We start from the raw sequence: 114,266 nt of genomic DNA, 5'->3' as shown, positions 1-114,266 counted from the left end.
GATGCCTTCGTGGGTGAGGGCGGGCTTGGCGGGCCGCTCGCGGCGGCTGCGGGAGGCGGGGGTCCGGGGCGTCACCCCCACACCGTAACGAACATGTTCGTTACGAACAAGTTCGTCACGGTGCGGTCGGTGCACCGCCACCCAGACGGCCAGACACTCAGACGGCCTCCAGGAAGCCTTCGAGGATCTCGTTGAACTCGTCCGGGCGCTCCAGGTTGGGGTAATGGGCGGTCCCGTCCACGGAGGCCGCGCGGCCGTTACCGACCGTACGGACGAGGCGCTCGGCCATGCCGATGTGGTCGGGAGAGTCGATGCCGCCGTTGATGGCGAGCACGGGGACCTCGATGGCCGCGACCCGCTCCCACGGGTCGCGGACCGGAAGGATCGGGCTGGGCTCGCCGCTGCTGTGCTTGGACAGGGTGCCCCGGGTCATGTCGCGGAGGTGGTCCGCGACCTCCGGATCGACCTCGTCGAGGCTGCGGTGCGGGCCCGCGGCGAACTGGGTGAACGCCTCCACGCACGCGTCCAGGTCACCGGCCGCCATCGCCGCGTACCAGGCGGCCGTGGTCCGGGTGGTCCAGGGGTCGGAGAAGTACGGCTCACTGGTGCCCGCGCCGCTGACGACCACGCCGCTGACCAGTTCCGGGTATTCCAGCGCGGTGTCGACGGCGGTGCCCGCCCCCATGGAGACGCCCACCAGGACCGCCGGACCGATGTCCAGCCGGCGCAGCAGCCCGGCGACGTCGTCGACGGGCCGGAACGGGCCGGTGGCGTTGGCGGATCGGCCGTGGCCGCGGGCGTCGGGGGCGATGACGCGGTATTTCGCGGTGAGGGAAGGGAACTGACGGTCCCACATGCGGTGATCGAGGAAGCCACCGTGCAACAGGACGAGAGGGCGGCCGATGCCGCTGTCGAACCAGAACAGGTCATCCATGACAACCAGGTTGTCACGGATGATCGACATTGACAACCAGGTTGTCATTTTTACGCGAGAGGAGAGACACCGCCGGGCGGAGGCAACCGATGGCTCCGCGCGGTCAGTTCACGTCCACATCGTCGAGGGAGTGCAGCAGGCGGCCCAGGACCCGGATACAGGCGGTGATCTCGGCCTCGGTGAGCCCGGCACCGGCCTGGCGCAGCGCCTCCCGCTCACGGTCGATCACGGCGGTGATGGCGGTCCGGCCCGCCCCGGTGAGCCCGATGAGCGAAGACTTCTTGTGCGCCGGGTTGGGGAGGAACTCGACCAGGCCGAGTCCGGCCGCGTCGTTGGTCATCCGCTGCACGAACTGACGGCTCAACGCCTGGGCGCGGCCCATCTGAGGAACGGTCATGGGCCCGTGCTCGCGGAGCATGTTGAGGACGGCCCGCACCCCCACCGACAGCCCTTCGAGGGGCGCGTCCTGCTCCACCTTGCGCTGAGCACGCCGGTACAGCGGCCCCACCAGGTTGAAGACCTCCACGAACCGGTCACCCGGGTCCGCGGGCACGTTCCTGCCGCTTTCCTCGCTCACTCCCCCATCATGACACCACGGTTGCCATGTGCCGAGACCAGGCGCTCTCAGGTGCCGGGCGGCCCGCCCGCGCGCCGCAGTGCCAGCTCCGCCAGGGCCTCCGGGGCTCCGGCCTGCCCCCGGACGCCGGGGAAGGCGTTGATGTCCACGATGAGCGGTGAGCCGCCGCCCGTGTCGATGACGTCCACGCCGTAGACGTCCAGCGCGAAGACCTCACCGACCCGGCGCACCATGGCGGGCCAGCCGGACGGCAGGTCGTCGAGGGCGAGCGAACGCGTGGGGCCGCGGCCGTCGGAGGAGAGTTCGGAGCGGCGCAGGGCGGCGAAGAGCCGGTCGCCGACCGCCCACAGTTTGTGGTCCCAGCCGCTGTTCGGGGCGAAGTCCTGGACCACGACCGGCTCCTGCGGCAGCGCGGCGGCGAGCCTCCTCAGCTGTACGTCGTCGTCGAGGCGGGCCACCAGGTCGCGCTTGCGGCTGTGTTGGCTCTTGACCACCACGGGGCCGGGGAGCCCCGGCCCGTCGGCCAGTTGGGCGAGCGAATCGAAGGTACGGGTGTGCGCGAAGGGGAGGCCGGCTTGCCGGGCGCGTCGCGCCATCGCCGTACGGTCCTGGCAGAGCGTGGTGGCCGCGACCGAGTTCACGACGGGAACACCGCGCCCTTCCAGAACGCGGGCGAAGGCGAGGGCCCGTGGCGTACGCGCCTTCAGCAGGTAGACGTCGGCGGTCGGCCCGGGAGCGTCGCCCTTCACGTCCGGATCCAGCGTATGCACGTGGTGCGCGGGGCCGAGGAGAGCGGTGGCGGCAGCCAGCAGCGGATGGCTGGGATCGCCCGTTATCAGGCCGATCCTCATATGCTCTCCCCCGCCGCGGCGGGTACGTGCAGCGGTCCCGGGGGCGTGAACTGCGGGGCCATCGGGGCCATCGGGGCCTGCGCGGGATGCGGGCGGGCCGCCGCCGCCGGCTCGCCGAGAGCACCGCACTGTTCCTGGCCGTCGACGGTCAGCCCGGCTACGGCGGGCACCTGGCCCGCGCGGGCCAGGCCGAGCACGGCACGCGCCACCCGCGCCACCGCGTCCGGGACCTGCCGGAAGCTGGGGAAGTCGTTGACATCGACGATCACGGGGCCGTCGGGCCCCAGCAGGACGTCCACGCCGTACAGGTCGAGGCCGTAGACCGCCCCGACCTGCCCGACGATCGCCGCCACCTCGGCCGAGAGCGGCACGCGGCGTTCCCGTGCGGTCAGCTCCGGATGCAGCGGGGAGCAGCGCTCGGTGGCGTAGAGCTCGCCGCCGACGCAGTACACCTTGACGTCGATGCCCGAATTGGCCACGTACGGCTGGGCGATGAGCAGGCCCTCCCGCGCCAGTTCGGGGGCCATCGCGGCGAGCCGGTCCGGCGACGCCACCAGGTGCACGGCCCGCCCCGAGCTGCCGTCGGCAGGCTTGACCACCAGCGGGTACTCCGACGCCGGGAGCTCCGCCAGCAGTTCGGGCCGCGCGGCCGCGTAGGTGTGCGGCATGGGGAGCCCTCGGCTGCGGCCGATCGCCGCGGCCAGCGCTTTGTCCCGTACGCGCCGAATCGACCGGGCGTCGTTGACCGTCGTCATCCCGGCCGAGGCCGCCGCTTCGAGCAGGGTGAGCCCCGGCCCGCCGGAGACCGTCTTGAGCACCCAGGCGTCGTGGGACCCCGCGCGTACCGCCTCGGTCATGTGCAGCAGGGAGCCGCCCGGCCGCAGCACGTCCACCTGGTGCCCCCAGGACGTCAGCTGACGGATCACCTCGTTGGGCATGCCGTCGTGCCGGTAGTGCTCCTCCACCAGGAAGCAGAGTCTCATCGATCTTCCTTGTAATCCGCCGAGCCGGCCCGGCGCGCGTAGCGAGATCACAGGATGCCATGGCCGTTCGCCTGCGCTCTCCCCGGTGTTCTCCCCGGACGCCGGGCGATCCGCTTCCCCCGGGCGTGGTGGCTGCCTCCTTCCGTCTCCTTCCGTCTCCTTCCGCGTGCTTGCGTGCGCGGGTGGCGGTGGCGGCGGTGCGTGCCCGGGTCCTCTCGCCGACCCTGGCACGTCGCGTCATCACGCCACCGCCAGGGCCGACATGTCACCGATCGCCCTTTTCCCCTGGTTTCACCCGTTGTTGCGCGTACGTATACCCCATGGCCCAATTCCGGCCGCAGAGCCCCTTCGTAGCGGAACACGCCCCTTCGACCTCGTAGGATTCCCGCCATAACACCACCGCCAAGGGGAGAGAACGCTGATGGACTTCCGGCTGCTCGGGCCGGTTTCGGCCTTCTCGGGAGAGGTGCGGGTGCCGATCGGCCCGCCCAAGCGCCGGGCCGTGCTGGCGCTGCTGGTCCTGGCCGAAGGCGCACCCGTGGGCGCCGAGCGCATCATCGAGGCCCTGTGGGACACCCGGCCGCCGACCCACGCCCGGACCATCGTGTACGGCCATGTGTCGGCCCTGCGCGGGCTGCTGCACACGGCTCCCGCGGTCTGCGTCGCCACCGAGGGCGGCGGCTACGCGCTGCAGGCCGCGCCGGAGTCGGCGGACGTCTGGCGCTTCCGCGAACTGGTCCGCCGGGCCACGGCCTGCTCCCCCGGCGAGGAGTCGGCCGCCCTGCTGCGGGAGGCTCTCGGGCTGTGGCGGGGCCGGGTGCTCGGCGGCACCGGTGACACGCCGCTGATGGCCGCGGCGGCCGAGCAGCTGGTGGAGGAGCAGCTGGACGCGCTGGAACACTTCGCCGCGGCCCTGCACGCGTGCGGCCGGGGCGCGGAAGCCCTCGTACCGCTGCGGACCGCCGTCGAACGCCACCCGCTGCGCGAGTCACTGATCGCGGCGACCGTCCGCTCGCTGCACGACGCCGACCGGCAGGCCGACGCCATCGACCTCTACCACCGCACCCAACGCCTGCTCTCCCAGGAGCTGGGCGTCGGTCCCGGGGCCGCGCTGTCCGAGGCGTATCTCGCCATCCTGCGTTCCCGGCCGGCCGCCGACCGGCCGGCGCCGCTGCCGTCGCCATCGCTGCCATCGCCGTCGCCGTCGCCGTCGTCATCGCCGTCGTCATCGCCGCCTGAAGCTCCGGCGCGACAGCCCGCACCACCGCCCGCCGTCCCGGACGCTCCCCCGCCGCCCTGCCTCCTGCCGCGCGCTCCGGCCGGTTTCGTGGGCCGTACGGACGAGCTGGCGCGGCTCACCGAGACCGCGCGGGCGGGCAACCCGCCCCTGGGTGTGGTCACCGGCCCCGCCGGGGTCGGCAAGACCTCGCTGGCGGTCCACTGGGCATACGCGCACGCCGGTGACTTCCCCGGCGGCATCCTCTACGCCGACCTGCACGCCACGGAACCGGACGGCACGAGCCCCCAGCCGGCCGGTGTCCTGCACGACTTCCTGCAGGCGCTCGGCGTCCCCGAGGAGCGCCTGCCCGCGGACGCGCGCGCCGCGGAACACCTGTACCGCTCGCTGCTCGCCGGACGCCGTGCCCTCGTCCTGCTCGACAACGCCCGCGACTCGGCACAGGTGCGTCCCCTGCTGCCGGGTACGCCGGGCTGCGCCGTGCTGGTCACCAGCCGCAACCGGCTGGAGGGGCTGGTGGCCACCGACTGCGCCCGGCTGCTGCCACTGGAACGGCTGGCGCCCGCGGACGGCGTACGGGTCCTGCGTACCGTGATCGGTGACGCCCGGGTGGCCGCCGAGCCGGACGCCGCGGCGGAACTGTCCGCCCTCTGCGACGGCCTGCCGCTGGCGCTGCGGCTGGCGGCCGCGCGGCTGGCCGCACGGCCCCGGCTCTCCCTCCACGCGATGGCCGGCGACCTGGTCGACGAACACCGGCGGCTGTCCCTGCTGGCCGGCGAGGACTTCGGAGTCGAGGCGACGCTGCGCCTCAGCGTCCAGCAGCTGCCGCCGGCCGGTGCGCTGCTCTTCCGCCAGCTGGCGCTGCACGTCGGGTCCGAACTCGACAGCGGTGCCGCGGCGGCGCTCAGCGGCCTGCCGCCCGCCGAGGCCGACGCCGCCCTGGATGAGCTGGCCGCCGCCCACCTCGTCGAGGAGTGGGCCGGTGGCCGGTATCTGATGCACGGTCTGACCAGGCTGTACGCCCGTTCGTTCGCGGCACGGGCCGACGCGGCGGGGCTGCACCGGCTGCTGGTGCACTACCTGTCCGCCGCCCAGGCCGCCGCGACGGCGGCCGAACCCGGCAGCCAGCCCTGCTCCGCGCTGCCCCCGGGGGTGACCCCGCCCGCCGCGCCACCGGTCTTCGCCGACCGCGCCGGTGCGATGGCCTGGTACGTCACCGAGCGCGCCAACCTCACCGCGGCGGTGATCGCCGCCGCCGACGCCGGGCACGACGACCTGGCCTGGCGCATCGCCGTACAGTTGTGGCCCCTCGTCGTCCGGCAGGTGCACGACGGCTGGGAGCCGGCCCTCGAACGCGGCCTGGCGGCCGCCACCGCGCTCGGCGACCCGGACGCCGAGTCCCGGCTGTGCTCGCTGCTCGGCTGGGTCCTCACCGAGAACGGGCAGCACACCGCGGCCCTGGAACACCTGCGCCGCGCACCGGACCTGGCCGTACAGGCCGGGGACCCGCGCGGCCAGGTGATCGCGCTGATCAACTGGGCGGCCGCGCTGGAGCGCGCCGGCGACCTGTCCGGCGCCGGGACCCGGCGGGAACGGGCCGCGCGGATGGCCCACGCCCTCGAACACCCGCACACCGAGACCCTGGCCCTCTACCACCTGGCCGCCCACTGCCTCACCGTCGGCCGTCCCGACGAGGCGCTAACCCACTGCCGGCAGGGCCTGTCCCTGGCCCCGGACGAGCAGTCGGACGAGCGCCGGGCGCTGCTCCTCGACACCTGCGGCAAGGCGCTGCAGGCCCTCGGCCGGGACGGTGCGGCCCGGCGCTGCTTCACCGAGGCGGCGGCCCTCACCGGATCACCCGGGACGGACGAGGGGACGGCCGCCGGACCGGGCGGCCTCGCCCTGGGGGACGGGGGCCCGTCCGGTGGGAACCTTCGCGTCGTCGCGAGCTGAGAGCGCGCGACGCGGGGTACGGGCCCGAGCCGGGAGGGAGCGCTCCGGTCTCAGTGGCGGAGCGGGGACAGGCAGAGTTTGACGTAGCCGACCTCGCGGCGCCGCTCGGTGTACTCGTCGAGTTCCGACGGGCACTTGCCGTTCGGCCCGGGGTCGACCTGGAGCTTGTAGTCGGCCTTGGCCTCGTCGCATCCGATGGTGAAGAGCACGGGGTCGGCATGGGTGCCGCGGTTCTCCAGGCACTCTCCGACCCTGGCCTTGCTAGCGGTCCGAGGCGACGGCTTGCCGTCGTCGGTCAGGGCGGTCAGCCCCCAGAGCCCACCTCCGACGACCGCGATGATGCCGACGGCGATGAGCGGACGCAGCCACGTGCGCCGGGTGGGCCCGGTCGGTATGAACACCGGTGTGCCCGGCTGCGGCACCGGCGCCTGCCAGCCGGGCTGGCCGTGCACCGGCTGCTGGCCGTAGACCGGTTGTTGCCCGTACACCGGCTGCTGCCCGTGCACCGGTTGTTGCCCGTGCACCGGTTGTTGCCCGTACACCGGCTGCTGAGCCTGCCCCGGCTGCTGGCCGTAGGGGTACGGAGCTGCCGGGGGCGGGTTGTAGGGGCCGGGGGCGGGCTGACCGTACGGAGTGGGGCCGCCGGGCGCCGGGCCGTTGGGCACGTTGCCGTTCGGCGCGTTGCCGTTGGGCGGTGGTGAGTACGCGGACATACAGATCCCCCAGTTACCGTGCTGCTCCACCGGCGTGCCGGTGCGAAGGTGCGACTTCCGGTAGAGCAGGTTACGAGACGCGCGGCGCGCACCGGACAGCGGTGGACCCTTCAGGGCCGGAGCCGGAGAATCCGGGGCAGGAGAATCCGGTACCCGCCGGCTCTCTCCCTCCGCATCACTGTCCAACCGTCAAAACGGAACCTTGGATGCCCACGGAACGCACCGTAGGTTTCTTGTGCTTTCCGGTACTCCTGCCGCGTCGTGTCACGGGGAGTTGAAGTCGACCGGCCGACCGCACTCCGGTCCTTTCGGGGCCGTGTGCGCTCCAGGGGTGGAATTCCGCCTTCCCCTGCGTTTTCCGGGCCGGCGTATCGCCGGGTATGCGGCAGCCGTATTCATGTCCGCACCGATGGTCCCGTGCCTCGGCACGGAAGAAGGGATTCTCATGTCATCCGGGCCGAGGCATCCGGACGTGTGCGTCGTGGGAGCGGGGCCGGTCGGCCTCACCACCGCCCTGGGACTGGCGGTCGCGGGCGTCTCCGTGACGGTCCTGGAACGCGCTCCGGGCCTTGCCGAGTCCGCCCGTGCACTGGTCCACCAGTGCCACACGCTGGAAGGTTTCGCGCGGCTCCAGGTGCTCGACGCCATCGTGCGCGACGGCACGCCACTGCGCGGACGTGATTTCGTGGTGCACCGCACGGGCGAGCGCATCCGCCATCCGATGCCGGACGTCCGTACGGCCGCCGCCCCCGCCCACAACCTGATCCTGCGGCAGGACGCGCTCAGCCGCATCCTCTACGAACAGCTGCTCCGCCTGCCGGGCGCCGAGGTGCGCTTCGGCTGTGCGGTCGACGGCGTGCGTCAGGACGGCGGTCGGGTCCGCGTCGACTATACGCACGGGGACTGTACGCAGCGGCGGGGCCGCGGGCGGGTCGAGGCCCGCTGGGCCGTCGGCGCGGACGGCGCCCGCAGCGCGGTGCGGAAATACCTCGGTGTGGGTTTCGAGGGATTCACCTGGCCGGAGCGCTTCGTCGCCACGGATATCCGCTACGACTTCGCGGCGCACGGTTACGCCGACGCGAATTTCCTCATCGACCCGGACGACGGGGCGATCATCGTGCGTATCGACTCCGGAAACCTGTGGCGGGTGGCCTGGACGGAGGACGCGTCCCTTCCGGAAGAAACCCTGCCGCAACGGCTGCCGGACCGTCTCGCGCGCATTCTCCCGGGGCCGCAGCCTTACGAAGTGGTCGCGCTCGCCCCGTACCGCGCCCATCAGCGGACCGCCGAACGGTTTCGCGCGGGCCGGGTCCTGCTGGCGGGCGACGCCGCCCACGTCACCAACCCGACCGGCGGCATGGGCCTGACGGCCGGACTGCACGACGCCTTCCCGCTGGGCGAGGCGCTGGCCGCCGTCCTCCGCGGGCAGTGCGGCGAGGACGTGCTGGACCGCTACGCGCACCTCAGCCGCGAAGCGTTCCGCACGCGCTTCTCACCGATCGCGACCGGGATGAAGCGTCTCGTCTTCGATTCCCGCGACCCCGCGCGGCTCGCGGAGGCCCTCGTTCCGCTCCGCCGCCAGGCGGCCGACGAGGAACTCCGGCGCTCCCGGATCGCCGCGCTCCGCTCGCTCATGCCGGTCTCGCTGCTGGACGGCGGGCGGCCCGCCCGCCACCGCCAGGACCGCGGCACCACGGCCGCCGGCCACCACTCAGGACCACAGGAGAGGCAGACAGCACCATGACCTTGACGCAACCGGCCGCATCCCGCAGGTGGAGCGGCTTCGCGGAGCTCCACGCGCTCCAGCGGGAACGTATCGGCACGGCCCTGCGCCAGGCCGCGAACGCCCCTTTCTACCGCGACAGGTTCCGCCTGCGGCAGGGCGGGACGATGCCCGGCAGCCTCGCCGACGTGCCGGTGACCACCAAGGAGGACCTGCGTGCCGCCTACCCGTTCGGGATGCTGGCGGTGCCGAGGGAGCGGGTCGCCACCTACCACGAGTCCAGCGGGAGTTCGGGCCGGGCGACGTCCTCGTTCTGCACCGAGGACGACTGGGCGGACATCGGTGAGCGCTTCAACCGGATGCCGGCCGGTATCGGTGCCGCCGACACCCTGCTGGTGCGCATCCCGTACGCCATGGTGCTGGCCGGGCACATCGGCCACCACGGCGCCCGGATGAGGGGCGCGACCGTGGTGCCCGCCGACAGCCGCAGCTTCGCCACCCCGTACGCACGCGTCGTCCGGCTGCTGCACGACCTCGGTGTCACCCTCACCTGGTCCAATCCCACCGAGCCGCTCATCTGGGCCGCCGCGGCCCGCGCGGCGGGGCTCGATCCCCGCACCGACTTCCCGCGGCTGCGCGCGCTCCTGGTGTGCGGCGAGCCGCTGAGCGACGCGCGCCGCGAGCGGCTGGGCGAGCTGTGGGGCGCGTCCGTGATCGAGGACTACGGCGCCACCGAGGTCGGCCCTCTCGCCTCCGCCTGCCGCTTCGGCCGCCGCCACTTCTACGCCGACCGTGTCATACCCGAGGTCCTGGACCCCGCCACCGGGGAGTTCGCTCCGGACGGCACCGGTGACCTCGTCATCACCCCGCTGTACCGCGAGGCCATGCCGCTGCTCCGGTACAACCTGGAGGACCACGTCCACCTGAGCCACGAGCCCTGTCCCTGCGGCAGCTGGCTGCCCGTCATCCGGCTCGCGGGCCGCGCGACGCAGGCGTTCGCGGTCGCCGGACGACGCGTCTCCCAGCTCCAGCTGGAGGAGCTGGTGTTCCGCCTGCCCGCCGCGTACGGCGTGCTGTTCTGGCGGGCGCGGGCCGAGGCGCAGCGGCTCGTCGCCGAGGTGGAGGTGGCGGACGCGCACGCGGCAGACGCCTGCGCCGGGCTGTCCCGTGCCGTACGGGACCACTTGGACGTGGACTGCGAGGTGACGCCTGTGCCGCCCGGCACCCTGATGCCCGGCGAGGTGCTGTCCGCGCCGGGCGACGTACTGAAGCCCCGCAGCCTGTTCGGCCCGGACGAGGACTGGTCCCGTGGTCTCCTCTACTACTGACGCGTCCCCCGCCGCCGGGTACGGGCTGGCCACGCTTCCCTCCTCCACCCGCATCCTCCTGACCGGGGACGGCGCGACGACGGTCATGCTGGAGGCGCTGCTCGACGTACCGCTGCGGGTGCGGGTCGTCGAGCAGCGGGTGGTGGACACCACGGTGGTGCCGCCCGCGATCCGCCGGGCCCTCGCGGCCGAGCACCTGCCCCGGCTCCTGGAGCGGCTGTCCGAGCTGGTCGACCCGGCGGGCCGGCCGGTCAGCCGTAACCGCGTCGTCTCCGCGGTGGCCGCGACGGGACAGCTGCCGCCGCCGACGGATCCGACGCCCCTCGGTGTGCGGTTGCGCGAGGAACGCCGCGCGCTCCACCGGGAGTTGCTGCGGTGCGGTGTCGCGTACACGCCCGAAGCGCCGTGCTTCGGCCGGTGTGCCTTCAAGGAGTACGTGATCAGAAGCCCGGACCGGTATCCGGTCTACGTGGCGGAGCGGTTCAACCCGGCGGTGGTGGGAGTGGCATGACCGCCGGGTTCAGCGGGCGTTACAGGCACCCCCGCGGGCAGCGTGGCCCCGGCGTCCCGCAGGTGGGCGAGGGCCGCGGCGAAGGAATAGCAGTCGAAGAGCGCCGAATGCTCTGATCCGGCCGCGGGTTTGGGCAGGCCGAGCACCTGCCACAGACGCCCGACGTTGACCGGCGCCGTCACGGGCGCGACGGCGTTCAGCCAGGGGCGGATGTTGGAGAAGTGGGCGTCGAGGTAGCTGTGCTTCAGCTCTTCCCCGCGCGCCCGCACCCACCCCACGTTCTCCCCGAGCACGACCATGTCGTTGCCGTAGGAGAGCACGGACTGTCCCTTGCAGAACCGCAGGAAGTCGCCGAGCGCTTCGGCGGGTGCCCGCCCCTCGCGGTCCACCGTCTCCTGGTCGATGCCGGTGAGGCCGGTGAAGTACGCCGACAGCCGCGGGTTGGCCACCGGCCGGATCAGCGCTTCGTACTCCTCGACGACGTTATGGTCCTCGCTCATCCGCAAGGCGCCGATCTGCACGATTTCACGGAGCTGTCCGGGCTCCGACCAATCCTGCTCCAGCGCTCCCGGCCACGAGGTGAATTCAAGGTCGAATACGACGAAGGTGGACACGAAAGAACTCCCTTTGCCCAAAGCGTTTCACCGGCAGCGCACTTGACCGGAACGGTCGGCATCCCCTGCCGCAGGTCCGAACGGCATCCTGCCCCGGCGGCGGCCAGGAGTCCACAGCCGCCGGGCCGCCCGCAAAGGGCCGGTCAGCGCCGTTGCAGAACCTCCTTCGCCTGTTAACGAGGTGTGCAATCTTCGTTGCCTTGTACATCAAGGGCTGTCTCCTACCGTCGTCGGCGAGGAACCCGACCACCCGTCCATCTCGACACGGGAGTCATTGGTGACCACCACTTGCGTTTCCCCCTTGGAGACAGCCGACCGCGTGGCCTCGGAAGGCTGGGCCATCGCCGAGAACCGGCTCGGCACGGACGAGATCCACACCGCCCGGACACTGATCACCGCGCATTTCCGGGAAGGCCGGGGCGTGGCCATGGACGGGGCCAAGGTGCAGCCCGCGGCCGCCCACTTGGTGCCGGGACTTTCCTGGCTCTACGCGCACCCACAGGTCATCGAAACCGCACGGGCCGCCCTGGGCGCGCGGGACATCACCTTCACCGGCCACAGTGACGCCCATCAGGGATTCACCCCGGGATGGCACAAGGACAGCGGCAGCGAATCCCTGGACGACCCGCTCTGCGGATATTTCGAGGAAAGCCCGGAAGCGCTCTTCCAAGGGCGCCCCGACGTCGTGAAGGTGGGCATCTACCTCCAGGAATCCACCAGCGTCAACTGCCTGCGCGTGGATCCCGGTTCGCATCTTCGTCCGCACCTGCAGCCGGTACGGCCCACCGAGGTGCTGATGAAGGCGGGTGACCTCGTGGCGTTCGATGTGCGGATCACCCACGCCGGAGCGGTCGTCCCCGATCCGGATTCACCGGAGCTCGAAGTGCTGCGCGAGCGGATTTCGGCTTTCGTCACCTTCGGCCGGAGCGGGCGGCGCACCACCCGTTTCGCGCGGGCCAACATGGCCAGGCAGAAACGTCAGGTCGGCCTTTCCGAGGGGTCCGGCCTGGCCATGGACCACGGCCACGCGGCCCTTCTCACCGCACAGGGCGTTCCTTCCTGGGACGGGAGTTGAGCCCGTCTTTTCCCGTTCGGGGCTGGGTGGGGTGGGCGGCCGGATCGCTCACCTATGTCGTCGCCCTCTTCCACCGGGGCAGTCTCGGTGTCGCCGGGCCGATGGCCGCGGACCGCCTCGGGGTCGACGCCACGGCGCTGTCCGTGTTCAGCGCGGTGCAGCTCGGCGTGTTCGCCGCCACCCAGGTCCCGGTCGGCCTGTTCGTCGACCGCTACGGCCCGCGGCGGATGCTGACCGTGAGCCTGCTGGTCATGGCGGCCGGGCAGGCGATGGTGGCCGGCGGCGAGAGCTTCGCCGCCGTGCTGCTGGGCCGCGCGCTGCTGGGCTGCGGTGACGCGTTGGTGATGATCAGCGTGCTGCGCCTGGTCACGGCGTGGTTCCCGGTCGCCCGTACGGCCGTGCTCGCCCAGGTCACCGTCGTGGTGGGCACCGCGGGCGGTCTGGCGGCAGCTCCTCCGCTGTCCGCCGCGCTCCGCGCCTTCGGGTGGGAACCCGTCTTCTTCGCTGTCGCGCTGGTGACCGCGTGCCTGACCGTCGCCGTGTGGCAGGCCGTCCGTGACACGCCGCCCGGCACTCGTCTCCTGCCCCTGGGGGGCATGGCCGGAGGCAGCAGCCCCGGAAAGCAATTGGCCGGAGCCTGGCGGCAGCCCACGACCCGCCTGGGTCTGTGGCTGATGTTCACCGTCCACTTCCCGGTCCAGGTGTTCGTGCTGCTGTGGGGCTTCCCTTTCCTGACGCAGGGCCAAGGGCTTTCCGAGACCACCGCCAGTTACGTATTGGCGGTGCCGCTGATGGTGACCATGGCACTCGGCCCCCTGTTCGGCGTGCTGTCCGGACGGCGCCCGCAGTGGCGCATTCCCCTGGTATTCGGCATCGCCGCCGCGACCACACTGACCTGGAGCGCCGTACTGCTGTGGCCCGGTACGCAGGCGCCGCTCCCCGTCCTTTTCCTGCTGGCGGCCGTCCTCGGTCTGGGGAATCCGGCGGCGGTGTTCGGCCTGGACATCGCGCGGTCCGGTAGCGCGCCGCACCGAGTCGGCGTGGCGTCGGGCATCGCCAACAGTGGTGGCTATACGGCTGCTTTGCTGGCCATGGTGCTCATCGGCGTCACTCTCGACAGCACACACGCCCCGAACGCCGCGCCGGGCCTTGCGGACTTCCGTATCGCGCTGGCCACCCAGCTCCTGATCCAGGTGTGCGGTGTCGGCCTGCTGGTCCGGCATTTGCGCACGTCCCGGACCCCATGTCCGCAGGCGTGGCCGACGACGATTACGCCGCCGAAAAGCCGGGGCCGATGGCCACGTGACGCACCTGCTGTTCCGGCAAGGCGGGTGACGCAGCGGAGATGCCGGGGCCGTCCGTAGCGCTGCGGTGGTGCGTCCGGCAATACCCGTCGCGTACCGCCCGGTATCCGGGCAGGTGGACGGTGTTCAGCAGTTGCGCCCACCGGGCCGCATTCGTCTCGATTCGCCGTACGGCACGATCGCGGGCGGCCGGGGTGGTGGCCGCGGCGAGCTGCCGGGCATGCGCCCACGCCTGTTCCCGCCACATGTGGAAGAGCTGGCCGGCGGTGTGACCGGCGATGGGGTTCCACCGCGCGTCGGCGAGGGCCAGCACCGGGTCGTATCGGTCGGCGATCTCCTGGACCGCGGGTGCGTACGCGCGGTCCAGAACCGCCTGCATGCGGTGGTAGTCGGCTTTGCGTGACGCGCCTCCGGGCCGGGTGAGTCCGAGGGAGGCCAGGACGTAGGGCATGTCCCGCTGGATATGGGCGTTGGCGCCGAGCAGGACGTCCTGTCCCGCGTTCGCGTCGCCCGTACGCGCGGCCTCGAAGGCCGTCTTCCACGCCTGCGGAACGGCTTTCCCCTCCCGGTCCGCGTGATAGGCGTCCAGATACAGGTTGACGAATCCGGTGTTGAGATCCCCGGCCAGCCAGGCAGGTTCGTCGAAGGAATCCGGTTTCGCGGCGGCCGCTTCCAGCGCGCGCTCAAGACGGACGTAGATCACGGGGAAAGGGGCACGGTGATCGCAGCGCAGCTCATCCCGCACCCGGGTCAGGGCGCGGCGCGCCTCCTGCACGCAGCCGACCACCGGCCCCTCGCAGGAAAGGCGTCGGGGATCGTCTCGCGGTGGGGCGGCGAGGGCCGGTCCCCCGGCCAGAAGTACCGTCCCTGCCACTGCCGCGGTGGACAGCTTGCAGAACGCGCCACGCGTTCGGGCCATGGTCCCCCACCTCCGCTTCACCGCACCTGCTGCACTTCTCCCGTCCACTGAACGATCTGACGCGACGAAGGTCACGGCGACGGCCCGGCGAAGCGGCGCGTCCGGCTCACGAAACGGCGCGCCCGATTCGCAAGGAGGCCGTCCGGCTCACGAGGGCGCTGCTTCGCCTCACGAGGAGGCCGCTTCGCCTCCGCGGCCGTGTACGGCGAGGGCGGCCAGGGCGAGGTCGCCGTCGGTGTGCCGGGTGGTCACGCGGAAGATGTCGTTCACGATCGGTTCTCCGGCGTCCGGCCGGCGGGGCGACGGTGCGGGTGATGGCGGTGGCGCCGGCCACGGCCGCATCCGGCCGCCTCGGGCCGGGCCGGCAGTGCGGCGCACCGCCGAGCATCACGCCGCCCACGGCGCGGAACTCGGCCGGCTCGTCCGGCCGCAGAGGCAGCCAGAGCACTGTTTTGGTCATCCTGCATGGCTGGTTGTTCGCGGAATGACCAAAAGTGGTGCGCTCGCGGTGGCGTGATCCAGGGGCCATAACTCGGCCGCGGTGACGGTGTCCAGTAGGTGAGACGGAGTCGTGTTGCGCCCCGCAGGACACTCTCTTCGCAGCTCCGACACCCGTCACAGGACCCACACATGCCCTCTACAACTTCTACAGAGAGCAAAGCTGACGTAAAGAACCAACCATGTCATGTGCGGGCAAGTGCAGTCGGCCGACGCCGACTCGGGAACGCTCCACGGTGTCCGGAACCTTTCGTTGACAGTCCGGAAACGCTGTCTCTACGGTTACGGCCACATTCCGGCCCATTTTCTCCTTTCGGCTCATAGTGAGCGACATACCGCTCGTTCACCATTTGCACGTGCGCACGCTTTCTGAAGTCTGCCGCCCCGGTTCGCGCCCTTTCACGGCCTGAAGACGCCACGCGAACGCAGCAATCCAGAAGAAGGAGACACGGTGACCCCCGCCCTCGTCGAAAAGCAGACCCACCGCCTGTCCGAGGCCGAAACACACAAGCTCTGGCAGCTCTCCCGGCTCGCTGCCGACGCCTCGGAGGCATCGGCCCTGGCGCTTTCCGGTCTCCTTCTCGATCTGCCGAAACCCGTACGCACCGCCTTGCTCGAATTCGCCGAAGGCAGTGCCGAATCGGGGTTCTTCCTGCTGCGCGGAGTCACCGTCGGCGACCTTCCCGACACCCCGGCCGTCCACCACTCCGGCGCTCTCCGGGGCCACCCCACCGACGGCACCCTCACCCTCGTGGCGGACCTGCTCGGCTCACTCATCGGCTACCTGGACGAGAAGGACGGAGCGCTCATCCACGACGTGCACGCCGTGCCCGGGGAGGAGCGGCGCATCGAGAACAGCGGGTCGGTGGCCTTCGACTTCCACACCGAGAACGTCCACCACCCGCTGCGCCCCGACTACCTGGGCCTGCTGTGCCTGCGCCAGGACCACGAGGGCGTCGCGGCCACCCGCGTCGCCTCGATACGCGAAGCCGTCCGGCACCTGACCGACGAGCAGGTGGCGGTCCTGCGCACCCCGCAGTTCCACAGCTCCTACCCGGCGTCCTTCACCCGGGGCAGGACCGGCCCGGTGCCGCGCTCCGGCCCGCACCCCGCCGTCTTCGGCCCGTACGACCGGCCGTTCATGCGCTTCAACTCCCACACCACGCACGCCTCCGGCGCCGAGGCGACCGCGGCACTGAAGGCACTGGCCGACGCCCTGGAAGCGGTCTGCCACAACGTCGTACTGGAGCCCGGGGACCTCATCGTGGTCGACAACCACGTGGCGGCGCACGGCCGCAGCGCGTTCGTCCCGCGGTACGACGGCCGGGACCGCTGGCTGCGCCGGTTCTACTCCGTACGCTCCATCCTCGGCTGGACGCAGCACATGATGCCCCGTCAGCGCGTCATCCCGACGATGGAGGACATCCAGGGCGTGCTCTGAGACGCGCCTTCCCGCGTGATCGCGGACCCCGCCGGGCGTGACCGCCCTCGCGCGGTCGGCCACCCCTGGATTCACCCTGCCCGCGCAGTCGCCAGGAACTGCGCGCCCCTTGCACAGAGGACCGGAATACCGTGGATTTCATAGACGTCATAGGGCTGCTCACCGCCGCGGTGGCCGCCGGGTGGGTGGACGCGGTGGTCGGCGGGGGCGCGGTGCTGCTCATCCCCGTCCTGCTGCTCAGCTTTCCGCACCTGCCGCCGGCGACCGCACTGGGCACCAACAAGGTCGCGGCGATCACGGGCACGGCGACCGCCGCCGTCATGTACGCGCGGCGCACGACCCTGGACCGGAAGATCCTCGTACCGGCCGCCGCCTGCGCGGTACCGGCCGGCTCGCTCGGCGCCCTGTCCGCGGCCACCTTCCCCACGGCGTACTTCCGCCCGGTCATCATGATCCTGCTGATCTCGGTCGCCCTGTTCGTGGCGCTGCGGCCGAACTTCGGCACCCAGCCGCCGGCCCGTGAGGTGACGCGGCGGCGGCGCGTCGTCGCCGTACTCCTCGGCGGCTGTGTGGTCGGTTTCTACGACGGGCTGTTCGGGCCCGGCGTGGGCACCTTCCTCATCATCTCCTTCACCACGCTCCTGGCGACGCAGTTCCTGGAGAGCGCGGCGATGTCGAAGGTCATCAACGCCTCGTCCAACCTCGGTGCCCTGCTGGTCTTCGCGTTCCAGGGGAACGTGCTGTGGGCGCTGGGGCTCGGTATGGCCGTGGGCAATGTGACCGGCGCGATGATCGGTTCACGGATGGCCATGAAGAAGGGGTCCGGCTTCGTCCGTACCGTGCTGGTGCTCGTGGTGACCGGCATGGTGACGAAGATGGCGTTCGACCAGTTCGCCTGACGCGGCGGCCGGTCCCGGTGCCGGCCCTTCGCACGGCAACACAGCAACCACCAGCCCCCCAGCACGTCCTGCATCCCTGTACGTCCAGCACGTCCAGCACGCCCAGCACTTGACAGGAACCACGCGAGAACACATCCGACACCCACGCTACGAGAGACCGGAGGCCACCATGGACCCCGTACGGAATCTCGATGAACTACTGACCCTGCCGGACTTCGAGGCCGCCAGTGACGCGGTGCTCGACCAGGGCTGCCGGGCGTACGTCGCCGGCGGCGCCGGGACCGATCGCACGGTACGTGCCAACATCGCGGCGTTCGACGACATCTGGCTCAGACCGCGGGTCCTCGCCAGCACGGCGACCGAGCCCCGCACGGAAGTGACCGTCCTCGGGCACCGCATGGCGATGCCCGTCCTGCTCGCGCCGACGAGCCCGCAGCGGCTGCTGCACGAGGACGCGGAGATCGCCACCTCCCGCGCCGCCGAAGCGGCCGGAGTCGTCCCCGTCGTCAGCACGGACAGCCACGTCCCCTTCCCGGACATCGCCAAGTCGTCCGGCGGCGCCGCCTGGTTCCAGCTGTACGCCTACCGGTCGCGCGACGACATCGCCGCGACGATCGACATGGCCGAGACCGCCGGCGCCTCGGCCCTGGTCGTCACCGTGGACGCCAGCCACGCCGCGCTGCGGGTGCACGCCCAACGCGCCGGGTTCTCCACTCCCGGACACGTGGACTTCGGGACGCTGCGCGCGCTCGGCATCCTGGAGGGCGCGGTACCGGCCGGCGCCCGCATCGACCGGCTGCCCCTGAGCTGGGAAGACCTGCTGTGGATCCGTGCCAGGACCCGGCTTCCCCTCCTGGTGAAGGGCGTGCTGCGGGCCGACGACGCACGGCGGTGCCTGGACAGCGGCGCGGACGGCGTCGTCGTCTCCAACCACGGCGGACGGCAGCTGGACGGGGCGGTGCCCAGTGTGGTCGCCCTGAGCGAGGTCGCGGCCGAGGTCGACGGCCGGTGCGCCGTACTGGTCGACGGCGGTGTCCGCTCGGGCGTCCACGTCGTGAAGGCCCTGGCCCTCGGCGCCGACGCGGTCTGCCTGGGGCGTCCCTACCTGTGGGGCCTGTCGGTCGCCGGGCGCGAGGGGGTCGAGGCGGTGCTGCGGCTCCTGCGCCGGGAGATCGAGGACACCCTCCGGCAGCTGGGCGCGGCCGACGTCAATGAGCTGGGGCCGCACTTCGTGGCCAGGGCCGGCACCGCGGCAGGAACCGGGGCGGCCGCCACGGCCCCCGCATCGGCAGCCGTACCCGTATGACGACTTTCCGAGAACGGAGATCCACCATGTTCCACTTCTCGCGCGGCATCCCCCCGCAGGAAGCGATTCCCTCGCGGCAGCTCGCGGAGCACACCTCCGCCGTCCTGCGGGACAGCGAGGACCGGGTGTTCCAGTACGCGCCGATCGGCAACCACACGGGGGACGCGGCGCTGCGGGAGCAGCTCGCGGCCTTCCACTCCGTCGGCGCCGACCGGATATTCGTCACCAACGGCTCCCTCCAGGCGCTGGACCTGATCGCCGCGCACCTCCTGGCGGGCGACCGCAAGGACGTGTACGTGGAGGCCCCCACCTACGACCGCGCGGTGCAGATCTTCGAGCGGCACGGCGGGCGGGTCTCCGGCATCACCCTCCGGCACGACGGCCTCGACCTGGACGCCCTCGAAGCCCGGCTGGCGACCCGCGTTCCCGCGCTCGTCTACGTCATCCCGGACTTCCAGAATCCGAGCGGCGTCACCATGAGCGAGGACAAGCGCCGCCGCCTCGTGCGGCTCGCCGAGACCCACGACTTCCTCATCCTGGAAGACATCCCCTACCGGGAGCTGCGGTACGGCGGGCAGGCACCCGCCGGTTTCTCCGAGCTCGCGCCTGCCGGGCGGGTGCTCACGATGGGTTCGCTGAGCAAGATCCTCAGCCCCGGGCTGCGCGTGGGCTACGTCATCGGCGAGCCCGCCACGCTCGGCGCGCTGGCCGCGCTCGCCGAGGGCACCTATCTCTCGCCCGCCCCGCTGCTCCAGGCGGTCGCGGCGAAAGCCCTGGAAGCGGGCCTGGCCCAGGAGAACGTGGCGCGGACCCGCGAGCTGCTCGGCCCCCGGCACGACGGCGCGGTCAAGGCCGTACGCGAACTGCTGGGCGAGGACGCGCTCATCGCCGTCCCGCACGGCGGCTACTACGTGGGCGTGCATCTGCCCGTCGCCACGGACGAGAACGCCTTCCTCAAGGCCGCGGCGGCCGGGAGCCTGAAGCTGACCCGGGGTTCGGGCTTCTATCCGGGCGATGCGGCGCCGCCGGAGGGCAGGGTCTTCCTGCGGCTGCCGTTCCAGTCCTTCGAGCCGGACGAGTTCGCCGCCGGCGTCGAGCGGCTGGCGGCGGTGGCGTCGAAGGGCTGACGAACGGATGCCGGACGGCTTCGGACGGCTTCGGACGGCTTCGGGCGGAAGACTCCCGCCCGGAGCCCGTCCGGCAGTCGACGGGCGCAAAAGAAGGGAAAGGCGGCTCCGTATGGGCCACTCTTGATGTGAACGGCACGCGGTGATTTCCCGCTCGGCTGGGAGCCTCCCGGCCCCGTTACGCCTTTCGCCCCCTTTTCGAACACGAGAACGTGTCATTCAGGCATCTCCCGGGCAACCACGGCAAAGCACGGGGAAAATAACTCCCAAAGCTGGCCAACTGGCGAAAACGTGACCCGGTAACCGCTCACCGCGGGAGGAATCTGGGGTCGTTTCGTGGAGTGGCGTGCCGAGCGAGTCCGCCACGTGGCCCCGGGAGGAGCCCTCGTATGTGGCGTGGCAGGGCGAAGGCAGAACGTGCCGCGGCGGACGCGGCCGAACGGCTGATGGCGGCCGGGCGGCTGCTGAGCCGGGCACCGGTTTCGGCGGACGGGCGCGCGGTTTTCCGTACGGATCAGAGCGTGAATGACGCGCCTTACCGGGAGCGGTGGGCGCACGACAAGGTGGTGCGTTCCACCCACGGGGTGAATTGCACGGGATCGTGTTCGTGGCAGGTATTCGTCAAGGACGGGCTCATCACCTGGGAGACGCAGGCGACGGATTATCCGACGACGGGCCCGGACCGCCCGGAGTACGAGCCCCGGGGCTGTCCGCGCGGAGCCTCCTTTTCCTGGTACACGTACTCGCCCACCCGGGTGCGCCATCCATATGCGCGCGGCGTACTGGTGGAGATGTACCGGGAGGAGCGGGAGCGGCTCGGGGACCCGGTGGCGGCCTGGGCGGAGGTCACCGGCGACCCGGACAAACGGCGCCGCTACCAGCGGGCCCGCGGCAAGGGCGGACTGGTGCGCATCGGCTGGGACGAGGCGCTGGAGATCGCGGCCGCCGCCCACGTACACACCATCCGGACTCATGGTCCCGACCGGGTGGCGGGCTTTTCGCCGATTCCGGCGATGTCGATGGCCTCGCACGCGGTCGGCGCCCGGTTCATGGCGCTGCTCGGCGCGCCGATGCTCTCGTTCTACGACTGGTACGCGGACCTGCCGATCGCCTCGCCGCAGGTCTTCGGCGACCAGACCGACGTACCGGAGTCGGGTGACTGGTGGGACGCGGCGTACCTGATGCTGTGGGGCTCCAACGTGCCGGTCACCCGCACCCCCGACGCGCACTGGATGGCCGAGGCCCGCTACCGCGGCCAGAAAGTCGTCGTGGTCTCCCCCGACTACGCGGACGCGACGAAATTCGCCGACGAATGGCTGCACCCCCACCCGGGCACCGACGGAGCCCTGGCGATGGCCATGGGCCATGTGATCCTGCGCGAGTGTTTCGTGGACCGGCAGGTGCCGTACTTCACGGACTACGTCAAGCGGTTCACGGACCTGCCGTTCCTCGTCGAGCTGGAGGAGTACGGAACGGGCGGGGCGGGTGCGGAGGGCGGGGCGGCCCGGGTGCCGGGGCGGTTCGTCACGGCACAGGACGTGGGGGCGGCGACGGACGCCGACGCGGAGGCCCGGCGGTGGATGCCCGTCCTCGTCGACGCGGTCACCGGTGGTCCGGTCGTACCGGGCGGGACGCTGGGCGACCGCTGGCGCGAGGGCGGCGAGGGGCGCTGGAACCTGGATCTGGGGGAGGTCGATCCGCAGCTGAGCCTGTACGGACGGCCGGACGCGACCGCCGCGCGGGTGGTGCTGCCGCGCTTCGACCAGGAGCAGGGCACGCCGGAGCGGGAGCAGAGCACGCCGGAGTGGGAGCAGGGCACGCTGGAGCGGGAGGTGCCGGCGCTGCGCGTCGGCGGGCGCCTGGTGACCACAGTCTTCGATCTGCTGCTGGCCCAGTACGGGGTGGGGCGGGCCGGTCTGGGCGGGCAATGGCCCGGCTCTTACGAGGACGCGGACGTGCCGTGCACTCCGGCGTGGCAGGAGACCCTCACATCGGTGTCCGCGCGCGCTGCGGTGCGGGCAGCGCGGGAGTTCGCGCGTACGGCGGAGCAGACCCGGGGCCGCTGCATGATCGTGATGGGCGCGGGCACCAACCACTGGTTCCACTCGGACACCATCTACCGGTCCTTTCTGTCCCTGCTGCTGCTCACCGGTTGTCAGGGCGTCAACGGCGGCGGCTGGGCCCACTACGTGGGCCAGGAGAAGGTGCGGCCGTACGCGGGCTGGCAGCAGCTGTCCACGGCCGCCGACTGGGTCCGCCCGTCACGGCAGATGGCCAGTACGCCGTACTGGTATCTGCACACCGGCCAGTGGCGGTACGACCGGGCCCCGGCCGACGCGCTCGCCTCCCCGGTCGGCCGGGGCCTGTTCGCCCGGCAGCACACCGCCGATCTGGTGGCCCGCTCGGCCCGCCGGGGCTGGATGCCGTCGTACCCCACCTTCGACGCCAATCCGCTGGACCTGGGCCGACGGGTCCGCCGGGCGGGCGCGGAGCCGGGCCGGTGGGTCGCGGACGAGCTGGACGCCGGACGGCTCTCCTACGCCTGCGAGGACCCGGACGCACCGGCCAACTGGCCGCGCGTGCTGACGGTGTGGCGGGCCAACCTGATCGGCTCCTCGGCCAAGGGCAACGAGTACTTCCTGGGCCACCTGCTGGGCGCCGACGACGACGCGGGCGCGCAGGAGGCACCGCCCGAAGTGCGCCCGCGTGATGTCACCTGGCGTGAGCAGGCGCCGCGCGGCAAGCTGGACCTGCTGCTGGCGCTGGACTTCCGCATGACGTCCACCACCTTGTTCGCGGATCTCGTGCTGCCTGCCGCGACCTGGTACGAGAAGCACGATCTGTCCAGCACGGACATGCACCCCTACGTGCACGCCTTCTCCCCTGCCATCGACCCGCCCTGGCAGGCCCGTACCGACTTCGAGATCTTCCACGGGCTCGCCCGGGAGGTGAGCCGGCTGGCCGCCGGGCGCCTGGACGACGCGTGCGACCTGGTGGCCACGGCTCTCCAGCACGACACGGCCGCCGGTGAGGCGCCGCCTCCGGGCCCGACCGGGCCGCGGTTCACGCTGGTGGAGCGGGACTACGGCGCGCTCGCCGACCGGCTGGCGGCCCTCGGCCCGCTGCCGCGGGAGCAGGGCATGACCGTCAAGGGCGTCACCGTTCACGCCGGTCCGGAGACGGACTGGCTCGCCGCCCGCTGCGGCACGGCGGCCGGGGGCGCGGCGCGCGGCCGCCCGCTGCTCGACACGGACGTGAAGCTGTGCGAGGCGATCCTCGCCCTCTCCGGCACCACCAACGGACGGCTGGCCGCCGAAGGTTTCCGGGCGCTCGCCGGGCGCTGCGGCACGGGCCGCGGCCTGGAGGAGCTGGCCGCCTCGGTGGCCGAGCGGCGCATCGTCTTCTCCGACACCCAGGCCCGTCCGGTGCAGGTGTCGGCCAGCTTCGAGTGGTCGGGCAAGGAGGCACCCGAGCGCCGGTACGCGCCGTTCACCGTCAACACCGAGCACGGCAAGCCCTGGCACACCCTCACCGGGCGCCAGCACTTCTACCTCGACCACGAGTGGATCGCCGAGTTCGGCGAACAGCTGCCCGTCTACCGGCCGCCGCTGGACCTGACGGCGCTCGGCGAGCTGCCGCGCCCCGGCGCGTCCGCCGAACGGTCGGTGACCGTGCGCTATGTGACGCCGCACTCCAAGTGGTCCATCCACTCCGAGTTCCAGGAGAACCTGCTGATGCAGACCCTGGCCCGCGGCGGCCCGGTGATCTGGATGAGCGTGGCGGACGCCGAGGCCGTGGGCGTGACGGACAACGACTGGATCGAGGCGGTCAACGCCAACGGCGTCGTCGTCGCCCGCGCGGTCGTCTCCCACCGGATGCCGCCCGGCACGGTGTTCATGTACCACGTGCAGGAACGCCTGGTGAACGTGCCGCTGTCGCAGACCACCGGGCGGCGCGGCGGTGTCAACAACGCGCTGACCCGGCTGCTGATCAAACCGACCCATCTCATCGGCGGCCACGCCCAGCTGTCCTTCGCCCCCAACTACTACGGCCCCACCGGCAACCAGCGCGACGCGGTCACCACCATCCGCCGCCGCTCCCAGGAGGTCAGCTACTGATGCGCGTGATGGCACAGATCGCGATGGTCATGAACCTCGACAAGTGCATCGGCTGCCACACCTGCTCGGTCACCTGCAAGCAGACGTGGACCTACCGCGCCGGCACCGAGTACGTGTGGTTCAACAACGTCGAGACCAGGCCCGGCCAGGGCTACCCCCGCGGCTACGAGGACCAGGACACCTGGCAGGGCGGCTGGCGGCGCAAGCACGGCCGGCTCGTGCCGCGCAGCGGCGGCCGGGCCCGACGGCTGGCCCGGCTGTTCGCCAACCCCCGGATGCCCACACTGGACGCGTACTACCAGCCGTGGACGTACGACTACGAGACCCTCACCGGCGCGCCGCTCGGTGACAACGTGCCCACCGCGCCGCCCCGCTCCCTCGTCGACGGCCGCCCCACCGACATCACCGGCGGCCCGAACTGGGACGACGACCTCGGCGGCGGGCCCGCGCAGCTCGCCGGCGATCCCATTCTGAAGAAGATGAGCGAGCGGGTGCGCCTGGAGTACGAGCAGGCGTTCATGTTCTACCTGCCCCGCATCTGCGAGCACTGCCTCAACCCGTCGTGTGTGGCCGTGTGCCCCTCCGGCGCCCTCTACAAGCGCATCGAGGACGGCATCGTCCTCGTCGACCAGGACCGCTGCCGCGGCTGGCGCATGTGCGTGACGGGCTGCCCGTACAAGAAGATCTACTTCAACCACCGGACCGGCAAGGCCGAGAAGTGCACCCTGTGCTATCCGCGGCTGGAGGCGGGCGATCCGACCGTGTGCTCCGAGACGTGCGTCGGGCGGCTGCGCTATCTCGGTGTCGTCCTCTACGACGCCGACCGGGTCGGCGAGGCCGCCGCCACTCCCGACGAGCGGGACCTGTACGAGGCCCAGCTCTCCTGTTTCCTCGACCCCTTCGACCCCGAGGTCGCCCGCGCCGCCGAGGCCTCCGGCATCCCGCACGACTGGGTCACCGCCGCCCGCGACTCCCCCACGTACGCGCTGATCAGCACCTACAAGGTGGCGCTGCCCCTGCACCCGGAGTACCGCACGATGCCCATGGTCTGGTACGTGCCCCCGCTGTCGCCGGTGGTGGAGTCGCTGACCGCCACCGGGCACGACGGTGAGGATCCGGCCAAGCTGTTCGCGGCCATCGACGCGCTGCGGATTCCGCAGGAGTACCTCGCCCATCTGTTCACGGCGGGCGACACGGCGCCGGTGGAGGCCGCCCTGTGCCGGCTGGCCGCGATGCGCGCGCACATGCGGCGCGCCAATCTCGGCGAGGAGCAGGACCCGGCAATCGCCGCCTCGGCGGGCATGACCACCGCGTCCCTGGAAGCCATGTACCGGCTGCTGGCCGTGGCCAAGTACGAGGAGCGCTACGTCATTCCCACCAGCTACACCAGCGCCGGTCCCGGTGGTGCGGACGACGGTTGCAGTCTGGAGGGCGCGGGGGCGCCGGGCATGTACGACCCGGAGGGTTTCCACGCTCCGCCCACCGCGGCGCCGCGGGCCGAACACGCGGGCACCTCGCTGCGGGACCGGGTGAACCTCCTGAACTGGAACGGCAGTGGCCGCCCCGCCGGTCTCTTCCCCCGTCGGCGAGGAGAGTCGTGAACGCCTCTCTGGTCCACCAGGCCGCGTCCCTGCTCCTGACCTACCCCGGGCCGGACTGGCCCGCCCGGCACCGGAGTGTGCGCGCGGCGCTGCGGCCGGACACGGGCGGACAGGCCGCTCTCCTGCTGCGGTTCTGCACCCGCGTGGAGGAGGAGACTCCGCTGGCCCTCGCCGCGCGGTACGTCGCCACGTTCGACCGCAGCCCCCGCCGCACCCTGCATATGACCTACTACACCGACGGCGACACCCGCAGGCGCGGCGGCACCCTCGCCCGGCTCAAAGCGCGCTACCGCGCCGACGGCTGGCAGCCCGCCCCGGACGAACTGCCCGACCACCTTCCCCTGATGCTGGAATTCGCCGCCCGCGTCCCGGCTTCCGGACGCGCTCTGCTCACCGAGCACCGGGCCGCCCTGGAGCTGCTGCGTCTCGCTCTGGAGGACTACCGCAGCCCTTACAGCGAAGTCCTCGACGCGGTCTGCCGCACCCTGCCCGGTCCGCGCCCCGCCGACCGTGCCGCCGCCCGCCGCCTGGCCCGTACCGGGCCCCCGCCCCTGGAGACCGTGGGCCTGGGCCCGTTCCCCGCCTCCGCGTCCCGAGGAGACCGAAGGTGAACCCTCTGCACACCGCGCTGTGGGGCGTGCTGCCCTACGTCGTCGTGACCCTGCTCGTCGCGGGCACCGCCTGGCGCTACCGCTACGACCGCTTCGGCTTCACCACCAGCTCCAGCCAGCTGCACGAGAGCACGCTGCTGCGCATCGGCTCGCCGCTGTTCCACTACGGCCTGCTCTTCGTCGCCGCGGGCCATCTCACCGGCCTGCTCATCCCCGAGTCCTTCACCGACCGCGTCCACGTCCACGAGTGGCTCTACCACGCCAACGCCCTCGCGATCGGGGGCGTGGCGGGGCTGGTCACGACGGCGGGCCTGGCCGTCCTGGTCCTCCGGCGGCTCCGTGTCCCCGCGGTGCGCGCCGCCTCGCTGCGTACCGACCGCATCGTGCACCCGCTGCTCGCCGCGACGCTGATCGCCGGGCTGGCCGCCACCGCCACCACCACGAGCGCTCATCCGTACGACTACCGCCAGGGCGTCTCGGTCTGGTTCCGCTCCCTGTTCACGCTCACCCCGGACGTGCCGGTCATGGCGCACGCGCCGCTGGTCTACCAGCTGCACGCCCTCCTGGGCATGGCGCTGTTCGCTCTCTGGCCGTTCAGCCGTCTCGTGCACGCCTTCACCGCGCCGGTCGGCTATCTGTTCCGTCCGTACGTCGTCTACCGGTCGCGCGGGGCGCGGGGCGGCATCCGCCGGTGAGGGGGCGGACGGCTGTTCCGGGCGCGCTGGTCCGCCGACGCCCGGCTACTGGTCCAGCATCCCCTTGCGCAGTTGCGCCAGGGTCCGGGTGAGCAGCCGCGAGACATGCATCTGCGAGATGCCGAGTTCGGCACCGATCTGAGCTTGCGTCATTTCCTGGACGAAGCGCATCTCGATGATGCGGCGGCGCCGCTCGTCCAGTTCGTGCAGGAGCGGGGCGAGCGTGTTCAGGTTCTCGACCAGTTCCATCGCCGGGTCGTCGTCGCCCATGACGTCGGCGATGGCACGGCTGTCGCCGGCCGCGCCGGAGCCGTCCCCGGGGCTGTCCAGCGGTCCCGCCGTGTAGCCGTTGCTGGCGGCGATGGCGTCGACGACCTCGTCCTCACCGATCTTCAGGTGGGCGGCCAGCTCGCGGGCGGTGGGCTCGCGGCCCAGGTCGGCGGAGAGCTGCTCGCCCGCCCTGGACAGTTCGACCCGCAGTTCCTGGACCCGGCGGGGAACGTGCACGGCCCAGGTGGAGTCCCGGAAGAAGCGCTTGATCTCACCGACGATGTACGGGACGGCGAAGGTGGAGAACTCGACCTCGCGGGAGAGGTCGAACCGGTCGATCGCCTTGATCAAGCCGATGGTTCCGACCTGGATGATGTCTTCCGAGTGGCCGAGGTCCTGGCCCCGGCCGCGGAAGCGGGAGGCGGCGAACCGCACCAGTGAGAGATTCATCTCGATCAGGGTGTTGCGTGCGTACTGGTATTCGGCCGTCCCCTCCTCCAGGGCGGCCAGCCGGGCGAGGAACAGTTTCGACAGTGCCCGCGCGTCCCGGGGAGCCACCTTCGTCGCGTCCTGGAGCCGGGGCAGCTCGGGCGCCTGCACCGCCTCCGCGGCCGCTGCCGCCTCCGGTCCCGCTGCACTGTTCTGCACGGCAAGCATGGTCACGTCTTCACCCTTCACAGTACGTACGGTCAGGTGCACCTGCCCTACTCTTAGGTGTTCAACCCTTGCCAGTGGGAAACAGTTGCCCATGAGGTGGCGGACGATCGGCCGGGGCGGTCCCGAAGAGCGCTCACGGTGGTCCGGCCTTCATGGCCCGTCCTGCTCTCGGTAACATTTGCCGGACGGCAACGAAGATCGCGTGCGGTGGGACGAGCACCGCACGAGCAGCACACCCCGCGCGCTTGTGCTGCCGCCAACCACCTAGAAAGGACCATGGGTTGAGTTCCACCGAGGCCGCGGCACGCGAGCGTGTCATCGGCGCGCTGCGCGCAGAATCCGACACCGTCTCCGACCGCTGGGTGCAGCTGCAGCTCGCCCAGGACGAAATGCGCGACATCGTCAGCGAGGGCGAACTTCGGGAGGAAGCCGACGCCTTGCTCGGTGCCCTCCTACAGGGCCTGGAGAGCGACGTTCCGGCGAACCGGGTGGTGGCCACCGACCGGCCGCTGCGCCAGGCCGTGATCGACGTCTCCATGCGCAGGGCCCGCGCCGGCGCCATGCCGACCGTCACGTCCCTGGCCATCCTCTCCCTCAAGGAAGCGCTCCTGGAGGCGGTGCAGCGGCAGACCCGGGACACCGAAGAGCTGTTCACCACCGCCGTCCTGATAAACCGGCTGCTGGACAGCGCCGGCGCGCTCTCCTTCGAGACGTACGTGGAGGGCCGCGAGGAGATCATCCGGCGGCAGAGCCGACAGCTCCTGGAGGTGTCCACGCCGGTCGTCCGCCTGTGGCGCCAGGTGCTGGCCGTACCGCTGATCGGTACGCTCGACACCACCCGTACCCAGGTGGTGATGGAGAACCTCCTGGAGGCGATCCAGGAGCACGAGGCGCTGGTCGCCATCATCGACATCACCGGGGTACCGACCGTGGACACCGCGGTCGCCCAGCACCTGATGCAGACCGTCAACGCGGTACGGCTGATGGGCGCGGACTGTGTGATCAGCGGCATCCGGCCGTCCATCGCGCAGACCATCGCCCAGCTCGGCATCGACCTGTCGACCATCCTGACCCGCACCACCCTCGCCGACGCGCTGGCCGCCGCCGTCAAACTCACCGAAGATGCCTCCACCCACACGTCCACGGGCGTGCGGGAGAACCGGTGAATGCCCGGCCCACGGCCGGCGTGCCCATCCTCAGACTGGGCGACGTCCTGGTCACCGGGCTGCTCAACGAGCTGGACGACGCCACGGTGGTGGCCTTCACCGAGGAACTGACCACCCGTATCACGGCCGACCGGGCCCGCGGTGTGCTCATCGACATCTCGCGTCTGGAGATCATCGACTCCTTCGTGGCGCGGACGCTGATGGAACTGACCACCATGGCGCGGCTGCTCGGCGCCCGGGTGATCGTCGCGGGTATGCGTCCCCCGGTGGCCATGACCCTGGCCGAACTGGGACTGCGCCTGACCGGTGTGGAGACCGCCCTGAACGCGGAACACGGCATGGCGGCCCTGGGCTGGCATCAGAGTCCCCGTCCCTCAGGAGAGGTACCGCATGAAGGGACCCGGTGAATACGGTGGTACCGGCGCCGTCGGTACCACGACGCTGAGCGGTGACAGCACGGAACAGGCCGGCCTCCCGGCCGGGCCCACGGTGCTCACCGTGCGCAGCGAACAGGACCTGCTGGCGATCCGGCACGCGGTGCGCGACGCCACCCTCACGGTGGGCTTCAGCATCGTCGACCAGACCCGGGTGGTCACGGCCGCCAGCGAACTGGCCCGCAACGCCTACATCCACGGAGGTGGCGGCACCATCAGGATCGAGTACCCGACCCGGCCCGGCGCGGTGGGCCTGCGGCTGACCGTCGGCGACGCCGGACCCGGCATCGCCGACGTCGACGCGGCGCTCACCGACGGCTACACCACCGGCACGGGTCTCGGACACGGGCTGGGCGGCGCGCAGCGCCTGATGGACGAGTTCGAGATCCGTACCCGGGAGGGCGGCGGTACGACGGTGACCGTGACGCGGTGGGCCGACCGTTGACCCTGATCCCCACCGTGCATCCGACGGCGTACATCCCCGTCGACCACTACAGCGCCGTGCATGTCGCCGCACAGAGCGCGCGGTCGGTCGCGGAGCGCTGCGGGCTCCAGGGGGCGCTGCCCGACCAGGCCGCGGTGATCGCGTCCGAACTGGGCAGCAACCTCGCCAAGCACGCGGTGGACGGGGCGCTGTACGTGCAGGCGCTGCCGCTGGGCAACGGTGTGGAGATCGTCGCCGCGGACCGCGGGCCGGGGATGCGGGAGTTCCGGCGCTGCCTGGCCGACGGGTACACGACGACCGACACGCTCGGTGCCGGTATCGGCGGAGTCAACCGCATAGCGACCAGTTTCACCGTCCGTACCCACGAGCCCGGCGGCACCGTGGCCTGCGCCCGGCTCACGCCGCCGGAGGACGCGGAGTCCGCTCGCCGGGCGGTCGGCGCGATCTGCCTGCCCGCCGAGCGGGAGGAGGTCAGCGGCGACGCGTGCGCGGTGACCGAGACCGAGCAGGGGCTGACCGCGATCGTGGTCGACGGCCTCGGGCACGGTCCGCAGGCGGCCGAGGCGGCGCAGCTCGCGCTGCGTACCTTCGCCAGGGCGCCGGACCAGCCGCTGCCCGGCCTGCTGACCACCGTCCACCGGGCCCTGCGGCGCAGCCGGGGCGCGGCCGTCGGGCTGCTGCGGCTGCACGCCGGACGGGCCCAGTACTGCGGCATCGGCAACATACGGTGCCTGACGCTCACGCGGCAGGACGTCCAGAACCGCCTGACCGGCCAGCCCGGCGTGGCGGGGCTGGAGATGCCGCAGCCGCTGGTCCGCGACATGCCGTGGGAGCCCCACTTCACCGCCCTGATGCACACCGACGGCATCGACCACCGCTGGGCGTACAGCCCGGACCCCTTCCTCATCCGGCTGCCCGCGCCGCTGCTGGCCCCGGCCCTCGCGCACGGCCACCGCCGCAGCCGGGACGACGCGACCGTATTCACCGCCAACCTCCACCAGAGACTCTCGTGAGACGCCACACCTTCCATGCGCTGCCGGCGCTGCGCCACGCCGTCCGTCGGCTGGGCGCGGCCAACGCCCTGCCCGTCGAGACCCGGGCGCGACTCGTGCTGTCCGTGAGCACGCTGGCCGACACGGCGATACGTGCCGGGTACGGAGTCACGCTGGAGTCGGCCCGCAGGGGTGCGGCGGATCGTTCCTCCGCTGCCGGTTCCGCGGACGCGGGTTCCGGCGGGGCGCCGGGGAGCGCCGCCGGAACCGCGGCCGGTCCTCAGGACGCCGGGGAGCCGGGTGCCGGTTCCCGGGACGGCGCTTTCCCCGACGGGAACGGTTCCGGACGAACGGACGGAGACGGGACGGCTGCCGGAGTCCCCGGGGCCCGCACGGGCAGCGGGGACGCCGCGGGCGGCGACACCCGGAGCACCCCGTCCGCCGCTGCCCGCGACGCCGCGGGTACCGCCGACGGCTCCCCCGCGGGGGCCGGTTTCCTGGCCGTCACCCTGCGCGCCCCCGCCCCCGTGCTCGCACCGCCCTCCGGTGCCAGGCTGCTGCTCCCCGCCGAGGTGTCGCCCGACGCCGCCACCTGGCACGTACCGCTCCCGGCCGGGACCCCGGAGGTCCGGATCCCGCCGGGGCGGCTGCCGGGCAACGACACGGCGGGCGGCAACGGCCGACGGCCCGGCAGCGGCGCCGCGCCCCTGCCGACGGGCCCGTCCGACGGCAACGGGGACGGCTCGGCGACCGATCCGGCCACCGAGAACCGCCTCCTGGAGGAGGAACTGCGGGTCGCCCTGACCCGGGTGGACTCCCTCGCCGCGGACCAGCGCCGGCTGACGCACGAACTGGCCGAGACGAACAGCGGCGTACTGGCCCTGTACGTCCAGCTGGAGGAGCGCGACGAACAGCTGCGCACGGCCCACGGCCACATCCTGCGCGAGCTGGAGGACGCACTGCGCCCGCCGCCGATCGCGGTGGACGGGCTGGAGCTCGCCGTCCACTACGCGCCGGCCGGTACCGACGCGCCCACCGGCGGCGACTTCTACGACTGGTTCACACTGCCGGACGGCACGGTGCACATCACCGTCGTCGACGCGCTCGGCCACGGCGTACGCAGTACGCGCAGTGCGCTGAACGTCACGCACGCCGTGCGGACGCTCGCTCTGGAGGGCCACCCGCTGAAGTCCATCGTGGCCCGGACGGACGAGATCCTCTCGCCGCTCGACCCGGAGCTGATGGCCACGGTGCTGCTGGCCCGGATCGACCCGGTCAGCGGGGACCTCCTGCTCGCCAACGGCAGCCACCCCCCGGCGCTGGTCGTGCGGGCCGCGGGAGGGGAGGAGTATCTGGAGGTCCGGGGGCGCGGGGTGGGTTATCCGTTCCCCGGCAGCGAGCGCCTGCTGCACTCGAAGCTGGACGAGGGTGACCTGCTCGTCCTCTACACCGACGGGCTGACCGAGAGCCGCCGCGATCCCCGGGAGGGCGAACAGCGGCTGGCCGAGAGCGCCCGGCAGCACCGGAACCGGCCGGTCGGGGAGATCCCCGGCGCCATCGCCGAGGACATGCACACCGTCATCCTGCACTCCGACGACACGCTCGCGCTGGCGGTCCGGCCGTCGCCGCGCTCACGCTGAGCGGCTGCTCCGCCGGGCGACGACCGCGCTGACGGTCTTGCCCTGGGGGAAGGTCTCCACGGAGGTGGAGACGGCGAGGCGGCGGACCATCGGCCAGCCGAAGCCGCCGCCCTCGCCGCGTACGTCCGGATTGCGCTCGCACGGCGGCACGGGGCTGGAGTCGGTCACACCGACCGTCACGGCGCCGGGGCCTGCGGCCAGGCTCAGGGTGCAGCTGCGGGTACGGGTGTGCCGGACGGCGTTGGTGACGAGTTCGGAGACGACCAGGACGACGGCGTCGGCGGCGTCCCGGTCCGGCGGCGGTCCCAGTCCTTTCAGGAAGTCACCGGCGACATCCCGTGCGACGGCTGCCGCTTCGGGGCAGTTCTCCAGCGTCACCACCAGCGAGGGCGCAGCGGAAACCCTGTGCGGGGCTGTGGCGCTGCTCATCGGGCTCACCTCGTTTCCCGTTGGACCGTAAGGCGTACAAGTAGGCAGCTTTCCCGCCAATCCACGGAGCAATCACCCTGACACATAGGGAATCGGGCGTTCCTCATGGGGTGGTATCCGGCCTCGGCGGAGTGCTCGCAAGCGCTGCCCACAGACCGCGTACCCGTTCCGTGCCGGGGTACCGGAAAAATTTCGGGCCGCCCGGCGACGGGACCGGCCGGGAAACCGGGGTACCCGCGAATACGGCCGTGCGCGGCCGCGGGGGCGGGTGTCCCTCCGCGCCCCTTCACGAGATCAAGGAGGAATACGCCATGTCGTGCTCGCCGCTGGAGCGTGCGGACCGCATTTCGCCTGGCAGCTGTCGGTGCCGGGGGCGGAGAATAACTTCGTGGCGGAACTCACAGAGGTGAAAGCCCAGGACCGCATCGCCCGGAAAACGACGGAGAGCGTCCGGCACGCGGGCGTACCCCGGTGAATTCCGGTATCTCGCGGAGACCGCCGCTGCGGGCCGAGACCGGGCGGACACCCCCGGACCCCGGGACCGAGACCGGGCGGCCCCCCGGAGCCCGGCGCCGGAGCGCGGGGTTACTTCCCCGCGCTCGCCACGCCGTCGGCCGCCACCGCTTCCGGCACCGTCTCGTACAGCGGGAGCACCCCTTCGAGGCCGGTCAGCTCGAAGAGCCGCCGCAGGCCGGGCGAAGGGGCGGCCAGGCGCAGCCGCCTGCCCAGTGCGGCGTGCTGCTGGAGCAGCACGTTGACGGTCGTGGAGTCCGCGAAGTCCACCTCGGAGAGGTTTACGACCACCGGTCGCGCGTCGGCGTCCGCCGCGGGTCCGTCCGTGGCGTCGCCCGCCGCGCGCAGGGCCTCTTCCAGTGGTGCGACGGTGTCGATGTCGAGCGGGCCGGTGACGGTGACGACCACCGCGCCCTCGGCACGGTGGCCCTCCCGCACCACGACCTGCGTCGGCCGGTCTGCGCTGGGCTGTGGCTGCACGGTCATCCTCAGGGCGGTCATGGGATCGGTGGCCGGATCCGGACTCCCGTCCGGCCGGTTCGGATGATCAACAATAGAAGTGATTGTTGCCGTTTGACAATATTCCAGAAAGGCAACAATCTTGTCCCCATCACTGAGCAACGCGGCTCTGCTCGGAGTGACTTCGGATCGAGAAGCGGAGCCTGAATGACATCACGCACTGTCCGCGCTGTCCGCGCCGAAAGTGCGGCGGCCGACGCCCGCGTGGCCGTCCTTGGCCGTACGGTGCAAGGAGGCCGCCCTGCGGAACGCGGCCAGCCCCGACGCCAGAGCGGCGACCTGCGCCGGATCCATGCGCGCCACGATGGCCGCGACCTCACCGGTACGGGCCGCCCGGTACTCCTCCAGGAACGCCCGCCCGCGCAGACTCAGCCGCAGCTCCACCTCCCGCCGGCTCGTCGCGCTCTGACACCGCTCGGCCAGGCCCATCGCCTCCAGACGGTCGCAGAGACGACTCACCGCGGGCGGTCGCGAGCCGAGTTCGTCGGCGAGCGCGCGAAGGTTAGTACCCTCGTGTTCCTCGATCACCAGAAGAGCCCGCAACTGGGACGGCGAGACCTGCGCCGAGCGTGCCGTCTCCTGACCGCGACCCCACAGGACCTCCAGCAACTCGGAGGCGGCAAGGGTGGCCTCGGTCACCTGCTCGCGTGGGTGCGACTGACCGGGGAAACGGGACACACGACCACTCTGTCACCCTCCGGCCGCCCACGTCAGCCCGGCCATGTCGAAATCCACCGGAATAAGAATGTTTGAGAGATCGTGACCCTGAGCTGTGATGTGGAAAGAGCAGTCCGCGCAGCGGCGCCGCACGCCTTGGTCGACGCGCTGCGCGCAGCGCTCACCGCGGCCTGCGGAGCCACGTCCGTGCACCTGTTCCTCGCGGACTACGGCGGCACGGTGCTCAGGCCGTTCTCCTCGCTCGGCGAGGACTCCGCGGGCGCGCTGTCCATCTCCAACACCCCGGAGGGACGCGCCTTCGGCAGTCAGGAACGGCACGAGCGGCAGGTCCGGCACGACAGCGCCGTCGACCACCACCTGCCGGTGACGGTCCGCGGCGAACGCCTCGGCATCCTGACCGTCCGGCTGCCCGCCGAGCGCAACCTGCCCGGCACCGCCGACGACCTGGCCCACGCCGCGGACCTGCTCGGCCACGAGATCCTCGTCGCCGAGCGGGACACCGACGTCTACCAGCGGGCCCGCCGTACGACCCGGCTCACCCTCGCCGCCGAGATGCAGTGGCAGCTGCTGCCCGCGCGCGCCTGCACGGCCGAGGAGTACGCCATCGGCGCCCAGCTGGAGCCGGCCTACGCCATCCACGGCGACAACTACGACTGGGCCTCGGACGCGGACGAGCTGACCCTCGCCGTCACCAACGGCATGGGCACGGGCGTCGAGGCGTCGGTCCTCTCCCACCTCGCCGTCAACGCGCTGCGCAACGCCCGCCGCGCCGGCATCGGCATCGCGGACCAGGCCGCCCTCGCCGACCAGGCCCTCTACGGTCAGTACCGCGGCTCCGCCTACGTCTCGACGCTGCTGCTGCGCTTCGAACTCGCCACCGGCCGGGTGGAGGTCGTGGACGCCGGCTCCCCGCAGCTGTGGCGGCGCCGGGGCCGGACCATCGACCGCGTCGCTCTCGAACCGCAGCTGCCGCTCGGCATGTTCGAGGAGACGCAGTACGTGGTCCAGGAGTTCGAGGTCCTCCCCGGCGACCGGCTCATCTTCGTCAGCGACGGGGTGTACGCGGCGGTCTCGCCGCCGGGCGAGGAGTACGGCGAGCACGCCCTCGCCCGCGCGATCCACGCCACCAGCCTGCTCCCCGCGGCGAGCGTCCCCCGGGCCGTCCTGCGCGACCTGACCGAATACCGCGACGCGGAGTCGATGGACGACGCGCTGGTGCTCTGCCTCGACTGGTTCGGGAAGTCGGGGAACCGGGGCCGGTGAGAGGGGCCCGACCGTACGGCCGGGAGCTCCCCGGCGGCGCGACGGGCCGCGCGTACCGAAGCGCGCGGCCCCTTGCCTCCGGCGGCCGGGCCTGACCGCCCCTACTTCTTGATCCAGCCCTTCCTCGCCAGGGCGTCGCACGTGGCCACCGGGTCCTTCTTCCCCTTGTACTGCTTCTTCACTTCCTTGAGGCAGTCCGCGTACGGGAACGGGGGCCCGGTCTTCGACACCCGGTCCACCCGGGGGTGAGCCGCGGAGGCCGCCTCGGCGGCCGTCCCCGTGAACAGCACACCGCTCATCGCAACAGCCGCGGCCAGGGCGAAACTCATCCGTCGCATGGTTTACCTCTCTCTTTGGGGCACCTTGGTGCACCTTTCGGGGCACCTCCGCGCCGGAGCCCGGTGCTCCGGACGCGCGTGAGCCTTCCGGCAGCTCGTCGCGGACCAGCGGCTCGAAAGGGCTCGTCCACGCCAACGAGCCGGTCCGCCCGGGGAAACGCCGTCCGGTCCGTGGTCGCCCCGTTTGCCACGGACACGGAATCCTTACGAGTGCACCGCGGAATGCGGCAAGCCACTCCCCTCTCCTTCCGTACCACCTCCGCGGAATTGGCCATGCCGTCGGCGCCGGTCGCCGTACACCATTCCCGTCAGTGGCACCGACGCCCGACCGAGCACCGGAGGAGACCGGCATGGGAGAACGCGACACCGACACCTGCGGGGACGGACGGGTGAAGATCGCCGTCATGGACGCGGGCATCGGACTGCTGGCGGCAGCCGCCGCGGTACGCCGGCTGCGGCCCGACGCCGACCTCGTCCTTTCCTCGGACCCCGACGGCATGCCCTGGGGACCCCGCACCCCGGAGGACATCACGGCCCGTGCCCTCGCCGTCGCCGAGGCGGCCGCCGCGCACCGGCCGCAGGCGCTCATCGTCGCCTGCAACACCGCCACCGTGCACGCCCTGCCCGCGCTGCGCGCCCGCTTCGAACCCGGACTGCCGGTCATCGGCACGGTCCCGGCGGTCAAACCGGCCGCCGCCGGTGGCGGGCCCGTCGCCGTCTGGGCCACCCCCGCCACCACCGGAAGCCCGTACCAAAGCGCGTTGATACGGCAGTTCGCCGACGGTGTGCGCGTCACCGAGGTGCCGTGCCCCGGGCTTTCCGACGCCGTGGAGAACGCGGACGAGGCGGCCGTCGACCTCGCGATCACCGCCGCGGCGCGGCACACCCCGGACGACGTCAGGGCCCTCGTTCTCGGCTGCACCCACTACGAACTCGTCGCCGGACGCATCCGTGCGGCCGTCCGGCACCCCGGCCTGCCGCCCGTCGTCCTCCACGGCTCGGCCGACGCGGTGGCCACCCAGGCCCTGCGCCGGTCCGGCCTCACGCCCACCCCCGACGCCCCCGCCACGGGCACCCTGACCACCATCCTCAGCGGCCGCGAGGCACCCCTACCGGCCGCGGCGCCGACGTACGCCGAAGGCCGGCTCCTCCTCGGTCCCGTCACACACGGCTGACACCCCGGCCGGGCCGACGCGCCGCGGCACGCCGGGGCAGGAGCAGCGGAGTCGCCAGGATGAGGAGGCCGGCGGCCGCGATGGCCGTGCGGGGGCCGGTGGCGGCGGCCAGCAAGCCGCCCAGGGCGGTCAGTGCCGCGATGGTGAGTTTGACGGTCACCGACCACGCGGACAGGGTGCGGGCGACCCGGTCCTCCGGTGTCCGGTCGAGGCGGTACGCGGCGAAGACCGGCGTGAACACGCTCATGCAGGTGATCATGCCGAACTCGACGGCCATGACGAGCATCAGCCCGGAGACGCCCGGGTGAACGAAGACCAGGCCGAGCAGCCAGCAGGCCCGCAGCGCCCCGGCGGTACGCAGGACCGCGTGCTGCCCGTACCGCGCGACCAGCCGGTGGGACAGCCGTGAGCCGACCAGGCCGCCGACGCAGGGCACCGCGAAGGCCAGGCCGTACTGCCAGGGGGCGAAGCCGAGAGGGCCCAGCATGAGGACGGCGAGGAGCGGCTGGGTCGCCATGGTCAGACCGTTGACCAGGACCATGTTGAAGAACAGCGGGCGCAGGGCGGGGTGGGCCAGGATGTACCGCCAGCCTTCGAGCAGCCCGTCGGCGCGCGTCCGCGGCGGCGGCCCGGTCCGGACCGGGCGCGGCTCCCCGCCGCCGATCGCCCGGATGCCCGCGGCCGACAGCAGATAGCTGACCGCGTCGGTCAGCACGGTCACCACCGGCCCGCACAGCGCGACCGCGGCTCCGCCGAGCGGCGGCCCGAGCACCGTCGCGGTCCAGGTCGTCGCTTCGAGCCGCCCGTTCGCGGCGATCAGGTCCGGGGACCGTACGAGGGCCTTCAGGCAGGCGCCGGCGGCGGCGTTGAACGTGATGTCCGCCGCCGCCACGACGACCGCCACGATCAGGAGCTGGACCAGGCCGAGCCGGCCGAGCACGAATGCGGCGGGGACGCTGGCCAGCGCGGCGCACCGGGTCAGGTCCATCGCGATCATCACGGACCGCTTGCGGCGGAACTCCACCCACGGGCCGAGCGGCACCGCCAGCACCGCTCCCGCGGCCGCTCCCGTCGCCGCCAGCGCCGACACCTCGGCGGGCCCGGCGTGCAGCGCCAGGATGGCGAGGAGGGGGAACGCGTCGAAGGCGATCCGCGTCCCGAACGTACTGACCGCGTACGACATCCACAGCCACCGGAACCGCCGTCCCAGCGACGGCCCCGACCTCGCCCCCCACATCTGCGGTGCCTCTCCCGTCTCCTTCTGCCGCGACGGCTGGAGCGCCGGTCGCCGAGCCCCGACATCGAAGCGGGAAGGGTGGGCCGGGGGCAAACAACCGGCGTCTGCCCGCGGTACAACCACTGGTTGTGGATACCGTGGGCGCGTGGATCTCAACGCCGTACGCACCTTCGCCGCCGTCGCGGACGCCGGGCAGTTCCGGGAGGCGGCCGCCGACCTGTCGATCACCCAGCAGGCCGCCTCCAAGCGCGTCGCCACGCTGGAGAAGGACCTCGGCGTCCGGCTGTTCACCCGTACGGCGCGCGGGGCGCGGCTCACCGTCGACGGGCAGGCGTTCCTGCCGCACGCCCGCGAGCTCCTGCGGGTCGCGGAACGGGCGGTCGCCTCCGTACGGCCCGGCAGCCGCGCGCTGCGCGTCGACGTGATCGGCCGGCGGCTCGCACCGGCCGACCTGGTGCGCGGCTTCCACCGCGCGCACCCCGAAGTCGAACTCGACGTGGTGACGCTCTTCGATGCCGACGCGGCCGTCGCCGCCGTCCGGTCCGGCACGGTCGACGCGTCGTTCCGCGCCGTCACCGTGCCCGCGCGGCAGCTCCCCGACGGCGTCGAGGCCGCCCGGGTCCACGACGAGCCCGTCCAGCTGCTCACCGGCCCGGCCCACCCGCTGGCCACCGCCCGTACGGTCACCCCCGCCCAGCTGGCCGGGCACCGGATCTGGATGCCCGGCATCGTCGCGGGCACCGAATGGGCCGTCTACTACGAGGACCTCGCCACCGCGTTCGGGCTCACCATCGAGGTGACCGGACCGGACTTCGGCACCGAACCGCTCCTCGACACCCTCGCCGGTTCGCCCCTGCTGGCCACGTTCGTCGGCGAGGGAACGTCTTTCGTGTGGCCCGCAGGCCACGACCTGCGGCGCGTTGCCGTGACGCACCCGACGCCGGTCTACCCGCACTCGGTGATCTGGCGCGGCGACAACCCGCACCCCGCGCTCACCGCCCTCCGCGACCACCTGGGGGCCGCGGAACCGGGCCGGACCCGGGACGGCGGGACGTGGACACCGGAGTGGGCGGGGTGACCGGTCGTCTCCAAGTGGGCGCGTGACACCGGCCGTTCACGGCCCCTACGCCCCTCCGCCACGTTACCTACCGGTAAGCCGTCATGCGCGGGCTCCAGACTCCCGGTGCGCGTCCACCGCCCTCCCGACACCAAGGAGCCTCCACGTGGTCACCTCCCGCAGCGCCCGGCCGGCAACGCTCGCGCTCGCCACGGCCCTTGCGGCACTCGCCGTCACGGCCGTGCCGTTCCCGGCCGGGGCCGCCCCGTCCGCGGCACCGCCCGCCGTCACCCCGCGGGCCGAGACCGCGGCCCTGCACGACGACGCGGCGGGCGGCAACGCCGACGCGGACGACCCGGCGATCTGGCGCAACACCGCCGACCCGGGCCGCAGCCTGGTCATCGCCACCGCGAAACAGGGCGGCCTGCGCGTCTACGACCTCGACGCCCGCGAGGTGCAGTCCCTGCCCGCGCCCGCCGCGCCCGGCCCCGGCCACGCGCCCGGCCGTTTCAACAACGTCGACCTGATATCCGGAATGCGCCTGTCCACGGGCCGCGCCGACCTCGCGGTGACCAGCGACCGCGGCAACGACCGGCTGCGCTTCTACCGCGTCGACCGCGACCGGACCGGCGGCCCGCTGACCGATGTGACGGACCCCGCGGCGCCGCCCGTCTTCTCCGCCTCCCAGCAGCAGATCGACGAGCAGCGCACCGCGTACGGCCTGGCCACCTGGACCGACAGGACCACCGGCCGCTCGTACGCGCTGGTCAGCCGCCGCGAACGCACCACCCTCGCCCTCCTGGAGCTCACCTCCGGCCCCGGCGGCACGGTCGGCTACCGCAAGGTCCGCACCCTGGACCTGCCCGCCGCCTTCCGCCTCCCGGACGGGAAGTCGTGGTCCCCCTGTGCCGAGCCCGGCGAACTGCCGCAGATCGAGGGCATGGTGGTCGATCCGGACAACGGCACGCTGTACGCGGGTCAGGAGGACGTCGGCATCTGGCGGCTGCGCGCCGACCTGACCGGCGCACCGAAGCTGGTCGACAGGGTCCGCGAGTACGGCGTCCCGGCCACGTACGACGAGACGACCGAGGAGTGCGTCGCGGGCGCCGACCCCGGCTACGGCGGCAAGCGCCTGACGGCCGACGTGGAGGGCCTGACCCTGGTGAACGAACCCGGCGGCGACGGCTATCTGCTGGCGTCCAGCCAGGGGGACAACACCTTCGTGGCGTACGACCGCGAGATATCCGACGCCAACGAGTACGAGGGCGGCTTCCGTGTCACCGCCGCCTCGGCGGCCCTCGACGGCTCCGAGGAGTGCGACGGCGCGGCCGCGCTCGCCGCGCCGCTGGGCGCCGGGTACCCGAAGGGCCTGCTCGTCGTGCAGGACGGCCACGACACCCCCGCAGACGGCGAACGCCCCTCGACCGGCTTCAAGTTCGTCGACCTGGGGGACGTGCTGGACGCCGTGGACGACTGATCCGCGGGGCGGGCGGTGGCCGGTGCCTGGTTCCGGCCGCACGGTTCACCCGCGGCGGATGAAGCGTGCACCGCGGCGGGGCGCTGCCATGCGGGCATGGGTGCACACCACGGCGCTGAAGGCCCGCTGGCAGCCGTCCTGTTGATCGGGCCGCGGCTGGCCCTGGGGGCCGCGGCCGCGGTGGGCACGGCGGTCGGCGCGGCGGCCGTACGGGTCGGTGACGGGGTCGGCCGCGCGCAACGTGCCGTATTGCGGCGGGTCGTCGCCGCGGTCGTCGACCAGCTCGACCTGGACGCCCTGGTGGCCCGGGTGGACGTGAACCGGGTGGCCGAACGGGTGGACGTGAACCGCGTCGCCGACCGTGTCGACGTCGAGCGGGTCGCACGCCGCGTCGACCTCGACGCCGTGCTGGACCGGCTCGATCCGGTCGCGCTCACCCGGCAGGTGCTGGAGGAGATCGACATCGGCAGGATCGTCCGTGACACGGGCGGCGGCATGACCGGGGAGGCGCTGGACGCCGTACGGCTGCGCAGCGCGCGGGCCGACCGGCTGGTGGACGCCTTCGCCGACCGGCTACTGCGGCGGAACGGTACCGTACCGTCGTCACCGTCTGCGCGCACCGGCGACGACGGCGGGGGCCCGGGGTCCGGCGGGCCCGCCGGACGGACGCCCCCGTGACGCCTCCCCCGCCCGCCGTCGGCGCCGCCCGACTTCAGGGCCGCAGCGCGGGGCTGGTGTCCCGCACCCTGGCGGCCGTCGCGGACACCTTCGTGGTGCTGGGCATCGCCGTACTGACCGGACTGGGCGTCGGCGCCGTCCGCTTCCTGGTCCTCGGGCCGCCGTTCGACGCGCCGCGGGGCTCGGACCTGCTCACCGGCTCCTTCGGTTTCGCCCTCGCCGTCGGGTACCTGGCCGTGGGCTGGACGGTGACGGGCTGGACCGTGGGCGGCCGGCTGATGGGGCTGCGGGTGGTGCACCGCTCGGGACGGCTGCTCGGGCCCGGCCGTGCCCTGCTCCGCGCCGTGCTGTGCGTCGTGCTGCCGCTGGGGCTGTTCTGGGCGCCGCTGAGCAGGCGCGACGCGTCCGTCGCCGATCTCGTCGTACGCAGCGCGGTCGTGCACGACTGGTACGGCGGGCGGGCACGGCCGGACCGCGCCGTGCGGGGATCGTGAGGGGACCTTGAGGGCATCGTGAGGGCGCAGCCGGTCACGCGTCAGCGCGCCGCCGGATGCCGCGGGAGCAGCATGGCGGCGATGAAGCCGGCGACGCCGATGGCGGCCAGCACGATCAGTGCGGCGGCGTACGAGCCGAAGGCGAGGTCGGCGACCAGGATGGTGCCGGCCACCGCCGTGCCGAGCGAGGAGCCGAGGTTGGACACGCTCCGCGACAGGCCGGAGATCTCGCCCTGCTGGTCCTCGGGGAAGCTGGACTGGACGACGTTCACCGACGGGGTCAGCATCACCCCGAGCCCGAGGCCGATCATGAGCAGTCCGGGGGCGGTGGCCCAGGCGCTCGGGGAGCCGCCCGCCATCGCCAGGAGCGTCACGATGCCGCCGACCGTCACGGCGAAGCCGGTCATGACCAGGGTCCGCGGGGTGCGCCGCTTCGCGAAGCGCTCGGCGGCGAGCGAGGCCGCGAGGATGCCCGCGGTGGCCGCCGTGAAGATCACTCCGGTGCGGATGGCGTCGTAGCCGCGGACGACCTGGAGGTAGGCGGCCACCACGAACGACACCCCCATGAGGATCAGCCATTGGAGGTGCTGAGTGAGCAGGCCGAGGTTGGAGGTGCGGTCGCGGAACAGGCCGGTGGACAGCAGCGGTTCGCGGCCCGCGCGCTCCTTCGCCCGTACCCACCGGAAGAACCCGGCCAGGACGAGGGCCCCGAGCAGGAGCAGTCCCGCCATCAGCCAGCCGTTGTCGTCGGCGGCGAGGATGCCGGCGACGACGAGGATCAGACCGACGGCCGACAGGACCGCCCCGCCGATGTCGAAGGGCCGCGAGGGCTCCGGGGGCAGCGGGTCCGCGATCCGGCGGCTCAGCACGATGATCACCGCGACCACCAGCGCCTGGAAGACGAAGGCCGCCCGCCAGCTCAGCCCCGAGGTGATGAGTCCGCCGATCAGCGGCCCGGCGGCCGCGCCGACGCCGCCCAGCGCCATGATCACGCCGAACGCGCGGGCGCGGGCGGTGACGTCCGTGAAGTGCAGCGTGGTGAGGATGTAGACCGGCGGAATGAGCAGGGCCGTACCGACGCCTTCGAGGATCGAGTTGCCGAGGATGAGCACGCCGAGACCGGGTGCGGCGGCGCTGAGCAGGGCGCCGACGCCGTAGACGGCCAGGCCGGCCACCAGGCAGCGCTTGCGGCCGACGCGGTCGGTCAGTTTGCCGCCGGGGATCATCAGCGCCGCCATGACCAGCAGGAATATGGTGATCGCGAGCTGTACGCCCTGCACGGTGGTGTCGAGGTCCGCACTGATGTCGTTGATCATCACGTTCATGTTGGAGCCCGCGAAGCTGCAGATGAACTGGGCGAGCGCGAGCGGCAGGAGCACGTGCCGCGGTGTGCTCGGCGCGCTTCCGCGGGTCGCTGATCCGGCGGGGCCGGGCGGTACGGCCATCGTCTCGCCTCCGATCGCTGAAGCCCGGCGGACGGAAGCGGCCGTCCGCCGGGCGCCGTTCATCGTCCCGGCCGGGTGATCGCGCGTCGTCACCCGCCGGGGGTGACGACGTGCCCCCGGCGTCCGGGGCACCCTCAGCGCCGACGCGGGGCAATTCCGCACCCGCCTCGGAGACGGAGGGCCTGTCATGGCCACCACGACCAGCCCGCACCACCGCTCGGCAGGAGCCATGGCCGCCGCGAGCGGCCTGACCATCTTCGCCGCCGTGATGCTGTTCATCTCCGGTGTGCTCGACCTCTTCCGGGGCATCATGGGCATCGCCGAGAACGAGGTCTTCCTCAACACCCCCAACTACGTGTTCAAGTTCGACCTGACCAGCTGGGGCTGGATCCACCTGGCCTTCGGAGCGGTCGCCGTCGTGGTGAGCCTCGGCCTGTTCACGGCGGCCACCTGGGCCCGGGTCCTCGCGATCGGCATCGCGGCACTGCTGATCGTCATCAACTTCCTCACCATTCCCTACTATCCGGTCTGGTCGATCACCCTGATCGCGCTGTACGGGTCCACCATCTGGGCCCTGTGCGTGGTCCGCCGGGACACGCTCAACGAGTAGCAGGGCGCAGCCGTGCCGGATCCGGCGGTGCGCGCGGTGGACGACTGGGCCGGGCGGATCGCGGAACTCATCACCCCTCTGCGGGTGCGGCCGGGGTCGGAGATCGATCTGCGCAAGGACTTCGACCCCGGCCACAAGGCGGGCATCACGCGGAAGAAGGACGGCCCGGAGCCGCTCAGGACCGGTGTCACGCTGCTCGCCGACCAGCAGCGGCGGCTGGCCGCGCAGGGCACCCACGGGGTGCTGATGTGCCTGCAGGCGCTGGACGCCGGCGGCAGGGACGGCACGATCCGGCACGTGATGACGGGAGTGACCCCGCAGGGAGTGCACGCGGTCGGCTTCGAACAGCCGTCCGCCGAAGAACTCGACCACGACTACCTCTGGCGCCACGCCTGCCACCTGCCCCGGCGCGGCGAGATCGGCATCTTCAACCGGTCGCACCACGAGGAGGTCCTGGTGGTGCGGGTGCATCCCGAACACCTCGACCGCCGGCGCCGGCCGGACCGGAGCCGGCGGCAGAACCTCTGGCGCCGGCGCTACCGGGAGATCAACGACTGGGAGCGGAATCTGACCGACAACGGCTTCCGGCTCGTGAAGCTGTTCCTGAATCTGTCCGAGAAGGAGCAGCGGGCCCGCTTCCTCCAGCGCATCGACGTCCCGGAGCGCAACGGGAAGTTCTCCGCGGCGGACGTACGGGAGCGCGCGCGCTACCCGGACGTCGGCGAGCCCGCCCGGCGCGAACTGGCGTCGGTCAGGGAGCAGCTGGAGGCGGAACCCGGGCGGGCGCGATGACGGGGGACGGCGACGGCCGGGGCGCCCGGGTCCGTGCCAGGGTCCGCGACGCGGCGCCCGGCCTGGGCACGCTCGCGGGCTACCGGCGGCAGTGGCTCGTCAAGGACGTCGTCGCCGGGGTCGTGCTGACCACGCTGCTGGTGCCGCAGGGCATGGCGTACGCGGAACTGGCGGGCCTGCCCGCCATCAACGGGCTGTACACGTCCGTCCTGTGCCTGCTGGCGTACGCCGTCTTCGGGCCGTCGCGCATCCTGGTGCTCGGCCCGGACTCCTCCCTCGGCCCGATGATCGCGGCGACGGTGCTGCCGCTGGCCGCCGCCGGGGGCGACAGCGGGCGGGCGGTGGCACTCGCCTCGGTGCTGGCCCTGATGGTCGGTGCCGTGATGCTTCTGGCGAGTGTGGCGAAGCTGGGCTTCATCGCCGACCTGATCTCCAAGCCGACCATGATCGGCTATATGAACGGGCTGGCGCTGACCATTCTGATCGGGCAGCTGCCGAAGCTGTGCGGCTTCTCGACGGACGCGGAGGGGCTGCTCGGCGAGGTGTCCGGTTTCGTCCGCGGTCTGGCCGACGGGAAGGCGGTGCCCGCCGCCGTGGCGGTGGGCGTGGGCGGGGTCGTGCTGATCCTGGTGCTTCAGCGGTGGCTGCCGAAGGTGCCGGCGGTGCTGGTCATGGTGCTGCTGGCCATCGCCTCGACGTCGCTGTCCGATCTGGACGCACGCGGCGTCGGCCTGGTCGGCACCCTGCCGACGGGTTTCCCGCCGCTGTCCGTCCCGCACCTCGCGTGGGACGACCTCGCTCCCCTGTGCGCCGGTGCGGTGGGCATCGCCCTGGTGTCCCTGGCCGACACCATCTCCAACGCCTCGGCGTTCGCGGCCCGCAGCGGACAGGAGGTCCAGGGCAACAAGGAGATGCACGCGATCGGTGCCGCGAACGTGGCGGCGGGGCTGTTCCAGGGCTTTCCCGTCAGTACGAGCGGTTCGCGGACGGCCGTGGCCGAGCGGGCGGGTGCCCGGACCCAGCTCACCGGCGTCGTCGGGGCGGCGCTGATCATCCTCATGCTGGTGCAGTTCCCCGGCCTGTTCCGCAATCTGCCGCAGCCCGCGCTGGCCGCGGTGGTCATCACGGCCGCGCTGTCCCTGGCGGATCTCACGGGAACGGTACGGCTGTGGCGGCGGCGCAAGGCGGAGTTCCTGCTGTCGGTCGCGGCCTTCCTCGGCGTGGCGCTGCTCGGCGTGCTGCCCGGCATCGCGGTCGCGGTCGGCCTGTCGATCCTGAACGTCTTCCGGCGCGCGTGGTGGCCGTACAACACGGTGCTGGGCCGGGCACCGGGGGTGGCGGGCTATCACGACGTCCGCTCGTACCCGGACGCCGAGCGCCTGCCGGGACTGGTGATCCACCGCTTCGACGCACCGTTGTTCTTCGCCAACGCCAAGACCTTCCGTGACGAAGTGCTGCGCCTGGCCCGCGACAAGCCGCCGCCCCGGTGGATCCTGATCGCCGCCGAGCCCGTGACCGATGTGGACACCACCGCCGCCGACGTGCTGGAGGAACTCGGCAAGGTGCTCGACGACCGGCGGATCCGCCTGGTGTTCGCCGAGCTGAAGGACCCGGTGCTGCGCCGGCTCGAAGGGTACGGGCTGACCCGTGCCTTCGGCGGCGACCGGTTCTTCCCCACCGTCGAATCCGCCGTCGCCGCGTTCCGTGCCCGGACCGGCGCGGTCTGGACCGTGCCGGAGCCGCCGCCCGGCACGGGCACGGACGGCGGCACGGGCACGGACGGCGGCCCGGCGCGTGCGGAGGCGTCCCACGACGACCCGGCACCCCCTCGGTAGGTCCCGAAGGGGTGCCGGGTGTTCCGTGTCGCCGGGCGCGTTCAGTCACGGCCCGGGTCGACGGCGAGGAGATGCGTTCCCCAGGCGTCCAGGCCGACGAACAGGCCGGGGCCGGTCAGCTCGTCCCCGGTGCGCGTGTACTGCTCGCCGTCCAGCAGTCCGGCCAGCCGCCACGGGCCGGACCCCAGCTCCGGCCACGGCAGCCGGACGCGTCCCTGGGCGGGCTGCCCGGAGAGGTTCACCGCCGTCAGGAACCGCCCGGCGGGCCCCGCCCAGCACCAGGTCAGCACGTTCCTGCCGGAGTCGTTGTCGGGCCAGCCCGCGCACTCCAGCAGCCGCCACTGCCCGGTCCGCATTCCGCTGCGGTGCACGCCGGCCAGCAGCCGCTCGTGGAAGGCCCGCAGCTCGGTGTCCACCGGCTCGTCCGGACGCCGGTCCAGGAAGACGGGCAGCCGGGTACGGCGCCCCGTGAACTGGCCCTCGTGCCACAGCGTCGCCCCCGGCAGCGTGGCGATCAGGACCGCCGCCGCGCGCTCCTTGGCCGGGTGCAGCGTCTGCGCGGCCCTGGGCTCGTCGTGGTTCTCCAGGAACCGTACGAGCTTGCGCTGATAGGCCACGTCCGCCGTCAGATGCCGCCGGACCGACTCGGCGCCCTCGTTCAGGATCCGGTCGTAGAGGCGCTTGTCGTAGCAGAAGTCGAACCCCTGCTGCTGCAGCGCCCATTCGAGGTCCCAGTACGCCTCGGCGACGAACGTCATGCCGGGGTGGCGCTGCCGTACGCCGTCGATGACCGTGGGCCAGAACTCGTCCGGCGGCGGGGTCCCGGCGCGCTGCCCCCAGGTGCGGGCGAAGATGTCGTTCATCAGCAGCATCGCCATGTCGCAGCGCACCCCGTCGCAGGTCTCTCCGATGCGGGTCAGCACCTCCGCGGTCGCCCGGCGCAGCGCGGGCTCGAAGGCGTTCAGCTGCACCACGTCCGGCCAGGGCGGGAAGAAGGGGTCGCGGCCGCGGGCGAGGACGGCGGTCCCGGTGTCGAGGTAGGCGGCCGGGTCGCGCCGCGCGTCGTCGGGGGTGCCCCGCACGAAGTACTCGGGGTGTCCGGACACCCAGGGGCTGTCCGGGGCGACGTGGTTGGGCACGTAGTCGAGCAGCAGCCCGATGCCGCGGCCGTCGAGTTCGGCGCGCGCGGCGGCCAGCCCCTCGGCGCCGCCGAGCGTCGCGTCCACCTCGTAGCGCCGGATGCAGTACGGCGACCCGGCGATCTCGTTCTCCTGGATGCCGGGTACGGCCTGGGAGAACGCGGTGCGCAGCGACTGGTCCCACAGGGCGATGCCGCGGCCCTGCGGGCTGCGCTCCCACACCCCCATGAGCCAGACGGCGTCGACGCCGTGCGGCGTGATCTCGTCCCACGCGTCCTTGGGCACGTCACCGAGCCCGGCCGGACGCCCGGTGCTGCGCTGGACCTCGCGCAGCCACACCCGGGTGTTGACCTCGTGGACGACGGGCTGCGCGGGCAGCTCGGTCATGACCTCTCCTTCCGGCCCGGATCCGCCAGGAAGTCGCCGGGCGAGAGCGTGCCGAAGATCTTCATCAGGGTGGCGACCAGGCCCGTCCAGCCGGTCTGGTGGGCCGCGCCGATACCGGCGCCGTTGTCGCCGTGGAAGTACTCGTGGAAGAGGATCAGGTCGCGCCAGTGCGGGTCGCTGCGGAACTTCTCCTGCCCGCCGTAGACGGGCCGCCGGCCGTCCTCGCCGCGCAGGAAGAGCCGGGCCAGCCGGCCGGAGATCTCCTCGGCGACCTCGTACAGGGTCATCTGGACACCCGAGCCCGTCGGGCACTCGACGGTGAGCCCCTCGCCGTAGAAGCCGTACAGGTTGAGCAGCGCGCGGACGACCAGGGCGTTCATCGGGAACCACACCGGTCCGCGCCAGTTGGAGTTGCCGCCGAACATCCCGGTGTCGGATTCGGCGGGCAGGTAGGACACCCGGTACTCCTCGCCGTGCACCCGGAAGGTGTACGGGTGTTCCGCGTGGTGGCGGGAGAGCGACCTGATGCCGTACGGGCTGAGGAACTCGTCCTCGGACAGCAGGTGGCCGAGGACCCGCAGCAGCTTCTTCTCGTCCACGACGGACAGCAGCCGGGCGCCGCCGGTCTCGCCCGCCTGGGCCGACGCCAGCGTGACGGACAGGGAGGGGTGGCGTTCCGCGAAGCGGCGCAGGCGCTCGCCCAGGCCCGATATCCGCTCCAGTTGCCGCGGGCGGAAGACGGTCGACGCGCACAGCGGCAGCAGGCCCACCATCGACCGGACCTTGAGGCGTACGGCCTGGCCGTCGGGCAGCCGCAGCACGTCGTAGTAGAACCCGTCCTCCTCGTCCCACAGTCCGTCCTCCAGGTCGCCGACGCGGTCCATGGAGCCGGCGATCCACAGGTAGTGTTCGACGAATTTCAGCACCAGATCCTCGTAGGAGGGGTGGTGTTCGACGAGTTCCAGCGCGATCTGGAGCATGGACTGGCAGTACAGGGCCATCCAGGCCGTGCCGTCGGCCTGTTCGAGGTGGCCTCCGGTGGGCAGCGGGGCGCTGCGGTCGAAGACGCCGATGTTGTCCAGGCCCAGGAAGCCGCCCTGGAAGATGTTGCGGCCCTCGGGGTCCTTGCGGTTGACCCACCAGGTGAAGTTCGTCAGGAGCTTGTGGAAGGTGCGCTCCAGGAACGCGGGGTCGGCGCGGCCCGTGGTGCGCTCCTCCATCAGGTGGACGAAGTACGCGGCCCAGGCGTGCACCGGCGGGTTGACGTCCCCGAAGTTCCACTCGTAGGCGGGGACCTGTCCGTTGGGGTGCAGATAGGCGTCCTGGAGCAGCAGTTCGAGCTGCTGCTTGGCGAAGCCGCTGTCCACGACCGACAGGGCCACGGTGTGGAAGGCCAGGTCCCACGCGGCGAACCAGGGGTACTCCCACTTGTCGGGCATGGAGATGACGCCGTCGCTGACCATGTGGAACCACTCGCGGTTGCGGATGCCGGGCCGCGGCAGGCTCCACGGGTCCAGGCCGTGCTCGGCCAGCCAGGTCTCCAGGTCGAAGCCGTAGTACTGCTTGGACCAGAGCATCCCGGCGAGGGCCTGGCGCAGCACCCGGGCCTCGTCCTCGCCCGCGCCGGACGGGGTCAGCTCGCGGTAGAAGGCGTCGGCCTCGGCGGTCCGCTCCTGGAAGACGGCGTCGAAGCCGCGTGCCGACGCCGAGGATCCGCCGGTGGGCGCGAGCCGCAGCCGCAGTGTCTCCTCGCCGCCGGCGGGCAGGGTCAGGGTGTAGTGCGCGGCCGCCTTGGTTCCCTCCCCGGCCGGGTTCACGGCCTCCTTCTCCCCGTCGACGACCGCGCGGCCGATGCCGTCCTTGACGTACGGCGAAGCGTTGGGCGTGCCGAACAGCTTCTCGTTGTTGCTCTCGTTCTCGGTGAACAGCAGCGGGACGGCTCCGGTGCAGCGCAGGTCGTAGCTGCCCAGCTCGGGGTGGACGGCGCGGACGGTCGTCGTCCGGAGCGGGCCGGCCGCCGCGGCCAGCCGCGGCTTGGCGGTCGCCTCGTGCCAGGACCAGGTGTTGCGGAACCACAGGGTGGGCAGTACGTGCGCGGTCGCCTCGTCGGGGCCGCGATTGGCGACGGTGATCCGGATCAGGACGTCGTCGTCGGCGGCCTTGGCGTACTCGACGGTGACGTCGAAGTACCGGTCGTCGTCGAAGATGCCGGTGTCGAGCAGCTCGTACTCGAACTCCTGGCGGCCGCGGCCCTGGTTGACGGTCACGAGGTCGTGGTAGGGGAACTCCATCTGGGGGTATTTGTACAGGTAGCGCATGTAGGAGTGGCTGGGCGTGCTGTCGAGGTAGAAGTAGTACTCCTTCACGTCCTCGCCGTGGTTGCCTTCGCCGTTGGTCAGGCCGAAGGCGCGTTCCTTGAGGATGGGGTCGCGTCCGTTCCACAGCGCCAGGGCGAAGCAGAGGCGCTGCTTGTCGTCGCTGATGCCGCCGAGGCCGTCCTCGCCCCACCGGTAGGCCCGGGAGCGGGCGTGCTCGTGCGGGAAGTACGACCAGGCGTCGCCGCCCGCGCTGTAGTCCTCCCGGACCGTGCCCCACTGGCGTTCGCTCAGGTAGGGGCCCCACATCTGCCGGCGATCGGCTTCGCCGGCCGGCTCGGCCCGTTCCGCGTTCGTCTGCTCGCTCATGTCTGCCTCCCTGCCTGCCGCCCTGCCTGCCGCGGGCTCAGCCGGCTCCAGGCTGGGCATCCGCCTCCGGACCCGCCTCACCTGGGCCGGGTGAGGAGCCGTCGCGCAGGACGAGCGTGATCGCGGCCTCGTACACCGCCAGCGCCGCCGCGGCCACGATGAGGCTCACCCAGGACGACAGCAGCAGCGCGACCAGCGCCGCGACGACCACCCCGGCGACCCGCAGCACGTCGGCGTGTTCGCGTGTCCACGCGTGCAGTCCGCTGCCCGTGGGAATCCGCCGCCCGGCGCGGACGGCGAGCCGTCCGGTGGCCCGAGCGCCCCGGGACGTGTGGCGGCGCAGTCCGACGGGCAGCCGTCCGGGGCCCACCAGGTACATCAGGACGGCCAGGACGACACCGAGCCACAGCAGTTGGTCACCGCGTTCACGCAGCGTCGTGAAGACCGTCCACAGCGCGCTCCGCGTCCCTTCCCGGTAGACGCCGGACGGCACCTGGGCGAGGAGCTGGTCCCGTACCGCCCGCAGGATGCCGGAGAGCGCGGTGACACTCACCACCAGCCACAGGCCCAGTTGCAGCAGGGTGCGCCGACGGTTCGGGGAGACCCACAGGGCGAGGCCGAGCAGCAGGGGCACGGCGAGCAACAGGCCCACCAGCCCGCGCTTGACCAGCACCACGGCCTGCTGCAACTGCCCCAGGGTCTCGCGGTTGTAGAGCTTGATCTGGGCGAAGTCGGCGGGCAGCGACACCCCGAGCGCCTTCCCGACCCGGTCGCGCAGTCCGGGCGGGACCTCGCCGGACGAGAGGGTGGGCAGGTCCAGCCGCTTGCCGAACAGCGTGGGGAGCCGTTCCTCCAGGGCGTTGAGGAGGTTGTTGACCAGGGGGAGCAGATTGAGGGTGACCGTGTCGCCCTGTACCCGTACGCCCTCGCTGCGCTGCTCCAGCACCGCCGTGATCCGGGCGTGCGCGAAGCGGTTGGCGGAGCGCCAGAGGTCCTGGAACCGTTCCGTTTTGAGCAGCTTGGAGATCGAGGTCCGTACGTGGCCCTGGACGGCGCCGGTGACCGGTCCCGCGATGAACGACGCCCGTGGCGGCAGCGCGTCGGACAGCCGCCGTTCGACGTCCAGCCGGCTGAAGATCTCGTTGGTGAGGTAGGTGGAGACGGCCGCGTTCACGGCCGGGTCGGCGGGCAGCTCTTCGACCGTGGCGACCCAGCGGTCCGTGTCGAGGGCGGTCCGCGCGCCCCACACGCCGACGACCGAGGTGACCGTGAAGACCGCCACCAGCGCGATCACCACCGCGGCGACGGCCCGGCGGACGGCCAGCAGCCGTGCCCGCCGCCGCTTCTGCGTACCGGCGCGGGCCCGCAGCTCGCGGACCTCCGCCCGCAGGCGCTCCAGCTCGCCGCCGGCCGCGGAACCCGCGGCGGCCCTGCCGTCGTCCGCCGTTCCCTCAGAGGCCATGCCGCCCACCGTCGCGGAGCCCCCGCCGTCCGGCCCTCACCTGTGGCGGGTGACGCGGCGGGCGGCGGGCTCCGGCTGGATGGAGGCGGTCTCGGCAGGCTCGGCGGAGGAGGGCGCTCATGGGCGCGATCGGACCGGTACGGCTGCTGACCATCGCTTTCGGCCCCGACGCGAAGTCCGAGGGCCGGATCGCCGCGCAGCCGGCCGTGTCGTCGCCGGAAGGCGGTTCCTCCGGCCTGTCCCCCGACGGCATCAGGGCGCCGGCCGAGTCGATGGGCCCGGGTGTCCCGGAAGAGGCGCTCGCGCCGGTGGCCGCCGACCTCGCGGACGCGGCCCGGCGGCCCGGCGAGACGGCCGCCGCCACCCCGTCCACGCCAGGCCGGGATACCGGCCGTTCCCCCAGGAGGTATTGATGGCAGATCTCGTCGTACTCGGATTCTCGGACAAGGAGAAGGCGGACGCGGTACTGCGGCTCGCCAAGGACCTGTCCCGCCAGGAACTGCTCGACCTGGACGACGCGGCGCTGGCCTGGCGGACCATGGACGGCAAGATCCATGTCCGCCAGTCGTACAACCCGACCGCGACCAGCGCGGCCGGCGGCGCCCTGTGGGGCACGCTGTTCGGGATGCTGTTCCTGATGCCCGTGTTCGGAGCGGCGGTGGGCGCGGCGACCGGCGCGGTCGCCGGCAAGCTCACCGACGTCGGCATCAACGACGCCTTCGTCAAGGAGATCGCGGCCACCCTCGAACCGGGCCGCGCCGCGGTGTTCGCCCTGGTACGCCGCTCCACCCCGGACCGGGTACGGGAAGCCGTACGCCCCTTCAACCCCAGCGTGATCCGCACGTCGCTGACCAAGGACCGCGAGGACGAACTGGTCGAGGCGCTGCACACGGGCTGAGCGCCCCGCCGCGCGCCGGGAATTCACCCGGGTGAGAACTTCACCCGGGTGAAACGGCGCCCGGCGCGCTGTCCGTGCCGCCGCCCGCGCCCCACACTTGCCTGAGCAGCACCCTCCCGTCAGAGCGAGGTGCCGCCCATGGACACGTGCCCGAAGGAGCAGCGCGGCGGGCCCTCGTCCACGCCCCCGGCCACGGTTCCGGCGCTGCCGAAATGGCTGATCCCCAGACCCCGGCTGACGGACCGGCTCTCCTGGGGCGTCCTCGGGCCGCTGACCGTGGTCGTCGGCCCGGTGGGCGCCGGGAAGACGGCGCTCGCCGTGGAGTGGGCGCACACCGGCCGGTCCCCGGGGCCGGTGGCCTGGGTGACCTGTGACGGCCGTGACGAACTGCCCGGCGTCTTCTGGCCGCGGGTGATCGGCGCGCTGGGCGCGGACGTGCCGGTGTCCGCGGTGGCGTCCGGCGGCCCGCCGCTGGTGGCCGGTCTGACGGCCGGGCTGTCCGCGCGGCACGATCCGGTGGTCCTGGTCCTGGACGACTTCCAGACGGAGCCCGGCTCGCCCACCGCCGAGAGTCTGGTCGGCCTGCTGAAGCACGCGGCTCCCGTACTGCGCCTGGTGGTGCTCTCGCGCCGGGACCCGCCGCTGCATCTGCACCGCTTCCGGCTGTCCGGCGAACTCACCGAACTGCGTACCCGCGACCTCGTCTTCGACGACCGGGAGACCGCCGCGCTCCTCGCCCAGCACGGCGTCGAGGTGTCCAAGCAGGTGGTGAGCGCCCTGCGGAAGCGCGCGGACGGGTGGGCCGCGGGCCTGCGCCTGGCGGCCATGTCCATGGAGAAGCACTCCTGTCCGGAGAAGTTCGTGGCGCAGTTCGCCGGTGACGACGAGGCGGTGGTCAGCTATCTCGTGGAGGAGGTGCTCGACGTACAGCCCGCGGGAATGCGGCAGCTGCTGCTGACGACGAGCCTCCTGGAACGGATGAACGTTGAACTGGCCACCGAACTCGCGGGAGAGGAGGCAGGGGGCCACTTCACGGCGCTGGTCCGGGAGAACTCCTTCCTCCAGCCCGCCGGGCACGGCTGGTACCGCTGCCACCGGATGTTCGCCGACGTACTGCGGATGTGCCTGCGCCACGAGACGCCGGGCCGCGTCCCCGAACTGCACCGCCGGGCCGCCGCCTGGCTGGGCGAACACGGGATGCTCACCGACGCGGTACGGCACTGGTGCGCGGCGGGCGACCCGGGGCAGGCCGGCCGGCTGATCGTCCACCGGCTGGCGATCGGCCAGCTCCTGGGGCTGACCGGGGCCCGCCTGCCGGACGCGCTGGTCCGGCAGCTGTCCGAGGCTCCGGAGGCGGACGGGCCCGAGTCCGTGCTCGTCGCCGCGGCCTCGGCCCTGGCCCGCGGCGACGACGCGGCCTGTGCCGGGTTCCTGGACCGGGCCGGGCGGCTCGCCGGGGAGCTGCCCGCGGACCAGGAGGACCGCGGCATCCGCTGCCGCCTCACCCACGCCGTGATCCGCATGGTCCGGCAGCGCTCCCGGGCCCCGGACGCCGCCCGGTCCGCGGCGGCCGAGGCCGAGACCCTGTGTGCGCGGCTGACGCGGGCCACGCCGGCCGCCTGCCCGGAGATCCCCGCGCTCACCCTGGCGATCCGCGGCCACGGTGAACTCCGTGACGGCAGCCTGCAAGCCGCCTCGGTCTCCCTCACCGCGGGCCTCAAGGCCGCGGGCGCCGCCGGGAACGGCGCCCTGCGCCGGGACTGCCTCGTCGACCTCGCCCTGCTGGAGGCGCTGCGCGGGCGCTTCCGCGCAGCCGGCGAACTCGCCACGCACGCATCCCAGCCGCCCCTGCCGGCCTGGACCGCGGCGGACTCCTCCCGGCCCTCGCTGCACGCCGTACGTGCCTGGATCGGCCTCGCCCGCGGCGAGCCCGCGCAGGCCCGCCGCGAACTCGGTCTCGCGCGTGCCGCGCTGGGCCACACGCCCGATCCGTTCATCGCGGAGATCTGCTCGCTGGCGGCGGATCTCGCCAAGGCGGCGGAGCGCAGCGGGCCGCCGGCCGGCCGGATCGGGGACACCGTGGCCGGCTGCCGGCTGCCCTCGCCGCTGCTGCGGGCGGTGGAGCCGATGTGCGCGGCCGTACTCAACTCGTCCCACGGCGCGCGGACCCGCGTCCCGGCAGGTCCCGAGCCGTCTCCCGTGGCCCCGGGGCCGGTCGAGCGGCTCAGCGCGCGGGAGCGGGAGGTGCTCGGCCGCCTCGCGCAGATGATGACGACCGAGGAGATCGCCGCGGATCTGTACCTGTCGGTCAACACGGTCAAGACGCACCTGAAGAGCGTCTACCGCAAGCTGGCCGTGACCCGGCGGTCGGCCGCGGTCCGCCGGGCCCGCGAGCTGGAGCTGCTGTGACGCCGTCCGGCCCGCCGGAACCGGGAGCGACACCGCCGGGGCCGGGGTCGCCGCGAACGACGCCCCCGGCCCCGGCCCCCCGATCTCCGGCTAGGCGAACTGGCCCGGCCGGTAGTCGCCCGCGGGCTGCTGGACGATGACGTTCAACCGGTTGAAGGCGTTGATGAGGGCGATCTGTGCCACCAGCGCGACGAGCTGGTCCTCGTCGTAGTACTTGGCGGCATTCGCCCACACCTCGTCCGGGACCCCGCCGGCCGCGTCCGCGATCCGGGTGCCCTGCTCCGCCAGCTCCAGCGCGGCGCGCTCGGCGTCGGTGAAGACCGTGGCCTCGCGCCACACCGCGACCAGGTTGAGACGTACCGCCGACTCACCGGCGGCGACGGCGTCCTTGGTGTGCATGTCGGTGCAGAATCCGCACCCGTTGATCTGGCTCGCCCGGAGGTTCACCAGTTCCTGGGTCGCGGCGGGCAGCGACGAGTCCAGGAGGACCTTCCCCGCCGAGACCATGTGCTTCAGGACCTTGCCTGCGGTCTCGTTGGTGAAGAGCTGCAAACGGGCGTCCATGGTGGACTCCTTCGCCGTAGTGGGTGACTTCAGTAAGTGACTGCACCCCTATGACGGGACGGCCCGGCGCGATGTGACACGGCCGGACGTGACGTACGTCTCCCCTGCGGCGCTACCGGATGAGCCCCCGCTCCCGGGCCCGTTGCAGCGCCTCGGCCCTGGAGTGGGCGCCCAGCTTGCGGTACACCGCGCGGGTATGGCTCTTGACGGTGTTGTACGACACGAAGAGGTCGTCGGCGATCCGCCGCAGCGGCACCTCCTTGCGAAGCCCGCGGAGCACGGCCAGTTCGCGTTCCGTCAGCGGCTCGGCCGGCGCCGCGGGATGGCGTACGCCCCGGCTCTGCCGCGGTGCCGAGGCCAGCACCGCCGACGCCTCGTCCACCAGCGCCTCCGCGGTCCGCGGATCGCCCAGCTCAGCCGCGATCTCCACGAGGAGGTCGGCGATCCACACCAGGCAGGCCGTCACGGCCGTGTTCGCCGCCCCGTCGTCCCGGCCCAGTTCCCGTAACCGTCCGCACAGATCGGTCACCCGTCCGGCATCCGCCGGACCGGCCGGGTGCGGGCTTCTCCGCGCGGTACGGAGCGCAGCAGGCATGTCCTCACCTCCTGGCGGCAGGCGGTACACGCCCAGCGTCGCGGGGAGGGCCCGGTACCGGAAGGGGGCTTACGGCCCTTCGGCGTGCGCGTCGCGTCCTCCGGCGCCCGCTCCGGGCAGCCGGCGGACCTCCAGCAACTCCAGCCCCAGCGCCTGGATACGGTCGAGGATGCCGTACAGCGCGGCCTGGTCGAGGCCGGCGCCGTACAGGACCGTCTCGGCCGGGTGCGGCCGGACCGTCAGCTCCGCGAAAGCCGATGCCAGGGCAGCACCGACCCTGCCCCGGACCCGGATCTCGAAATCGCCGCCGCCGGGCGGCGTTTCCGCTCGCTCGGGCCCCGCACCCGCCTGTGCGCCCATGGCGTCACCTCCGCTGCGGCGGCCTGCCCTCCCCTCCATTCTCGCCGCGCGGCGCGGGGCGGCCTCACCTCGAAGGGGTGACGGTGCGCCGCCGCCCGCCGGTCTCATCCCCGGCGGGTGAACCGGCCGCGGTGCCGCACGGAGCATGCTCCGGCCCACCGAGGAGGAGGTCCAGGCATGGCTGAGCAGACATCGGCAGGACCGGACCGGCAGGGCACACCGGAGCCGCACATCCGCCCGGTTGCGCTCGGCGGGGTCGTGTTCGCCGTGTGCATCTTGACCGTCATCGGGTGCTACCACGCCATCGCGGGACTCGCCGCGATCATCGACCACAACTTCTACCGGTCGCAGCAGGACTACGCGTACGACTTCAGCATCAACGGGTGGGGGTGGCTCCAGCTGATCACCGGCATCGTCGTCGCCGCGGCCGCGTTCAACCTGTTCAAGGGCCGCACCTGGGCGCGCGCCGTCGGCATCGGGGTCGCGATGGCCAGTGCGCTGGAGAACTTCTTCTTCACCCCGTACTCCCCCGTGTGGTCGGCGATCATCATCGCGCTGGACGTCCTGGTGATCTGGTCCCTGGCCACCTACGGCCACCAGGAGGCCCACAAGGTCTACAACGCGCCGCTGTAGACCGCCGGTCCCCCGGGAAGGCGGCGAGCTCCACGGCCCGCGTCAGCGCGATGAACTTCCGTGCGGGCTCCGTGGCGGCAGCAGCCCCAGCCTGACGAGGAGGCGCCAGTCCAGCGGCGGCCGGGCCCTGCGCACGCCCGGCCGCCGCCTGGGCACGAGCACCCGCAGGGCCAGCGGCCGCACCTCGCAGTGCACCGGTACGCGCAGCCGCAGCGCCTCGCCGTCCACGCCGACCGGAATCCGCTCCTGATCGGCGTCGACGACGACGTGCGTCGCCGTCACCCGCGTCAGACCGGCGGCCCGCCGGCCCCGCACCAGGCCGGCCGCGTGCCCGGCGCTGCTGACCTCGACGCCGACACAGCCCAGCACGCCGCTGTCCAGGCGTGCCCGGCGTCCCAGCCCCGCGATGTCGCCCGTGCCGTACGGGTTGTTGCTCACCAGCAGGGCCTGCGGCCCGGCGATGAGGTGCGCACCGGCACGCGCCGTGAGCTGCCCGCCCCGGTGGCCCATGAGCAGGTCGGGCAGCAGCTCCAGGGTCGTGCGGGTCTTGCCGTCGCGGTACGACGGGCTCTGCACCACCTCGGCGTAGGCGCCGAACGACACGTTGTTGACGAAGGGCCGCCCGGCGGCCCGGCCGAGGTCGACGCGCAGCTCCACGCCGTCGCGCAGGGCGTCCAGGGCCTTCGCCGGGTCGTCGCGGTCCAGCCCCAGGTCCAGGGCGAAGTGGTTGCGCGTACCGGCCGGAATCACCAGGAAGGGAAGGCCGAGAGCGGCGGCGACGTCGGCGACCAGGGCCTGCGTGCCGTCCCCGCCCGCGACGCCCAGCAGGTCCGCGCCCCCGGCCGCGGCCTTACGGGCCAGCTCGGCCACGTCGGTCTCCCCCGGCCCCTCCAGGAGCAGCACCTCCGCGCCCAGCGCCGCGGCCTTCTCGCGCAACCCGAACCGGCGCACCTTGCCGCCGCCCGAACGCGGATTCATGATCAGGACGGGGTGGCGGGTCTCCGGCGCCGGCCGCTCGGGCATCGGGGCCGGCCGGTCGTGCAGGACGAGCGCGGCCCGGCCCGCTCCGAGGGCGGCCAGCCACAGTCCCGCGGACAGCGCGACCACCCACGCCAGCCGGGCGCCGGTGTACTCCAGGACGACCCACGCCGGGGCGGCCAGCGCCAGCAGGAAGGCGAGGACCCGCAGGACACCCCGTCGGCTGAGGGTCCACCAGACCGCCGCGGCGGTGACCGCCAGACCGGCGAGTCCGACCCCCACCAGGGCGAAGGTCCGTATCCCCGCGAACACGCCCAGCACCAGTACCGCAGCGGCGGCGGCCGCCAGCGACGCCCGCGCCAGCCACCGCTGCCTTCGCATGGTCGGTTCCATGCCGCCACCGTGCGCCGGCCCGCCGGTACGGGCATCACCCGGGCAAGGCGACCCCGTACCGGGCCGGACCGGGCCGCGGCGCGCCGGGCCCGCTCCCGCCCGCCTCACACCGCCGGGGTGATGGCGGACCGACCGCACCGGCCGAAAGTCGTACCCCCAGGAGGGAGCCGCCATGTCCGACGCCGAGAAGCACACCCGTCTCACCCCCGAGGAGCGGGCGGCCCGCGGCCGGTCGGCCCGTACCCGCGTGCCGCGGTCCCGCCACGCGGAGTTCGCTCCCGCGCCGGACCGGCCCGACCCGGTCGCCGTGGTCGAACGGCAGTCGGCGAGCAGGCTCCCGGAGCTGGTGCCGATCCGGTACGGGCGGATGCTGGAATCCCCGTTCCGCTTCTTCCGCGGAGCCGCCGCCATCATGGCGGAAGACCTGGCCTGCACGCCGGACACCGGGCTGCGGGCCCAGCTGTGCGGGGACGCCCACCTGCTGAACTTCCGGCTGCTCGCCTCCCCCGAGCGGCACCTGATGTTCGACGTCAACGACTTCGACGAGACCCTGCCCGGCCCCTGGGAGTGGGACGTCAAGCGGCTGTCGGCCAGTCTCGTCATCGCCGGCCGCGCCAACGGGTTCGGCGGGCCGGAGCGGTCCCGCGTGGTCCGGGACACGGTCCGTGCGTACCGCGAGGCGATGGCCGGATTCGCCGGGATGCGCAACCTCGACGTGTGGTACACGCGGATCGACGCGGACGAGCTGTACGGCGTACTGAGCGGGGAACTGGGCAAGCGGGCCCAGCGGCGGGTCTCCCGGACCCTCGCCAAGGCCCGCGCCCGCGACCACCTCCAGTCCCTGGAGCGGCTCGCCCACCCGGTCGGCGGCGAGCTGCGGATCACGCCCGACCCGCCCCTCGTCGTACCGCTCGGCGACCTCCTCCCCGGCGTCGAACGCGAGCGTCTGGAGCAGCAGTTGCGGGAGCTGGTCGACCGCTACGCGCGCACCCTGCAAACCGACCGGCAGGCGCTCCTCGCGCAGTACCGCGTGGCCGACATGGCCCGCAAGGTGGTCGGCGTCGGCAGTGTGGGAACCCGCTGCTGGGTCCTGCTGCTGCTCGGCCGCGACGACGCCGATCCCCTCTTCCTCCAGGCCAAGGAGGCGCAGGAGTCGGTGCTCGCGCCGCTGGCGGGCCCGGGGCCCTGGGCCAACCAGGGGGAACGGGTCGTCCACGGACAGCGGCTGATGCAGGCGGCGAGCGACATGTTCCTGGGCTGGGAGCGGGTCGAGGGGCTGGACGGGCGACAGCGCGATTTCTACCTGCGCCAGCTGCGCGACTGGAAGGCCATCCCCCGGACCGAATCCATGACGCCCGACATCATGTGTCTGTTCGGCCGGCTGTGCGGCGCGACGCTGGCCCGCGCCCACGCCCGGTCCGGCGACCGTATCGCCATCGCCGCCTACCTGGGCCGCTCCGACGCCTTCGACCGCGCGCTGGCACGGTTCGCCGAGAGCTACGCCGACCAGAACGAGCGCGACCACCGGGCGCTGGCCGAGGCGGCCCGCGACGGCCGGGTGGAGGCGAGGTCAGCGTGACGGTACGTCCGGCGGACCCGGCCGGTCCCGGGACGCCTCGTCGTGGGCCAGCACCTGCCCGGCCGCGATGCCGGCCACGACGGTGACGAAGAAGAGGATCAGCCAGGACAGCAGCGTGAAGACGGAGCCGAGCGGCCCGTACCGCTCGACGCTGTGGGCCAGCACCCGCGGCAGCCAGAGCCCGGAGGACAGCGAGAACGCCACCGCGCCACCACCGGTCAGCAGCGCCCCCGGCAGCAGCGGCATCCAGGGCACCCGCCCGGCGAGCAGCAGATGCTGGGTCCACCACCACATCAGGACGGCGCCGGCCAGCTGGAGGGGCACCCCCAGCGCGGCACCCGCGCCGAACGCCCGGTGGAGCATCCCCTGATACAGGAGTGCCACGATCCAGACCACGAGCCACAGCGCCCAGCGCCACGCCACGATCCGCGCGCCCGAATGCGGCAGGTTCCAGGAGCGTTCACACACCCGCTGGAGGACCCGCGTGAAGGCCGTGGCGGACAGCAGGGCGACCAGCGCGCCGGCCGCTCCCCAACTGTGCAGGGCCTGGTCCCGGTACCCGTGGACCGCCTCGACCGGCACCAGAAGAGGACTGTCCGAGCCCACCAGGGAACGCAGCGACCTCAGCAGTTCCTGCCGTACGGCGTACGGGCAGAGGGACGACACGGCGATGAGCATCGGCAGCGCGGCCAGGAACGCCTGCGCCGCCAGCCGGGTCGCGAGATCCAGGATGTGGACGCCCACCAGCTGCCGCACGACACGCCCCGCCAGCGGACGGGCGAGACCGCTGATCGCCATGATGCTGCCCTCTCGCGGCAGGAAGCCCCGGCCCGCCATCCTCACAGCCGCGCGGCCATCGCGTGTCGCCCGCCGGGGGTGAGGGGCAGCCGTTCGACGACCGGCTGCCACCCGCGCTGTACCTACTGGTATGTATGCTCGCCGGTGCGCACCCACGGCAGTCACACCGGAAGGAGCACCACCATGCCCTTTGTCCGTATCGACGCGTTGCGGGCCGACGCCGAACAGCTCGACGCGCTCGGCCGCGCCGTCCACGACGCCCTGCGGGAGACGATCGGCATTCCGCCGGACGACCTGTTCCAGGTACTGACCGGGCACGACGGCAGCAACAGCACACTGCGACACGGCGGTTACCTCGGCGCGGACCGCGACGACGGCGTCGTGTACATCGCGATCACGATGCGCTCCGGCCGCTCCCCCGCGCAGAAGCAGGCCATGTACCGCCGGATCGCCGAACTCGCCCACGCCCGCGCGGCCGTGGAGCCGCGGAACGTCTTCGTCACGGTGACCGAGAACGCGTCGCCCGACTGGTCCTTCGGGCACGGACTGGCGCAGTACGCCGACTCCCCGGAAGCAACCGCCCGTTCCTGAGCCGCCGGAATGCCGGACACCGGACATCGAAATACCCCTGGCCACCGCCCGCGGCGCGAAGACGGCATCCCGCTGGACCACGGTGAGCAGCGATCCCCATCGGGAATCAATCGGTTCCGTCCGGGTCTTCCGGTCGGGTGCCGCTCGGCCCCGGCAGCTGCCGCTCCGGTGGCGCGTCGCGCACGCCGTCGTCGAAGACGACGGTCAGCGGGCGCCTTCCGTCCCTGGCCGTGGTCCGCAGCCCCTCGGCGATACGGGAGTAGCAGGCGCTCGCCAGGGCCCATGTGCCGTCCAGGTGGCTGTCGTCCCGGGTATGGCGCAGGGCGATCAGCGCTCCGATGACGGACCGGCCCGACAGTACGGCCCGTACCCGGCCGTTGCCCTCGTCCGCGAGTTCGCACGTGGCGCGGAAGTGCTCGTTGCCTGCGGCGCAGGCGGCGAGGAACTCCCATGATTCACGGTGGCAGACGAGGGCGACCGTCCCGGCCTGAGCCGCCTTCAGGAGCAGCACGCCGTGGTCGACGTCGTCAGCACCCGAGTCGGTGTCGGCATCCTGGTCGATGCCGCCCCCGGCCTCCTCCCCCGCGTCGTCATCGGCGTCATCGTCGTCATCGGAGTCCATGAGCGGCGGGAAGGCCGGCTCCGGCCCGGCGTCGACCAGGTCCGGGTCCGGGTCCGGGTCCGGGTCCGGGTCCGGGTCCGGGTCCGGATCCGCGTCCGTCCACTCGGATTCGGCGTTCTCGCCGGGTGGTTCCCGCCGGTCGGCGCTCTCCGCACGGAACACGGGGTGCTGCGCCAGCGCGTCCAGCGCGTGCTGGAGTCCGGCGATCGACTCCCGTACCTCGCCGACCTCCTGCCGCAGCAGCGACACGGCCCGCTCCGTGTCCGCGGCGGCAGCGGCGCCGCGGTCGGCACGGGCCCGGGTTTCCCGGGCGTCGGCCCGCAGCTCCGCCGCCTCCGCCGTGAGGTGCTCCAGCACTTCACGGCGCGCGTCGTCCAGGCGCCGCCCCAGCCCCGCGACCTCCTCGGCCAGCGCCTTGCGGACGTTGAGCAGAGCCGTCATGAGATCCTTGTTGCGCCCCACCGGAACCCCCGTACAGCACGTTTTCGGACGGTGTAGGCGAGGAACCTGCCCGGGTGGGGCATGCGTTGATGCGCCCTGGACACGGCGAGTTCGCAGCCGTCCGAAAAGGCGCTGCCGGAGGGGCAACTACGCGCCAAACGACCGTACTTACGGGCGAGAGGCGCACAGTTGCGCACAGCTGACCCCCGGTTGGGAAGGGGACCCGAGGGGGGTCAGCCGGACAGCGTCACTCAGGTGTCGTCGCGCAGAGCGATCCTCGAAATTGCCGTCCACAGCGCCTTAACGGCGACAGCGACGGCGAACCGTGAGGCCAGCTCCTTGGTCCACGACCTCTTCTCCTTCGCGGCCATCTTGCACCTTCCTCTACTCCAGACGTCGCAGCGAAGCGGACGTGCCTTCACTGCCAGGGCGGGTAAGGGGAGCCCGTCCTGCCCGGTGAAGAGGCGCCGGGCCCCGCAACGCCCCCTGAAGTCGCGGGACCCGGCTTCCCCTTATGCGCCTGGAGTGACTAGGTGCATGGCGCGATTCTAGCGGCGAAAGCCGGTAAGTGTCCGTGACAGGCGTGCTGTTGAGCCCGGACCCGGCTGCCGGAGGGCGGCCGCCGCCCTCCCGGGCACGGTTCAGCGGCCGAGGTCCAGCCATTGGGCCGGCAGGTCGATCCGCTCTCCGTCCGCGCGGTTCTCGGTCATCACCAGGTCGATCTCGCCGCTCGCCAGCACCGGCAGGCCGAGGTCGCGGAAGAACCCGGGGATGGTGGCGTCGTCCGCGTCGGCGGGGGTCAGGCCGTGGGCGAAGATGCTGGCCAGCTTGGGGGGCGGGCCGTCGGCGCCCTGGGACGCGTGGGCCAGCACCTGCTTGGCGCGGGACAGCGGCTCGACGACGAAGGCGCGTCCGCGGTCGCCGAGCAGGGCCGCGACCGCGGCGGCGACCGCGGGGCGGGCGTCCGGTTCGCTCTGGTGGATCACCGCGCGCAGGTAGACGTTGGCGTCGCCGATGCGCTCGTGCAGGCGCCGGACGGCGTCCTGGTCGGTGGCGTTCAGCTGCTCGAACCGGGCGGTGCCGCCGGTGTCGGCCCGCCGCGCGTGGGCGACGGCGGCCTCCGCGAGGTCGACGCCGATGGCCCGGGGGAAGTGCCGGGCCAGGCAGCGGGTCTGGGTGCCGGTGCCGCAGCCCAGGTCGACCACGGGCAGCGAGGCGTCCGCGAAGGGGGCCAGCAGCGTCAGGTGGCGGCCGGCGGCGAGTTCGGCGGCGCAGTCGAAGATGGCCGCGCCCGGAGCGTCCGATGTGTCACGCCAGTAGCTCTCCCACGACTCGCGGTACCGTTCCGACACGTCCATGCGCTCTCCCAGCTCCGGCGTTGCCTTCCTGCTCTTGGTTGTCTCCCGTGCGCCGGTGGAACAATCAGTGCACGTGAACGTTCACCCGGCGTGCACATCCGCGCTCGACATCGCCCTCAACCGCCGCCGCGGGTGCGGGGTGCGTCCGTGGGCAGCATCGCGGTGTCATGATGGGCGCAGGGAAGAAGGACCGCGATGCCCAAGCGTCTGTACTCCACCACCGTTCCGTATCCCGTCGTCGCCTTGGTGGCCTCCGCCGGAGGGATCGAGGTGCTCGGCCGCGTCCTGGCGCCGCTGCCGGCCGCGCTTCCCGCGACCGTGCTGGTCTCCTTGCACCAGGCGCCGGGGCGGGCCGGTCTGCTGGCCGAGCTGCTGAACCGGCGTACGGCGCTGCCCGTCCGGAACGCCGTCGACGGCGACGCGATGGTTCCCGGGTCGGTGCTCGTCGCGCCGCCGGGGCATCACATGCTCGTCACGTCACCGTTCAGCCTCGCGCTGATCGCCTCCGGCGCCTTCCCGCCCGCCCGCCCGTCGGCGGACCTGTTGCTGGCCACGCTGGCGGTGATCTGCGGGCCGCTGGCGCTGGCGGTGGTGCTGACCGGTACCGGCACCGACGGGCAGGCCGGTATCCGGGCCGTCGCCCATGAGTGCGGCACCGTCTTCGCCCAGGACCGGGCGAGCAGCCCGCACTTCGCGATGCCGTTCGCGGCGGCCGAGACCGGCCTGGTCGAGGCCGTGCTGCCGCCGGACGCGCTGGCCGCCCGTATCCGCGACCACGTGGCCGGACTCCGCCCGCGGCCCGTCGACGCCGGCTGACGCGGAGGGTGGGTGCGCGGCACCCGGGCACGGCCCGTCCTGGTGGGGACGTACGCCGTGGCGCAGCCTCATGAGGACAGGCATCAGCACCGTCGAGAGGCACCGCATGAACCCGAACACTGCCGCGCGTACGAACTCCGAGCCGGACCCGGGGGCCGGCCTGGACCCGGGCCGGAGCGGGCACCGCGACGCGGGCGCGGCCACGCCCGGCAAGGTCGTCCTGATCACCGGTGCGAGCAGCGGCATCGGCGAAGCGAGCGCGCGGCGGCTGGCCGCGGACGGGCACCGCGTCTTCCTCGGCGCCCGCCGCACCGACCGGCTGGAGGCGCTGGCCGGCGGGCTCACCGCCGACGGCCGATCGGCGGCGTACCGGCGCCTGGACGTCACCGACGCCGCCGACGTGCGGTCCTTCGTCGACGCGGCGCACGCCACGTACGGACGGGTGGACGTCCTCGTCAACAACGCCGGTGTGATGCCGCTGTCGCCCCTGGAGGCGCTGCGGACCGAGGAGTGGGACCGGATGCTCGACGTGAACGTCCGGGGTGTGCTCCACGGGATCGCCGCCGCGCTGCCGGTGATGCGGGAGCAGGGCGGCGGGCACTTCGTGAACATCGCCTCGGTCGGCGCGTACGAGGTGTCGCCCACCGCCGCGGTCTACTGCGCCACGAAGTTCGCGGTGCGCGCCCTGTCCGAGGGGCTGCGCCAGGAGTCCGGCTCGGACATCCGCGTCACGGTCGTCTCTCCCGGCGTCACCGAGTCCGAACTCGCGGACGGCATCGGTGATCCGCTGGCCCGGCAGGCGATGCGGGACTACCGCTCGGTGGCCCTGCCCGCCGCCGCGGTCGCGAACGCCATCGCCTTCGCGGTCGCCCAGCCCGCGGACGTCGACGTGAACGAGCTGGTCGTACGGCCGACGGCGAGTGCTCAGTAGCTTCCGGAGCCAGGGGGTCGGCGCGGTACGGAGGCGCCGCACCGAGGGTGTGCGGCGCCTCCGTACCGTACGACGTCAGCGGCCTGGACCGGCCGCCTCGGGCTCCGTGGCCGGCTCTGCCAGGGACCGCAGCGCCGTCGGCAGCGCCCCGGTGTGCACCACGCCCAGCCGCTGCGTCGCCCTGGTGAGGGCGACGTACAGGTCGCTGGTGCCGAACCCGGCCGGTTCGACCACGATCACGGTGTCGAACTCCAGGCCCTTGGCCTGCCGGGGGTCGAGCAGGACGACCGGGCGGGTCAGGTCGAGGGCCGCGTCGGTGGACACGTCCGGCAGGGCGGCGGACAGCGTGGCGGACAGGGCCGGGTGGTGGGACCGCGGCGCGATGACCGCGAGCCGGCCTTCCCCGGGGCCGCCTTCCCCCGCACCGGCCGTGCCGTGCTCCCCCGCCTGCGCGGGGCGGGACTTCGCGCCGTCGGCCGTCTCCCGGGCCACCGCGTCGGCGACCGTACGCGGCAGGTCCGCGGCGGTGGCGCCGAGGGCCCAGGGCCGTACGCCGGTGGAGCGGATCGAGCGCGGCGGCGCGAAGGAGGCGTCCGCGGCGCGGGGCACCTCCGCGGCGACGTCCATGATTTCGCTGGGTGTGCGGTAGTTGACGCCCAGCCGGACCAGTTCCCAGCGGTCCTCGACGTACGGCGCGAGGATCGGCTCCCAGGCGCCGCAGCCGCCGGGCTCGGCGGTCTGCGCCGGGTCGCCGACCAGCGTCATGGAGCGGGTCGGGCAGCGGCGCATCAGCAGCCGCCACATCATCGCGGACAGTTCCTGTGCCTCGTCGACGATGATGTGACCGAAGGCCCAGGTGCGGTCGGCCGCGGCGCGTTCGGCGGCGCTGCGGTGGTCGGCCTCCTCCTGGCGGTCCGCGAGCCGGTCCGCGTCGATCAGGTCGTGTGCGGCCAGGACTTCCGAGTCCTCGTCGTCCTTGTCCTCGAACTCCTGGGTGCGGGAGCCGTAGGAGAGGTCGAGCACGCCCTGCGCGTACTTGATCCGTTCCTGGCGCTCGGCCTCCTCGGCGGCGCGGGCCGCGGAGTCGTCCTCGCCGAGGAGTTCGGCGGCCTCGTCCAGCAGCGCGATGTCCGCGGGCGTCCAGTCGTCCTCCGCCGGCCAGGGGCCGTGGTGGCCGGGCGGGCGGCGGATGGCGGCCGCGTCGGCGGCCGGGAGGTGCACGGGTTCGGCGAGGAAGTCGGCGACCAGTTGCTGCGGGGTGAGCGAGGGCCACAGTTCCTGGATGGCGGCGTGTACGTCGGGGCTGGCCGCGACGCCCTTGCCGAGCTGGGCGACGTCGTCCGGGCCGAGGAGGTTCGGGCCGCCGTACGGGTCGGCGCCGATCCGTTCGGCCAGCTGCGCGGTGAGCGCGTCGATGACGTGGAACGCGAAGTACGGGCGGGCGAGGTTGTGCGGCAGCCGCGTGGTGCGCGCGTGCTCCCGGGCGGCGGCCGCGATGTCCGTGTCCAGCAGCAGTTCGCCGTCCTCGTGGTCGATGACGAGGACGGGGTCGGGCAGGGCCTGCCGGTCGTGTACGTACCGTGCCAGCGCGTCGGCCATCGCCGCGCCGCCCTTGATCTCGGCGGCGCGCGCGGAGTCGGTGCCGGTCGCGGTCACGCCGGGGAACAGCTCGCCGGGGGTGGCGAGCAGTACGCCCGTCTCGCCGAGCGAGGGCAGCACTTCCTCGATGTAGCCGAGGAAGGCCGGGTTGGGGCCGACGATCAGTACGGCGCGGCGGGCGAGCTGCTCGCGGTACGCGTACAGCAGGTACGCGGCGCGGTGCAGGGCGACGGCGGTCTTGCCGGTGCCCGGACCGCCCTCCACGACCATGACGCCGTGGTGCGGGGCGCGGATGATGCGGTCCTGTTCGGCCTGGATGGTCTGCACGATGTCGTGCATCCGGCCGGTGCGGGCGGCGTCCAGGGCCGCCAGGAGGACGGCGTCCGCGTCGGAGCCCTCGTGGCCGGTGCGTTCGGTGTCGGCGAGGTCGAGGATCTCGTCGTGCAGGGCGGTGACCCGGCGCCCTTGGGTGGTGATGTGGCGCCGTCGGCGCAGGCCCATGGGGGTGTGGCCGGTGGCGAGGTAGAAGGGACGGGCGACGTCGGCCCGCCAGTCGATGACCATCGGCGTACGGTCGGCGTCGTCGCGGCGGATGCCGAGGCGGCCGATGTGGCGGTCGGCGCCGTCGCGGAACGCGAGGCGGCCGAAGCACAGGCCGTTCTCCCCGGCGTCGAGGGCGGCCAGCAGCCCGGACTGCTCGGCCACCGTCACGTCGCGCTCCAGCCGCGCCTGGAAGTGGTTCCCCTCCAGCGGCAGCGCCCGCCGGACGGCGGACTCGGCTCCCGCCCGCAGTTCGGCGAGGCGCTCGTGGAGCAGATCGGTGAATTCCTGCTCCTGCCGCAATTCCTCGTTTGACAATTCGACTCCGCTCGGATATTGTGTGCTGTAGTGGCGAGGCATGCGATGATTAATTACCAAGACATGTAAACGCCCAATATACGCAGAGAAATACCCCGGCCGTCAATACGGACCGGGGCTTTTTGTTGTGCGCGTAAGCCGCCGGGCAACTTGCAGAGAGTTCTCTGCAACCCCTATGCAGAGAACTCTCTGCACCCTAGGCTGCCGCCATGCCCGACCAGCCCGAACACCCCTCCCCCGACCGCCCCGCACACGAGCGCCCCGCCCGCCGCCTGGACGCCCGCAGCCTGCGCGGGCTGGCCCATCCACTGCGGATGCGCATCTTCGAACTGCTCACCCTCGACGGTCCGGCCACCTCCGCCCGGCTCTCCGAACGCCTCGGGGAGAACACCGGCACCGTCAGCTGGCACCTGCGCCACCTCGCCGAGCACGGCTTCATCGAGGAGGAAACCGGGCGCGGCACCAAGCGCGAGCGCTGGTGGAAACGGGTCGGCGTCACCAACGACCTGAACACCGCCGACTTCCGCGACGATCCCGACAGCCGGGGCGCCCTCTCGGTCTATCTGCACGAACTGGTGCAGCAGTACTTCAACCGGGTCACGGACTACGCCAACGAGGACTGGGACGAGACCTGGCGGCAGGCCGGCACCGTCGCCGACTGGCACGACCTGCGCCTGACACCCGCTCAGCTCAAGTCTCTGAACGCCGAGTTGTTCGAGGTGATCGCCCGCCACACCCCTGCTCCGGAGGCCGCCGCCGCGCCGGACGCGCTCCCCGTCGTCGTACAGCTCCAGTCCTTCCCGCGCAGAGAGCGGGGCGACGCGTGAGCCGGACCGCGGAGCGGCGGGGCGGGCTGCTGCGGCGCCACCGCGACTTCCGTCTGCTGTGGTGCGGCGAGACCGCCGGCAAGTTCGGCGCCTCGGTGACCGGAGTGGCCATGCCGCTCGTCGCCGTGTCGACCCTGCACGCCGGGACGTTCGAGGTGGGGCTGCTGAGCGCTGCCGCCTGGCTGCCGTGGCTGCTGCTCGGCCTTCCGGTCGGCGCCTGGGTGGACCGGCTGCGGCGCAGGCCCGTCATGATGGCCGCCGCGGCGGTCTCCTGCGTACTGTTCGCCGGTGTGCCGGTCGCCGCGTGGTGCGGTTGGCTGAGTACGGGCCTGCTGCTGGCCGTCGCCCTGTTGACGGGGACGGCGACGGTGTTCTTCCAGACCGCCTACAGCGCCTATCTGCCGAGCATCCTGGACCCGGGCGACCAGGCCGAGGGCAACGCCAAGCTGCACGGCAGCGCGTCCGCCGCGCAGGTTGCCGGGCAGGGTTCCGGCGGCCTGATCGCGCAGGCCGCGGGTGCGGTGAACGGGATGTTCGCGCAGGCCGCGACCTTCCTCGTCGCGCTGTTGTGCCTGGCCGGCATCCGGCACCGCGAGCCCCGTGTCCGCCGGGCGGAGCGGCGGCCCGGGGCGCTCGCCGGTGAGGTCGGCGAGGGGCTGCGGCTGATCGCCGGTGATCCCTGGCTGCGTGCGCTGACGCTGTTCGGCGCCGCCTCCAACCTGGGCCTGATGGGGTACCAGTCGATCCAGGTGATCTTCCTCGTCCGCACCGTCGGCCTGTCGCCCGCGATGGTCGGCGGCCTGGTCGCGGCGACCGGCGCCGGGGGTGTGGCCGGTGCCTTCGTCGCCCGCCGGATCGCCGCCCGGGTGGGGACGGCCCGTGCGACGCTGCTGTTCGAGTTCGGTCTGGCGCTGTTCGCGCTGCTGATGCCGCTGACCACCGACGGCGCGGGGGTCGTGTTCTTCATCGTCGGCGGCTGCTGCGTCTCCGCGGGCGTGGTGGCCGGAAACGTGATCAAGGCAGGCTTCCAGCAGCGTTACTGCCCGCCGCACATCCTCGGCCGCGTCACCGCCGGTACGACCTTCCTCGGCTACGGCACGATCCCGCTCGGCGCGCTGCTCGGGGGCACGCTCGGCACCGTACTCGGCCTGCGCGCGGCCATGTGGATCACGACCGCGGGCATTCCGCTCGCCGCGGTCATCCTGCTCCTGTCACCGGTGCGCCGGGCACGTGACCTGCCGACGTCCCGTCAGGAGCCGGTCGGCGGCCCGCCGGAACCGTCGGCGGTCCGTCCGCGGGGTCCGCGTTGAGCAGAACCCCTGAGCCGCCGTCCGCGGCGGCGTACGCAGGGCGCGTCCACCCCCGTACCGAGTTGGTCCAGACCTATTGACGGCCCTTGCGGGTCACCCTACGGTTCGGGCAACACCACGCGCAGTGCAACATCCACCCCCCGCGCACCACCAGCACCGCGCATCACTCCCCCGCACGCCGTCCCATCCGCGCGTCACCGTCACCACGCTCCACCGGTCCCCCTCCTCAGTCACCGCCGGCCACGGCCGGAAAGGAGCACATCATGTTCGGTCGGGCGTCCCGCCTGCTCGGAATCGGCCTGGCCTCGGCCTGCGCCGTCTCGCTGCTGACCGCCGCGGCGCCGGGCGCCGCTCCCCAGGAGACCACCTGTCCGGTCAAGTCCAAGCCCGCGGGCAAGGTGCTCCAGGGCTACTGGGAGAACTGGGACGGCGCGGCCAACGGGGTCCACCCGCCGTTCGGCTGGACCCCGATCACCGACTCCCGTATCGGCGCGCACGGCTACAACGTGCTCAACGCCGCCTTTCCCGTCATCCGCTCGGACGGCACGGTCCTGTGGGAGGACGGCATGGACGCGACCGTGAAGGTCGCGACACCGGCCGAGATGTGCGAGGCCAAGGCGGCGGGCCAGACGATCCTGATGTCCATCGGCGGCGCGGCGGCGGGCATCGACCTCAGCTCCGCCAAGGTCGCCGACCGGTTCGTCGAGACGGTCGTGCCGATCCTGAAGAAGTACAACTTCGACGGCATCGACATCGACATCGAGACCGGCCTCACCGGCAGCGGCAACATCAACACACTGTCGGCCTCACAGTCCAACCTGATCCGCATCATCGACGGCGTGCTCGCCAAGATGCCGTCGAACTTCGGCCTGACGATGGCGCCGGAAACCGCGTACGTCACCGGGGGCAGTGTGACGTACGGCTCGATCTGGGGCGCGTACCTGCCGATCGTGAAGAAGTACGCGGACAACGGCCGCCTCTGGTGGCTCAACATGCAGTACTACAACGGGAGCATGTACGGCTGCTCCGGCGACGCGTACTCCGCCGGCACCGTCCAGGGCTTCACGAAGCAGACGGACTGCCTGAACAAGGGGCTGGTCATCCAGGGCACGACCATCAAGGTGCCCTACGACAAGCAGGTCCCCGGCCTTCCGGCGCAGCCGGGAGCGGGCGGCGGATACATGTCCCCGGGCCTGGTGGGCCAGGCCTGGAACACCTACCGGGGCGGGCTGAAGGGCCTGATGACCTGGTCGCTGAACTGGGACGGCTCGAAGGCCTGGTCGTTCGGCAACAACGTCAAGGCGCTCCAGGGGCGCTGACCCCCGAAGCGCCGCGCCGACGGCGCGACGGCCCCGCCCGGGTGACCTACCCGGGCGGGGCCGTCGCGTCGCGGGACCGTCCGCGGACGGCTCAGCTCTCGCCCTCCTGGGAGGGGTGCAGGCCCAGCATCTCCAGGAGCATCTTCAGCTCGTCGGCGTCGCGGGCCTGGCCGGCCAGGGTCAGCCGGGCCTGCCGCCGTACGGTGGCCGCCTCGTCGTCCTCGGGGACGGCCGGGTCGGTCTGGTTCTCGCTGCGGTGGTCTTCCTTAATCATCACCGCCATTGTCCCATCACCCCGGAGCGCACCGGCGCCCCGGGGCCCGTACCGGTACGGGCCCCGGGAAAGCGGCACCTGAGCAGGGTAATTCTGAAAGCGCCTTCAGGAAATTCGAATTTCCCGTCACCGCACTCCTCGGGGCCTTCGATCGGCACGAATTCTGAAGAGTCATTCAGGTTCCGGAAAACGCCCGGAGATCTTTGACCGCGCCGCACATTACGTGCCATCATTCTTTTCGGTACCGGCCGCCGGAGGCCGCCGCATCCCTGTACCGAAGAATTCGAGGAGGTGGTCGTTGTGCTGTACGGCGATCCTCCCAGTCGCGCTCGCCGCCGACCCCGCTGTCCCCGCTGACCGGGCCGTACGGCCCGCGGCGTCCGTTCTGCCGGGCCGTGCGCCCGTGCGGTGGCCGCTTTGCCGCCGCACCGGCCCGCCCGCACGAATTCTTTCGGGTCCTTCCATGTCGAAACTCCGCCAGTTCCCGTCCGGCGGCGCGATACGCGCTGCCCGAATGCGTCCCGTGGACATCCTCATTCTCTGCGGTTTCGTCGCACTCCTCTATCTTGTGGTCCGCGTGGCAGCCACCACCGACCAGCCTTACCACCCCGGAAATCCACCGGCCGTCTCCACCGATCCCGGCCTGCTGCCGTACTACGCGGCGCGTTCCGTGCTGCGGATGTTCGCCGGGCTGGTGCCCGCGGTGCTCTTCACCTTCGTGTTCGGTACGTGGGCCGCCCGGTCCCGGCGGGCCGCCAAGGTGATCGTCCCGGCGATCGACATCCTGCAGTCCGTACCGGTCCTGACCTTCCTCGGCATCACCGTCACCGGCTTCGTCGCCCTGTTCCCGCACTCCACGCTGGGCCTGGAGTGCGCCGCGGTCTTCGCCGTCTTCACCGCGCTGGTGTGGAACATGGCGCTGGCCTTCTACCAGTCGCTGACCACCCAGCCCGGGGAGCTGGACGAGGCGGCCCGGCTGATGGGGCTCACCCGCTGGCAGCGGTTCTGGAAGCTGGACGTGCCCAGCGGCATGATCGCCCAGGTCTGGAACGGCATGATCAGCTTCGGTGCCGCCTGGTTCGCGCTCAGCGCCTCCGAGACGATCAGCGTCAACAACCGGGACAACGCCCTGCCGGGCATGGGGTCGTACGTGGCCCAGGCGCTGGGCGACGGGGACGGCGCCCGGGTCGGCCTGGCCGTCGTCGTCATGATCGTGACGGTGGTGTCGGTCAACTTCTTCTTCTGGCGCCCGCTGACGGCATGGGCCGAGCGGTTCCGCACCGAGGAGTGCGAGATCGCCGAGCAGCCGCGCAGCTGGTTCCTCCAGCTGCTGCGCCGCTCCACACTGCCCGGCCGCCTGGCGCGCGGCCTGCGCCCGGCCGGTGAGCGGCTCGACCGTGCCATGCGGGTGCTGGGCACCGGCGGCGGACGGCTGCACCACGACGCCGCCCGCCGCAGGCAGGCCGACATCGTCTTCACCGTGCTCTACACGGTGGCCGTCGCGGCGATCATGTGGCAGGCGTTCTCCTACATCCTGGCGCACGTGCCGCTGCCCGAGATCGGCCACGACGCCCTGCTGGCACTGATCACCTACGGCCGGGTGCTGCTGCTGGTCGCCTTCTCGACCGTGGTGTGGGTGCCCATCGGCGCGTGGATCGGGATGAACCCGAAGGTCAACCGGATCGCCCAGCCGGTCGTGCAGGTACTGGCCTCCTTCCCGACCAACTTCGTCTTCCCGCTCGCGGTCATCGTGCTGGGCGTTTCCGGCATCTCGCTGAACTGGGGCTGCATCGCCCTGATGGCGCTCGGCGCCCAGTGGTACGTGCTGTTCAACGTCATCGCGGGGGCCGGCGCCATCCCCGGCGACCTGCGCGAGGCCGCCGCCGACCTGGGGCTGCGCGGGTGGCTGCGCTGGAGGAAGCTGATCCTGCCGGCCGTCTTCCCCTCGTACGTCACCGGAGCGCTGACCGCGTCGGGCGGCGCCTGGAACGCCTCGATCCAGGCGGAGACCGTCAGTTACGGCACCACCACGCTCACCGCGGTCGGCATCGGCGCGTACATCCAGCAGGCGACCGCCGACGGCGACTTCGCCCGCAACTTCCTCGGCGCCGTCCTGATGAGCGTCTACGTCGTCGTCATCAACCGGCTGTTCTGGCGACGGCTGTACCGCTTCGCGATGAAGCGCTGCGCCCTGTAGCGGCAGCCCGGCAGCGGTACCGGCACCGGCAGCGGCACCGGAGTGCCACGGCGCCCGGCCGCCGGGCTGTCAAGGCGCCAAGCCACAAATCCGCAAAGCCGTGAAGCCGTGAAGCCGTGAAGCCGCCGAAAATCCCACCACCTCGGAGCATCATCATGAACACCTCCGTCCTCAGCGTCCGCAACCTCTGCAAGGACTTCCCCGCCCCCGACGGCGGCGTCCTGCCGGTCCTCGACGACGTCTCCTTCGACCTGTACGAGGGGCAGGTCATCGCCCTGCTCGGCAAGTCGGGATCGGGCAAGTCGACGCTGCTGCGCCACGTCGCCGGTCTGCTGGCGCCGTCCGGCGGCACCGTCCACTACCGCGGGAAGCCGGTCACCGGCCCGAACCCCGGTGCCGCGATGCTGTTCCAGTCCTTCGCCCTGATGCCGTGGCTGACGGTCCAGCAGAACGTCGAACTCGGCCTCCAGGCCCGGGGCGTGCACGCCGTCGAACGGCGTGGCCGGGCCCTGAGCGCCATCGACATGGTCGGCCTGGACGGCTTCGAGAACGCCTACCCCAAGGAGCTGTCCGGCGGGATGCGGCAGCGGGTCGGCTTCGCCCGCGCCCTCGTCGTCGAGCCGGACGTCCTGCTGATGGACGAGCCGTTCTCCGCGCTGGACGTCCTGACCGCGCAGACCCTCCGCAACGAGCTGCTGGAACTGCTCGCCCACCCCGACTCCCCCACCCGCACCGCCCTGCTGGTCACCCACTCCATCGAGGAGGCCGTCCAGCTCGCCGACCGGATCCTGGTGCTCGGCACCGGCCCCGGCCGTGTCAAGGCCGACCTGCGCGTCGCTCTGCCGCGGCCCCGCGACCGTCGCGACGACGGCTTCGAGGCGCTGGTCGAGGACGCGTACGAAGCACTGACCGGCCGGCGCACCGCCGCCGTGCCCGGCCCGGCCGGACAGGACCCGCTGCGGGCCGCCGGACCGCTGCCGGACGCCGCCGTGGAGTCCCTGACCGGTCTGCTGGAGTTCCTGGACACCCGCGGCGGCTCGATGGACCTGGCGGCGCTGGCCGACGCGCTGTCCTACGCGGTGGACGACCTGATGCCCCTGGTCGAGGCGGTCCAGCTGCTCGGCTACGCGAAGGTCGCCGCCAACCGGCTGAACCTCACGGTCACCGGCCGCGGCTTCGCGCGCGCCGACATCCTCCCCCGCAAGCACCTCTTCGCCGCTGCCGCGCTCGCCAACGTCCCGCTCATCGCCACCATCCGCACGCTCCTGCTGGCCTCCGGCAGCGGCCGGCTGCGCGAGCCGTATCTGATCGGCCGGCTCTGCGGTCACATCCCCGAGCACGCCGCGCGCCGGCAGCTGGCCACCGCGGTCACCTGGGGCCGGTACGCCGAGCTGTACGAGTACGACGCCGACGACCGCGTCCTGCTGCTTCCCGCCGAGCACCGCCCTTCGAACGCCGCCTAGGCGCGCGGGCGAGGGGAGCTGTCACCCGTGAACACCGCGCACTCCCTGAGGAGGAGCACCATGGATCCGCGCAAGACCGTACCGGGCCCGCGCAAGGCCCTGCCGGACCCGCGCCGGGCCGTACCGAGCCCCCGCACCGGCGCGCCGTCCCCGCGTGAGGCCGTGCCGGACAGGCCCAAAAGCGCCACGAGTGTGGCGGAGGGCATTCGCGTCCTTCTTCTCGTGGCCGTCCTCCCGGCAGTGGTGGTGACCGCCGTCGCCCTGTCCCCGCCTGCCGCCACCCGGCTGATCTGCGCGGGGCTCCTGGGGGCCGGCTGCACCTGTGTGGCGTTCGCCGTGGCGGGCGGGCGCTGCCTGGCGCGCCGTTCGGACGGAAGGCGCCGGTGAGCCGTCGGGGAGGGCCGGGCCGGGCCGCCGCCACGGGCTTGCGGCGGCCCGGCCTCCGTATCGCCGTACCGTCCCTGCTCCTCGCCGTGCTGCTGGCCTACCCGGGCCTGCTGCCCAACACCCCGGGCCACCTGGGCAGTCTGGCCGAGACCGCGCTGCCCTGGTTCGGCGCCGCGGTCCCGGTCCTGCTCGGGTGGGCGGCGCTGCGCCGTTCCGTGGTGGGGGTGGCCGCCGCGCTGGTGCCCGCGGTGGTGTGGGCCGTCGTGTTCCTGCCGGGCTACCTCCCGGGAGGGGGTGACGCACGGGCCGACTTCCACGTCCTGACGTACAACGTCGGCGGCGACCGCACGTCCCCCGCCGATGTCGCCCGGCAGGTGACCGGCACGGGCGCCGACGTGGTGGCGCTGGAGAAGGTCCCCGCCTCCGCCATGCCCGCGTACGAACGGGCACTCGGCTCGGCGTACCCGCACCACGCGACGGCGAACACCCTCGGCCTGTGGTCCCGTTATCCGGTGAGCGAGGTGGCCGACCTGGACCTGGGCGGCGCCTGGCCGCACGCGATACGGGCCCTCGTCCGCACGCCGGGCGGCGACACCGCCTTCTACGCCGTGCGCCTGCCGTCCGTACGGGTCCGTGCCCGCGAGGGCTTCACCATAGAGGCGCGGGACCGCAGCGCGGCCGAGCTGGCCCGCCGGGTGGGCGACGACCCGACCTCGCGCGTCGTCCTGCTCGGCGACCTCAACGGCAGCCTGCGCGACCGGGGCCTGGCGCCGCTGACCCGGCAGCTGGCCTCCGCCCAGCGCGAGGCCGGGCGGGGGCCGGGCTTCTCCTGGCCCGCGGCGTTTCCGCTCGTGCGTATCGACCACGTCCTGGTACGCGGCCTGCGGGCCACGGACTCGACCGTGCTTCCGGACCACCACGGCAGCGACCACCGGCCGGTTCTGGCGGGGCTGCGCGGGGCCGGTGGGGCGGGTGGGGCGGGCACGGTGTGAGCCCGCCGGGAGCGGCGGCCCGTACCCGCGCCGCCCGGGGCCGTCCCCGGCGTACCGGAACGGTCGATCGCCGGGTTTGTCCGGCCGGGCCGCTGGACACCCAGTGTGCGTACGTTCGCAACGATCTCCAGGAGGCGTCCATGACAGCGCAGGTCGGCGACGGGCTGTGGGACGAGTTCCACAAGGCCGTCAACATGACCTCACGTGAGCTGCGGGAGTGGCTGAACGTCGAGGCCGCGGGCGAGGACAGCGAAGAGGTCCCGGACCGGGCCGGGCGGCCCCTCGGACGGCAGGTGCTGGAGATCCTGGGCAAGCGCCGTACCGACCTCACCGAGAAGGACGCCGAGGCCATGCGCCGTGTCGTCGAGGTCGTCGGCGCCCAGCGGCCGGAGGGCACGGACCCGACGGCCGGCGGCGCGGACTGGCGCCGCGGCCTGATGGACATCGGCCACGACCCGCTGAAGGAGTGAGCGCCGGGCCGTACGGGCGGACACCGGCCGCTCACCGCCGCAGGGCACGCGTACGCAGCGCCAGCAGTGCCCCGAAGCGGAATCCGGGGTCGGCCAGCCGGCCGTCGAAGAGCGTGTCCAGTTGCCGCAGGCGTTTGCGTGCGGTCTGCGGGTGGATGCCGAGGGCCTGGGCGACCTCGGGGGCGGTGCGGCCCCAGGACATGAGGAGCGCGTCGAGCGTCTCCGCCAGCCGTGCCGCCCGGCCCGCGGGCAGCCCGTCGAGTACGCCGAGCGTCCGGTCCCCCAGCAGGCGCCCGATGTGCGCGCCGCCGAGCAGGTGGACATCGGCCAGCCGGTCGCCGACGACCAGGAGGTCGCCGTCCGGCGCGCCGGTGTCCCGGTGGTGGTTCAGCGCGAGCCGTACGCAGACGAGGGACACCCAGGCGTCGTGCGGCGCGACCGCCGGACCGAGTGCGGCGGTGCGGCCGCGGACCGCACCGCGTACGTCCTCGATCCCGGCCGGTCCGCCGCCGGCCGGATCCGGGAGGATCACCACCAGGTCCGCGCCGCGCGGCAGTACTAGGGCGTCCGGCACCGGCGCGGTGAAGCGGCTGCCCGCCGCACCGCGTACGACGAGACAGGCGACCTGGGCGGGCAGCGGCCAGCGGGCCCGTGCCGCGAGGGCTTCGAGCGGTTCGCGGGGCGTGCCGCGCGGCTGTTCCAGCAGCGCCTGGGCCAGGGCCCGGCGGCCGCGCTGCACCTCGCCCTCCGCGCGGGCCTGGGCGGTGACGAAGCCCTTGACCGCCTCGTTGGACAGGGCGTTGATGTGCGTCAGTACGGCTTCGTGCAGCGGCAGGACGATCTCGGTGGGCAGTGCGGCCGTACGGGCGATCTCCGCGTAGCGGCGGCTGCCCACCCGCGCGCCGACGCGGAAGGCGGCCTGGAGCCCGTCCGTGGTGCGCCCGTTGAGGAACTCGACGCGCCCCAGGTGGCGGAAGTGCCGTACGTGGTGGTCCTGCGCGCTCTCCGGAGCCTCCGTCAGCTCCGCGAACTGGCGCATCGCGCGGCACACCGAGTCGACCAGGTCCCGGCCCATGGAGGAGTCGAGCGGGCGCCGGTAGGCGGGCACCTCCTCGCGGATGACCTCGACCATGGCCGACGCGATGGTGTCGATCCGGGGGCGGAGCAACGCTCCGAAGGACTCCGGAAGTTCGCGCCAGGGGCCGCGCGCGAACGTCTCACCAGGCGGGTCGTGCATCGCGGGCCTCCTCCGGGCCGTGGGCAACGGGACACGCATGTCCCCGGGCCGGGATCGTGCCCCCTTCCTGCCCCGCCGGTCCAGCCTCGTGCGGGCGGCGGCAGGTCCGTACCCACTCCTCGTGTCCGCTCCTCGTGCCCGCTCTCCGGCGCTGCGGCGGCTGACCCGGCGGCCCACGGAAGTGTCACGGAGGTGACACCTTTCCCCTTCCCGCTCGACGCCCTCTGGCGCAACCGGCCGTACGGCGCGAGCGTGGTCCCGACGTTACGCGCCGGTAGCTCCCCGGACACCTCCCCGCAGCACGCGGGCCCGGACGCCGGTCCGGTGCCGTGACGTCCGCCCTTGTGGCGCCCGTACCGAACCACGGCATGAGGAGAGCAACTGATGCGCAGCAACGGGACCATGCGCGCAAGACGCCGGCGACGGCCGGTCACCGCACTGACCGGACTCGCGGTGGCGGCCGGCCTGGTGCTGGCCGGAGCGGCCGCGGCACCGGCTACGGCACGGACCGCGTCCACCACCGCGTCCGCGACCGCGGTATCGACTGCCCAGGCACCGGCGGCCCAGGCAGCGTCCGTCCAGACAGCATCCGTCCAAGCACCGCCTGTCCGGGCAGGGGCCGTCCGGGCGACATCCGCGGGCGCCGCCTCGGGTGCGTCCACCGCCACCGACCCCGTCGGCCCCCCGCAGGGCAACTTCCTGTCCGCCTTCCTCTACTCCGTGACCCAGCCGACCGCCCTGCCCCCCGGCGCCAACGACTGGTCGTGCAAGCCGGGCCCGGCGCACCCCCGCCCGATCGTCCTCGCCCACGGCACCTTCGAGAACCGGTACGCCAACTGGGCCGCCCTCTCCCCCGAGCTCAAGAACGCCGGTTACTGCGTCTTCGCCCTCAACTACGGCGGGACCAAGGGCCCCGTGCTGGGCACCGGCGACATCGCCGCGTCGGCGGGGCAGCTCGCCGCGTTCGTCGACCGGGTGCGGGCGGCGACCGGGGCGGCGAAGGTCGACATCGTCGGGCACTCGCAGGGCGGCATGATGCCGCGGTACTACATCAAGAACCTCGGCGGAGCGGCGAAGGTCGGCCGGCTCGTCGCCCTCGTGCCCTCCAACCACGGCACCTCGCTCATCGGCCTCGGCCTGCTGGCCCGGCTCGTTCCCGGCGCCGACGTCGTCGTCGGAGCGGCCTGTCCCTCCTGCGAGCAGCAGATCGTCGGCTCGCGCTTCCTGAAGGAGCTGAACGCGGGCGGCGAGACCGATCCGGCCGTCGACTACACCGTGATCTCCACCTGGTACGACGAGGTCGTGACCCCGTACACCTCGGCCTTCCTGCCGTCGGCCCGCAACGTCACCAACGAGACGCTCCAGAGCCACTGCCTCCTCAACATCACCGCCCACATCAACATCACCTACGACCGGACGGCGACCCGCCTCGTCCTGAACGCGCTCGACCCGGCCCACGCCCAGCGTCCCACCTGCTGACCTGCTGACCTGCTGAGGCGGTACGGCCCCGGCGGGCGGACGCGGCGACCGGCCGCGTGCCGTGCCCGCCGGGGCTCGGGGGCCTGGCAGGACTCCGGGAGACTGGTGGGGCTCCGGGAGACTGGCGGGTCCCCTGGCGCCCGGCGGGCCCGTGGTCGGCGCGGGTCGCCGGAGCTGGCAGTATCGAGGGATGGCAGAACAGATCACAGCCGCGTGCGACGGGGCGTCGAAAGGGAACCCCGGGCCCGCGGCCTGGGCATGGGTCATCGCGGACGCCGCGGGCACGGTGGAGCGTTGGGAGGCCGGCCCGCTGGGGACCGCGACCAACAACGTGGCGGAACTGACCGCACTGCGGGAGCTGTTGGCGGCCACCGACCCCGCCGCGCCGCTCCAGGTGCGGATGGACTCGCAGTACGCGATGAAGGCGGTCACCACCTGGCTGCCGGGCTGGCGGAAGAAGGGCTGGAAGACCGCGGCGGGCAAGCCGGTGGCCAACCGTGACCTGATCGTCGGGATCGACGAGCTGCTCACCGGGCGGGCGGTGGAGTTCGTGTACGTACCGGCCCACCAGGTAGACGGCGACCCGCTGAACGCGGCGGCGGACGGCGCGGCCAGCGAGACCGCGCGCACCCAGCAGGCCATCGGCAGCGCCCTGGGCTCCGCGCTCCCCGCGCCGGAGCCCGCCGGTGCCGCGTCCGGCGGGCGGGCGCGGCAGCCGGGAGCCTCCCGGGTCCCGTCCGCGCGGCCGGGCAACAGCTCCCGGCCCCGGGGGTCGGTCAAGGCGCGGTTCCCCGGCCAGTGCCGCTGCGGGCAGTCGTACGGCAAGGGCGAGACGATCGCGAAGAACCCGGACGGGTGGGGTCACCCCGCGTGCGCGGCGGGCGCCGGAGCGGCCGGGTAGCAGCGGTGGGACGCATGCGGGGCGGCATCAACGCCCCGCATGCGCGTATCAATACCCATGAAATGCTCATCCTCTTATCCGACGAACACATTTCAATACCAGCGTTTTCCCTGCCTCTTATAGCTCGTCCGGGTGAAGTACGTGCCTGTTGACGCTGACGTACTCCACCAATGCGGCCTATCAGTGGAATCCTTTCTGCCGTGATCAGGGAGCTGCCATTCGGGCCGCCCCGTGATGCTGCAACCACCTCCCCCCGCCCCGTACTTGCACTGCGCCGTGCCTTCGCACCCGCCGTGCGCGCGGTCCGGGGACGGAATTGCGGAAAGAGTGGCTGGTAGAATTGAAGTTTTCTCGGTGTACAGCCCTGGTGGCCGCCATGGGGTCGCTGGCGGCCGTCCTCACGGTCGGCGCTCCGGCGGCGACGTCCCAGGAGCCGCCGCCGGCCGCCGCGGACTCCTCGCGCTACTCCCACGAGGGTGAGCAGCGGGCCTTCCGCCACGAGCAGCTCCCACAGGGTGCCATGCCCGGCGGCAGGTCCAAGGGGGTCATCACCCCCATCGGCCACCAGGGCTTCCAGCTCCGTTACGACGGCTCCGACCGCGGGCGCGTCCTCGCCCTCGAACGGCGCCACCGCCAGCTGCGCCCGGTGGCCCTCACGTCCTGGCTGAACACCCGCTCCCGCGCGGCGGTGCACCTGTCGGGCTGCCCGACCAAGGTGCCGCTGCGCGGCGCGGACGGGTTCTGCTGGCAGCGCGGGTCGTCGGACGACCTGGGCTGGGACTACGTTCCGCAGGGGCTGACCGGATCCGGTGAGGCCGAGCCGCGCTCGGGCCACTGGCAGGGGCGCAGCATCGTCGCCGCGAGCTGGGCGTCCAGCTACGCCCACCCCAGCGCCCCGCGCAGCGGCAACAACCGCCCCTGGCGCGGCGCCAAACAGGTCGACCACTACATGAAGGTGTCCTTCACGGACGTCACCGACCGCGGACGCCCCCGGTACCGCAGTGCCCTGCTCGTCGCCCCGCAGGGCAGGGGCGGCGGGTTCACCGCCCTGAAGGGGCACGGCGACACCCTCTCCTGGTACGGCCCCTACCTGTTCCTGTACAGCAGCGAGCGGCTGCGCGTGTTCGACGTACGGCACCTGTGGGCCACCACCACGTCCTCGGAGCGGGTGGGGACGCGCCGCGGCGCGGTGAGCGCCAACTGGCAGTCGGCCGCGCTGCCGCAGGTCGGCCAGTACACCTTCACCGGCCGCAACGGGTGCGGGAGCAGGCCGGGCGAGACGCCGTGCTTCAGCGGCGCCTCCATCGACCACGGGTCGGCGTTCGCGCCGTCGCTGGTCACCGTCGAGACCAGCTCGCCGAGTTCCCGCGTGGTGCGGTGGCCGCTGAGCCCGACGTCCCACCTCCTGCGCAGCGACGACCGCGGCCTGGTGCGGGCCGCTGCCGGGTACCGCGTCCCGCTGGCCGGTCCGCAGGGCGTCGTCCAGCAGGACGAACGGTTCTACTTCACCGCGATGTGCCCGGACGCCCGCCGGGTGTTCGGCGAGCCCTACTGTCTGTACCGGGGTGACTCCGGCGGTCCGGTGCGCGTGTGGAGCCGTATCCCGGCGGCCGCCGAGAACCTCTCGTACTGGCCCGCCACCGAGCAGCTCTGGGTCTCCAACGAATCCCCGTACCGCAAGTACGTACGCCCCCGCCCCGAGCTGAACGGCCGCGCCGTCTTCAGCGTCCCCCTGTCCGAGGACTGACCCCGGCCGCTCCCGGCCCGGCGCCCTCCGCGCGGTCAGCTGTCCGCGCGGAGGGCTTCTTCCTGCCCGTCGCCCCGGGCGCGGCGGGCAGGGCGGGCAGGTCGGACCTCGCCCGGTGTCCGGCCGAAGTGTTCGCGGAAGACCCGGGTGAAGTGCGGCTGGCTGGCGAAGCCCCAGCGGTGGGCGATGTCCGCGACCGTCAGCCAGGCGGACGCGGGGTCGGCCAGCTGCTGCCGGGCCCGCGCCAGACGGCGTTCCAGGATGTGGCGGGACGGGCTCAGCCCGGCCTGCCGGAAGTCGCGGCTCAGCTGGCGTGTGGAGATGCCGAGCGCGTCCGCCACGTGGGCGGCGCACAGCCGGGGGTCGGACAGGTGCCGGTCGATGTGTTCCTCGGCGAGCAGCAGCCGTACGCCGCGGTCCGCGCCGTCCGGACCGCGGCGTACGGCCAGGCAGTGCACCAGGTCCAGTACGGTGCGCTCGGCCGCCGCGGCGTCGCCGGGGTCCGGCCGGCCGGACCGGACGAACCGGCCGGACAGGACGGCTTCGAGGCGGCTCAGGAGCGGCGCCTCGGCCGTCGTGCCGCGGCTGAAGACCAGCGGCGCGGGCACCCCGCCGGGCAGGCACCGCTCGGCGAACACCGCGCGGGGGATGTCCACCAGCAGCTGGCGCATCGCGGTGGGGAATCCGAGGAGGTACGAGCGGCGGGTGTCGTACAGGACCAGATCGCCGGCGCCGAGGGTGAAGCAGCCGCCGCTGTGCAGGAACACCGCCTGGCCGGAGACCAGCAGCGTCGCGAAGACCGAGTCCTTGGGGGACGTCCGGCACGTCTGCGGGCTGCGTTCGATGACGTGCTCGTTGCCCGCGATGTCGGCGAGCCGCAGACTGCCGAGCCCGGTGTTGGTCTGCGTGGCCAGCAGGCCGTCCTCGGAGTACGGGGAGCAGCGCAGGCCGACCAGGGCCTGCCGGTTGTAGTCCTCCCACAGGTCCACGCGGTCAGCCGGGTCGACGGACCGGGTCGACATGCGGGAGTAGCCGGGGGCGGGGTGTCCGGGGGCGGGGTGTGGTCCGGGGGCGGGGTGTCCGGGCAATTCCGCCTCCTTGCCGTGCGCGTGCGTCCGCTGCCGTTGGCCCGGCCGGACGGACTCGCCCTTCGGCCGGGCCGCCCTGCCGGGAGGCGCAGCCTACTCCGGGAGGCCGTCCCCGGGCACGGCTCCGGACGCAGCGCCGGACACGGCTCCGGACGCGGGTACGGGCCGGCCGCGCCCGCTCAGCGGAACAGCCCGTCCACGTAGGCGGCGCCGATGCCGACCCGCTCGTAGTGGGCGCGGCACATCGCGATGTAGTCGTGGACGTCGAAGTAGCCGGTGGGCTCGCCGTGCTCGTCCAGCCAGATGAGCGGTCCCTTCACGATGAACAGCGTCTTCATCGGCTCGTCGCTCTCGTACGCGACCAGGGTGTGGCCCTCGCCCGGTGCCTCGTACACGAAGTCACCGGCGGTCGCGGTCCAGGGCCGCTCCAGGTAGCCCCACTTGCCCGAAATGGTGTAGGCGAACACCTCGTGCGGGTGGTAGTGCCGGTTGACCAGGCCCGCTTCGTCGGCGCGCAGGATGTCGGACCAGGAGTTGTCCTTGACGTTGATCCACAGGGGGCGCGAGCCCACGGTCTCGGTGAAGGGGGCGTAGTAGCGGTCGTCGTCGGTGGCCGCGCCCGGGATGTGGACCTCGGGCAGGGCGTCCGGTTTGAAGGAGTTCTCGATGGGCCGGAGGTTCTTCCAGAACTCGTCGGCCGCCTGTTCCGGCATGGTGTGCTCCGCTTTCCGTCCGGTCGTGTGGGGACGGCCGGAAGTCAACCCGGCGACGGCCGCCCTGTCTTTCCCGGGGCGGACACCTCCTTTGCCTGTTGCCGCCGTCATCGCTGTCGTCACCGCTGTCGGACCCGCCGCCGGACCCGCCCGGCCCCGGTGAGGCTGAAGGGCGGACCCGGGCACAGCGAACGGGTGGTTGTGGGCCTCGGGGCGCCGCGCGCGGGCAGACGGTTACGGAGAGGGCACGGAAGGCTTCCGACGAGGATGGGTTTGGCATGAGCGAATACGAGCGTTCCCGCACGATGCCCGCACTCCCCGAGCACGTGTTCGATCAGGCGAGCATCGTGGGGCAACTCGGCAGCTGGCTGCCGCAGGGGCTGCACGTGGAGGCGGAGGAACTGCCGGCCGTGACCGTGCACGAGGACCGCACGGGCGAGGACGAGGCCGGGCTCTTCCGCGCCCGGCGGGACCAGATGCGGCTGGAGTGGGGCACCAGGGACGACGGCAGCTACGCCGGCTGGCTCCAGGTCTCCGGCATCGACAGCGGCGTCAGCGAGGTGACGGTCCACCTGTCCTTCTTCGACGAGCAGCACGACCCGGGCGCCGACACGGTCAACGACGAGCTGGACCGCAGCCTGGAACGCCTGGACGAGCTGGTACGGCTGCGCGTCGACGGCGGCAGCGGCTGACGCGCGCGGGCGCACGTGCAGAGCACCGCGTCCACGGCCGGACGCGGTGCTCGGACGCGGCGCGGAACACGGTGCTTGGACGCGGCGCGGAACACGGTGCCGTACGGTCAACCGCTCTCAGCGGTTTCGGCTACGCGCCCCCCGTGTGCGGCCGCCCCTCAGCGCTTCAGCTGGAAGGTCCGCCCCTGGTGCGCGCCGGTGGAGCACGACGCCTTCTCGGAGGCCGTCATCTTCCGGGTCTTGACCACCACCGCGCTGCTGACACCGTCCGTACCGTTGGCGGCGGGGCCGGTGACGGTGTCCGGGACGAACCAGTAGTAGTGCCCCCACTTGGGGCTGTCGTAGTGGGTCTGCCAGGTGCCCGAGACGGTCTGCATCACCTGGGCGCGCGAGATCCAGCCCACCTCGCCGGGCTGGACCGTCATGTTCAGCGAGCTGTTCTCGGTGTGCGAGCTCGACCAGGTGTGGTTGTACGTCGCGGTGACGCTCAGGTCGATGATGCCCGCGATCTTCCCGCCCGCGGTGACGGACACCCCCGCCGAATCGGTGGAGCCCACCGTGTCCGACCAGCCCATCGACTGGGTGGCGGCCGACGTGGTGCAGTTGTAGAGCGAGTTGGACACCTGCCGGAAGCCGCCCAGGTACGCCGTGCCGAGCACCGGCTCGTTGAAGGTGCACTTGCCCTCGCCGGAGGCGCAGTCGGCTATGAGCTGCTTGCGGTCCGGCCCGTCGGCCGCCGCGGCGGGCGCGGTCATCGCCGCGGCCAGGCCCGCGGCGGTCGCCGCGAGCACCAGCGCGCGCCCTCCGTACCGCAGGGTGCGGTTCTTCGCCATGTTCTCGTTTCCTGTCTCTCGCCTTGCCTCGCGAACGCGGCAGGCCGCCGACCCGTCAACCGGTCCACGACCGCCGCCTGTTGCCTCAGAGGCTGGTGTAAACAGAGTTCCTATAACACCAAGTGACGGTAAAGTTATAGTTGATACCAGAACGTCCTTATTGGTCTGGATCAATGGTGTCACCGGGCCGTACCGGTCGGGACTTCAGGCGCAGGCCCACCGACCGATCACACGGCCGGGCGCGGGCGCTATCGTCCACCCCGACCCGCCGACCGACGGCGGGCCGCACCGGTACAGGCCCCTGCACACATCACGGGAGACGGACGAACCGCATGCGCGTCATCGCCTTCGATCACCTGGTCCTCAACGTCGCGGACGCCGAACGCGCCCTCGCCTTCTACTGCGGCCCACTCGGCCTCGAACCGGTACGCGTCGAGGAGTGGCGCGCGGGCAAGGCCCCGTTCCCCTCCGTCCGGGTGAGCCCGACGACGATCATCGACCTGCTCGAAGGGCAACGCGGCGAGTCCAACGTCGACCACCTCTGCCTGGTCGTCGAGCCGCTGGACTGGCAGCAGGTCATCGACTCCGGCGTCTTCACGGTCGTCGACGGCCCCGGCCGACGGTACGGCGCGCGGGGCGACGCACAGTCCGTATACGTCCTGGACCCGGACGGCAACACAGTCGAACTGCGGTGGTACGCGCAGGATGCGGAGGCGTAGTCCGAGCGTGCGCACGGCTGTGGTGGGGGCGGGGGCGGTCGTCCGCGCCCGTTGAGTTCCGCGTGCGGCATGCAAATGGGCCGGGCGACGGCCCGGCGGGGATTCCGCCGGGCCGTCGCCCGGGGCTCTGGTTGCGCGCGCTGATGCGCGCATATTCTCAGAGGGTTGCGCAGAGGGTTGTACTGAGGGCACTAAGGGTCACAACGGGCCTGCGCCGGAAGGGGCAGGGATATTCCGAGGACGTCACCGCTTGAAAGCGTCCTTGGCCTTTTCGCCGGCCTCGCGCAAATCGCCCTTGGCGCGTTCCGCGCGGCCTTCGGCTGTCATCTGTTCGTTGCCGACGGCACGGCCGACGGTTTCCTTCACGGCGCCCTTGGCGCGCTCGGCCTTCGTGGAAGCCTTCTTATCGGCAGTCATGGTCGCGCTCCTTTTCGGTCGAGCCGTTTCCTTGACAGTGCATCGCGTGCCCGTGCACCCGGCTCGTAAACCGGCGGATTTCACGGCGGCCGGATCACCGCTGCGGAGAGGCGCGCCAGTGGTCGGCGTAATGAATCCGGGCGGCGGGAAACAGGGGTGTACTCGGACGATGAACTGGTACCCGATACGGCTGACCACTCCGGTCAAGCGGCACGTCTTCGGCGGCCGGGCCCTCTCCGGGCGGCTCGGCCGGACCGGGCTGCCCGACGGGCCGGTGGCGGAGACGTGGGAGGTCAGTGATGTCGAGGGGGAACACTCCCACGTGCTGAACGGGGCGCTGGCCGGGCACACCCTGCGGGAGCTCGCGCTGAGCCACCCCGACGAGCTGGTCGGGCGCGGCTGGCGCGGCCCCCGGTTCCCGCTGCTGGCCAAGTTCATCGACGCGCACCGGCCCCTTCCGGTGCATCTGCACCCGGACGACGCGGCGGCCCACGAGCGGGCGGGCGAGCCGAACGGCAAGACGGAGGCCTGGCACATCCTCTACGCGCCGCCCGGCACCACGGCGCTCGTCGGCGTACGGCCCGGCGTGGACCGCGCCCGGCTGCGGCAGGCGCTGCTCGGCCAGGACTTCGACGCCGTTCTGCGGCGCCTGCCCGTATGCGCGGGGCAGACCCTGTACGTACCGGGCGGCACACCGCACAGCTTCGGTCCCGACACCCTCGTCTACGCGCTTGAGCAGACCTCCGGCCTGCAACAGCACGCGATGCGGCACCGCATGGAGGACGGCGCCCCGATCGGCGACGAGCAGTGGCGGGCCAACGTCGAGGCCCTGCTGCGCGAGTGGCGGCCGGAGCACCGCCCGGACTTCCACCCCGGGCTGCGGCTGCCGGCCGAGGGCGGGGTGGAGCGGTGGATGCTGTGTGCCGGGCCGTACTTCGCGCTGGAGAACTGGCGGGTACGGGCGCCGGGGGCCGCGGTGCCTGCGTTCGACACATGCGTGGTCCTCAGCAACATCGGTGCCGCGGCGGAGGTGACGTGCGGGGCGGTCCGGGAGACCCTCGGCCCGGCCGAGACGCTTCTGCTGCCCGCCGCCACGGTTTCCGGTGTCCGCGTCCACGGCCCCGCGGACGTGCTCCTCGGCTACCTCCCCGACCTGGAACACGACGTCCGCGCACCGCTCCTGGCCGCGGGCCACGCTCCCGGGGCGATTGCCGCGCTGGGTGCGGGCCTGGGGTAGGCGGAGCGGAACACGGTCCGGCGTCAGCCGAGCAGGAGCACCGCCGCGGTCGCCGCGCCGAGGCCCGCGCCGGCCGCGGTCTGGGCGACGGAGTGGTAGGACAGCGCGACCCGGGTCCAGCAGACCGCGATCACCAGGGCGTACGCGGCGAGCCACCACGGTGAGTGGACGGTGGCGAGCAGGGCGACGACGGCGGAGGCCACCGCGGCGTCCACGGAGATCTTCCAGACCGTGTTGACCAGGAGGAGGACCACGGTCATGGCCCACAGGGCGAGCATGGCGAGGAGGATGTCGCGCGGGGCGCCTGCCGCGAGCATGACGGCGGAACCGGCGCCCACGGAACCGAGGATGACGGCGAAGATCGGGGCGCGCTGTCCGCGGTCCACGACGTGCCGGTCGCCCCAGGTGCCGCGTCTGCGTTCCCACTCGATGTAGCCGGCGGGCACGATCCCGGCGCACAGTGCGGCGAAGAGCCCCCAGGCGGCGCCGGACCAGTCCCCCGCCGCCGCGGTGCCGATCCCGATGAGTCCGGCGAGCAGGACGTTGCGGGGCTGGAGGACGTCGGTGACCGCACGGGCGGTGTCGGTGATGCTCAAGCGGTGGCCTCGGGGTCGCGCGGTCGGGACGGGTATGCGTACGGCTGTTCGGGTTCAGGGTGATCCTAACCGGGAGCGCCGGGGCGGGGAGCCGGTCAGAAGAGGTTGCGCAGCACGCCCCAGAGCAGCAGTACGGCCAGGGCGGCCGCCCCCGCCCGTACGGAGGTCAGCACGGGCGGCCGGCCCCGGACCGCGCGCAGCCAGGAGAGCAGGACCGGCGGCAGGGCCGCGACGAAGAGCGCGTTGTGGGCCAGGGCGGCGGCCACGTCGCCCCGGGTGAGGTCGTGCAGCGCCCGCAGGGTGCCGCAGCCGGGGCAGGACAGGCCGGTCAGGGTACGGAACGGGCAGCTGGGGTAGTGCCCCGGCGCTTCGGGGTCGTGGAGGGCCACCAGCACGGTCAGGGCGGTGAACAGGAGGGCGCCGGACCAGGCTTCGAGCGTCCGGCGCCGGGTGGGGTGCGGCGCGGGCACGGTCAGTAGCCGCCTCCCGCGGCGCTGGTGAGGAGGACGATGAGCCCGACGAAGACGCCGACCCCGAGGCTGATGAACGTCCACAGCTTCGCCTTCTTCGACGCCTCCTCCGCGCCCGCCCAGTCCCCCGCGCTGATCTTGGCGTTGGTCTGGGTGGCGAAGACGATGGCCGCGATGCCGGTGGGCAGGAAGCAGAAGAGCGTCACCAGGATGGCCGGGATCAGGTAGTTCTGCGGCGGCTTGGCGTACTGCTGGTAGCCGGGGGCGTACTGGGGCGGGTACTGCGGCTGGTACTGCGGCGGTGGTGGTGGTCCGGTGGGCGGTGGCTGCTGGGACTGTCCTGTCCAGGGGGTGTTGCCGCCCCAGTCCTCGCCGGGCGGGCCTTGCGGGTAGGCCATGACGGCCTCCTTCTCCAGTCGGGCTTCTCCAGTCGGGACGCCGGCCCGTGGGGGCTGCCGGTCGTGTCGGTCGTACGGTGGGGCCGTACGGTGGGCCGGGTCAGCCGGCGGGGCCGCCGGTTTCGGCCCGTTCCTCGAAGCGGATCCAGGTCTGCCGGTCGTCCTGCCAGGCCCACCGGCCCGGGGCGGTGCCGGGGTCGAGCGCCAGGGCCTGCCGGTAGGCCGCGTCCGGGAGGCCGTGGGTGAAGACGAACTGGGCGCGGGTGCGTACGCATTCGAAGACCACCCCGTCGGGGGCGTCCGCCGCGGGCTTGCGTCCGATCAGGCCGCGGACGAAGGTCAGCAGCCCGGAGTACGCGTCGGCGCCGATCCGTTCGAACACCGCCCGCAGGAAGGGCTGGAGCGTGTGCCCGGCCAGCAGCACGAGCGCGTACGTCTCCGGGCCGCGGCGCATCGGCGCGCGCCGGTAGGTGGCCTGGATGCCGGCCTCGCTCAGCAGGGCGTCGGTGGTGTGCACCGCGTCGAGCGGGTACGCGGCGGGCCAGAAGATCTCGATCTCGGTCATGGGGCCCCTTCGGTGTCCGGCCCCGTGGGGGCGGTGATGCGGGGGTGGAGCCGGACGAGGCCGTCGTCGGTCGCGGTCAGCACCGTGCCGTCCCGGCCGGTGAAGGCGACGCCCACCGGACGCCCGGCCTGTTCGACGCGGTCCCTCGGGGTGCCGTCGCGGTCCCAGCGGACCAGGACGCCGTCGTCGCTCGCGGCGGCGAGCAGCGTGCCGTCCGCCGCGAACGCCAGCTGCCGTACGGCGCCGCCCTGGTGGACGCGGTGCAGCAGCCGCCCGGTCCAGGACCACGCGCGGATGCGGCCGTCGGGGCTGCCGGTGGCGAGCCGGTCGGCGCACACGGCGATGGCGCAGACCGGCTGCGGGTGCGGCCACTGTGCGGTGGTCCGTCCGTGGACGTCGAGGCGGCGTACGGCGCCGTCGCCGGTGCCCACGAGCAGGTGCCGGTCACCGGGCGCGAAGGCCAGGCAGGGCACCAGCGGCGCCGGGCCGGCCGGCAGGCTGCGTACGGTACGGCCGTCGGCGTCGTGCACCTCGATCCGGTCGCCGCCCGCCGTGGCCAGCCAGCGGCCGTCGCCGCTGAAGGCGAGCGCGGTGGTCTGCCCGGCGCGTCCCGGCAGGGTCCGTACCGGGACTTCCGTCTCGATGTCCCAGACGACGGTGCTGCCGCTCTCGTGGAGGGTGGCGACGTTGCGCGGCCAGGGACTCCACGCGAGGCGCAGGACCGGTCCGTACTGGCGCAGGGCGCACTCCGCCAGCAGTTCCGGCGGGTCCAGGCGGAAGACCCGCAGCGAGCCGTCGGCGCAGGCGGCGGCGAGCAGGCCGCGTGGGCCCAGGGCGACTTGGGAGCACGGGCCGAGCCCGGGGAGCAGCCCGGGGGCCCGGGACCGGTCGTCGGGGCGCGGGGTGAAGACCGGGGGTGTCCGTGCGGGTGTCCCTTCGGGGGCGGCGGATGCGGGCGGTGTGGTGGGCGGCGGCGGGTAGGTGTGGGCGCCCCGCGTGGTGGGCGCGGGGCCGTGCGGCGGGGTGGCCGGTTCGGCGCGGATGTAGCGCGCGAACTTCTCCCGGACGCCGGCCATCCAGGGCTGTTCCCGGGCCGGCTGGTACGGCGGGTACGTCGGCGGGGGCTGCATGGCCGGTCCGGGCGCCGGGCCGGGGCCGGGGGGCCGCTGGGGCACGGTCCGCTCGGACGCCACGTCGCCCACGTACCCGTACCCCTGCGCTTCCTGCGCCTGCTGCGGCTCCTGCGGTCCGGCGGACGGCGGTACGACCGGGGGCGCCTGCCCGGCCGTACCGCCCTCCCCCGTCATCTCCCCCGCCGTCTCCGCCCCGGTGCCCGCCCGCGTCTCCCCGGTGTCCCGCGTCTCCCCGTCCGCCTCCGGTACGACGAACAGCTGGGTCTCCTCGTCGGAGCGCAGGAACAGCACCGGCGTGGCCCACTCCAGGCTGCCGGGCAGCGTCATCTTCACGCTCTCGCGCGCCAGCGTCATCGCCCGGTCGACCGGCAGCCCGCGGGCCATTCCCGTGTAGAAGGACGACGCGAAGGCGAGCGCGGCCGGGTCGGTGATCTCGTACTGCATCGCCACCACCGCGGGCACCCCCTCCCGCATGATCTTCGCGGCGGTGCTGCTGAAGACGCCCTCGGCGCCGCTGGTCGCCGACTCGCAGGCGTTCAGGACGACCAGCCGCAGCTGCGGGCTGTCGTGCATCAGACGGCCCAGGTCCGTACCGGAGACGTGCATCGCGGTGCCGTCCTCGGCGGACAGCTCCAGGTACCCGGACCCGGTCTCCGGGTCGAAGCCGCCGTGGCCGACGAAGTGGAGGACGTGCGGGGCCCTGGTGCGGACCGCTTCGGCCAGTTCGCGCCAGCTGTCGCCGCGCAGCCAGTCGACGGCGACGTCGGTGCTCAGCCGCTGCAACGCCTGGGTGATCTCGTCGCGTTCGCGCTCGCCCTGGAGCGCGGGCAGGTCGGTGGGCCGGGAGATCACCCCCAGGACGCGCAGCGGCGGCGTCATGCGCACCGGCGCCGGTGCGCCCAGGAGCTGCGGTGAGCGGACGACCGGCACCCGCAGGCCGAGGTAGCTGTCCCGCGCGTACGGGTCGATCGCGAACTCCCAGGGGATGCCGGAGACCTGCGGGCCGTCCAGGCCCAGCACGACGCGCAGCGGTTCGCCCTGCTGCCGGGCGTGTTCGCGGCAGCGGTCGAAGAGCAGGCGGATGTCACCGGTCAGCACGGTGTCGGAGAGCCGTTCGCCGAAGTCGCGGACGCTCTTCTCCACCAGGGAGGCGCGGCGGGTGATGACCGGGCTGGCCGACCGGATCAGGGCCATCCTGATGTCGGAGAGCATCAGCGGCAGCGCGTCGGGCTCGTACGGCGGGCGCACCTTGGCGCTGGCCCGGCCGAGCGGTGACGTACACATGATCACCCACTCGTCCCGGACCTCGAACACGTCCAGGCGGAACGGCAGTCCCCCCATCCTGCCCACCTCCCCCGCGCGCCCTCACGCGTCTCTCGTCAGCGCCTCCAGCACGCGCCGGGTCTTGGTCTCCTGTTCGAGGTCCGGCTCCAGGTCCAGCTTCCGGAGCAGGGCCAGCAGCGACGCCCGTACGACCTCGGAGCCCTCCGGCTCCACCCGCTCGGAGACCTCCAGCCAGTCCAGCGGCGGGCCGGTGCGCGGGGCCAGCGACCAGCGCTCCACGGTCAGCTCGTGGTGCCGGCGGCGGACGTCGCGCCAGCGCTGGGCGCGCACCGGCCCGTACACGGTCAGCTGCCGGAAGTCGACGGCGAGGTCCGCGCAGTCGGCCAGGAAGCGTTCCTGCGCGCCGGAGAAGGCGGTGTGCAGCGGCCGCTCCCCGGCGGTCACCGCGTCGATGTCGCGGCGGTCGCGGGTACGGGTCAGCGCGGCCGAGAGCACCTGGCGCTCGCCCGCCCAGTCGCTCTCCAGGCGGAGTTCGTCGTCGCCGCGCCGGCGGAAGTCCAGCCACGGGCCGGGGATACGGGTGCGGCGGCAGGGCCGGAGTTTGGCCGTGGTGTCGCCCGTCCTGCCCTGGCGCGACCGCAGGCGCAGGATCACTCCCGCCTCCAGCAGCGGGAGTTCGCCCGGACGGCGGTGGCGGGGGCCTTCGCAGAAGAAGACCTGGCACCAGACGCCCCCGTCGTCCGGTGCCAGAGCCTTGGCGGCCACCTCCGCCCGCGCGCCGGAGAACGTGACCTTGAGCTCGACCGAATCCAGTCGAGGACCGGGTCCTGCGGAGCCTGTCATGACGCGCCCCCCGTGTTCTCCGTGTCCGCGCGTGATGCCACTCAACTCCTCTCGCGCGGGCGCCGCTTCGGGGATGTCCCCACATGTGCCCGCAGAATGTGCGAGGCCCTTCAGGGGTGCTTCCTCGGGGAGCATGATGGTCCCGGCTCCGGAGACGGGCCGCACACGGCACATGCGAGCGCCCGGGGGGCGACATGGACAGCAGGCAACGGACTTCTTCCGGCTGGTCCCGGCTCTCCCGCCCCGCAGGACCGGGCCTGGTGGGACGCGGTCGCGAACGCCGGCTGATCGACGATCTGCTGTCCGCGGGGGCGGACGGGGGCGCGGCGCTGCTGCTGTGGGGCGAGCCCGGGGTGGGCAAGACGGCGCTGCTGGAGTACGCCGCGGAGCAGGCCGGGGAGGCAGCGCTGTGGGCGCGGGGCATCGAGTCGGAGACGGTTTTGCCGTTCGCGGCCCTCGCCGACCTGTTACTCCCGTTTGGTTCAGAATTCAGGGAACTCCCCGGGGTGCAGCGTGCGGCGCTGGAGTCGTGCCTGGCCCTGTCGGGGGAGCCGCTGGCCAATCCGTACGCGGCCTGCATGGGCGCGCTGAACGTGCTGGCCGCGCTCGGTGAGAAGCAGCCGGTGGCCGTGCTCGTCGACGATCTCCAGTGGGTCGACCCGTCCTCGCAGCGGGTGCTGCTGTTCGTCGCGCGGCGGGTGGCGGGCGAGCGGGTGGCGCTCGCGTTCACCTCGCGCGAGGAGCACGGCGAGCCGGGCGCGCCGTACGGTCTGCCGTCCGTCGAGGTCACCGGGCTGTCGCGGAGCGAGTGCGGACAACTGTTGCGGCGGGCCGGGATCGTGGCGGCCCCGGCGGTGGTGGCGGACCTGGTGAAGATCAGTGGCGGCAATCCGCTGGCCCTGCTGGAGGCCGCCCACTCCCTCACCCCGGAACAGGCGCGCGGCGAGGAGCCGATGCACGACCCGCCGTCGCTGGGGCGGCACCTGGAGCACGCCTGGTCGGCCCGGATCAGCGCGCTCCCGGAGGCCACCCGGCAGGCCCTCACGGTGCTCGCCGCACACCGCTCGACGGCGCTGTCCGGTCTGTGCGAGGCGCTGGGGGTGCTGGGACTGTCCCTGGAGGCCCTGAGCCCGGCCGAGGAGGACGGGCTGGTGACGTCGACCGGTGCCGGACTGGACTTCCGCCATCCCGTCCTGCGCCCGCTGGTGCTCGGCCGGGCGCCGCTGGCGCACCGGCTCGCCGCGTTCGGCGCCCTCGCGGAGGTCACCCGCGGGCCGCTGCACGCGTGGTACCGGGCGGCGGCGGCCACCGGACCCGACGCACCGGCGGCCGCCGCTCTGGCGGAGGCGGCGGAAGAGGCCCGCAGGCGCAGCGCGTTCGAGGAGTCCGCGCTGACCTGGCGGCGCGCCGCGGAGCTCACCGAGGACCGGGCGGCGCGCGCGGACCTGCTGCACCGCGCCGCGTCCGACGCTTTCCTGGGCGGTTCGGCGTCCAGTTCGCAGTGGTGCGAGGAAGCGTTGCGTACGACGACGGACCCTGCCGTACGGGCCGACATCGAGCTGCTGTTGGGGCGTATCCACACCTGGAACGGGGAGCCCGCGCGCGCCTACGAGCTTCTCGTCGAGGCCGCGCGGAACATCCGCCGCACCGATTCCGTACGGGCGTGTGTCCTGCTCGCCGAGGCGGTGGTACCCGCCAGCATGGACGGCCGGGTGTCCTCCGCGGTGTGCATCGCCGAGGACTCGTTCCGGCTGGCCTCGGAGTCGGGGCCGGACCGCTGGCTGAGCATGGCGCTGCTCGGGTCGGCGCTGACGCTCTCCGGGCAGACCGGCCGGGGCGCGGCGATGCTGGGCGCCGCCGACGGCCACTGCACCGGCGATCCCGTACGCAACCAGCAGTTGTACGCGCTGGCCGGGCAGGCGTGGAACTGGGTCGAGGACCGGGACCGCAGCCGACGGCTGCTCAACTCCGCCGTGGAGTCGGCCCGCCGGCACAGCGCGCCCGGTGTGCTGCCGTTCACCCTGGCGGTCCGCAGCGACCTGGAGGCCCGCGTCGGCCACTGGACGGCCGGGTACGGCGACGCCACCGAGGCGCTGCACTGGTCCGAGGAGCTGGGGCAGATCTCCTGCGTCGGCTACAGCCTGGCCTGCCTGGCGCGGCTGGACGCGCTGCGCGGTGACCGTGTGCGGTGCGAGGAGCAGGTGAGCCGGGCCCGGCGGGAGGTCGGCGGGTACGGCATCGGCTGCCTGGAGATGCACCTGACGGCCGCGCTGGGCCTGGCGGCGCTCGCCCACGGTGACCACTGCGCCGCCGCCGACCAGTTGGAGCAGAGCTTCGCACTGGTCACCGCGCAGGGGGTGGGCAATCCGCTGGTGGTGCCGTGCGCCGCCGACCTCACCGAGGCGCAGCTGCGGACGGGCAACACCGCGCGTGCCGCGGAGGTCGCGGAGTGGCTGGAGGAGCGGGCGCGGGCCACCGGGCTGGCGTCCGCGGAGGCCGCCGCGGCCCGCTGCCGGGGCCTGCTGGCCACGTCGCACGAGACGGCGCGGACCGCGTTCGCCGCGGCGCTCGCGGCGCACCAGCGCGTCCGGGAGCCGTTCGAGCAGGCCCGTACGCTGCTGTGCGAGGCGGAACTGCTGCGCCGCTACCGCCACCCCGCCGCCGCCCGCGCCCCGCTCACCTCGGCGCTGGCGCGCTTCGAGAGCCTGGGCGCCGTGCCCTGGGCGCGGCGCGCCGCCGGCGAACTGGCCGCCACCGGGGCCCCGCCGACCGCGCCGACCGCGCCGGACGGCGTGTGGGACCAGCTGACGCCGCAGGAGTTCCAGGTGGCCCGCGCGGTGGCCCGCGGCCTGAACAACACCGAGGCGGCGGTCGCCCTCTTCGTCTCCCGCAAGACGGTCGAGGCCCATCTCACCCGCGTCTACCGCAAGCTGGGGGTGCGCTCCCGGACCGAGCTCACGCGGCTGATGGCTTCCGGGGAGCTGGTCGACTGATGTGGGGATGGTCGGCTGGCGTGGGGATGGTCGGCTGACACCGGGCCGCTCGGTCGGCGTCGGTGGCTTGGGGCCGCCCGGTCGGCGTCGGGCCGGTCGGTCGGCATCCGTGGCGGCGGTTTCCGTGGCGACGGCATCCGTGACGACGGCATCCGTGACGGCGGTTCCCGTCACCCGCCGTCCCGGTCCGGAGTTCCCGGGCCGCTGCGCCCTTGCCCTTCGTAACCACAGGTGTCACCATCGGTTCACAATTCGGGTCGGTGTGACGGAGGTCGGAGTGTTCCCTGGGACGAAACGGGCGGGCGGCGCGCTGGCGGCCGGGGCGGTGGCCGCGGGGCTGGGAGCCGGGGCGGGCTGGCTGTGGCGGCACCAGGCCGAGATCGCGTCCTCGCGGCCGTTCAACGAGTGGGCGTTCACCCACCTGTCCGCGCTGCTGCCCGTCGACCCCGTGTCGCGGGCGGCGGCTCCCTCGCCGCTGCGGCGCGGGCCGAAGCCCCAGGGGTTCACGTACGAGCACGCGGGCGAGCGGCGCACGCTGGCGGACCTGCATGCGCGTACCCACACCACGGGCTTCGCCGTGCTGCACCGCGGGGCGCTGGTGCACGAGGAGTACCCGGGGCGGTTCTCCTCGCCACGGGCCCGCTTCCAGCTGTTCTCGCTGACCAAGTCGGTCACCTCGATACTCGTCGGCATCGCCCGGGAGGAAGGCGCGCTCCCCTCACTGGACGAGAACGTGGCCGGATACCTCCCGCGCCTGGCAGGCAGTGCCTATGACGGGCCCACCGTCGGGCACCTGCTACAGATGAGCAGCGGCGTGGGCTTCACGGAGGACTACGCCGACCCCGGCTCGTCGTTCGCGCGCTTCGAACGGGCGGTGACGGGCGGCGGGTCGCTGTGGGAGGTGGCACGCTCCCTGTCGCGCGTGGCGGAACCGGGCAGCAGGTTCAACTACTCCACGATGGACTCCCAGATCCTGGGCTGGGTGCTGGAGGCCGCCACGGGAATGCCGCTGGCCCGGTACGCGGAGGACCGGCTGTGGAGCCGGATCGGCGCGGAGCGGGACGCGTACTACTTCCTCACCCGCGGGCGTCCGCGCACCGCGCTGGGCGGCGGCTCGTTCAACGCGGCGGTGCGCGACCTGGCACGCCTGGGGCTGCTGATGGCACGGGGCGGCGAGCTGGACGGGCGGCGGATCGTGCCCGCGGCGTGGGTCGAGCGCAGCCGCGGGGCGGGCCCGGCGTACCTGAAGACCGGCGGGCTCGGGGCGGATTACCCGGAGCACTACGGATACGCCAACCAGTGGTGGACTTTGGGCGGCGAACGCCGGTCCTTCACCGGTCTCGGCATCCACGGCCAGTACCTGTGGGTCGATCCGGAGGCCGACGTGGTGGTGGTCAAGACCAGCGCCTGGAACACGGCGGACGACACCGGCCGGGACGCCGAAACGGTGGCCGCGCTCACCGCTCTCGTCTCCCACCTGGAGGCGGGCGGCTGAGCCCCGGAGACGGGCGGCTGAGCCCCCGGCAGGCGGACGGCCGGGGCAGCACCGGTCGATAGGATGCCGCCATGACCGCACACCGGACCGGAACCGCGCCGCAGGCCAAGGCCCGGCGCGGCCGTCCGCCGTCCACCGCCCTCAGCCAGGACCTGATCCTGGACACCGCGCTCTCCATCGTCGACCGCGAAGGTCCCGACGCGCTGACCCTGCGCCGCCTCGGCGCCGATCTGGGGACCAACCACACGGCGGTACTGCGGCACTTCGCGGGCAAGGACGAGATCCTCCTCGGGCTCGCCGAGCGCCTGATCCGGGAGGCGATGGACGGCTTCGCCCCGTCCGCGAACTGGCGCCCGACGCTGGAGACGCTGGCCCGCCGGGTACGGGCGGCCTGCCTGGCCCACCCCCGGGTCGCCGTGCTCACCGCCACCCGCGTCTCGCGGCGCGAGGCGGAGTTCCACGGCGCCGACGTGGTCGTCGGCGCCCTGCGGAGGGCCGGCTTCGAGGACCGCGACGCGGCCCGCTACTACCGGGCCCTGGTGGACACGGCCCTGGCGCTGGCCTCGCACGAGGCCGCGGTCGTCGCGCTCGGCGGCGCGTCCGGAGAGGGTGACCGTACGGCCTGGCGGCGGGAGTACCTCGCCGCCTCCCCGGCCCGGTACCCGGATCTGGCCGCGGTGGCCCCGCACCTGGCCGCGGCCGACGAGGACGACCAGTTCGAGACGACGCTCGGCCTGCTCCTGGACGCCGTCGAACTCCGGGCGCACGCCGGACACTGAGGACCGCGCCGCACCGGTCCCGGTCGGGGCCGCCCCGGCACGCGGCCCCGGCACACGATCTCGCCGAGTGACCCCTACCACAGGCAGCCCGGAATGTCCGCGCCCCGCCGGCCGCCGCAGGCCGATGGGTTAGGTTCGCTAGCGTCGAGGTGCCATCCGGGCAACCGGCCGCTCGCGGCGCCCTGGCAACCCGTCTCACCAGGGAGAACAGCCATGCCAGAGCCAGTGGACCCGTTGTCGGCGGCGCACGCCCCCGATACGGCCGCCGTACCGCGGGACGCCGACGGCGCCCGGGACGACGGGCGGGCGGAGATCGACGGGCTCCGCCGGGAGATCCGGGACCTGCGGGGCAAGCTGCTCGCGCATCCGCTGGTCTCCCAGGCCCAGGGCGTGCTCCAGGAGCGTTACCGGCTGCCGGACGGGCAGGCCGCGTTCGAGCTGTTGAAGCGCTGTTCACAGCAGCACAACCTGAAACTGCGGTCCCTCGCGTCCGCCGTGGTCTCCGTCCCCCGGCCCGACGACGAGCGGGGCCTGTGGTTTCCCGGCCGGACCGGGCGGACGCCTCCCCCGCTGCGCTTCCTGCCCGGCCACCGCCCGGACACGGTGCACCGCGGAACGGTCCTCAAGCAGGTGCTGCACCAGGCGCTGGCGTACACCGACGCCGAGATGGGCGACCTGCAGTCCGTGGAACCGTCGGCGGGCCTGCGGATGGAGCACCACCACGGGCTCAGCCAGGAGTTCCGGGACTTCTTCGCGCTGGTCGACGCCGAGAACACCTCCTGCTCCCAGGCCGCCCGGCGCCAGGTCCGCGTCACCTCCGACATCGCCACCGACCCGGTGTTCACCGAACCGGCCCGGGAGATGATCCTCTCCATAGGCAGCCGCACCGCGCACAGCACACCGATGGTCGCCGCGTCGGGCCGTACCGTCGGGGTGTTCTCCCTGCATCTGCCGCGCGCGGGACAGCAGCTGACGCGCCCGCAGGCCACCGCCCTGGACGGCATGGCCGGTCAGGCCGGCCGGTGGCTGGAGTGGCACCGGCACACGGTCTTGATGGACGCCCTGGAGGACCTTCACCGGCGCGGCAAGGCCCTGCGGGCCGACCCGCCGGAGCGCTCGCCCCGGCCACCGCGTCGGTCCTGAAAGACTGTTGGTGAGCGCGTGAACACGGCCGGAGGGCTGCCATCGTGACACTGGACAAGGCGGGCGAAGAAGCCGGGGCTGGAGAGGCGGCCCGGTTCCGGAAGCTCCAGACGCGGCTGCTCGGTCCGTTCGGGCCCGACGGGGTGGGCGGGGGCGCGGGCCCGCCCGGGGTCGTGGTGATCGTGCCCAGCTTCACGCTCGACCAGGCCGGGATGGACAAGGTTCCCGGGATCGTCCACTACGAGGAGCGCCTGCTCGCCTTCCTGCACCTGCTCGGCGACCCGCGCCGCCGTCTCGTCTACGTCACCAGCCTGCCCCTGCCGGGACCGCTGGTCGACTACGCCCTGGGGCTGGTCCGTTCGCTGCCCCCGGACGCGCGGCGCAGACTCGCCTTCGTCGACTGCGGGGACGGCCGCCCCGCCCCGCTCACCCAGAAGATCCTGCGGCGGCCGGACCTGGTGGAACGGATCAAGCATCTCGTGCAGGACCCGCAGGACGCCTGCCTCCTCGCCTTCAACGGCTCACCCCACGAGCGGACGCTCGCCGTACGGCTCGGCGTACCGCTCTACGCGTGCGACCCGGGCCTGTCCGCGCTGGGGACCAAGAGCGGCGCGCGTGCCCTGTTCAAGGCCGCCGGGGTGCCCGTACCGCGGGGCGTCGAAGGCGTACGGGACCGCGACGACCTGGTCACCGCGCTCGCCGGACTGCGGGCGGCGCACCCCGACGTGGACCGCGCCATGATCAAACTGAATGACGGATTCGGGGCCGGCGGGAACGCGATGTTCAGCCTGCGGGGCGCGCCCCGGGACGGCGGCGCCGAGAGCTGGATCCGCCGCGGTCTTCCGGAGCGCATCGAGTTCGCGACCCCTCCGGACACCTGGGAGAACTACACGGGCAAACTGGCCGCCATGGGGGGCGTCGTCGAGGAGTACCTCGACGGTACCGAGGTCGTCTCCCCCTCCGCGCAGGTGCACGCCACCCCCGCGGGTGACGTGCACGTCATCTCCACCCAGGACCAGCTCTTCGATGCCGCCCTGCGCCAGACCTACGTCGGCTGCTCCTCCCCCGCCCGCCCGGACCACCGGCCGGAGCTGCGGGAGCTCGCCCACCGGGCGGGCCGTGCCCTGGCCGCCGAGGGGGTGGTCGGTATCGCCAGCGTCGACTTCGTCTCGGTGCGCGGGGAGGGCGGCTTCCGGCACCACGCCGTGGAGATCAACCTGCGGATGGGCGGCGGAACGGCTCCCCTGATGTTCCTCCGCGGCGCGACCGGGGGCAGTTACGTGCCCGGGACCGGGGAGTTCCTGACCCCGGAGGGGGAACCGTGCTGCTACGTCGCCTCCGACCGCCTCCACAAGGACACCTACCGCTCGCTCACTCCGGAGCGGGTCCTCGACGCCGCCTCCCGCGAGGGTCTCCTCTACCGTCATGAGGACCGTCGCGGGGTCATTCTGCACATGCTGGGGGCGCTGCCCGCCTTCGGGAAGGTCGGCGCCGTCGCCGTCGACCGTACGGCGGAGGCGGCCCACGAACAGTTCCGCCGGTTCGTCGCCCTGCTGGACTCGCTGGGGGCGCGGAACACTTCCCCTCTCTGACCCGTGCCCCCTCTCTGCCCCGTACCCGCTCTCCGACCCGTACCCGCCTCCTGTCTCTACGCCGTGGCCCCGCCCGGTCAGAGGCAGACGGCACCGCCCTGCCCCCCGCCGTGCTCGACCAGCATCGCGCTCCACGCCGCCGCCGGGCTCATGTTGAGGACGACGGCCAGTCCGCCTTCGGGCAGCTGTCCGCGGTCCACGGCGGTGGCGAGGTTGAACAGGGCGTCGTTGGGGCCGAGGTGGCCGTTGTCCCGCAGGTTGTCGGCGCACGCGTCGGAGAGCTTCACGTCCAGCGATTCGGAGACGATGCGCAGCGCGGCGGAGGACAGGTTCTGCCCGATGTAGCAGGACACCGCGTCGCGGTCGACGCCGTTGCGTTCCAGCAGCCGCCCGGTCAGCGCCGCGATCCGCTTCCTGGACTCCACGGCGAGCCGGAAGGCGTAGGTGGGGATGTCGGTGCATTCCTCGCGCCACCGGTCCGGTGCCCGGCCCCGGTAGTCGACGTGGAACAGGTTCCAGAACTCGCCGCTGGTCTCCAAGAGGATGTCGCGGACGCGCAGCGGCCCGTCCCGGGACACCAGGACCGCCTGGCCGCTGTCGCCGTTGACGGTCACCGGGTGCCGGTAGCGGCGGGCGGTGACCGGTTTGCTGCCGTGCACGACGAGGACGCGGGCGGCGGACGGGTCGGTGGCCAGCCGTCCGGCGGCGGCGAGCAGGGCGGGCACCACCGAGGCGCAGCCCAGGCCGCCCACCGAGAACGCCCACGCCCGGTCCGCGCCGAGCAGCGCCTGGAGCCGGGTCGCCTCGGAGGTGGAGAACGCCTCCGGAGCGCGCGGCTCGATCATGATCAGGCCGTCCAGCTCGTCCGGGCCGAGCCCCGCCGTGGCGAGCGCCTGCCGGCCGGCCCGGACCGCCAGGTCCACCGCGGACAGGCCGTCACCGACGGCCACCCGCTCGATGCCGAGGGCCAGACAGGCCGCCCGTTCCCGCTCGCCGAGCGCGGCCAGTTCCGGCAGTGCCGCCAGGTCGGTCCGGCCCGGCAGGTGGGTGGCCGTGGTGCTCAGGGCGATGTTCATTCCCCGATCCCCGCTTCCAGTTGTTCGATCTGCCGCTGGCTCAGTGCGACCAGCGGGAAGTCCGACGGCACGTGCCCGCCCGCGCCGGGCCGGTCCGCGTACACCGCCAGGCCGGTCAGCAGGGCCGCCCAGCCCTGGCACAGCTCGCGGGCCGCGTCCTCGTCGATGAGGTTGCGCGAGGACGCCACGGCCAGGTGCAGTTCGGGGCCTTCCGGTCCGTCGACGACCGTTCCGGACGCCTCCAGGGCGTGGCCGGGCAGCGTGCTCTCCGCCACTTCGCCGCCGAGGTGGAGCATCCGCCAGCCTCCGGCCGCGCCGTCCGGGCCGGTCGCGCCGCCGACGAGTGCGCCGAGGTAGTTGAACCCGATCGACGGGGCGGGCAGCCCGGCCAGCGCGCTGCCGGTGCCGGTGCCGGGGGCGAGGTAGCGCAGGGCTCCGTAGCCCAGTCCATTGCCGGGGATCACGCCGAGCTGTTCCTTGATCCGTTTGACGAGGTGTCCCGCGGCGGGCCCGCCGTCCCGCACCTCGGCCAGGTCGACCGCGCCGGGGTCCAGCCGTACGGGATAGGCGCAGGTGAACCAGCCCACCGTGCGGGACAGGTCCATGTCGTCGGTGAGCGGCTCCCGGCCGTGGCCCTCCACGTCGATCAGCACCGGCCCCGCGCCCGCGCCCCGCGCCGCCCGCCATTCGGCCACCGCCGCGGCCAGGGTGGCCAGCAGGAGGTCGCCGGTCCCGGAGTAGAAGGCCGCCGGTACGGCTGTGAGCAGCCCGGCGGTCACCGGGGTCGGCAGCGGTACGGACACGCGCCCGGCGTGTGCGGGGCCGTCGCGGTCCGGGTCGAGGGGCCGTCCGCCGAGCAGCGGTTCGCCGGGGGCGAGGATGCGCTGCCACACCGGGAGTTCGGCCTGCCACGCCGGGGTGGCGGCGAACTCCGCCAGGGTCCGTGCCCACCGGCCGAAGGAGGTCGGCACCGGCGGGAGTGCCGCAGGCCGCCCCGCGGCGAGCGCGTCGTACGCCGTTTCCAGGTCGTGCAGCAGGGCTTTCCAGGACAGTACGTCGGTCGCGAGGTGGTGGGCGGCGAACAGCAGCCGGCCGTCCTCGGCCGTCCCCCGGTCGAGCAGGACGAGCTGGGACATGACGCCTTCCCTGGGAGCGAGCCGTCCGTACGCCGCCCGGCTCTCCCGCTGTACGAGGCCGGCCAGTTCCCGCGGCCCCAGTCCGGTGGCGTCGACCCGGCGCACCTCGGTGCCCGTGCCGTCCACGCCGGGTTCCCGTACCGTCAGCGACCAGGTGGCCGGGTCGGTGCCCTCGTCGCCCGCCAGCCGGGTCCGGAGCATGTCGTGGCGGGCCAGCACCTCGCGGTAGGCGGCCGTCAGCGTGGCGGGGTCCGTGCCGGCGGGGACGGCCAGGGTCACCGACTGGGTGAACCGGTCCGGCATGCCCGCCCGTTCGGCGAATTCCCGCATCACCGGGGTCAGCGGGATGCCGTGGTCCGCGCCGTCGTCCACCGCCGGGCGGTGGGGAGCGGTCCCGGCCACCGCCGCGATCGACGCGGCCGTGCGCCGCTCGAAGACGTCGCGCTGCGCGATCATCACTCCGGCGCGGCGGGCGCGGGCCACCAGCTGGATCGACATCACCGAGTCCCCGCCGATGGCGAAGAAGTCGTCGTCGGGACCGACCGTGTCCGTCCCCACCAGGTCGCCGAACAGCTTGAGCAGGACGGCCTGCGCGTCCCGGGATGCTGCGGGGGCGGAGTCCGGTGCCGTACGGGCATCCCGCGCGGCCGGTGCCGTACGGGTCTGCGCGACCGGTGTCGTGCGGGCCTCCGCGACCCGTTCCGTACGGACCTCCGCAGCCGCCTCCCTCGCGGGCCGTACCGGCTGCCGCTGCCCTCCGAGGTCGCCGATCGGCCTGCCCGGTTCCGCCATGGCGGCCGCGACCAGGCCGGGGAACCATGCGACGAGGCGGTCGGCGGTGGCCCGGTCGAAGAGGGCCGTCGCGTAGTCGAGTTCGCCGATCATCGGCCCGGCTCCGGCGTCCACGATCCCGAAGGACAGGTCGAACTTGGCGGTGCCGGGCACCACGCCGCCGACGTCGGTGTCGGCGTACCGGGTGATCTCCACGCCGGCCATGCCGCCCTCGTACTGCGGCACGTTCTGGTAGGTGTACGTCACGTCGTACAGCGGGTGCCGGGCCAGGTCGCGCCGGGCGCCGCCCGCCGTGACGATGTGGCCGACCGGGATCTCCTCGTGGTCCAGGACGCCCGCGACGGTGCCCGCGCACCGCCGGACCAGTTCGTCGAAGGTCAGGTCCGCCGTGGTGTCGGTGCGGAACGGCGGGAGGTTGTTGAAGTAGCCGAGGACGTCCTGGACGTCGGGGTGGACCCGGCCGGAGGTGGCCACACCGATGACGATGTCGCGGTGCCCCGACCACAGGTGGACCAGCGCGTCGAGCACGGCGAGCATGGTGACGAAGGTCGTGACCCCGTGGTGGCGGCTGTACTCCCGCACCTGCCCGGCGGTCGCGGCGTCGACGAGGAAGGGCAGCACCTCGCCGTCGTAGGACTGGACGTCCGGCCGCGGCCGGTCCAGCGGCAGTTCCGGACGGCTGAGGCCGTCCAGCTCCGCCCGCCAGAACTCCAGGCTGCGCTGCCACCGCCGGCCCGTCGGCAGGGCGCGGTGCCAGGCGGCGTAGTCCTGGTACTGGACGGGCAGTTCGGGCAGCCGGGCCGGGGTGCCGGTGCTCCGTGCCCGGTAGAACTCGGCGAGGTCGCGGGAGAACAGCGCGGTGGACCCGCCGTCGAAGACGGTGTGGTGGAAGGTCAGGACGAGGACGTGGTCCTCCGCCGCCCGCTTGATCAGCAGCACCCGCAGCAGGGTGTTCCGGGTGAGGTCGAAGGGCTGCGCGACCGCGTCCCCGATGAGGGTACGGACCCGGGGCCCGCGCTGCTCCTCCGGTATCCGGCTGACGTCCAGCACGGCCAGCAGCGGTTCGGGGGCGGTGAACGCCACGTACGGAGCGCTGTTCCCGTCGGTCAGGAAGGCGCTGCGCAGCACCTCGTGGCGCCCTGCCATGTCGGTCAGGGCGTCCTGGAGGGCGGCCGTGTCCAGCGGGCCGGTCAGGTGCATCGGTGCGGGGACGTTGTAGAGCGGGCTGCCGGGGTTGATCTGGTCGAGGTACCACAGGGGTTCCTGGCCGAAGGAGAGCGGCAGCGGGCCGTCCCGCCCGATGCGCGGGATCGGGCGGCCGTCCTGGTCTTCGGGCTCTCCGGCTTCCCCGGCCGCGCCCGTCTCCCCGGCGTTCCGGGCCTTCGCGGCCTCCTCGGTGAGGGCGTGCAGCCGCCCCGCGAGGGCGCGGACCGTGGGGTGGGCGTAGAGGTCGGCGAAGGTGACCGGCACGCCGAAGTCCTGCTGGAGGCGGCGGAGCAGCCCGACGCCCACGAGGGAGGTGCCGCCGAGCATGAAGTAGTCCGAGTCGGGTCCGGCGTCGGGCCGGTCGAGGAGGTCCGCCCACACCTCGGCGACGCGCCGTTCGGCCTCCGCGAGGCCGGGCGGTGCCGCGGTGGCCGTCCCGGTCGGCGCGGACGGGCCGCGCCCGGTGGCGGGCCGCCCGGCGCGGGGGCGGTCCGGCCGGAACCGGGTCGGCTCGAAGGGGTACGTCGGTGCCTCGATGCGCCGCACGGCGGTGTCGCGGTAGTAGCGCTCCCAGTCGAGGGCGGCGCCGAGCGCGTACAGGCGGCCGAGGCGTGCCAGGACGCCGCTGCGGGTCCCGTCCCCGGCGAGGTCCACCGCGGGCAGTTCCGGGGCCAGTCCGGCGATCTCGCGTGTGAGGACGCCGTCGGGGGCGAGTTCCACGAGCAGGGCGCCGTCGCGGACGAGCCCGGCCACCACCGGCTCCAGCCGCTTCCGGTCGGGCGCCGCCGCCAGGGGCTGCCCGGCCGCCTCGGCGACGGCTTCGGCGAGCGTGAGCTTTCCCCGTACGGCGCGCACGGCCAGGTTGCCCGCTCCGGAGCCGATCAGGCTGACGTCCGCCAGTCCGAGCGATTCGGCCACCCGGTAGAGCGCGTACTGCCGTACGACGGTCCGGCCGGCCGCGTCCGGGGCCGCGGCGTCGAGTTCCCCGCATTCGGCGGGTACGGGGAACTGCGCGCGCAGCCGCGCCCACACGGCGTCGTCCAGGAGCGCGTCTCCGGAGAACAGCAGGACCGGCCGCGGCGCGTCGGCGGCGGGCGTTCCGGGGACGGCCGCCGCCCGCAGCCGCGCGGCGAGTTCGCCGGTCGTCCCGGCGGTCACGGCCAGCCGGTACGGATGGTCGTCGCGGCCCCGGTTCAGGGCGTGCGCGACGGCCCGCAGCGGCTGGCCGGTGCGTTCGGCGAACGCGGCCAGCCGTGTGCGGTAGCGGTCCAGGGCACCGGCGGACCGGGCGGACACGGTGACCAGTTCGGCGCCCGGCACGGCGGTCCCCGGGGCCGGGACGGCGGGTGCCTGTTCCAGTACGGCGTGCACGTTGGTGCCGGTCATGCCCCAGCTGCTCAGCCCGGCGCGGCGCGGGGAGCGCGCGTCCGGCCGCCAGGGCCGCGGCGCGTCGTTCACGTACACCGGTCCGCTGAAGTCGATCAGCGGGTTGGGGGCGGTGAAGTTGACGGCCGGGTAGTGGGTTGCGTACCGCAGTGCCGCCATGACCTTGAACAGCCCGGCGATGCCCGCCGCGTTGCCGAGGTGTCCGATGTTGGCCTTGACGGAGCTGATCGCGCACTGGCGGCCGGCCACGCCCGCGTCGGCGAACGCCCGGCGCAGCGCGTCCACCTCGACCACGTCGCCGAGCGGGGTGCCCGAGCCGTGGCACTCGACGTAGCCGATCGTGTGCGCCTCGACTCCCCCGTCCCGCCACGCCCCGGCCAGCACGTCCGCCTGGGCGGCCTGGCTGGGCGCGGCCATGGTGGCGGCGCGGTAGCCGTTGTGGTTGACGGCGACGCCTTTCAGTACGGCCAGGACGTTGTCGCCGTCGGCCACCGCCTCGGACAGCGGTTTCAGTACGACGATGCCGCCGCCCTCCCCGGCGGTCATGCCGTTGGCGTCGGCGTCGAAGGGGCGGCACCGTTCGTCGCTCGACTCCAGGCCCGGCAGCGGGGTCCAGTCGGCCCACCGGGCGGGCGCGGGCAGGAGGTTGACGCCGCCGACGATGGCCAGCGGCGCCTCGCCGTTGCGCAGTTGCCGGACGGCGAGGCTCAGTGCGGTCAGCCCGCTGCTGCAGGCGGTGTCCACCACCAGGGCGGGGCCTCGCAGGTCGAAGAGGTAGCTGAGGCGGGCGGCGAGCGCGGCCGTCGACGTGCCGAGCAGCCCCACCACGTCGCGGTCGGCCTCCTCCGTCCATTCGGGGCCGGTCTCCACGGCGGCGAGCAGCACGGAGGCGGCCGAGCCGCGCAGCGTGGCCGGGGCGTATCCGGCGGATTCGATGGCCTGGTGGGTGAGGTGCAGCAGCAGTCGCTGGTGCGGGTCCATCAGCTCGGCCTCGCGCCGTGGAATGCCGAAGAGTTCGTGGTCGAACAGGTCGACGCGGTCCAGGTATCCCATGGCGAGGTAGCGTTCGCCGGGGTCGTCCCCGGCCCGCAGCCGCCCGGTGCCCGGCCGGCCGACGCTGTCGCGGCCGGTGCGCAGGTTCTCGTGGAAGGTCTCCAGGTCCGCCGCGTCGGGAAAGATCCCGGCGGCCCCGATGATCGCGACGTCACCCGTCCTCATGTGTCTTCTCCGTTGCTCCGGCGGTCCGGGACCGCGGTGGTGGGGGGGGCCGGTCCGGCCAGTGCTACAGCTCGTGGCTGTGGTCGTCGTCGACGGGGACCAGCCGTCGCCGGTCGACGGTCTCCGCCATCGCCTCGATGGTCGAGTGCTCGAAGAACAGCGCGACCGGCAGGTCGGCGCCGCAGAACCGGGCGAGTTCGTTGCGTACGGCGAGCAGTTTCAGCGAGGTACCGCCGGTGTCGAAGAACTTCTCCCGCATGCCGAATCGCGGGCGTCCCAGCACCTCGCTCCAGATGCGGTGGACGGCGCGTTCGGTCGCGGTGCGCGGGCCGCGGTCGGGAGCGGGCGGCGCGGTCCGGCCGGCCGTCGCCCGCGGGGCCGGGGGCGGTGTTCCGAGGGGTGCGTCCGCGGCCCGGCCGAGGAGTTCCAGCTCGCCGTCGGCGGTCCGGCGCACGAGGTCGCCGGTGCGGTACATCCGGCCGCCGTACGGGCAGGCCACGAACCGTACGGCGGTCGCGCCGGGCCGGTCCGGGTAGCCGCGGGCCAGGCCGGGCCCGGTGGCGTACAGCTCGCCGGTCACGCCTGCCGGGACCGGTCGCAGGAAGCGGTCGAGCACGAACACGCGGACGTTGCCGACCGGGCGGCCGACCGGGGGCGGCCGGTCCCGCGGGCCGGTGTCCGGGGCCACCCGCGCGACGGTGCTGATCATGGTGCATTCGGTGGTGCCGTGGGTGTTCCACAGCCGCGCCCGCCCCGCCCACCGGCTCGCCGGGCCGGCGGTGAGCGGCTCACCGCCCACCACCAGGTCCCGTATCCTCGGCAGGGCCGCCGGGTCCAGCTTCTCCAGCAGGGACGGCGCCAGGAACGCCGTGCGCACGCCGCTGGACGTGACCAGTGCGGCGAGCGCTTCCGTGGCGTTCCGCTCCCGGTCGGTGGCGATCACCAGGGAGCCGCCTGTGCCCAGGGTGGCCGCCGTCTCCAACAGCGCCGTACCGGATCCGGACGGCGCGAGGTGCAGCCCGGTCACGCCCGCGCCCAGGACCGGCCGCAGCGCTACGGCGAGATTCACCACACCGTCGTGCGTGAGCGCCACTCCCGGCCGCCCGCCGACCGCCTCCGGCGGGTAACTCACGTACGCCAACTGGCCGCGCGAGACCCGGGTTTCCAGCGGCGCCGCGGACTCGGCCGCGATGGCCGCTTCGTCCAACGCCACCACGAGCGCCGGTCCCGGCGGCAGACCGGTCAGCGTGGCAGCCGTACCGAGGACGACGGTCGCGCCACTGTCGGCGACCAGGTGGGCGAGCCGGTCCGCGGGGTGCTCCGGGTCCAGTGGCACGCACGCGCCTCCGGCCTTCCACACGGCCAGCAAGCCAGTGATCATGTCCACCCCGCGCGGCAGGCACAGCCCGACCCGGGTCTCCCGCCGCACTCCGCAACGGGCCAGATGCCGCGCCAACCGGCTGGACCGCGCGTCCAGTTCGGCGTACGGGACGGCTTCGGGGCCGCAGCGCACCGCCACCGCGTCCGGGGTCCGGGCGGCCTGCGCCCCGACGAGGTCCGCCAGGGTGCCCTCCGGGACCGGCAGCGCGGTGTCGTTCCAGGTCTCCACCGCGAGGAGCCGTTCGGCCTCGTCCAGTACGCCGAGGTCGCCGATCCGTACCCGCGGATCGTCCGCGGCCTGCTCCAGCACCCGCACCAGGCGGTCGGCGACGGTCCGTACGGTGTCCTCGTCGAACAGGTCGGTGGCGTATTCCAGATGGCAGGCGAGGCCCGCCGGAGCGCCGTCCGCGTCGTGCAGCTCGTGCATCAGGACCGACAGGTCGAACCGCGTCGACGCGGCCGTGAACGGCTCGGGCGCCGCGGTCAGCCCGGCGAAGGCGGACGCGGCGCCGGGGGCGTTCTGGAAGGCGAAGCCGAGCTGGAACAGCGACTGCCGGGACAGCGAGCGGCCCGGGTTCAGCCTCTCCACCAGGCGGTCGAAGGGCAGGTCCTGATGGGTGTAGGCGGCCAGGTCGGCTTCGCGTACCCGGCCGACCAGTTCGGCGAACGCGGGGTTGCCGCCGACGTCCGTGCGGAGCACCAGCGTGTTGAGGAAGCAGCCCACCAGGCCGTCGAGGGCCTCGTCGACCCGGCCCGCGACCGGCGCGCCGAACGGGATGTCGTCGCCCGCGCCGAGCCGGGAGAACAGCGCCGCCGTGGCCGCCTGCGTCACCATCGACAGCGTCGCGCCGCAGTCCCGGGCGGTCTCCAGCAGCAGCCGGTGCGTCCGGGCCGTCGTGCGGGCCGCCAGCGTCCGGCCCCGGTGGGTCGCGACGGCCGGGCGCGGCCGGTCGGCGGGCAGGTCCAGTGCGTGGGGCAGGTCCGTGAGGGCCGCGGTCCAGTAGGCCAGTTGGCTGCCGAACAGGCTCTCCGGGTTCTCCTCGTCCTTCAGCAGCTCCCGCTGCCACAGCGTGAAGTCCGCGTACTGCACGGGCAGGGGCGCCCAGTCCGGCGCGTGTCCTTCGGTGCGCGCCGTGTACGCGGCGGACAGGTCCCGGGTCAGGACGCCCAGCGACCAGCCGTCGGCGGCGATGTGGTGCAGCACCACGAGCAGTACGTGCTCGCCGGGCCCGGTCGCGAACAGGGTGACGCGCCACGGCGGCGCGGCCTCCAGGTCGAACGTCCGGCCCGCCTCGGCGGCGAGCGCGTCCTGAAGCCCGTCCTCGGAGACGTCCGCCGTCGCCATCCGTACGGCGACCTCGGCCAGGACCTCCTGGTACGGGGTGCCGCCGGCCTCCCCGTAGACCGTGCGCAGCGTCTCGTGCCGCATGACCGTGTCCCGCCAGGCGGCCTCCAGCGCGGCGGTGTCCAGCGCTCCGCCGAGCCGCAGGCACAGCGTGATGTTGTTGACGCTGTCCGGGCCCTCCAGCCGGTCGAGGAACCACATCCGCTGCTGTGCGGAGGACATCGGCAGCGGCGCGGGCCGCGCGGCCCTGGCCACCGCGGGCCGGGCCGCGCCGAGCCGGTCCAGCCGCCGGGCCAGCAGGGCCGGGGTCGGGCACTCGAACAGCATCCGGTTGGAGACTTCGACGCCCAGCACCGTACGGATCCGGCTCACCAGACGGGTCGCCAGCAGCGAGTCACCGCCGAGCCGGACGAAGCTGTCGTCGGCACGGACCCGGGGTGCTTCCAGGATCTGCGCGAACAGGGAGCAGAGGATCTCCTCCTGGAGCGTGGGCGCGGGGCCGCCGGTGGCTGCCGAGGCCGGGTCGGGGGCGGGCAGCGCGGACCGGTCCACCTTGCCGTTCGGGGTCAGCGGGAACCGTTCCATGACGACGGTCGCCGACGGCCGCAGGTACTCCGGCAGGCGGTCGGCCGCGAACCGCTGCACGGCGGCCGCGACCGGCGCCCCCGGGTGCACGGGCACGACGTGGGCGACCAGCCGCTTGTGCCCGGGGGTGTCCTCCCGTACGGTCACCGCCGCCTGGGCGACCTCCGGGCAGCGGGCCAGGACGGCGGCCGTCTCGTCCGGTTCGACGCGGTAGCCGCGGATCTTGACCTGGTGATCGGTGCGGCCGAGGAACTCCAGGCGTCCGTCCCGGCCCCAGCGGACGAGGTCGCCCGTACGGTACATCCGTCCGCCGTAGGGGCAGGCGACGAACCGTTCGGCGGTGGGCGCGGGCCGGTTCAGATAGCCCCGCGCGACGCCGGGGCCGGAAATGTACAGCTCTCCGGGGACGCCGGTCGGCGCCGGCCGCAGCATCCCGTCCAGCACGTACAGGCGGACGCCGGAGCGCGGGCCGCCCAGCGGCAGCGTGTCCGGCACCCGGGCGCCCGGCCGCAGGGTGTGCACGGTCGCGCACAGGGTGGTCTCCGTCGGCCCGTACAGATGGCGGATCTCCAGGTCCGGGCAGGCGCGGGCGACACGCGCCACGGCTTCGGCGGGCACCACGTCGCCGCCGGTCAGCACGTGCCGCAGACCGGCCAGGCACGCGGGGCTCTCCTGCGCCAGCGCCTGGAAGAGACCGGCCGTCAGGTGGACGGACGTCAGCCCGGCACCGGCGGCCAGGGCCGTCAGGAGGTCGGGGTCGGCGATGCCCTCGGGGGCCACGACGACGCAGCCGCCGTTCAGCAGCGGCACCCAGACCTCCAGGAAGGAGGCGTCGAAGGTGTGCGGGGCGTGGAAGAGCATCCGGCCGGTGGCGCAGCCGCCCCAGCAGGGGTCCGCCGCCAGCGCCGCGACGCTTCCGTGGGTCGCCGTCACGCCCTTCGGCACCCCGGTGGACCCGGACGTGTACATCACGGAGAACGCCGAGTCCGCCGTCACCGCGGCGGGCACGGGTCCCGCGCCCGGGAAGGAGAGGGCCTCCCGCACGACGTCCTCCGTGATGTCGAAGGCCGGTGCGGCGTTCCCGGTCATCAGGCCGGTGCGCTTCGCCGGGCCGCCCGGGTCGACGGGCACGTAGGCCGCCCCCGCCTTGACGACGCCGAGCAGCACGGCGGGCAGTTCCGGGGACCTGGGCAGCCGCACCACCACCCGGTCCCCGTCCGACACGCCGCGGGACCGCAGGAACCGGGCGACGGCGTCGGCGCGGTCGGACAGTTCCCCGTACGTCAGGCAGG

At 73.1% G+C, this 114,266-nt stretch carries 96 protein-coding genes and 1 pseudogene (2 of these 97 cut by a window edge); 56 read left to right on the top strand and 41 right to left on the bottom strand.

The window, feature by feature from the left end; genetic code table 11:
• The 5 genes from A6A06_RS20560 to A6A06_RS20540 all read right to left on the bottom strand — a co-directional run.
• A protein-coding gene (locus A6A06_RS20560; RefSeq protein ID WP_073762742.1) for a TetR/AcrR family transcriptional regulator crosses the window boundary here: on the bottom strand, positions 1–75 show its 5' portion. It extends 615 nt beyond the left edge of the window; only the first 75 of its 690 coding nucleotides appear in the window; it begins with the start codon at positions 73–75; its stop codon lies off the left edge, out of view.
• Between the two features lie 82 nt (positions 76–157).
• Positions 158–934, bottom strand: coding sequence for an alpha/beta fold hydrolase (locus A6A06_RS20555; protein WP_079194266.1), 777 nt, complete (start codon positions 932–934; stop codon positions 158–160).
• 103 nt (positions 935–1,037) lie between these two features.
• Positions 1,038–1,511, bottom strand: a complete 474-nt coding sequence (locus A6A06_RS20550) for a MarR family winged helix-turn-helix transcriptional regulator (protein ID WP_073762740.1) — start codon at positions 1,509–1,511, stop codon at positions 1,038–1,040.
• Positions 1,512–1,558: 47 nt separating this feature from the next.
• A complete protein-coding gene (locus A6A06_RS20545) occupies positions 1,559–2,362 on the bottom strand; it encodes an ATP-grasp domain-containing protein (RefSeq protein ID WP_073762739.1) in 804 nt (267 codons plus the stop codon).
• Positions 2,359–3,345, bottom strand: coding sequence for an ATP-grasp domain-containing protein (locus A6A06_RS20540; protein ID WP_079194168.1), 987 nt, complete (start codon positions 3,343–3,345; stop codon positions 2,359–2,361). The genes A6A06_RS20545 and A6A06_RS20540 overlap by 4 nt, the downstream gene beginning before the upstream one ends.
• 421 nt (positions 3,346–3,766) lie before the next feature.
• Between A6A06_RS20540 and A6A06_RS20535 the strand changes: the two genes are divergently transcribed.
• Positions 3,767–6,535, top strand: a complete 2,769-nt coding sequence (locus A6A06_RS20535; protein WP_073762738.1) for an AfsR/SARP family transcriptional regulator — start codon at positions 3,767–3,769, stop codon at positions 6,533–6,535.
• A 50-nt stretch (positions 6,536–6,585) separates the two neighbouring features.
• Here A6A06_RS20535 and A6A06_RS41855 read toward each other — a convergent pair whose 3' ends face one another.
• The gene (locus tag A6A06_RS41855; RefSeq protein WP_206780368.1) at positions 6,586–7,248 is read right to left on the bottom strand and encodes an LppU/SCO3897 family protein; all 663 of its coding nucleotides are present in this window, start codon (positions 7,246–7,248) and stop codon (positions 6,586–6,588) included.
• A gap of 445 nt (positions 7,249–7,693) precedes the next feature.
• Here A6A06_RS41855 and A6A06_RS20525 point away from each other — a divergent pair, with 445 nt between their 5' ends.
• The 3 genes from A6A06_RS20525 to A6A06_RS20515 are packed head-to-tail and all read left to right on the top strand — an operon-like array spanning position 7,694 to position 10,810.
• Entirely contained in the window at positions 7,694–8,992 is a 1,299-nt protein-coding gene (locus A6A06_RS20525; protein ID WP_199931019.1) for an FAD-dependent oxidoreductase, read from the top strand.
• Complete coding sequence (locus A6A06_RS43530; RefSeq protein ID WP_073762736.1) at positions 8,989–10,299, top strand: phenylacetate--CoA ligase family protein; 1,311 nt, start codon at positions 8,989–8,991, stop codon at positions 10,297–10,299. The genes A6A06_RS20525 and A6A06_RS43530 overlap by 4 nt, the downstream gene beginning before the upstream one ends.
• Complete coding sequence (locus tag A6A06_RS20515) at positions 10,280–10,810, top strand: hypothetical protein (RefSeq protein ID WP_073762735.1); 531 nt, start codon at positions 10,280–10,282, stop codon at positions 10,808–10,810. Before A6A06_RS43530 ends, A6A06_RS20515 begins: the two co-directional genes overlap by 20 nt.
• On the opposite strand, the gene A6A06_RS20510 is transcribed toward A6A06_RS20515, so the two are convergent.
• Complete coding sequence (locus tag A6A06_RS20510) at positions 10,765–11,424, bottom strand: 3'-5' exonuclease (RefSeq protein ID WP_073762734.1); 660 nt, start codon at positions 11,422–11,424, stop codon at positions 10,765–10,767. The genes A6A06_RS20515 and A6A06_RS20510 overlap by 46 nt on opposite strands.
• 277 nt (positions 11,425–11,701) lie before the next feature.
• Here A6A06_RS20510 and A6A06_RS20505 point away from each other — a divergent pair, with 277 nt between their 5' ends.
• Both A6A06_RS20505 and A6A06_RS20500 read left to right on the top strand, forming a co-directional pair.
• On the top strand, positions 11,702–12,499 hold the full coding sequence (locus tag A6A06_RS20505; protein ID WP_199931018.1) for a phytanoyl-CoA dioxygenase family protein: 798 nt from the start codon (positions 11,702–11,704) through the stop codon (positions 12,497–12,499).
• A complete protein-coding gene (locus A6A06_RS20500; protein ID WP_199931017.1) occupies positions 12,496–13,863 on the top strand; it encodes an MFS transporter in 1,368 nt (455 codons plus the stop codon). The genes A6A06_RS20505 and A6A06_RS20500 overlap by 4 nt, the downstream gene beginning before the upstream one ends.
• Here A6A06_RS20500 and A6A06_RS20495 read toward each other — a convergent pair.
• A complete protein-coding gene (locus A6A06_RS20495; protein WP_199931016.1) occupies positions 13,769–14,722 on the bottom strand; it encodes a DUF5995 family protein in 954 nt (317 codons plus the stop codon). The genes A6A06_RS20500 and A6A06_RS20495 overlap by 95 nt on opposite strands.
• A gap of 949 nt (positions 14,723–15,671) precedes the next feature.
• On the opposite strand from A6A06_RS20495, the gene A6A06_RS20490 reads away from it, so the two are divergent.
• The 8 genes from A6A06_RS20490 to narI all read left to right on the top strand — a co-directional run bounded on the left by A6A06_RS20490 (position 15,672) and on the right by narI (position 27,018).
• Positions 15,672–16,661: a TauD/TfdA family dioxygenase gene (locus A6A06_RS20490; protein WP_073762730.1), complete on the top strand. Its 990-nt coding sequence runs from the start codon at positions 15,672–15,674 to the stop codon at positions 16,659–16,661.
• A gap of 131 nt (positions 16,662–16,792) precedes the next feature.
• Complete coding sequence (locus A6A06_RS20485; RefSeq protein WP_079194165.1) at positions 16,793–17,560, top strand: TSUP family transporter; 768 nt, start codon at positions 16,793–16,795, stop codon at positions 17,558–17,560.
• 169 nt (positions 17,561–17,729) lie between these two features.
• Positions 17,730–18,866 (top strand): alpha-hydroxy acid oxidase, encoded by a 1,137-nt coding sequence (locus A6A06_RS20480; RefSeq protein ID WP_073762728.1) that lies wholly within the window; start codon positions 17,730–17,732, stop codon positions 18,864–18,866.
• Positions 18,867–18,892: 26 nt separating this feature from the next.
• On the top strand, positions 18,893–19,993 hold the full coding sequence (locus A6A06_RS20475) for an aminotransferase-like domain-containing protein (protein ID WP_073762727.1): 1,101 nt from the start codon (positions 18,893–18,895) through the stop codon (positions 19,991–19,993).
• 389 nt (positions 19,994–20,382) lie between these two features.
• A complete protein-coding gene (locus A6A06_RS20470) occupies positions 20,383–24,111 on the top strand; it encodes a nitrate reductase subunit alpha (RefSeq protein ID WP_073762726.1) in 3,729 nt (1,242 codons plus the stop codon).
• On the top strand, positions 24,111–25,712 hold the full coding sequence (narH, locus tag A6A06_RS20465; RefSeq protein ID WP_073762725.1) for a nitrate reductase subunit beta: 1,602 nt from the start codon (positions 24,111–24,113) through the stop codon (positions 25,710–25,712). The genes A6A06_RS20470 and narH overlap by 1 nt, the downstream gene beginning before the upstream one ends.
• Positions 25,709–26,323 carry a nitrate reductase molybdenum cofactor assembly chaperone gene (gene narJ / locus A6A06_RS20460; RefSeq protein ID WP_073762724.1) on the top strand — a complete coding sequence of 205 codons (615 nt, stop codon included), beginning with the start codon at positions 25,709–25,711 and terminating at the stop codon, positions 26,321–26,323. The genes narH and narJ overlap by 4 nt, the downstream gene beginning before the upstream one ends.
• Positions 26,320–27,018: a respiratory nitrate reductase subunit gamma gene (gene narI / locus A6A06_RS20455; protein ID WP_073762723.1), complete on the top strand. Its 699-nt coding sequence runs from the start codon at positions 26,320–26,322 to the stop codon at positions 27,016–27,018. The genes narJ and narI overlap by 4 nt, the downstream gene beginning before the upstream one ends.
• Before the next feature lie 45 nt (positions 27,019–27,063).
• Here the strand turns inward: narI and A6A06_RS20450 are convergent, their stop codons facing one another.
• Positions 27,064–27,945, bottom strand: coding sequence for a SigB/SigF/SigG family RNA polymerase sigma factor (locus A6A06_RS20450; protein WP_073763264.1), 882 nt, complete (start codon positions 27,943–27,945; stop codon positions 27,064–27,066).
• A gap of 281 nt (positions 27,946–28,226) precedes the next feature.
• On the opposite strand from A6A06_RS20450, the gene A6A06_RS20445 reads away from it, so the two are divergent.
• From A6A06_RS20445 to A6A06_RS42890, 5 genes are read left to right on the top strand one after another with little or no spacing between them, the layout of a single operon-like run.
• Positions 28,227–29,111 carry an STAS domain-containing protein gene (locus A6A06_RS20445; protein WP_073762722.1) on the top strand — a complete coding sequence of 295 codons (885 nt, stop codon included), beginning with the start codon at positions 28,227–28,229 and terminating at the stop codon, positions 29,109–29,111.
• Positions 29,108–29,518 carry an STAS domain-containing protein gene (locus A6A06_RS20440; protein WP_073762721.1) on the top strand — a complete coding sequence of 137 codons (411 nt, stop codon included), beginning with the start codon at positions 29,108–29,110 and terminating at the stop codon, positions 29,516–29,518. Before A6A06_RS20445 ends, A6A06_RS20440 begins: the two co-directional genes overlap by 4 nt.
• Positions 29,502–29,990: an ATP-binding protein gene (locus A6A06_RS20435; protein WP_079194164.1), complete on the top strand. Its 489-nt coding sequence runs from the start codon at positions 29,502–29,504 to the stop codon at positions 29,988–29,990. Before A6A06_RS20440 ends, A6A06_RS20435 begins: the two co-directional genes overlap by 17 nt.
• Positions 29,975–31,003: a SpoIIE family protein phosphatase gene (locus A6A06_RS20430; RefSeq protein ID WP_242440847.1), complete on the top strand. Its 1,029-nt coding sequence runs from the start codon at positions 29,975–29,977 to the stop codon at positions 31,001–31,003. Before A6A06_RS20435 ends, A6A06_RS20430 begins: the two co-directional genes overlap by 16 nt.
• The gene (locus A6A06_RS42890) at positions 31,000–32,622 is read left to right on the top strand and encodes a SpoIIE family protein phosphatase (RefSeq protein WP_242440846.1); all 1,623 of its coding nucleotides are present in this window, start codon (positions 31,000–31,002) and stop codon (positions 32,620–32,622) included. The genes A6A06_RS20430 and A6A06_RS42890 overlap by 4 nt, the downstream gene beginning before the upstream one ends.
• Here A6A06_RS42890 and A6A06_RS20420 read toward each other — a convergent pair.
• On the bottom strand, positions 32,614–33,051 hold the full coding sequence (locus A6A06_RS20420; protein WP_073762719.1) for an ATP-binding protein: 438 nt from the start codon (positions 33,049–33,051) through the stop codon (positions 32,614–32,616). The genes A6A06_RS42890 and A6A06_RS20420 overlap by 9 nt on opposite strands.
• Positions 33,052–33,397: 346 nt before the next feature.
• On the opposite strand from A6A06_RS20420, the pseudogene A6A06_RS42885 reads away from it, so the two are divergent.
• Positions 33,398–33,517: pseudogene (locus A6A06_RS42885) on the top strand (SRPBCC family protein); the annotation flags it as partial.
• Positions 33,518–33,636: 119 nt separating this feature from the next.
• Here A6A06_RS42885 and A6A06_RS20410 read toward each other — a convergent pair.
• Positions 33,637–34,050: an STAS domain-containing protein gene (locus A6A06_RS20410; protein ID WP_073763261.1), complete on the bottom strand. Its 414-nt coding sequence runs from the start codon at positions 34,048–34,050 to the stop codon at positions 33,637–33,639.
• Positions 34,051–34,236: 186 nt separating this feature from the next.
• Entirely contained in the window at positions 34,237–34,761 is a 525-nt protein-coding gene (locus A6A06_RS20405; protein WP_073762718.1) for a MarR family winged helix-turn-helix transcriptional regulator, read from the bottom strand.
• Between the two features lie 99 nt (positions 34,762–34,860).
• Between A6A06_RS20405 and A6A06_RS20400 the strand changes: the two genes are divergently transcribed.
• The gene (locus A6A06_RS20400) at positions 34,861–36,024 is read left to right on the top strand and encodes a PP2C family protein-serine/threonine phosphatase (RefSeq protein WP_242440845.1); all 1,164 of its coding nucleotides are present in this window, start codon (positions 34,861–34,863) and stop codon (positions 36,022–36,024) included.
• A 101-nt stretch (positions 36,025–36,125) separates the two neighbouring features.
• Here the strand turns inward: A6A06_RS20400 and A6A06_RS20395 are convergent, their stop codons facing one another.
• Entirely contained in the window at positions 36,126–36,353 is a 228-nt protein-coding gene (locus tag A6A06_RS20395) for a hypothetical protein (RefSeq protein WP_073762716.1), read from the bottom strand.
• 398 nt (positions 36,354–36,751) lie between these two features.
• On the opposite strand from A6A06_RS20395, the gene A6A06_RS20390 reads away from it, so the two are divergent.
• Positions 36,752–37,537 (top strand): glutamate racemase, encoded by a 786-nt coding sequence (locus tag A6A06_RS20390; RefSeq protein ID WP_073763260.1) that lies wholly within the window; start codon positions 36,752–36,754, stop codon positions 37,535–37,537.
• On the opposite strand, the gene A6A06_RS20385 is transcribed toward A6A06_RS20390, so the two are convergent.
• Entirely contained in the window at positions 37,524–38,774 is a 1,251-nt protein-coding gene (locus A6A06_RS20385) for an MFS transporter (protein WP_073762715.1), read from the bottom strand. The genes A6A06_RS20390 and A6A06_RS20385 overlap by 14 nt on opposite strands.
• Positions 38,775–38,919: 145 nt before the next feature.
• Between A6A06_RS20385 and A6A06_RS20380 the strand changes: the two genes are divergently transcribed.
• The 4 genes from A6A06_RS20380 to A6A06_RS20365 all read left to right on the top strand — a co-directional run bounded on the left by A6A06_RS20380 (position 38,920) and on the right by A6A06_RS20365 (position 42,480).
• Positions 38,920–39,852, top strand: coding sequence for a LysR family transcriptional regulator (locus tag A6A06_RS20380; protein ID WP_073762714.1), 933 nt, complete (start codon positions 38,920–38,922; stop codon positions 39,850–39,852).
• Between the two features lie 145 nt (positions 39,853–39,997).
• Positions 39,998–41,308 (top strand): phytase, encoded by a 1,311-nt coding sequence (locus tag A6A06_RS20375; protein WP_073762713.1) that lies wholly within the window; start codon positions 39,998–40,000, stop codon positions 41,306–41,308.
• A 96-nt stretch (positions 41,309–41,404) separates the two neighbouring features.
• A complete protein-coding gene (locus tag A6A06_RS20370; RefSeq protein ID WP_073762712.1) occupies positions 41,405–41,986 on the top strand; it encodes a hypothetical protein in 582 nt (193 codons plus the stop codon).
• Positions 41,983–42,480, top strand: coding sequence for an RDD family protein (locus A6A06_RS20365; protein WP_073762711.1), 498 nt, complete (start codon positions 41,983–41,985; stop codon positions 42,478–42,480). Before A6A06_RS20370 ends, A6A06_RS20365 begins: the two co-directional genes overlap by 4 nt.
• A 41-nt stretch (positions 42,481–42,521) precedes the next feature.
• Here A6A06_RS20365 and A6A06_RS20360 read toward each other — a convergent pair whose 3' ends face one another.
• Complete coding sequence (locus A6A06_RS20360) at positions 42,522–43,925, bottom strand: MFS transporter (RefSeq protein ID WP_073762710.1); 1,404 nt, start codon at positions 43,923–43,925, stop codon at positions 42,522–42,524.
• Positions 43,926–44,112: 187 nt separating this feature from the next.
• On the opposite strand from A6A06_RS20360, the gene A6A06_RS20355 reads away from it, so the two are divergent.
• From A6A06_RS20355 to A6A06_RS20345, 3 genes are read left to right on the top strand one after another with little or no spacing between them, the layout of a single operon-like run.
• Entirely contained in the window at positions 44,113–44,535 is a 423-nt protein-coding gene (locus A6A06_RS20355; protein ID WP_073762709.1) for a DUF7144 family membrane protein, read from the top strand.
• Positions 44,536–44,547: 12 nt separating this feature from the next.
• On the top strand, positions 44,548–45,327 hold the full coding sequence (locus A6A06_RS20350; protein ID WP_338015927.1) for a polyphosphate kinase 2 family protein: 780 nt from the start codon (positions 44,548–44,550) through the stop codon (positions 45,325–45,327).
• Complete coding sequence (locus A6A06_RS20345; protein ID WP_079194163.1) at positions 45,324–47,162, top strand: SulP family inorganic anion transporter; 1,839 nt, start codon at positions 45,324–45,326, stop codon at positions 47,160–47,162. The genes A6A06_RS20350 and A6A06_RS20345 overlap by 4 nt, the downstream gene beginning before the upstream one ends.
• Before the next feature lie 41 nt (positions 47,163–47,203).
• On the opposite strand, the gene A6A06_RS20340 is transcribed toward A6A06_RS20345, so the two are convergent.
• Genes A6A06_RS20340 through A6A06_RS20330 form a run of 3 tightly spaced genes read right to left on the bottom strand, consistent with a single transcriptional unit; the run spans position 47,204 to position 52,834 of the window.
• Entirely contained in the window at positions 47,204–48,688 is a 1,485-nt protein-coding gene (locus A6A06_RS20340; RefSeq protein ID WP_073762708.1) for an alpha-amylase family glycosyl hydrolase, read from the bottom strand.
• The gene (locus tag A6A06_RS20335; RefSeq protein ID WP_073762707.1) at positions 48,685–51,372 is read right to left on the bottom strand and encodes an MGH1-like glycoside hydrolase domain-containing protein; all 2,688 of its coding nucleotides are present in this window, start codon (positions 51,370–51,372) and stop codon (positions 48,685–48,687) included. Before A6A06_RS20335 ends, A6A06_RS20340 begins: the two co-directional genes overlap by 4 nt.
• A 37-nt stretch (positions 51,373–51,409) precedes the next feature.
• Positions 51,410–52,834 carry a hypothetical protein gene (locus A6A06_RS20330; RefSeq protein WP_073762706.1) on the bottom strand — a complete coding sequence of 475 codons (1,425 nt, stop codon included), beginning with the start codon at positions 52,832–52,834 and terminating at the stop codon, positions 51,410–51,412.
• Between the two features lie 119 nt (positions 52,835–52,953).
• Between A6A06_RS20330 and A6A06_RS20325 the strand changes: the two genes are divergently transcribed.
• The 3 genes from A6A06_RS20325 (at position 52,954) to A6A06_RS20315 (ending at position 56,141) form a co-directional block, all read left to right on the top strand.
• Positions 52,954–53,247 (top strand): hypothetical protein, encoded by a 294-nt coding sequence (locus A6A06_RS20325; protein WP_073762705.1) that lies wholly within the window; start codon positions 52,954–52,956, stop codon positions 53,245–53,247.
• Positions 53,247–53,732: a DUF1269 domain-containing protein gene (locus tag A6A06_RS20320; RefSeq protein ID WP_073762704.1), complete on the top strand. Its 486-nt coding sequence runs from the start codon at positions 53,247–53,249 to the stop codon at positions 53,730–53,732. Before A6A06_RS20325 ends, A6A06_RS20320 begins: the two co-directional genes overlap by 1 nt.
• Before the next feature lie 138 nt (positions 53,733–53,870).
• A complete protein-coding gene (locus A6A06_RS20315; RefSeq protein ID WP_073762703.1) occupies positions 53,871–56,141 on the top strand; it encodes a LuxR C-terminal-related transcriptional regulator in 2,271 nt (756 codons plus the stop codon).
• Between the two features lie 90 nt (positions 56,142–56,231).
• Here A6A06_RS20315 and A6A06_RS20310 read toward each other — a convergent pair whose 3' ends face one another.
• The 3 genes from A6A06_RS20310 to A6A06_RS20300 all read right to left on the bottom strand — a co-directional run bounded on the left by A6A06_RS20310 (position 56,232) and on the right by A6A06_RS20300 (position 57,660).
• Positions 56,232–56,705 carry a carboxymuconolactone decarboxylase family protein gene (locus A6A06_RS20310; protein ID WP_073762702.1) on the bottom strand — a complete coding sequence of 158 codons (474 nt, stop codon included), beginning with the start codon at positions 56,703–56,705 and terminating at the stop codon, positions 56,232–56,234.
• Positions 56,706–56,817: 112 nt separating this feature from the next.
• Positions 56,818–57,300: a response regulator transcription factor gene (locus tag A6A06_RS20305; RefSeq protein WP_199931015.1), complete on the bottom strand. Its 483-nt coding sequence runs from the start codon at positions 57,298–57,300 to the stop codon at positions 56,818–56,820.
• Positions 57,301–57,369: 69 nt separating this feature from the next.
• A complete protein-coding gene (locus A6A06_RS20300) occupies positions 57,370–57,660 on the bottom strand; it encodes a hypothetical protein (RefSeq protein WP_073762700.1) in 291 nt (96 codons plus the stop codon).
• A gap of 177 nt (positions 57,661–57,837) precedes the next feature.
• Here A6A06_RS20300 and A6A06_RS20295 point away from each other — a divergent pair, with 177 nt between their 5' ends.
• Positions 57,838–58,293, top strand: coding sequence for a DUF7144 family membrane protein (locus A6A06_RS20295; protein WP_079194162.1), 456 nt, complete (start codon positions 57,838–57,840; stop codon positions 58,291–58,293).
• Between the two features lie 42 nt (positions 58,294–58,335).
• On the opposite strand, the gene A6A06_RS20290 is transcribed toward A6A06_RS20295, so the two are convergent.
• Positions 58,336–59,664, bottom strand: coding sequence for a diacylglycerol/lipid kinase family protein (locus tag A6A06_RS20290; protein WP_073762699.1), 1,329 nt, complete (start codon positions 59,662–59,664; stop codon positions 58,336–58,338).
• 172 nt (positions 59,665–59,836) lie between these two features.
• Here A6A06_RS20290 and A6A06_RS20285 point away from each other — a divergent pair, with 172 nt between their 5' ends.
• The gene (locus A6A06_RS20285; protein ID WP_073762698.1) at positions 59,837–61,243 is read left to right on the top strand and encodes a DUF2252 domain-containing protein; all 1,407 of its coding nucleotides are present in this window, start codon (positions 59,837–59,839) and stop codon (positions 61,241–61,243) included.
• Here the strand turns inward: A6A06_RS20285 and A6A06_RS20280 are convergent.
• Entirely contained in the window at positions 61,235–62,041 is an 807-nt protein-coding gene (locus A6A06_RS20280; protein WP_073763257.1) for a YhjD/YihY/BrkB family envelope integrity protein, read from the bottom strand. The two genes, A6A06_RS20285 and A6A06_RS20280, sit on opposite strands and share 9 nt — an antisense overlap.
• A gap of 183 nt (positions 62,042–62,224) precedes the next feature.
• Here A6A06_RS20280 and A6A06_RS20275 point away from each other — a divergent pair, with 183 nt between their 5' ends.
• Positions 62,225–62,632, top strand: coding sequence for a tautomerase family protein (locus A6A06_RS20275; protein WP_073762697.1), 408 nt, complete (start codon positions 62,225–62,227; stop codon positions 62,630–62,632).
• Between the two features lie 106 nt (positions 62,633–62,738).
• Here A6A06_RS20275 and A6A06_RS20270 read toward each other — a convergent pair whose 3' ends face one another.
• Positions 62,739–63,695, bottom strand: a complete 957-nt coding sequence (locus A6A06_RS20270) for a hypothetical protein (RefSeq protein ID WP_073762696.1) — start codon at positions 63,693–63,695, stop codon at positions 62,739–62,741.
• A gap of 641 nt (positions 63,696–64,336) precedes the next feature.
• Entirely contained in the window at positions 64,337–65,053 is a 717-nt protein-coding gene (locus A6A06_RS20265) for a class I SAM-dependent methyltransferase (protein WP_073762695.1), read from the bottom strand.
• Between the two features lie 195 nt (positions 65,054–65,248).
• Between A6A06_RS20265 and A6A06_RS20260 the strand changes: the two genes are divergently transcribed.
• Together A6A06_RS20260 and A6A06_RS20255 are read left to right on the top strand one after the other, a co-directional pair.
• Complete coding sequence (locus tag A6A06_RS20260; RefSeq protein WP_073762694.1) at positions 65,249–65,869, top strand: chemotaxis protein CheB; 621 nt, start codon at positions 65,249–65,251, stop codon at positions 65,867–65,869.
• 106 nt (positions 65,870–65,975) lie between these two features.
• On the top strand, positions 65,976–66,800 hold the full coding sequence (locus A6A06_RS20255; RefSeq protein WP_242440843.1) for an SDR family oxidoreductase: 825 nt from the start codon (positions 65,976–65,978) through the stop codon (positions 66,798–66,800).
• Positions 66,801–66,875: 75 nt separating this feature from the next.
• Here the strand turns inward: A6A06_RS20255 and A6A06_RS20250 are convergent, their stop codons facing one another.
• A complete protein-coding gene (locus tag A6A06_RS20250; protein WP_073762693.1) occupies positions 66,876–69,242 on the bottom strand; it encodes a HelD family protein in 2,367 nt (788 codons plus the stop codon).
• Between the two features lie 224 nt (positions 69,243–69,466).
• On the opposite strand from A6A06_RS20250, the gene A6A06_RS20245 reads away from it, so the two are divergent.
• From A6A06_RS20245 to A6A06_RS20235, 3 genes are all read left to right on the top strand, one after another.
• Positions 69,467–70,084: an ArsR/SmtB family transcription factor gene (locus A6A06_RS20245; RefSeq protein WP_073762692.1), complete on the top strand. Its 618-nt coding sequence runs from the start codon at positions 69,467–69,469 to the stop codon at positions 70,082–70,084.
• The gene (locus tag A6A06_RS20240) at positions 70,081–71,394 is read left to right on the top strand and encodes an MFS transporter (protein WP_073762691.1); all 1,314 of its coding nucleotides are present in this window, start codon (positions 70,081–70,083) and stop codon (positions 71,392–71,394) included. Before A6A06_RS20245 ends, A6A06_RS20240 begins: the two co-directional genes overlap by 4 nt.
• A 263-nt stretch (positions 71,395–71,657) precedes the next feature.
• The gene (locus A6A06_RS20235; protein ID WP_073762690.1) at positions 71,658–72,713 is read left to right on the top strand and encodes a chitinase; all 1,056 of its coding nucleotides are present in this window, start codon (positions 71,658–71,660) and stop codon (positions 72,711–72,713) included.
• 91 nt (positions 72,714–72,804) lie between these two features.
• Here the strand turns inward: A6A06_RS20235 and A6A06_RS20230 are convergent, their stop codons facing one another.
• Complete coding sequence (locus A6A06_RS20230; RefSeq protein ID WP_199931014.1) at positions 72,805–72,987, bottom strand: hypothetical protein; 183 nt, start codon at positions 72,985–72,987, stop codon at positions 72,805–72,807.
• Positions 72,988–73,564: 577 nt separating this feature from the next.
• On the opposite strand from A6A06_RS20230, the gene A6A06_RS20225 reads away from it, so the two are divergent.
• From A6A06_RS20225 to A6A06_RS20205, 5 genes are all read left to right on the top strand, one after another.
• Positions 73,565–75,184: an ABC transporter permease gene (locus A6A06_RS20225; protein WP_242440842.1), complete on the top strand. Its 1,620-nt coding sequence runs from the start codon at positions 73,565–73,567 to the stop codon at positions 75,182–75,184.
• Positions 75,185–75,339: 155 nt separating this feature from the next.
• On the top strand, positions 75,340–76,647 hold the full coding sequence (locus A6A06_RS20220) for an ABC transporter ATP-binding protein (protein ID WP_073762687.1): 1,308 nt from the start codon (positions 75,340–75,342) through the stop codon (positions 76,645–76,647).
• Positions 76,648–76,707: 60 nt separating this feature from the next.
• Positions 76,708–77,034, top strand: a complete 327-nt coding sequence (locus A6A06_RS20215) for a hypothetical protein (protein WP_073762686.1) — start codon at positions 76,708–76,710, stop codon at positions 77,032–77,034.
• Positions 77,031–78,026, top strand: a complete 996-nt coding sequence (locus A6A06_RS20210) for an endonuclease/exonuclease/phosphatase family protein (RefSeq protein ID WP_199931013.1) — start codon at positions 77,031–77,033, stop codon at positions 78,024–78,026. Before A6A06_RS20215 ends, A6A06_RS20210 begins: the two co-directional genes overlap by 4 nt.
• A gap of 140 nt (positions 78,027–78,166) precedes the next feature.
• Complete coding sequence (locus tag A6A06_RS20205) at positions 78,167–78,496, top strand: DUF3140 domain-containing protein (RefSeq protein WP_073762684.1); 330 nt, start codon at positions 78,167–78,169, stop codon at positions 78,494–78,496.
• 31 nt (positions 78,497–78,527) lie between these two features.
• On the opposite strand, the gene A6A06_RS20200 is transcribed toward A6A06_RS20205, so the two are convergent.
• Entirely contained in the window at positions 78,528–79,733 is a 1,206-nt protein-coding gene (locus A6A06_RS20200; RefSeq protein ID WP_073762683.1) for a helix-turn-helix domain-containing protein, read from the bottom strand.
• A 384-nt stretch (positions 79,734–80,117) separates the two neighbouring features.
• On the opposite strand from A6A06_RS20200, the gene A6A06_RS20195 reads away from it, so the two are divergent.
• From A6A06_RS20195 to A6A06_RS20185, 3 genes are all read left to right on the top strand, one after another.
• Entirely contained in the window at positions 80,118–81,212 is a 1,095-nt protein-coding gene (locus tag A6A06_RS20195) for an esterase/lipase family protein (protein ID WP_073762682.1), read from the top strand.
• 190 nt (positions 81,213–81,402) lie between these two features.
• On the top strand, positions 81,403–82,113 hold the full coding sequence (locus A6A06_RS20190) for a ribonuclease H family protein (RefSeq protein ID WP_073762681.1): 711 nt from the start codon (positions 81,403–81,405) through the stop codon (positions 82,111–82,113).
• A 367-nt stretch (positions 82,114–82,480) separates the two neighbouring features.
• On the top strand, positions 82,481–83,860 hold the full coding sequence (locus A6A06_RS20185) for a hypothetical protein (RefSeq protein ID WP_199931012.1): 1,380 nt from the start codon (positions 82,481–82,483) through the stop codon (positions 83,858–83,860).
• 35 nt (positions 83,861–83,895) lie between these two features.
• On the opposite strand, the gene A6A06_RS20180 is transcribed toward A6A06_RS20185, so the two are convergent.
• Together A6A06_RS20180 and A6A06_RS20175 are read right to left on the bottom strand one after the other, a co-directional pair.
• Complete coding sequence (locus tag A6A06_RS20180; RefSeq protein ID WP_242440841.1) at positions 83,896–84,948, bottom strand: helix-turn-helix domain-containing protein; 1,053 nt, start codon at positions 84,946–84,948, stop codon at positions 83,896–83,898.
• A gap of 179 nt (positions 84,949–85,127) precedes the next feature.
• Complete coding sequence (locus A6A06_RS20175; RefSeq protein ID WP_073762678.1) at positions 85,128–85,661, bottom strand: 2,4'-dihydroxyacetophenone dioxygenase family protein; 534 nt, start codon at positions 85,659–85,661, stop codon at positions 85,128–85,130.
• Between the two features lie 278 nt (positions 85,662–85,939).
• On the opposite strand from A6A06_RS20175, the gene A6A06_RS20170 reads away from it, so the two are divergent.
• Positions 85,940–86,353 (top strand): hypothetical protein, encoded by a 414-nt coding sequence (locus A6A06_RS20170; protein ID WP_073762677.1) that lies wholly within the window; start codon positions 85,940–85,942, stop codon positions 86,351–86,353.
• A gap of 158 nt (positions 86,354–86,511) precedes the next feature.
• Here A6A06_RS20170 and A6A06_RS20165 read toward each other — a convergent pair whose 3' ends face one another.
• Positions 86,512–87,186, bottom strand: a complete 675-nt coding sequence (locus tag A6A06_RS20165; protein ID WP_073762676.1) for a hypothetical protein — start codon at positions 87,184–87,186, stop codon at positions 86,512–86,514.
• Between the two features lie 332 nt (positions 87,187–87,518).
• Here A6A06_RS20165 and A6A06_RS20160 point away from each other — a divergent pair, with 332 nt between their 5' ends.
• Entirely contained in the window at positions 87,519–87,905 is a 387-nt protein-coding gene (locus tag A6A06_RS20160) for a VOC family protein (RefSeq protein WP_073762675.1), read from the top strand.
• A 243-nt stretch (positions 87,906–88,148) separates the two neighbouring features.
• Here the strand turns inward: A6A06_RS20160 and A6A06_RS20155 are convergent, their stop codons facing one another.
• Positions 88,149–88,322, bottom strand: a complete 174-nt coding sequence (locus tag A6A06_RS20155) for a CsbD family protein (RefSeq protein ID WP_073762674.1) — start codon at positions 88,320–88,322, stop codon at positions 88,149–88,151.
• A gap of 169 nt (positions 88,323–88,491) precedes the next feature.
• Here A6A06_RS20155 and A6A06_RS20150 point away from each other — a divergent pair, with 169 nt between their 5' ends.
• Positions 88,492–89,559: a type I phosphomannose isomerase catalytic subunit gene (locus A6A06_RS20150; protein WP_073762673.1), complete on the top strand. Its 1,068-nt coding sequence runs from the start codon at positions 88,492–88,494 to the stop codon at positions 89,557–89,559.
• A gap of 23 nt (positions 89,560–89,582) precedes the next feature.
• On the opposite strand, the gene A6A06_RS20145 is transcribed toward A6A06_RS20150, so the two are convergent.
• The 6 genes from A6A06_RS20145 to A6A06_RS20120 form a co-directional block, all read right to left on the bottom strand.
• Positions 89,583–90,155 carry a hypothetical protein gene (locus A6A06_RS20145; RefSeq protein WP_199931011.1) on the bottom strand — a complete coding sequence of 191 codons (573 nt, stop codon included), beginning with the start codon at positions 90,153–90,155 and terminating at the stop codon, positions 89,583–89,585.
• A gap of 95 nt (positions 90,156–90,250) precedes the next feature.
• A complete protein-coding gene (locus A6A06_RS20140; RefSeq protein ID WP_242440840.1) occupies positions 90,251–90,625 on the bottom strand; it encodes a DUF2752 domain-containing protein in 375 nt (124 codons plus the stop codon).
• Positions 90,626–90,627: 2 nt separating this feature from the next.
• Entirely contained in the window at positions 90,628–91,023 is a 396-nt protein-coding gene (locus A6A06_RS20135) for a CD225/dispanin family protein (RefSeq protein ID WP_079194161.1), read from the bottom strand.
• Positions 91,024–91,123: 100 nt separating this feature from the next.
• On the bottom strand, positions 91,124–91,588 hold the full coding sequence (locus tag A6A06_RS20130) for a hypothetical protein (RefSeq protein WP_073762671.1): 465 nt from the start codon (positions 91,586–91,588) through the stop codon (positions 91,124–91,126).
• Positions 91,585–94,062 carry a CHAT domain-containing WD40 repeat protein gene (locus tag A6A06_RS20125; protein WP_073762670.1) on the bottom strand — a complete coding sequence of 826 codons (2,478 nt, stop codon included), beginning with the start codon at positions 94,060–94,062 and terminating at the stop codon, positions 91,585–91,587. Before A6A06_RS20125 ends, A6A06_RS20130 begins: the two co-directional genes overlap by 4 nt.
• Positions 94,063–94,086: 24 nt before the next feature.
• Complete coding sequence (locus A6A06_RS20120; RefSeq protein WP_073762669.1) at positions 94,087–94,848, bottom strand: hypothetical protein; 762 nt, start codon at positions 94,846–94,848, stop codon at positions 94,087–94,089.
• A 194-nt stretch (positions 94,849–95,042) separates the two neighbouring features.
• On the opposite strand from A6A06_RS20120, the gene A6A06_RS20115 reads away from it, so the two are divergent.
• From A6A06_RS20115 to A6A06_RS20095, 5 genes are all read left to right on the top strand, one after another.
• Positions 95,043–97,841: a helix-turn-helix transcriptional regulator gene (locus A6A06_RS20115; RefSeq protein WP_073762668.1), complete on the top strand. Its 2,799-nt coding sequence runs from the start codon at positions 95,043–95,045 to the stop codon at positions 97,839–97,841.
• Positions 97,842–98,118: 277 nt separating this feature from the next.
• Positions 98,119–99,336: a serine hydrolase domain-containing protein gene (locus A6A06_RS20110; RefSeq protein WP_242440839.1), complete on the top strand. Its 1,218-nt coding sequence runs from the start codon at positions 98,119–98,121 to the stop codon at positions 99,334–99,336.
• A gap of 71 nt (positions 99,337–99,407) precedes the next feature.
• On the top strand, positions 99,408–100,115 hold the full coding sequence (locus A6A06_RS20105) for a TetR/AcrR family transcriptional regulator (protein ID WP_073762667.1): 708 nt from the start codon (positions 99,408–99,410) through the stop codon (positions 100,113–100,115).
• A gap of 213 nt (positions 100,116–100,328) precedes the next feature.
• On the top strand, positions 100,329–101,258 hold the full coding sequence (locus tag A6A06_RS20100) for an ANTAR domain-containing protein (RefSeq protein ID WP_073762666.1): 930 nt from the start codon (positions 100,329–100,331) through the stop codon (positions 101,256–101,258).
• Positions 101,259–101,302: 44 nt separating this feature from the next.
• Entirely contained in the window at positions 101,303–102,850 is a 1,548-nt protein-coding gene (locus tag A6A06_RS20095; RefSeq protein WP_242440838.1) for a peptide ligase PGM1-related protein, read from the top strand.
• A 77-nt stretch (positions 102,851–102,927) separates the two neighbouring features.
• Here the strand turns inward: A6A06_RS20095 and A6A06_RS20090 are convergent, their stop codons facing one another.
• The 3 genes from A6A06_RS20090 to A6A06_RS20080 all read right to left on the bottom strand — a co-directional run.
• The gene (locus A6A06_RS20090; protein WP_073762664.1) at positions 102,928–103,926 is read right to left on the bottom strand and encodes a 3-oxoacyl-ACP synthase; all 999 of its coding nucleotides are present in this window, start codon (positions 103,924–103,926) and stop codon (positions 102,928–102,930) included.
• Positions 103,923–109,664, bottom strand: a complete 5,742-nt coding sequence (locus tag A6A06_RS20085) for a condensation domain-containing protein (RefSeq protein WP_073762663.1) — start codon at positions 109,662–109,664, stop codon at positions 103,923–103,925. Before A6A06_RS20085 ends, A6A06_RS20090 begins: the two co-directional genes overlap by 4 nt.
• A 64-nt stretch (positions 109,665–109,728) precedes the next feature.
• Positions 109,729–114,266, bottom strand: partial view of a non-ribosomal peptide synthetase gene (locus A6A06_RS20080; protein WP_073762662.1) — the 3' portion only. 1,417 nt of this gene lie beyond the right edge of the window; 4,538 of the gene's 5,955 nt are visible here — the last part of the coding sequence; the start codon falls outside the window, past its right edge; it ends in the stop codon at positions 109,729–109,731.

The sequence above is a fragment of the Streptomyces sp. CB02923 genome (genome assembly GCF_001905005.1).
Taxonomy (GTDB): domain Bacteria; phylum Actinomycetota; class Actinomycetes; order Streptomycetales; family Streptomycetaceae; genus Streptomyces.
This window is presented reverse-complemented; position numbering and strand designations above follow the sequence as displayed.

What these genes read in the sequence shown, in the direction of transcription:
- A6A06_RS43530 (WP_073762736.1), top strand. Translation starts at nt 8,989, where the DNA reads ATGACCTTGACGCAACCGGCCGCATCCCGCAGGTGGAGCGGCTTCGCG.
- A6A06_RS20480 (WP_073762728.1), top strand. Translation starts at nt 17,730, where the DNA reads ATGGACCCCGTACGGAATCTCGATGAACTACTGACCCTGCCGGACTTC.
- A6A06_RS20310 (WP_073762702.1), bottom strand. Translation starts at nt 56,705, where the DNA reads ATGGACGCCCGTTTGCAGCTCTTCACCAACGAGACCGCAGGCAAGGTC.
- A6A06_RS20555 (WP_079194266.1), bottom strand. Translation starts at nt 934, where the DNA reads ATGGATGACCTGTTCTGGTTCGACAGCGGCATCGGCCGCCCTCTCGTC.
- A6A06_RS20120 (WP_073762669.1), bottom strand. Translation starts at nt 94,848, where the DNA reads ATGACAGGCTCCGCAGGACCCGGTCCTCGACTGGATTCGGTCGAGCTC.
- A6A06_RS20305 (WP_199931015.1), bottom strand. Translation starts at nt 57,300, where the DNA reads ATGCCTGCTGCGCTCCGTACCGCGCGGAGAAGCCCGCACCCGGCCGGT.
- A6A06_RS20205 (WP_073762684.1), top strand. Translation starts at nt 78,167, where the DNA reads ATGACAGCGCAGGTCGGCGACGGGCTGTGGGACGAGTTCCACAAGGCC.
- A6A06_RS20280 (WP_073763257.1), bottom strand. Translation starts at nt 62,041, where the DNA reads ATGGCGATCAGCGGTCTCGCCCGTCCGCTGGCGGGGCGTGTCGTGCGG.
- A6A06_RS20300 (WP_073762700.1), bottom strand. Translation starts at nt 57,660, where the DNA reads ATGGGCGCACAGGCGGGTGCGGGGCCCGAGCGAGCGGAAACGCCGCCC.
- A6A06_RS20345 (WP_079194163.1), top strand. Translation starts at nt 45,324, where the DNA reads ATGACGGGGGACGGCGACGGCCGGGGCGCCCGGGTCCGTGCCAGGGTC.
- narH (WP_073762725.1), top strand. Translation starts at nt 24,111, where the DNA reads ATGCGCGTGATGGCACAGATCGCGATGGTCATGAACCTCGACAAGTGC.
- A6A06_RS20420 (WP_073762719.1), bottom strand. Translation starts at nt 33,051, where the DNA reads ATGAGCAGCGCCACAGCCCCGCACAGGGTTTCCGCTGCGCCCTCGCTG.
- A6A06_RS20335 (WP_073762707.1), bottom strand. Translation starts at nt 51,372, where the DNA reads ATGAGCGAGCAGACGAACGCGGAACGGGCCGAGCCGGCCGGCGAAGCC.
- A6A06_RS20370 (WP_073762712.1), top strand. Translation starts at nt 41,405, where the DNA reads ATGGGTGCACACCACGGCGCTGAAGGCCCGCTGGCAGCCGTCCTGTTG.
- A6A06_RS20525 (WP_199931019.1), top strand. Translation starts at nt 7,694, where the DNA reads ATGTCATCCGGGCCGAGGCATCCGGACGTGTGCGTCGTGGGAGCGGGG.
- A6A06_RS20090 (WP_073762664.1), bottom strand. Translation starts at nt 103,926, where the DNA reads ATGAACATCGCCCTGAGCACCACGGCCACCCACCTGCCGGGCCGGACC.
- A6A06_RS20385 (WP_073762715.1), bottom strand. Translation starts at nt 38,774, where the DNA reads ATGTGGGGGGCGAGGTCGGGGCCGTCGCTGGGACGGCGGTTCCGGTGG.
- A6A06_RS20320 (WP_073762704.1), top strand. Translation starts at nt 53,247, where the DNA reads ATGGCAGATCTCGTCGTACTCGGATTCTCGGACAAGGAGAAGGCGGAC.
- A6A06_RS20275 (WP_073762697.1), top strand. Translation starts at nt 62,225, where the DNA reads ATGCCCTTTGTCCGTATCGACGCGTTGCGGGCCGACGCCGAACAGCTC.
- A6A06_RS20190 (WP_073762681.1), top strand. Translation starts at nt 81,403, where the DNA reads ATGGCAGAACAGATCACAGCCGCGTGCGACGGGGCGTCGAAAGGGAAC.
- A6A06_RS20545 (WP_073762739.1), bottom strand. Translation starts at nt 2,362, where the DNA reads ATGAGGATCGGCCTGATAACGGGCGATCCCAGCCATCCGCTGCTGGCT.
- A6A06_RS20175 (WP_073762678.1), bottom strand. Translation starts at nt 85,661, where the DNA reads ATGCCGGAACAGGCGGCCGACGAGTTCTGGAAGAACCTCCGGCCCATC.
- A6A06_RS20535 (WP_073762738.1), top strand. Translation starts at nt 3,767, where the DNA reads ATGGACTTCCGGCTGCTCGGGCCGGTTTCGGCCTTCTCGGGAGAGGTG.
- A6A06_RS20220 (WP_073762687.1), top strand. Translation starts at nt 75,340, where the DNA reads ATGAACACCTCCGTCCTCAGCGTCCGCAACCTCTGCAAGGACTTCCCC.
- A6A06_RS20170 (WP_073762677.1), top strand. Translation starts at nt 85,940, where the DNA reads ATGAGCGAATACGAGCGTTCCCGCACGATGCCCGCACTCCCCGAGCAC.
- A6A06_RS20270 (WP_073762696.1), bottom strand. Translation starts at nt 63,695, where the DNA reads ATGACGGCTCTGCTCAACGTCCGCAAGGCGCTGGCCGAGGAGGTCGCG.
- A6A06_RS20125 (WP_073762670.1), bottom strand. Translation starts at nt 94,062, where the DNA reads ATGGGGGGACTGCCGTTCCGCCTGGACGTGTTCGAGGTCCGGGACGAG.
- A6A06_RS20295 (WP_079194162.1), top strand. Translation starts at nt 57,838, where the DNA reads ATGGCTGAGCAGACATCGGCAGGACCGGACCGGCAGGGCACACCGGAG.
- A6A06_RS20115 (WP_073762668.1), top strand. Translation starts at nt 95,043, where the DNA reads ATGGACAGCAGGCAACGGACTTCTTCCGGCTGGTCCCGGCTCTCCCGC.
- A6A06_RS20130 (WP_073762671.1), bottom strand. Translation starts at nt 91,588, where the DNA reads ATGACCGAGATCGAGATCTTCTGGCCCGCCGCGTACCCGCTCGACGCG.
- A6A06_RS20285 (WP_073762698.1), top strand. Translation starts at nt 59,837, where the DNA reads ATGTCCGACGCCGAGAAGCACACCCGTCTCACCCCCGAGGAGCGGGCG.
- A6A06_RS20495 (WP_199931016.1), bottom strand. Translation starts at nt 14,722, where the DNA reads ATGGCCCGAACGCGTGGCGCGTTCTGCAAGCTGTCCACCGCGGCAGTG.
- A6A06_RS20255 (WP_242440843.1), top strand. Translation starts at nt 65,976, where the DNA reads ATGAACCCGAACACTGCCGCGCGTACGAACTCCGAGCCGGACCCGGGG.
- A6A06_RS20435 (WP_079194164.1), top strand. Translation starts at nt 29,502, where the DNA reads ATGAAGGGACCCGGTGAATACGGTGGTACCGGCGCCGTCGGTACCACG.
- A6A06_RS20165 (WP_073762676.1), bottom strand. Translation starts at nt 87,186, where the DNA reads ATGGCGAAGAACCGCACCCTGCGGTACGGAGGGCGCGCGCTGGTGCTC.
- A6A06_RS20360 (WP_073762710.1), bottom strand. Translation starts at nt 43,925, where the DNA reads ATGGCCGTACCGCCCGGCCCCGCCGGATCAGCGACCCGCGGAAGCGCG.
- A6A06_RS20245 (WP_073762692.1), top strand. Translation starts at nt 69,467, where the DNA reads ATGCCCGACCAGCCCGAACACCCCTCCCCCGACCGCCCCGCACACGAG.
- A6A06_RS20215 (WP_073762686.1), top strand. Translation starts at nt 76,708, where the DNA reads ATGGATCCGCGCAAGACCGTACCGGGCCCGCGCAAGGCCCTGCCGGAC.
- A6A06_RS20265 (WP_073762695.1), bottom strand. Translation starts at nt 65,053, where the DNA reads ATGGACGTGTCGGAACGGTACCGCGAGTCGTGGGAGAGCTACTGGCGT.
- A6A06_RS20475 (WP_073762727.1), top strand. Translation starts at nt 18,893, where the DNA reads ATGTTCCACTTCTCGCGCGGCATCCCCCCGCAGGAAGCGATTCCCTCG.
- A6A06_RS20235 (WP_073762690.1), top strand. Translation starts at nt 71,658, where the DNA reads ATGTTCGGTCGGGCGTCCCGCCTGCTCGGAATCGGCCTGGCCTCGGCC.
- A6A06_RS20290 (WP_073762699.1), bottom strand. Translation starts at nt 59,664, where the DNA reads ATGGAACCGACCATGCGAAGGCAGCGGTGGCTGGCGCGGGCGTCGCTG.
- A6A06_RS20200 (WP_073762683.1), bottom strand. Translation starts at nt 79,733, where the DNA reads ATGCACGACCCGCCTGGTGAGACGTTCGCGCGCGGCCCCTGGCGCGAA.
- A6A06_RS20100 (WP_073762666.1), top strand. Translation starts at nt 100,329, where the DNA reads ATGCCAGAGCCAGTGGACCCGTTGTCGGCGGCGCACGCCCCCGATACG.
- A6A06_RS20315 (WP_073762703.1), top strand. Translation starts at nt 53,871, where the DNA reads ATGGACACGTGCCCGAAGGAGCAGCGCGGCGGGCCCTCGTCCACGCCC.
- A6A06_RS20085 (WP_073762663.1), bottom strand. Translation starts at nt 109,664, where the DNA reads ATGAGGACGGGTGACGTCGCGATCATCGGGGCCGCCGGGATCTTTCCC.
- A6A06_RS20230 (WP_199931014.1), bottom strand. Translation starts at nt 72,987, where the DNA reads ATGATTAAGGAAGACCACCGCAGCGAGAACCAGACCGACCCGGCCGTC.
- A6A06_RS20450 (WP_073763264.1), bottom strand. Translation starts at nt 27,945, where the DNA reads ATGCTTGCCGTGCAGAACAGTGCAGCGGGACCGGAGGCGGCAGCGGCC.
- A6A06_RS20340 (WP_073762708.1), bottom strand. Translation starts at nt 48,688, where the DNA reads ATGACCGAGCTGCCCGCGCAGCCCGTCGTCCACGAGGTCAACACCCGG.
- A6A06_RS20395 (WP_073762716.1), bottom strand. Translation starts at nt 36,353, where the DNA reads ATGAGTTTCGCCCTGGCCGCGGCTGTTGCGATGAGCGGTGTGCTGTTC.
- A6A06_RS20150 (WP_073762673.1), top strand. Translation starts at nt 88,492, where the DNA reads ATGAACTGGTACCCGATACGGCTGACCACTCCGGTCAAGCGGCACGTC.
- A6A06_RS20330 (WP_073762706.1), bottom strand. Translation starts at nt 52,834, where the DNA reads ATGGCCTCTGAGGGAACGGCGGACGACGGCAGGGCCGCCGCGGGTTCC.
- A6A06_RS20195 (WP_073762682.1), top strand. Translation starts at nt 80,118, where the DNA reads ATGCGCAGCAACGGGACCATGCGCGCAAGACGCCGGCGACGGCCGGTC.
- A6A06_RS20355 (WP_073762709.1), top strand. Translation starts at nt 44,113, where the DNA reads ATGGCCACCACGACCAGCCCGCACCACCGCTCGGCAGGAGCCATGGCC.
- A6A06_RS20105 (WP_073762667.1), top strand. Translation starts at nt 99,408, where the DNA reads ATGACCGCACACCGGACCGGAACCGCGCCGCAGGCCAAGGCCCGGCGC.
- A6A06_RS20160 (WP_073762675.1), top strand. Translation starts at nt 87,519, where the DNA reads ATGCGCGTCATCGCCTTCGATCACCTGGTCCTCAACGTCGCGGACGCC.
- A6A06_RS20155 (WP_073762674.1), bottom strand. Translation starts at nt 88,322, where the DNA reads ATGACTGCCGATAAGAAGGCTTCCACGAAGGCCGAGCGCGCCAAGGGC.
- A6A06_RS20325 (WP_073762705.1), top strand. Translation starts at nt 52,954, where the DNA reads ATGGGCGCGATCGGACCGGTACGGCTGCTGACCATCGCTTTCGGCCCC.
- A6A06_RS20470 (WP_073762726.1), top strand. Translation starts at nt 20,383, where the DNA reads ATGTGGCGTGGCAGGGCGAAGGCAGAACGTGCCGCGGCGGACGCGGCC.
- A6A06_RS20135 (WP_079194161.1), bottom strand. Translation starts at nt 91,023, where the DNA reads ATGGCCTACCCGCAAGGCCCGCCCGGCGAGGACTGGGGCGGCAACACC.
- A6A06_RS20260 (WP_073762694.1), top strand. Translation starts at nt 65,249, where the DNA reads ATGCCCAAGCGTCTGTACTCCACCACCGTTCCGTATCCCGTCGTCGCC.
- A6A06_RS20410 (WP_073763261.1), bottom strand. Translation starts at nt 34,050, where the DNA reads ATGACCGTGCAGCCACAGCCCAGCGCAGACCGGCCGACGCAGGTCGTG.
- A6A06_RS20540 (WP_079194168.1), bottom strand. Translation starts at nt 3,345, where the DNA reads ATGAGACTCTGCTTCCTGGTGGAGGAGCACTACCGGCACGACGGCATG.
- A6A06_RS41855 (WP_206780368.1), bottom strand. Translation starts at nt 7,248, where the DNA reads ATGTCCGCGTACTCACCACCGCCCAACGGCAACGCGCCGAACGGCAAC.